The 110,739-nt window shown below is 71.1% G+C and carries 106 protein-coding genes, 3 tRNA genes, 1 pseudogene and 1 riboswitch (2 of these 111 only partly in view); of the genes and pseudogenes, 51 read left to right on the forward strand and 59 right to left on the reverse strand.

Going from position 1 to position 110,739, the window contains the following annotated elements; genetic code table 11:
- The 4 genes from ACFQUV_RS18405 to ACFQUV_RS18420 form a co-directional block, all read right to left on the reverse strand.
- On the reverse strand, positions 1–614 hold the 5' end (the start) of the coding sequence (locus ACFQUV_RS18405) for an amylo-alpha-1,6-glucosidase (protein WP_129608291.1). Its footprint begins 1,597 nt before the window's first position; the window shows 614 of its 2,211 coding nt (coding positions 1–614); the start codon lies at positions 612–614; the stop codon falls past the left edge of the window.
- 16 nt (positions 615–630) lie between these two features.
- A complete protein-coding gene (locus tag ACFQUV_RS18410; protein ID WP_129608290.1) occupies positions 631–1,743 on the reverse strand; it encodes a glycosyltransferase family 4 protein in 1,113 nt (370 codons plus the stop codon).
- A gap of 429 nt (positions 1,744–2,172) precedes the next feature.
- Complete coding sequence (locus ACFQUV_RS18415) at positions 2,173–3,396, reverse strand: peptide chain release factor 1 (protein ID WP_129608289.1); 1,224 nt, start codon at positions 3,394–3,396, stop codon at positions 2,173–2,175.
- The gene (locus tag ACFQUV_RS18420) at positions 3,393–4,097 is read right to left on the reverse strand and encodes an RNA polymerase sigma factor (protein ID WP_207211413.1); all 705 of its coding nucleotides are present in this window, start codon (positions 4,095–4,097) and stop codon (positions 3,393–3,395) included. The genes ACFQUV_RS18415 and ACFQUV_RS18420 overlap by 4 nt, the downstream gene beginning before the upstream one ends.
- A 488-nt stretch (positions 4,098–4,585) precedes the next feature.
- Here ACFQUV_RS18420 and ACFQUV_RS18425 point away from each other — a divergent pair, with 488 nt between their 5' ends.
- Positions 4,586–5,230, forward strand: a complete 645-nt coding sequence (locus tag ACFQUV_RS18425) for an exopolysaccharide biosynthesis protein (protein ID WP_129608288.1) — start codon at positions 4,586–4,588, stop codon at positions 5,228–5,230.
- A gap of 22 nt (positions 5,231–5,252) precedes the next feature.
- On the opposite strand, the gene ACFQUV_RS18430 is transcribed toward ACFQUV_RS18425, so the two are convergent.
- Positions 5,253–5,328, reverse strand: a tRNA-Arg gene (locus ACFQUV_RS18430).
- Between the two features lie 240 nt (positions 5,329–5,568).
- On the opposite strand from ACFQUV_RS18430, the gene ACFQUV_RS18435 reads away from it, so the two are divergent.
- The 9 genes and pseudogenes from ACFQUV_RS18435 (at position 5,569) to ACFQUV_RS18475 (ending at position 13,722) form a co-directional block, all read left to right on the forward strand.
- A complete protein-coding gene (locus ACFQUV_RS18435) occupies positions 5,569–5,793 on the forward strand; it encodes a helix-turn-helix domain-containing protein (protein WP_129608287.1) in 225 nt (74 codons plus the stop codon).
- A gap of 109 nt (positions 5,794–5,902) precedes the next feature.
- Positions 5,903–6,067, forward strand: a pseudogene (locus tag ACFQUV_RS18440) (JAB domain-containing protein); the annotation flags it as partial.
- A gap of 196 nt (positions 6,068–6,263) precedes the next feature.
- A complete protein-coding gene (locus ACFQUV_RS18445) occupies positions 6,264–7,223 on the forward strand; it encodes a LysR family transcriptional regulator (RefSeq protein ID WP_165363819.1) in 960 nt (319 codons plus the stop codon).
- Between the two features lie 58 nt (positions 7,224–7,281).
- Positions 7,282–8,064 carry a cyclase family protein gene (locus ACFQUV_RS18450; RefSeq protein ID WP_111383232.1) on the forward strand — a complete coding sequence of 261 codons (783 nt, stop codon included), beginning with the start codon at positions 7,282–7,284 and terminating at the stop codon, positions 8,062–8,064.
- Positions 8,065–8,161: 97 nt separating this feature from the next.
- Positions 8,162–9,139: an ABC transporter substrate-binding protein gene (locus ACFQUV_RS18455; RefSeq protein ID WP_111383233.1), complete on the forward strand. Its 978-nt coding sequence runs from the start codon at positions 8,162–8,164 to the stop codon at positions 9,137–9,139.
- Between the two features lie 15 nt (positions 9,140–9,154).
- The gene (locus ACFQUV_RS18460; RefSeq protein ID WP_111383234.1) at positions 9,155–9,955 is read left to right on the forward strand and encodes an ABC transporter ATP-binding protein; all 801 of its coding nucleotides are present in this window, start codon (positions 9,155–9,157) and stop codon (positions 9,953–9,955) included.
- Positions 9,952–10,725 carry an ABC transporter permease gene (locus tag ACFQUV_RS18465; protein ID WP_111383235.1) on the forward strand — a complete coding sequence of 258 codons (774 nt, stop codon included), beginning with the start codon at positions 9,952–9,954 and terminating at the stop codon, positions 10,723–10,725. Before ACFQUV_RS18460 ends, ACFQUV_RS18465 begins: the two co-directional genes overlap by 4 nt.
- Positions 10,722–12,122, forward strand: coding sequence for an amidase (locus tag ACFQUV_RS18470; RefSeq protein WP_129608285.1), 1,401 nt, complete (start codon positions 10,722–10,724; stop codon positions 12,120–12,122). Before ACFQUV_RS18465 ends, ACFQUV_RS18470 begins: the two co-directional genes overlap by 4 nt.
- 49 nt (positions 12,123–12,171) lie before the next feature.
- Entirely contained in the window at positions 12,172–13,722 is a 1,551-nt protein-coding gene (locus tag ACFQUV_RS18475) for a malonyl-CoA synthase (RefSeq protein WP_129608284.1), read from the forward strand.
- Here ACFQUV_RS18475 and ACFQUV_RS18480 read toward each other — a convergent pair.
- The gene (locus ACFQUV_RS18480) at positions 13,712–14,335 is read right to left on the reverse strand and encodes a protease inhibitor Inh/omp19 family protein (protein WP_165363818.1); all 624 of its coding nucleotides are present in this window, start codon (positions 14,333–14,335) and stop codon (positions 13,712–13,714) included. The genes ACFQUV_RS18475 and ACFQUV_RS18480 overlap by 11 nt on opposite strands.
- 233 nt (positions 14,336–14,568) lie before the next feature.
- Positions 14,569–15,585: a 2-hydroxyacid dehydrogenase gene (locus tag ACFQUV_RS18485; protein WP_129608282.1), complete on the reverse strand. Its 1,017-nt coding sequence runs from the start codon at positions 15,583–15,585 to the stop codon at positions 14,569–14,571.
- A gap of 154 nt (positions 15,586–15,739) precedes the next feature.
- On the opposite strand from ACFQUV_RS18485, the gene ACFQUV_RS18490 reads away from it, so the two are divergent.
- Entirely contained in the window at positions 15,740–16,414 is a 675-nt protein-coding gene (locus ACFQUV_RS18490; RefSeq protein WP_165363817.1) for a PH domain-containing protein, read from the forward strand.
- A gap of 63 nt (positions 16,415–16,477) precedes the next feature.
- Here ACFQUV_RS18490 and ACFQUV_RS18495 read toward each other — a convergent pair whose 3' ends face one another.
- The 8 genes from ACFQUV_RS18495 to ACFQUV_RS18530 all read right to left on the reverse strand — a co-directional run bounded on the left by ACFQUV_RS18495 (position 16,478) and on the right by ACFQUV_RS18530 (position 25,674).
- A complete protein-coding gene (locus ACFQUV_RS18495; protein ID WP_129608280.1) occupies positions 16,478–17,833 on the reverse strand; it encodes a dihydrolipoamide acetyltransferase family protein in 1,356 nt (451 codons plus the stop codon).
- 103 nt (positions 17,834–17,936) lie between these two features.
- Positions 17,937–19,388 (reverse strand): NAD-dependent succinate-semialdehyde dehydrogenase, encoded by a 1,452-nt coding sequence (locus ACFQUV_RS18500; protein ID WP_129608279.1) that lies wholly within the window; start codon positions 19,386–19,388, stop codon positions 17,937–17,939.
- Between the two features lie 205 nt (positions 19,389–19,593).
- The gene (locus ACFQUV_RS18505) at positions 19,594–20,574 is read right to left on the reverse strand and encodes an alpha-ketoacid dehydrogenase subunit beta (protein WP_129608278.1); all 981 of its coding nucleotides are present in this window, start codon (positions 20,572–20,574) and stop codon (positions 19,594–19,596) included.
- Positions 20,562–21,602 (reverse strand): thiamine pyrophosphate-dependent dehydrogenase E1 component subunit alpha, encoded by a 1,041-nt coding sequence (locus ACFQUV_RS18510; protein ID WP_111386858.1) that lies wholly within the window; start codon positions 21,600–21,602, stop codon positions 20,562–20,564. Before ACFQUV_RS18510 ends, ACFQUV_RS18505 begins: the two co-directional genes overlap by 13 nt.
- A gap of 201 nt (positions 21,603–21,803) precedes the next feature.
- Entirely contained in the window at positions 21,804–22,715 is a 912-nt protein-coding gene (locus ACFQUV_RS18515) for a DMT family transporter (protein ID WP_207211412.1), read from the reverse strand.
- 268 nt (positions 22,716–22,983) lie between these two features.
- Positions 22,984–23,850, reverse strand: coding sequence for an ABC transporter permease (locus ACFQUV_RS18520; RefSeq protein WP_129608277.1), 867 nt, complete (start codon positions 23,848–23,850; stop codon positions 22,984–22,986).
- Positions 23,847–24,629, reverse strand: coding sequence for an ABC transporter ATP-binding protein (locus tag ACFQUV_RS18525; RefSeq protein WP_129608276.1), 783 nt, complete (start codon positions 24,627–24,629; stop codon positions 23,847–23,849). The genes ACFQUV_RS18520 and ACFQUV_RS18525 overlap by 4 nt, the downstream gene beginning before the upstream one ends.
- A gap of 49 nt (positions 24,630–24,678) precedes the next feature.
- A complete protein-coding gene (locus ACFQUV_RS18530; RefSeq protein WP_371851690.1) occupies positions 24,679–25,674 on the reverse strand; it encodes an ABC transporter substrate-binding protein in 996 nt (331 codons plus the stop codon).
- Between the two features lie 184 nt (positions 25,675–25,858).
- On the opposite strand from ACFQUV_RS18530, the gene ACFQUV_RS18535 reads away from it, so the two are divergent.
- From ACFQUV_RS18535 to ACFQUV_RS18550, 4 genes are all read left to right on the forward strand, one after another.
- Positions 25,859–26,665 carry a creatininase family protein gene (locus ACFQUV_RS18535; RefSeq protein ID WP_129608274.1) on the forward strand — a complete coding sequence of 269 codons (807 nt, stop codon included), beginning with the start codon at positions 25,859–25,861 and terminating at the stop codon, positions 26,663–26,665.
- A 61-nt stretch (positions 26,666–26,726) separates the two neighbouring features.
- Entirely contained in the window at positions 26,727–28,337 is a 1,611-nt protein-coding gene (locus ACFQUV_RS18540; RefSeq protein WP_129608273.1) for a gamma-glutamyltransferase family protein, read from the forward strand.
- A gap of 146 nt (positions 28,338–28,483) precedes the next feature.
- Positions 28,484–29,176: a DUF1007 family protein gene (locus ACFQUV_RS18545; RefSeq protein WP_111387042.1), complete on the forward strand. Its 693-nt coding sequence runs from the start codon at positions 28,484–28,486 to the stop codon at positions 29,174–29,176.
- Positions 29,167–30,468 carry a nickel/cobalt transporter gene (locus tag ACFQUV_RS18550; protein ID WP_244601500.1) on the forward strand — a complete coding sequence of 434 codons (1,302 nt, stop codon included), beginning with the start codon at positions 29,167–29,169 and terminating at the stop codon, positions 30,466–30,468. Before ACFQUV_RS18545 ends, ACFQUV_RS18550 begins: the two co-directional genes overlap by 10 nt.
- A 15-nt stretch (positions 30,469–30,483) precedes the next feature.
- Here the strand turns inward: ACFQUV_RS18550 and ACFQUV_RS18555 are convergent, their stop codons facing one another.
- The 6 genes from ACFQUV_RS18555 to ACFQUV_RS18580 all read right to left on the reverse strand — a co-directional run bounded on the left by ACFQUV_RS18555 (position 30,484) and on the right by ACFQUV_RS18580 (position 35,703).
- Positions 30,484–30,798: a DUF3551 domain-containing protein gene (locus tag ACFQUV_RS18555; RefSeq protein WP_165363816.1), complete on the reverse strand. Its 315-nt coding sequence runs from the start codon at positions 30,796–30,798 to the stop codon at positions 30,484–30,486.
- On the reverse strand, positions 30,795–31,388 hold the full coding sequence (locus ACFQUV_RS18560; RefSeq protein WP_307719445.1) for a nitrile hydratase accessory protein: 594 nt from the start codon (positions 31,386–31,388) through the stop codon (positions 30,795–30,797). The genes ACFQUV_RS18555 and ACFQUV_RS18560 overlap by 4 nt, the downstream gene beginning before the upstream one ends.
- 79 nt (positions 31,389–31,467) lie before the next feature.
- Positions 31,468–32,334, reverse strand: a complete 867-nt coding sequence (locus ACFQUV_RS18565; protein ID WP_111387035.1) for a metal ABC transporter permease — start codon at positions 32,332–32,334, stop codon at positions 31,468–31,470.
- Between the two features lie 40 nt (positions 32,335–32,374).
- Positions 32,375–33,118, reverse strand: coding sequence for a zinc ABC transporter ATP-binding protein AztA (gene aztA, locus ACFQUV_RS18570; protein ID WP_129608271.1), 744 nt, complete (start codon positions 33,116–33,118; stop codon positions 32,375–32,377).
- Between the two features lie 10 nt (positions 33,119–33,128).
- Positions 33,129–33,278: a hypothetical protein gene (locus ACFQUV_RS18575; protein WP_165363815.1), complete on the reverse strand. Its 150-nt coding sequence runs from the start codon at positions 33,276–33,278 to the stop codon at positions 33,129–33,131.
- Positions 33,279–33,396: 118 nt separating this feature from the next.
- Complete coding sequence (locus ACFQUV_RS18580) at positions 33,397–35,703, reverse strand: heavy metal translocating P-type ATPase (RefSeq protein ID WP_378395432.1); 2,307 nt, start codon at positions 35,701–35,703, stop codon at positions 33,397–33,399.
- 284 nt (positions 35,704–35,987) lie between these two features.
- Between ACFQUV_RS18580 and ACFQUV_RS18585 the strand changes: the two genes are divergently transcribed.
- Both ACFQUV_RS18585 and ACFQUV_RS18590 read left to right on the forward strand, forming a co-directional pair.
- A complete protein-coding gene (locus ACFQUV_RS18585) occupies positions 35,988–36,515 on the forward strand; it encodes a GNAT family N-acetyltransferase (protein ID WP_129608270.1) in 528 nt (175 codons plus the stop codon).
- A gap of 198 nt (positions 36,516–36,713) precedes the next feature.
- The gene (locus ACFQUV_RS18590) at positions 36,714–38,177 is read left to right on the forward strand and encodes a RimK family protein (protein ID WP_129608269.1); all 1,464 of its coding nucleotides are present in this window, start codon (positions 36,714–36,716) and stop codon (positions 38,175–38,177) included.
- Positions 38,178–38,394: 217 nt separating this feature from the next.
- On the opposite strand, the gene ACFQUV_RS18595 is transcribed toward ACFQUV_RS18590, so the two are convergent.
- The 4 genes from ACFQUV_RS18595 to ACFQUV_RS18610 form a co-directional block, all read right to left on the reverse strand.
- Positions 38,395–38,706: a hypothetical protein gene (locus tag ACFQUV_RS18595; RefSeq protein WP_165363814.1), complete on the reverse strand. Its 312-nt coding sequence runs from the start codon at positions 38,704–38,706 to the stop codon at positions 38,395–38,397.
- A 207-nt stretch (positions 38,707–38,913) separates the two neighbouring features.
- The gene (locus ACFQUV_RS18600) at positions 38,914–39,861 is read right to left on the reverse strand and encodes a ring-cleaving dioxygenase (protein ID WP_129608268.1); all 948 of its coding nucleotides are present in this window, start codon (positions 39,859–39,861) and stop codon (positions 38,914–38,916) included.
- Positions 39,862–39,891: 30 nt separating this feature from the next.
- Positions 39,892–40,557 (reverse strand): alpha/beta hydrolase, encoded by a 666-nt coding sequence (locus ACFQUV_RS18605; protein WP_129608267.1) that lies wholly within the window; start codon positions 40,555–40,557, stop codon positions 39,892–39,894.
- 89 nt (positions 40,558–40,646) lie between these two features.
- A complete protein-coding gene (locus tag ACFQUV_RS18610) occupies positions 40,647–41,588 on the reverse strand; it encodes a VOC family protein (RefSeq protein WP_129608266.1) in 942 nt (313 codons plus the stop codon).
- Positions 41,589–41,783: 195 nt separating this feature from the next.
- Between ACFQUV_RS18610 and ACFQUV_RS18615 the strand changes: the two genes are divergently transcribed.
- From ACFQUV_RS18615 to ACFQUV_RS18655, 9 genes are all read left to right on the forward strand, one after another.
- Positions 41,784–42,221 (forward strand): DoxX family protein, encoded by a 438-nt coding sequence (locus tag ACFQUV_RS18615; RefSeq protein ID WP_129608265.1) that lies wholly within the window; start codon positions 41,784–41,786, stop codon positions 42,219–42,221.
- A gap of 83 nt (positions 42,222–42,304) precedes the next feature.
- Positions 42,305–43,237, forward strand: coding sequence for a LysR family transcriptional regulator (locus ACFQUV_RS18620; protein WP_129608264.1), 933 nt, complete (start codon positions 42,305–42,307; stop codon positions 43,235–43,237).
- A 205-nt stretch (positions 43,238–43,442) separates the two neighbouring features.
- The gene (locus ACFQUV_RS18625; protein ID WP_244601499.1) at positions 43,443–44,984 is read left to right on the forward strand and encodes a glucan biosynthesis protein; all 1,542 of its coding nucleotides are present in this window, start codon (positions 43,443–43,445) and stop codon (positions 44,982–44,984) included.
- Positions 44,985–44,989: 5 nt separating this feature from the next.
- On the forward strand, positions 44,990–47,146 hold the full coding sequence (gene mdoH, locus ACFQUV_RS18630) for a glucans biosynthesis glucosyltransferase MdoH (protein WP_129608263.1): 2,157 nt from the start codon (positions 44,990–44,992) through the stop codon (positions 47,144–47,146).
- A 72-nt stretch (positions 47,147–47,218) separates the two neighbouring features.
- A complete protein-coding gene (locus ACFQUV_RS18635; RefSeq protein WP_129608262.1) occupies positions 47,219–47,773 on the forward strand; it encodes a Uma2 family endonuclease in 555 nt (184 codons plus the stop codon).
- A 214-nt stretch (positions 47,774–47,987) separates the two neighbouring features.
- Positions 47,988–48,893, forward strand: coding sequence for a methyltransferase domain-containing protein (locus ACFQUV_RS18640; protein WP_129608261.1), 906 nt, complete (start codon positions 47,988–47,990; stop codon positions 48,891–48,893).
- Positions 48,890–49,258, forward strand: a complete 369-nt coding sequence (locus tag ACFQUV_RS18645; RefSeq protein WP_129608260.1) for a hypothetical protein — start codon at positions 48,890–48,892, stop codon at positions 49,256–49,258. The genes ACFQUV_RS18640 and ACFQUV_RS18645 overlap by 4 nt, the downstream gene beginning before the upstream one ends.
- Before the next feature lie 21 nt (positions 49,259–49,279).
- Positions 49,280–49,966, forward strand: a complete 687-nt coding sequence (locus tag ACFQUV_RS18650; RefSeq protein WP_129608259.1) for a glycosyltransferase family 2 protein — start codon at positions 49,280–49,282, stop codon at positions 49,964–49,966.
- Positions 49,963–50,403, forward strand: a complete 441-nt coding sequence (locus tag ACFQUV_RS18655) for a DUF2304 domain-containing protein (RefSeq protein WP_129608258.1) — start codon at positions 49,963–49,965, stop codon at positions 50,401–50,403. The genes ACFQUV_RS18650 and ACFQUV_RS18655 overlap by 4 nt, the downstream gene beginning before the upstream one ends.
- Before the next feature lie 28 nt (positions 50,404–50,431).
- Here the strand turns inward: ACFQUV_RS18655 and ACFQUV_RS18660 are convergent, their stop codons facing one another.
- Positions 50,432–51,412 carry a tripartite tricarboxylate transporter substrate binding protein gene (locus tag ACFQUV_RS18660; RefSeq protein WP_129608257.1) on the reverse strand — a complete coding sequence of 327 codons (981 nt, stop codon included), beginning with the start codon at positions 51,410–51,412 and terminating at the stop codon, positions 50,432–50,434.
- A gap of 31 nt (positions 51,413–51,443) precedes the next feature.
- A complete protein-coding gene (locus tag ACFQUV_RS18665; RefSeq protein WP_129608256.1) occupies positions 51,444–52,247 on the reverse strand; it encodes an igiC in 804 nt (267 codons plus the stop codon).
- A 171-nt stretch (positions 52,248–52,418) separates the two neighbouring features.
- Here ACFQUV_RS18665 and ACFQUV_RS18670 point away from each other — a divergent pair, with 171 nt between their 5' ends.
- Positions 52,419–53,126, forward strand: coding sequence for a GntR family transcriptional regulator (locus ACFQUV_RS18670; RefSeq protein WP_129608255.1), 708 nt, complete (start codon positions 52,419–52,421; stop codon positions 53,124–53,126).
- A 28-nt stretch (positions 53,127–53,154) separates the two neighbouring features.
- Here ACFQUV_RS18670 and ACFQUV_RS18675 read toward each other — a convergent pair whose 3' ends face one another.
- The 5 genes from ACFQUV_RS18675 to hemC form a co-directional block, all read right to left on the reverse strand.
- Entirely contained in the window at positions 53,155–54,558 is a 1,404-nt protein-coding gene (locus tag ACFQUV_RS18675) for a hypothetical protein (RefSeq protein WP_129608254.1), read from the reverse strand.
- Between the two features lie 10 nt (positions 54,559–54,568).
- Positions 54,569–56,491, reverse strand: coding sequence for a heme biosynthesis protein HemY (locus ACFQUV_RS18680; RefSeq protein WP_378395441.1), 1,923 nt, complete (start codon positions 56,489–56,491; stop codon positions 54,569–54,571).
- 12 nt (positions 56,492–56,503) lie between these two features.
- Positions 56,504–57,880 (reverse strand): COG4223 family protein, encoded by a 1,377-nt coding sequence (locus ACFQUV_RS18685; protein ID WP_129607585.1) that lies wholly within the window; start codon positions 57,878–57,880, stop codon positions 56,504–56,506.
- Positions 57,881–57,982: 102 nt separating this feature from the next.
- Positions 57,983–58,705, reverse strand: a complete 723-nt coding sequence (locus ACFQUV_RS18690; RefSeq protein ID WP_129607587.1) for a uroporphyrinogen-III synthase — start codon at positions 58,703–58,705, stop codon at positions 57,983–57,985.
- A gap of 16 nt (positions 58,706–58,721) precedes the next feature.
- Positions 58,722–59,654: a hydroxymethylbilane synthase gene (gene hemC, locus ACFQUV_RS18695; protein ID WP_129607588.1), complete on the reverse strand. Its 933-nt coding sequence runs from the start codon at positions 59,652–59,654 to the stop codon at positions 58,722–58,724.
- A gap of 105 nt (positions 59,655–59,759) precedes the next feature.
- On the opposite strand from hemC, the gene tsaD reads away from it, so the two are divergent.
- From tsaD to ACFQUV_RS18710, 3 genes are read left to right on the forward strand one after another with little or no spacing between them, the layout of a single operon-like run.
- The gene (tsaD, locus tag ACFQUV_RS18700; protein ID WP_111383344.1) at positions 59,760–60,848 is read left to right on the forward strand and encodes a tRNA (adenosine(37)-N6)-threonylcarbamoyltransferase complex transferase subunit TsaD; all 1,089 of its coding nucleotides are present in this window, start codon (positions 59,760–59,762) and stop codon (positions 60,846–60,848) included.
- A 10-nt stretch (positions 60,849–60,858) separates the two neighbouring features.
- Complete coding sequence (locus ACFQUV_RS18705; RefSeq protein ID WP_129607590.1) at positions 60,859–61,848, forward strand: NAD(P)H-dependent glycerol-3-phosphate dehydrogenase; 990 nt, start codon at positions 60,859–60,861, stop codon at positions 61,846–61,848.
- 23 nt (positions 61,849–61,871) lie between these two features.
- Positions 61,872–62,294, forward strand: coding sequence for an EVE domain-containing protein (locus tag ACFQUV_RS18710; protein ID WP_129607592.1), 423 nt, complete (start codon positions 61,872–61,874; stop codon positions 62,292–62,294).
- 10 nt (positions 62,295–62,304) lie between these two features.
- Here the strand turns inward: ACFQUV_RS18710 and ACFQUV_RS18715 are convergent, their stop codons facing one another.
- The gene (locus ACFQUV_RS18715; protein WP_129607594.1) at positions 62,305–62,718 is read right to left on the reverse strand and encodes a hypothetical protein; all 414 of its coding nucleotides are present in this window, start codon (positions 62,716–62,718) and stop codon (positions 62,305–62,307) included.
- Between the two features lie 132 nt (positions 62,719–62,850).
- On the opposite strand from ACFQUV_RS18715, the gene ACFQUV_RS18720 reads away from it, so the two are divergent.
- Positions 62,851–63,372, forward strand: coding sequence for a GNAT family N-acetyltransferase (locus ACFQUV_RS18720; RefSeq protein WP_307719434.1), 522 nt, complete (start codon positions 62,851–62,853; stop codon positions 63,370–63,372).
- A gap of 19 nt (positions 63,373–63,391) precedes the next feature.
- Here ACFQUV_RS18720 and ACFQUV_RS18725 read toward each other — a convergent pair whose 3' ends face one another.
- Positions 63,392–64,534 (reverse strand): alpha-hydroxy acid oxidase, encoded by a 1,143-nt coding sequence (locus tag ACFQUV_RS18725; protein WP_129607596.1) that lies wholly within the window; start codon positions 64,532–64,534, stop codon positions 63,392–63,394.
- Between the two features lie 56 nt (positions 64,535–64,590).
- Positions 64,591–65,574, reverse strand: coding sequence for a complex I NDUFA9 subunit family protein (locus ACFQUV_RS18730; RefSeq protein ID WP_371851657.1), 984 nt, complete (start codon positions 65,572–65,574; stop codon positions 64,591–64,593).
- A 429-nt stretch (positions 65,575–66,003) separates the two neighbouring features.
- Between ACFQUV_RS18730 and ACFQUV_RS18735 the strand changes: the two genes are divergently transcribed.
- Positions 66,004–66,088 (forward strand) — tRNA-Leu (locus ACFQUV_RS18735).
- Positions 66,089–66,172: 84 nt separating this feature from the next.
- A complete protein-coding gene (locus tag ACFQUV_RS18740) occupies positions 66,173–67,456 on the forward strand; it encodes a DUF6538 domain-containing protein (protein WP_129607318.1) in 1,284 nt (427 codons plus the stop codon).
- A gap of 496 nt (positions 67,457–67,952) precedes the next feature.
- Here the strand turns inward: ACFQUV_RS18740 and ACFQUV_RS18745 are convergent, their stop codons facing one another.
- The 8 genes from ACFQUV_RS18745 to phaR all read right to left on the reverse strand — a co-directional run bounded on the left by ACFQUV_RS18745 (position 67,953) and on the right by phaR (position 74,741).
- Positions 67,953–68,171 (reverse strand): hypothetical protein, encoded by a 219-nt coding sequence (locus ACFQUV_RS18745; protein WP_307719431.1) that lies wholly within the window; start codon positions 68,169–68,171, stop codon positions 67,953–67,955.
- Between the two features lie 4 nt (positions 68,172–68,175).
- Positions 68,176–68,343 carry a hypothetical protein gene (locus tag ACFQUV_RS18750; protein WP_165363736.1) on the reverse strand — a complete coding sequence of 56 codons (168 nt, stop codon included), beginning with the start codon at positions 68,341–68,343 and terminating at the stop codon, positions 68,176–68,178.
- Positions 68,344–68,407: 64 nt separating this feature from the next.
- Complete coding sequence (nirK, locus tag ACFQUV_RS18755) at positions 68,408–69,523, reverse strand: copper-containing nitrite reductase (protein WP_129607316.1); 1,116 nt, start codon at positions 69,521–69,523, stop codon at positions 68,408–68,410.
- A 188-nt stretch (positions 69,524–69,711) separates the two neighbouring features.
- Positions 69,712–70,461: a hypothetical protein gene (locus tag ACFQUV_RS18760; RefSeq protein WP_129607315.1), complete on the reverse strand. Its 750-nt coding sequence runs from the start codon at positions 70,459–70,461 to the stop codon at positions 69,712–69,714.
- Between the two features lie 83 nt (positions 70,462–70,544).
- Positions 70,545–72,044 (reverse strand): tripartite tricarboxylate transporter permease, encoded by a 1,500-nt coding sequence (locus ACFQUV_RS18765; RefSeq protein ID WP_129607314.1) that lies wholly within the window; start codon positions 72,042–72,044, stop codon positions 70,545–70,547.
- A 13-nt stretch (positions 72,045–72,057) separates the two neighbouring features.
- The gene (locus ACFQUV_RS18770; RefSeq protein WP_129607313.1) at positions 72,058–72,510 is read right to left on the reverse strand and encodes a tripartite tricarboxylate transporter TctB family protein; all 453 of its coding nucleotides are present in this window, start codon (positions 72,508–72,510) and stop codon (positions 72,058–72,060) included.
- Positions 72,511–72,514: 4 nt separating this feature from the next.
- Positions 72,515–73,489, reverse strand: coding sequence for a tripartite tricarboxylate transporter substrate binding protein (locus ACFQUV_RS18775; protein ID WP_129607312.1), 975 nt, complete (start codon positions 73,487–73,489; stop codon positions 72,515–72,517).
- 634 nt (positions 73,490–74,123) lie between these two features.
- Positions 74,124–74,741 (reverse strand): polyhydroxyalkanoate synthesis repressor PhaR, encoded by a 618-nt coding sequence (gene phaR / locus ACFQUV_RS18780; protein WP_111387944.1) that lies wholly within the window; start codon positions 74,739–74,741, stop codon positions 74,124–74,126.
- A 454-nt stretch (positions 74,742–75,195) separates the two neighbouring features.
- Between phaR and ACFQUV_RS18785 the strand changes: the two genes are divergently transcribed.
- Complete coding sequence (locus ACFQUV_RS18785; protein ID WP_129607311.1) at positions 75,196–76,371, forward strand: acetyl-CoA C-acetyltransferase; 1,176 nt, start codon at positions 75,196–75,198, stop codon at positions 76,369–76,371.
- Positions 76,372–76,440: 69 nt separating this feature from the next.
- Here ACFQUV_RS18785 and ACFQUV_RS18790 read toward each other — a convergent pair whose 3' ends face one another.
- Complete coding sequence (locus ACFQUV_RS18790; protein ID WP_129607310.1) at positions 76,441–76,686, reverse strand: hypothetical protein; 246 nt, start codon at positions 76,684–76,686, stop codon at positions 76,441–76,443.
- A gap of 12 nt (positions 76,687–76,698) precedes the next feature.
- On the opposite strand from ACFQUV_RS18790, the gene ACFQUV_RS18795 reads away from it, so the two are divergent.
- The 5 genes from ACFQUV_RS18795 (at position 76,699) to ACFQUV_RS18815 (ending at position 82,013) form a co-directional block, all read left to right on the forward strand.
- Positions 76,699–77,454: a methyltransferase domain-containing protein gene (locus tag ACFQUV_RS18795; RefSeq protein ID WP_111388774.1), complete on the forward strand. Its 756-nt coding sequence runs from the start codon at positions 76,699–76,701 to the stop codon at positions 77,452–77,454.
- A 345-nt stretch (positions 77,455–77,799) separates the two neighbouring features.
- Positions 77,800–78,942: an efflux RND transporter periplasmic adaptor subunit gene (locus tag ACFQUV_RS18800; protein WP_129607309.1), complete on the forward strand. Its 1,143-nt coding sequence runs from the start codon at positions 77,800–77,802 to the stop codon at positions 78,940–78,942.
- A gap of 38 nt (positions 78,943–78,980) precedes the next feature.
- A complete protein-coding gene (locus ACFQUV_RS18805; protein WP_111387914.1) occupies positions 78,981–79,676 on the forward strand; it encodes an ABC transporter ATP-binding protein in 696 nt (231 codons plus the stop codon).
- Entirely contained in the window at positions 79,673–80,833 is a 1,161-nt protein-coding gene (locus tag ACFQUV_RS18810) for an ABC transporter permease (protein WP_129607308.1), read from the forward strand. Before ACFQUV_RS18805 ends, ACFQUV_RS18810 begins: the two co-directional genes overlap by 4 nt.
- A 1-nt stretch (position 80,834) precedes the next feature.
- Positions 80,835–82,013 (forward strand): ABC transporter permease, encoded by a 1,179-nt coding sequence (locus ACFQUV_RS18815; RefSeq protein WP_129607307.1) that lies wholly within the window; start codon positions 80,835–80,837, stop codon positions 82,011–82,013.
- Positions 82,014–82,103: 90 nt separating this feature from the next.
- Here ACFQUV_RS18815 and ACFQUV_RS18820 read toward each other — a convergent pair whose 3' ends face one another.
- From ACFQUV_RS18820 to ACFQUV_RS18840, 5 genes are all read right to left on the reverse strand, one after another.
- A complete protein-coding gene (locus ACFQUV_RS18820) occupies positions 82,104–83,534 on the reverse strand; it encodes a homospermidine synthase (protein ID WP_129607306.1) in 1,431 nt (476 codons plus the stop codon).
- Between the two features lie 128 nt (positions 83,535–83,662).
- The gene (locus ACFQUV_RS18825; RefSeq protein ID WP_129607305.1) at positions 83,663–84,250 is read right to left on the reverse strand and encodes a GNAT family N-acetyltransferase; all 588 of its coding nucleotides are present in this window, start codon (positions 84,248–84,250) and stop codon (positions 83,663–83,665) included.
- 221 nt (positions 84,251–84,471) lie between these two features.
- Positions 84,472–85,602, reverse strand: a complete 1,131-nt coding sequence (locus tag ACFQUV_RS18830) for a type III PLP-dependent enzyme (RefSeq protein ID WP_111387687.1) — start codon at positions 85,600–85,602, stop codon at positions 84,472–84,474.
- Between the two features lie 606 nt (positions 85,603–86,208).
- Positions 86,209–86,496, reverse strand: coding sequence for a hypothetical protein (locus ACFQUV_RS18835; RefSeq protein ID WP_129607304.1), 288 nt, complete (start codon positions 86,494–86,496; stop codon positions 86,209–86,211).
- 104 nt (positions 86,497–86,600) lie between these two features.
- Positions 86,601–86,810: a hypothetical protein gene (locus tag ACFQUV_RS18840; RefSeq protein ID WP_129607303.1), complete on the reverse strand. Its 210-nt coding sequence runs from the start codon at positions 86,808–86,810 to the stop codon at positions 86,601–86,603.
- Positions 86,811–86,931: 121 nt separating this feature from the next.
- On the opposite strand from ACFQUV_RS18840, the gene ACFQUV_RS18845 reads away from it, so the two are divergent.
- A complete protein-coding gene (locus tag ACFQUV_RS18845) occupies positions 86,932–89,001 on the forward strand; it encodes a M3 family metallopeptidase (protein WP_129607302.1) in 2,070 nt (689 codons plus the stop codon).
- Positions 89,002–89,052: 51 nt separating this feature from the next.
- On the opposite strand, the gene ACFQUV_RS18850 is transcribed toward ACFQUV_RS18845, so the two are convergent.
- A complete protein-coding gene (locus ACFQUV_RS18850; RefSeq protein WP_129607301.1) occupies positions 89,053–90,906 on the reverse strand; it encodes an EAL domain-containing protein in 1,854 nt (617 codons plus the stop codon).
- Positions 90,907–91,083: 177 nt separating this feature from the next.
- Between ACFQUV_RS18850 and ACFQUV_RS18855 the strand changes: the two genes are divergently transcribed.
- Positions 91,084–91,416: a hypothetical protein gene (locus ACFQUV_RS18855; protein ID WP_129607300.1), complete on the forward strand. Its 333-nt coding sequence runs from the start codon at positions 91,084–91,086 to the stop codon at positions 91,414–91,416.
- Positions 91,417–91,566: 150 nt separating this feature from the next.
- On the opposite strand, the gene ACFQUV_RS18860 is transcribed toward ACFQUV_RS18855, so the two are convergent.
- Positions 91,567–91,845 carry a hypothetical protein gene (locus ACFQUV_RS18860; protein ID WP_111388418.1) on the reverse strand — a complete coding sequence of 93 codons (279 nt, stop codon included), beginning with the start codon at positions 91,843–91,845 and terminating at the stop codon, positions 91,567–91,569.
- Between the two features lie 334 nt (positions 91,846–92,179).
- Between ACFQUV_RS18860 and ACFQUV_RS18865 the strand changes: the two genes are divergently transcribed.
- The 3 genes from ACFQUV_RS18865 (at position 92,180) to ACFQUV_RS18875 (ending at position 95,788) form a co-directional block, all read left to right on the forward strand.
- Positions 92,180–93,154: a 3-keto-5-aminohexanoate cleavage protein gene (locus ACFQUV_RS18865; RefSeq protein WP_129607299.1), complete on the forward strand. Its 975-nt coding sequence runs from the start codon at positions 92,180–92,182 to the stop codon at positions 93,152–93,154.
- Between the two features lie 178 nt (positions 93,155–93,332).
- On the forward strand, positions 93,333–95,135 hold the full coding sequence (locus tag ACFQUV_RS18870) for a potassium/proton antiporter (RefSeq protein ID WP_129607298.1): 1,803 nt from the start codon (positions 93,333–93,335) through the stop codon (positions 95,133–95,135).
- A 167-nt stretch (positions 95,136–95,302) separates the two neighbouring features.
- Positions 95,303–95,788, forward strand: a complete 486-nt coding sequence (locus ACFQUV_RS18875) for a GlsB/YeaQ/YmgE family stress response membrane protein (RefSeq protein WP_129607297.1) — start codon at positions 95,303–95,305, stop codon at positions 95,786–95,788.
- Positions 95,789–95,860: 72 nt separating this feature from the next.
- On the opposite strand, the gene ACFQUV_RS18880 is transcribed toward ACFQUV_RS18875, so the two are convergent.
- The 3 genes from ACFQUV_RS18880 to ACFQUV_RS18890 form a co-directional block, all read right to left on the reverse strand.
- Entirely contained in the window at positions 95,861–97,504 is a 1,644-nt protein-coding gene (locus tag ACFQUV_RS18880; RefSeq protein WP_129607296.1) for a C1 family peptidase, read from the reverse strand.
- Between the two features lie 140 nt (positions 97,505–97,644).
- Positions 97,645–98,109, reverse strand: coding sequence for an MgtC/SapB family protein (locus tag ACFQUV_RS18885; RefSeq protein WP_129607295.1), 465 nt, complete (start codon positions 98,107–98,109; stop codon positions 97,645–97,647).
- A 107-nt stretch (positions 98,110–98,216) separates the two neighbouring features.
- Complete coding sequence (locus ACFQUV_RS18890; RefSeq protein WP_129607294.1) at positions 98,217–99,161, reverse strand: CHAD domain-containing protein; 945 nt, start codon at positions 99,159–99,161, stop codon at positions 98,217–98,219.
- Positions 99,162–99,233: 72 nt separating this feature from the next.
- Here ACFQUV_RS18890 and ACFQUV_RS18895 point away from each other — a divergent pair.
- The 3 genes from ACFQUV_RS18895 (at position 99,234) to ACFQUV_RS18905 (ending at position 102,344) form a co-directional block, all read left to right on the forward strand.
- Positions 99,234–99,310 (forward strand) — tRNA-Met (locus tag ACFQUV_RS18895).
- Between the two features lie 574 nt (positions 99,311–99,884).
- On the forward strand, positions 99,885–100,523 hold the full coding sequence (locus ACFQUV_RS18900; protein ID WP_111388522.1) for an NAD(P)-dependent oxidoreductase: 639 nt from the start codon (positions 99,885–99,887) through the stop codon (positions 100,521–100,523).
- A 123-nt stretch (positions 100,524–100,646) separates the two neighbouring features.
- On the forward strand, positions 100,647–102,344 hold the full coding sequence (locus ACFQUV_RS18905) for a formate--tetrahydrofolate ligase (protein ID WP_129607293.1): 1,698 nt from the start codon (positions 100,647–100,649) through the stop codon (positions 102,342–102,344).
- 52 nt (positions 102,345–102,396) lie between these two features.
- On the opposite strand, the gene ACFQUV_RS18910 is transcribed toward ACFQUV_RS18905, so the two are convergent.
- On the reverse strand, positions 102,397–102,981 hold the full coding sequence (locus ACFQUV_RS18910; RefSeq protein ID WP_129607292.1) for an NAD(P)H-dependent oxidoreductase: 585 nt from the start codon (positions 102,979–102,981) through the stop codon (positions 102,397–102,399).
- Between the two features lie 212 nt (positions 102,982–103,193).
- Here ACFQUV_RS18910 and bioB point away from each other — a divergent pair, with 212 nt between their 5' ends.
- Positions 103,194–104,195, forward strand: coding sequence for a biotin synthase BioB (gene bioB, locus ACFQUV_RS18915; RefSeq protein WP_129607291.1), 1,002 nt, complete (start codon positions 103,194–103,196; stop codon positions 104,193–104,195).
- A gap of 294 nt (positions 104,196–104,489) precedes the next feature.
- On the opposite strand, the gene ACFQUV_RS18920 is transcribed toward bioB, so the two are convergent.
- The 3 genes from ACFQUV_RS18920 to ACFQUV_RS18930 all read right to left on the reverse strand — a co-directional run bounded on the left by ACFQUV_RS18920 (position 104,490) and on the right by ACFQUV_RS18930 (position 106,656).
- Entirely contained in the window at positions 104,490–104,837 is a 348-nt protein-coding gene (locus ACFQUV_RS18920; protein WP_111386832.1) for a DUF190 domain-containing protein, read from the reverse strand.
- 11 nt (positions 104,838–104,848) lie between these two features.
- A complete protein-coding gene (gene crcB / locus ACFQUV_RS18925; RefSeq protein WP_111386835.1) occupies positions 104,849–105,247 on the reverse strand; it encodes a fluoride efflux transporter CrcB in 399 nt (132 codons plus the stop codon).
- Positions 105,248–105,318: 71 nt separating this feature from the next.
- A riboswitch (Fluoride riboswitch) is annotated at positions 105,319–105,407 on the reverse strand.
- A 256-nt stretch (positions 105,408–105,663) separates the two neighbouring features.
- Positions 105,664–106,656 carry a L,D-transpeptidase gene (locus ACFQUV_RS18930; protein ID WP_244601420.1) on the reverse strand — a complete coding sequence of 331 codons (993 nt, stop codon included), beginning with the start codon at positions 106,654–106,656 and terminating at the stop codon, positions 105,664–105,666.
- Between the two features lie 252 nt (positions 106,657–106,908).
- Here ACFQUV_RS18930 and ACFQUV_RS18935 point away from each other — a divergent pair, with 252 nt between their 5' ends.
- Together ACFQUV_RS18935 and ACFQUV_RS18940 are read left to right on the forward strand one after the other, a co-directional pair.
- On the forward strand, positions 106,909–108,156 hold the full coding sequence (locus ACFQUV_RS18935; protein WP_129607290.1) for an acyl-CoA dehydrogenase family protein: 1,248 nt from the start codon (positions 106,909–106,911) through the stop codon (positions 108,154–108,156).
- Complete coding sequence (locus ACFQUV_RS18940) at positions 108,153–109,109, forward strand: sugar kinase (RefSeq protein WP_129607289.1); 957 nt, start codon at positions 108,153–108,155, stop codon at positions 109,107–109,109. The genes ACFQUV_RS18935 and ACFQUV_RS18940 overlap by 4 nt, the downstream gene beginning before the upstream one ends.
- Positions 109,110–109,259: 150 nt before the next feature.
- Here ACFQUV_RS18940 and ACFQUV_RS18945 read toward each other — a convergent pair whose 3' ends face one another.
- Positions 109,260–110,441 (reverse strand): pyridoxal phosphate-dependent aminotransferase, encoded by a 1,182-nt coding sequence (locus ACFQUV_RS18945; protein WP_129607288.1) that lies wholly within the window; start codon positions 110,439–110,441, stop codon positions 109,260–109,262.
- Between the two features lie 159 nt (positions 110,442–110,600).
- Here ACFQUV_RS18945 and ACFQUV_RS18950 point away from each other — a divergent pair, with 159 nt between their 5' ends.
- Positions 110,601–110,739: the 5' portion of a hemolysin family protein gene (locus tag ACFQUV_RS18950; protein WP_129607287.1), read on the forward strand. It continues 1,172 nt past the right edge of the window; the window shows 139 of its 1,311 coding nt (coding positions 1–139); the start codon lies at positions 110,601–110,603; its stop codon lies off the right edge, out of view.

The following is a 110,739-nucleotide window of genomic DNA, read 5'->3' on the forward strand; positions in this document are numbered from 1 at the left end:
AGCGTCGTCGTCCGCCGGCGGCCGTCGAGGCCAAGATAGGCGAGCGTCACTTGATCGGCTTTCACCTCCGGAGGCTGCATCTCGCCCCAGCGCTCACGCCGCGCCCCGCGCACCTCGAACAAGTCCGCGAAGTCTGCGGAGAAGGCGAGCTTCAGGGTGACCCGGTGCGGGCGCTCGTCGAAATTGCGGATCGCCAGGCGCTCGTAGCACGCGCCCTTCCAGAGAAACCGGGATCGCCGCAGGTGCACGAGATCGTGATCGAGAACGATCCGCCCTTCATCGTCGCTAATGTCGGGATTGGTGAGATCGCAGGTCAGCGTTGCATTGTCGTCGCGCAAGGTCGAGGAGAGCAAGAGAGGATGCTGGCCCTCGATCGTCAGATAGAGATGCGAAAGATACCGCGTGTCGCGGTGAAACAGGCCCTCCGGGCTTCCCGGCCATGAGACCGCGTCCCCGTTGTGATCGAACACGGCAAAGGTATCGCCATGCTTGAGCGTTCGCGGCCGTCGATCCTGCAGCGACGTGGCCACCGGAATAAGAAACTGCGCGGTCGTGTCATCAGCATCAATTGGCACGAGGGCACGAGCAACCGCATCGACATTGACGTGCTTCATCGCCTTTCCCCCCCGTTCAAGCGACCGCGCTCAGATCCATCTGCCCGGAGTTGCTCACGCCCGGCGCCGAAAGCCTCGCACTGCGCAAGAGCGCACGCCGCACGAAGGGCAGATTCCGATAGATGTCGACATACTCCCTAGCCATCCGCTCAACCGTGAATCGGTCTTCAAAAGTCGCCCGGACCTTGGCCCGATCCAAGCTGTCCACCCGTCGAACCGCGTCGAGAGCCTCATCGAGATCGCGAACGACGAAGCCGGTCACGCCATCGTCGATGACCTCCGGCACAGATCCGCAACGGAAGGCGATGGTCGGCGTGCCGCAGGCCATGGCTTCGATCATCACCAGGCCAAACGGTTCTGGCCAATCGATCGGGAACAGGAGCGCGCGGGCATTCCCGAGGAAATCCGCCTTTTGGTGCTCGTTGATCTCACCAATAAATTCTACATTCCGGTGATTTGCCACCAGAGGACTGATGAACTCATCCCAATAAGCTTGGTCTGTCTTGTCGACCTTAGCGGCGATCTTGAGAGGAAGTCCGCTGCGCGCGGCGATCTCGATCGCCCGGTCCGGCCGCTTCTCCGGCGAAATCCGGCCGAGGAAGGCAAGATAGTCTCCCTTCGGCTTGGCCGTGAAGGGCAGAAGGTCTTGGGGCAGACCGTGATACACTGTGCCGGCCCAATTTACCGGCGGCATCGGGCGACGCTGCTCGTTGGAGATCGAGACCAAAGGATAGCGCCAGAACATCGAATAGAACGGCTTCAGATCCGCAAGGTCCAGCCGCCCGTGCAGCGTCGTGACGACCTTGTCGGAGAAACTGGCGAGCATGGGATAGTGCAGGAGATCGATATGGAAATGCAGCACGTCGAAGTCATCGGCGCGCCGCCGGACCTCCTCCAGCATCATCATGTGGTAGGGAAGAGGATCGCTGACCGCAGGGTTGAGCCTTAGTGCGACATCACAGCATGGCACGAGCCGTGCGCTGGTCTTGGAGTCGCCGCTGGCAAACAGCGTGACGTCGTGTCCCTGCCGCACCAATTCCTCCGTCAAGTAGGCTACGATCCGTTCCGTCCCCCCATAGAGGCGGGGTGGGCAGCGTTCCGCGAGCGGGGCGATCTGGGCGATCTTCATCGACAATACCTCCTCGATTGAGCAAAGTGTTGACAATGAGCCGCATCGGGAGAGGCCCGGTGCCACCCCGCAAGGCGTGGCTAGCCTCCACGATGTCCGAAGCCGTCCGTCGCTTCCCAAGGACCGGCATGTCCGCATCATCGGTTCGCGCGACTTGCAGACGGCGGCCGTCTGGCAGGACCCTCCTTCAGCAGTTGATTGCGCGCGCAGTTTGGACCTGTGCGACGTACGAATTAGGAAGCGATCGCGCCATGTTCAAGAAATCGCTCAACTTTTGCCGCGGGCAGGCTGAACGCAATCATCGGGCGTGACGCACCGCTGCTTCCGTCGCGATTCCAACCCGGCGCCAGACGCATACCCTTGGGAGACACTTTTTTCGACAGGATCTTTGCAGGTTCAAAGTCCCGCCTTCCGGCCCGCGCGGGGCGGTCAATACCGCAGGAGCGCGCTCATCGGAGCGAATTTGCCAAGCCGGGCCTGTGTCTCCGGATGACGCATGAACGCGACGCGCGCGGCGCTGTCGAGGGCCCGCTGGGCAGCGGCATCCACGAGATCATCCACGTTTTGGAGCTCCCGGCTTTTGCAGACCGGACAGCCGTCGCCGGGCGCCTCTTGGAAGAGCGCCTTGCACTCGGCGCATTGTTCGCCGGGTGCGGCAAAGCGGTCATCGACCACCAGCGCTGCGACGCGGCCTTCGCGCAGGCAATCCAAAGTCTCCTGCACCCCGATCGCTACCTTCCCGAAGGCGGCCTCTTCGAGCTCCTGCAGGACGGCCGCCTCCCGATCGCGCCGCAGTTTTTCGCGCAGCGCGCCGAGGGCCTCTCCGATAGCATGCGGGGACGCATGGATATCCGCTGCGAATTCCTGCACGTTCTCGACAATCGCCTTGGGCAGATGCTCCATAAAGGCCGCGCGCATGTCCGGCGGCGCGGCCACCAGCAGATACGAGGTCTCAAGCTCGCGCATGATGATCTCCGCCATCTGCGCAAGCGCTCTCGCTTCGTCCTTGAGCACCTGGGTGGCAAGGACATCGCGGCGGTCACGGGGAACGCGGTCGGTCAGCATCCCGCGGATTCTCTGCCCCTTGACCAGGTTGATCTCTTCGACCTGCCCCAGATGCTCGACGAAGAACCGGCTCCGTTCCTGCGAGAGAAGAGCGACCACATTGCGGTCCCCTTCGCCCCAGCAGCGCAGAAGCGGACGGATATAGGGGCGCGGCCCGACATGGATCCTGTCCGCCAGCGCGATTGGCAGCGTGATCTGCCGCCATATCCCCAGCCTCTCGCAGACAAGGAAGACCACGCTCCGCCCCAGCTCGGGGAGCTGTTCGTTCAACGCGGTCTCGATGCGGTCGAGCTGCCTTCGAATGCTGTCGGAGGCGGCACTGTCGGACTTCAGCAGCGTCCGGTGGGCAAGGCTCGATAGCACCGATTTCCATCCGCCGGTCGCCCGTCTTTCGGGCGTCAGACGGAGATAGACGCTGATGATCGGATCGTCCCTCGATTCAAGCCGCGCGAGCCCGCGCAGATGCTCGGGTGACAGGAGCCTGTAGGCAGGCTCCTCCATTCGCGCGCGGGTCGTCTCGAGAATGCGATCCCGCAATTCGGGCGTCAGCGGGCTATGGACACCCAGCGAGACGGTGAGCGAGTTCATGTCGCCTCCTTCTTTTTGGTGCCGACCAGCACGGCGTGGCCTTCCTGCCAAAGCTCCACGATCCGGCGAACGGGCAGGCCGAGGCCGGATGCGATCTCTCTGACGGAGAACCGATGCACATGGCGGAAGATGAGCACTTGCCGCGCGAGCGGCGACAGTCCGGGCACCTCCTGCTCGAAGAATGCGGGCTCCGCCACTTCAGCCGCAACGTCCGCCGCGACGACATCCTCCCACCGCAGCATCTCGTCCGGCTGATGCCATTCCCAGAACGATTCATCGTCGTCGTAGATCGGCTCGGCGGGAACCGGCGCTTCGAGCGAGACGGCGACCAGTTTACGCAAGAGTTGCTCCTGCCGGACGATGCGGGTCAGAACCCGGAACTGGAGACCCAGCAGCCACGGGCGAATATCGAGCCCCTGCGGCCGCCGGTAGCGATCGCGCCACGCGCGCAACAGCGTTTCGCCGACAAGCTCCTCGGGGGAAATCTCATCCTCCCGCAGGTCGCCAACCGCCGAATGATAGCGGATGTCTCGCCGGGCTGCTGCAAACAGCTCATCAAGGTGAGGACTGATCAGGCGCTGGAACGCGTTTCGATCACCTCGAAGCGTGGCCTGCCATAGCTCTTCGGCCGACGCATCGCGCGGCATCGAGCGGTTCGGGGCAGCAGAGCTAACAGGTGTGGAATCCTCGACGGTAGACATGGCGACCTCACCTTTCCACTCTAGCTGTCCTCGCTCTCCCTTTCGGCGTCAGAAACGGGGGTTTTCAAAGACATAGTCGGGCTTTTCTCGGCTTCAAGTGCCAGTTCCGCAAGCCCGAACCCGAGGGATTGACCGTCCAGATCGCGCGTCAGAGCCACGGCGCCGGCACGACGGCTATCCTCACCCCAAAGGTTCGCGCCGGGCGCTGAGACTGAGATCGCACCGCGCTGGTAGGGTCTGCACGCCGACGTCAGCGAGCCCTGAAGCTCGACTGAACCGAAGGGACCGGCTCGAACCGATATGTGTCGCCCCGTCGGACGGCCCGCTGTGCTTCCGGTTTTCTCGGTCTCGCGGCGGTGAGCGATGTTTCACATCTGGCTGACCGAAACCGGTAGAGCGATCGTTCTGAAACTTGCGCTGCTGATGCGCGGAACCATCTTGATCCCACACAAACTTGGAGAAGCTCACCGACCTCTTTATGCCCAGGAATGCCTTACGGAGATTCATCGAGTTCAATCGTCTGCGCCCAGCTGGATGCTTACCGCAAGCGCGGACGCAAAATCTCTGAAATCCTGCGGTCCCTCGCGGATGATACCTCACGCGAGCGTATTTCGATCGGAGATCTGCTCGTCGCCATGGGTGACCGGGCCTTCGGCCCGCTGATGCTCTTTTTCGCGCTCCCGAACATCCTCCCGATGCCGCCCGGCGCCTCCGGCATTCTCGGGCTCCCGCTGATAATCCTGGCCACGCAGTTGATGCTCGGTCGCAAACCGTGGCTTCCACGGATCATTGCCAGGCGCTCCATATCGAGAGCGGATCTCATTCTGATGCTCGACCGTGCGGGGAATTGGCTGACAACAGCGGAGAAGCTGCTCAAGCCGCGGCTCACGATCCTTGTCGGTCCGCCGGCTGAACGTGTAATCGGTGCGCTTTGCCTGATTCTCGCGATCATTCTCGCCCTGCCCATCCCCTTCGGCAATATTCCGCCCGCCTTTGCCAGTCGCCTGATCGATTTGGACGAGGGGCCGCCCACCACGGCAGAACTGGCTCGGCGGCCCGCAGTGGTCGTGCCGATCCAGATGAGGCGCATGGCTACGCCGCCTCGTCGCCGTTGGTCGGGACTCTGGTACTGAGATGCAAACAGTTTAAGGGGGATGGCGCACCCGCCGCGATTCGAACGCGGGGCCTTCACCTTCGGAGCGCAACACTCGGTATCCACCCTGAGTTTCGCGTTCCTTGCGGCTTTCGGTCCGACCGATTTGCCGCCGCCGGTATCCATCTCTACGACCGAGATCGGCGACCACTTCCACCGACATCGAAAGCGAGGCATCTCATCTCATGAACGAGCGTGCGTAATCGTTCGCGGCTGGGCCAGCCGGTGACGCGAACGCGACACCCCCCGCTCGTAGTGCACCCCTCACGAACAACGAGCGAGGGGCGGCGCCTTGCCTGCATAGGAACGGAGTAGCTTATGGATGCCGTCAAATTCCTAACCCCCGAAGAAGTTGCGGAGCGTTACCGTGGCGAGGTTTCCGTTGGTACGCTAAGAAACTGGCGTTCGATGCGAGTCGGTCCCGGCTTTGTAAAGATTGGAAAGGCCGTGCTTTACCCACTCGCTGAGCTCGACGCGTGGGACGAACAGAATCGGGTCTCCTGTCGTGCGTCAAACCGACTCATGGAGAGCTCACGTGATTGACCGTGACGCTCACGGTGGCGCACTCAATACCACCCCCAGTTATCGGCACCAGTTTGGTCGGTCAGCGCCAAATTGCGCCTCAAATCAAACACTTATTCTTTGGCCTTGCCTGCTCCACAACCACCCCTCCGGCGACCCGACGCCGTCGCGCGCCGACATCCAGATGACGCAGGCGATCCAGGAGGTGGCGAAGCCGCTCGGGATCGCGGTCCACGACCACATCATCGTCGGCAAGGACGGCCATGCCAGCCTGAAGGGCCTGCGGCTGATCTGAGAGGCCGCTTGGGCTCGGGCCGCGGCGGCCCGACGATACGGGCGGCGGCGGCCGAGCAGCCGGCGGCGCCCCAGCCGGCGACGTCGCGCCGCGCCCCACCGATCCGGCTTGGCGCCGAGCCCGCAGGTGTGAGACCGTGGGCCGCGGCCCTCCCCCCCGCCTCACCCCCCGGGCCGCCGATCGGAGAGACAGCACGGTGGATCTGCGCCATCTGCGCTATGCGTCCGTGGTCGCCAAGGAGCGCAGCTTCACCCGCGCGGCGCAACGCCTCGACGTCGCCCAATCGGCGGTGTCGGACCAGATCGCCAAGCTCGAAGGCGAGCTGGGCTTCGCGCTGTTCGTGCGGGCCGGGCGCGGCATCGAGGTGACCGATCTCGGCCGCACCTTCATCGCCGATGCGGAGCGCATCCTGGCCGAGGTGCAGAGCCTCACCGGCCGCGTCGAGCGGCTGAAGAGCCTGCGCAAGGAGACGGTGCGGATCGGGCTCGGCTCCGGCACCGCCGCGGTGTTCGTGTCGCGCTTCCTGCGCCGGGTGTCGTCGCTGTTCCCGGAGCTGCACATCGACATTCTCACCGCCTCGACCAAGACCGTGTTCGACGATCTGATCGGCGGCCGCGTCGATCTCGCGATCGCGATCCAGGTCCCCGAGGAGCGCGTGCCGACCGGGCTGTGGAGCAGCCCGATTCTGGCCCTCGACCTCGCGGTGGTGACGGCGCCGGAACGGCCGCTGCCCGGCGACGGCATCGGCGTCGAGCTGGCGGCGATCGCCGGCGAGCCGATCGTGATGTACGAGCTGCCGGTCGGCTACGGCGAGATCGTGCAGTCGCTCTATGCCGACATCGGCCGCTTTCCGGTCACCGCCATGCTGGCCGACAACATCGAGACCATCAAGGCGATCGTCGCGCAGGGCGTCGGCATCGCCATCATGCCGGCGGTGTCGGCCGCCCAGGAGGTCCGCCTCGGCACGCTGCGCGCCTACGCGCTCGTGCCGCCGCGCCAGGTCACCTATGCGTTCTATCGTCGCCGCGCTCCCGTGTCGGAGCGGCGCGAGCGGTATTTCGGCGCGGTCTATGATGCACTGCGCAATGAATCCGGAGAGTGTCGGCCGGGCGCGCGATCGGAAAACGCGATCGATTCATCGGCGCCGGTTCGTTGATCGACGTACGCCGCCCCATAAGCTGGTCCGGCTGCTCGCTACGCATCCGGGAGCCAACATGAAAATCTACGACCTGTCGCAGCCGCTGAACCAGGACTGCTCGTTCTGGCCGTTCTATCCGCCCTTCGAGGTCAAGTATATCAAGCGGAAGTCGGAGCACGGGGTCAACGCGCAGTACATCATGACCTCGAACCATATGGGAACGCATCTGGACGCGCCGCGGCATTTCGTGTCGAACGGCCGGACCATCGATCAGATCCCGATCGAGTGGTGCTACGGGCCGGGCGTCATCGTCGATCTCAGCGACATGCTGGACGATCTCGGCCTGTTCCGCCCCGAGGACATCGAGGCGCGCGCCGACATCCGTGACGGCGACATCCTGCTGATCCACACCGGCTGGCACAAGTACTCCTTCCTCAGCCCCGACGCCGACGAGGAGCGCTACATCCACCGCCACCCGGGTCCGCATCACAGCATCTGCGACTGGCTGCTGAAGAAGAAGATCCACATCTGGGGCGTCGACATGATCTCCACCGACCACCCGATGAACCTGCCGATCGGCCGCTTTCTCGGCAAGGGCGGGCTCGATCACTGGGCCCGCGTGCGCGCGCTCGCCGAGCAGAAGTTCGGCGGCAAGGACAAGGTCGACGAGCTGTTTCCGCAGGACGCCTATCAGCTCACCCACAACGCGCTGTTCCCGCACGACTGCATGCACGTCGAGAATCTCGGCGGCGACATCGGCCTGAAGGAGCTGCACAACAAGCGCATCACCCTCGGGGTGTTCCCGTGGAACTTCAAAGGCGGCGAGGCGGCATTCTGCCGCGCCGTGGCGTTCGTCTGATCACGACCGGAGGCGCGAGCGCGCCTCCGGCTCTCCTGCATGCCGTGACATCCAACGAAACAACGCCGGCCCGGAGCCGGCCTCGGGAGGACATGCGATGCGGATGCTCGGACGTCGACTGGCCGGCGCCATCGTGGCCGTCGTGCTCGCCCACGCGCTGCCCTCGGCGGCGGTCGCCCAGGACAAGGTCAAGGTGGGCGTGTTTCCGGTGGCGACCTCGCTGCCCTATTTCGTCGCCCTCGACCGCGGCTACTTCAAGGAGCAGAAGATCGAGGTGGAGACGGTGCGCCTGATCGGCGGCCCGCCGACCGCCGCCGCGCTGATCGCCGACCAGATCGACGCCGCCTCGGTGCTCGTCACCCTCGAAGGCATGAACACCAACATCAAGAAGCCGGGGGCCGCCGTCTACATCTCGCTCAACAGCCAGAGCGAGACCTATCCGATGGAGCAGTTCGTCGTTCGCAAGGGCTTCCAGGCCAAGTCGATCAAGGACCTCAAGGGCGCCAAGATCCTGTCGGCGCCGGGCCCCGGCAACGTGCTGATGGCCAAGGCGGCGCTGGAGGCGAACGGGCTCAAGGAGGGCGACTACCGGCTGGAGCAGCTCGACACCGCCCAGCATCTCGGCGCCCTCAAGGCCGGCACCTTCGACGCCGGCTACACGCTGGAGCCGACCGCCACCATGATGCGCCAGCAGGGCATCGCCGACACGCTGGAGACCGGGGTCATCGCCCGCACCGTGCTGGGCGACCCCAAGGCCGACGCCTTCGTGGGCGGCGGCGTGATCTCGACCCGCTTCATGACCGAGCGGCCGGAGGTCGCCAAGCGCTACGCCGCCGCCTGGCTCAAGGCCGTCGCGGATATCCGCAAGGACCCCGAGAGCGCCCGCCGGCATCTCCTGAAGAACACCCTCGTGCCCGAGAGCGCCATCAACGACATCCCGATGCCCGGCTTCTTCGCGGTCTCCCAGCTCGACGACAAGAGCATCGGGCAGTTCCAGCGCTTCATCGACTTCTCGATGAAGCTGATCAACGCGCCCGAGACGGTCGACGTCCGCAAGTATCTCAAGACCTACTGAGGCACGAGGACCCCCATGGCCCGACTCGCTGTCGCTCTCAAAGAGGTTCCCGTCGTGGACGTTCCGCACGTCACGGTTCGCGGTCTGCGCAAGTCGTTCGGATCGGTGACGATCTACGACGGCTTCGACGTCGACATCCCGCGCGGTCGCTTCGTCTCGATCTTCGGCCCCAACGGCTGCGGCAAGAGCACGCTCATCAATCTCATCGCCGGGCTGATCCCCGTGGACGGCGGCGAGATCCGCATCGGCGGCAAGCCGGTGCGCGACGTGCGCATCGGCTACGTCTTCCAGAACTACCGGGAGGCCCTGTTCCCCTGGCTGCGGGCGATCGACAACATCGAATACCCGCTGCGGGTTGCCAAGGTGCCGAAGGCCGAGCGCGACGCCCGGGTCGCGCGTCTGGTCGCCAAGTTCGACGTCAAGATCGATCTCAAGCGCTATCCCTACGAGATGTCGGGCGGCCAGCAGCAGCTCGTCTCGATCATGCGGGCGCTGATCGTCGAGCCCGAGGTGCTGTTCCTGGACGAGCCGTTCTCGGCGCTCGACTACGAGATGACGCTGTTCATGCGCGACCAGCTCCAGCACATCTTCAACGAGACCCGCATGACCATGGTGCTGGTCTCGCACGATCTGGAGGAAGCCGTCTACATGGCCGACAAGGTGCTGCTGCTGTCGCGAGCGCCGACCACCATCGCGGATTATCCGGAGATCCCGTGCCCGCGGCCGCGCAATCCGGAAACCCTGGTCGATCCCGTCTTCACCCAGCTCCGTGGCCACTGCCTCGACGTGTTCCAGCGGGAGGTGCGCAAGTCATGAGGTCCGCCGCCTCGTTTCCGATCCGCGACAGCCTGCTGCCGGTCGTCGGCGTCGTCGTCCTGGTCCTCCTGTGGTACGCGGCGATCGCCGCCAAGCTGGTCGATCCGGTTCTCCTGCCGTCGCCGTGGGAGACCATGAAGGCGATGTGGACCGGCGTCGCCGACGGCACGCTGCTGCACGACTTCCTGCGCACGGTGGAGCGCACCATCCTGGCGACGCTGATCGCCATGGTGCTCGCCATCCCGCTCGGCATCGTGCTCGGCTCGTGGCCGCGGCTCTACCTGGCGCTCGAGTTCGTCATCGACTTCTTCCGCTCGACGCCCGCCTCGGCGATGTTCCCGCTGTTCCTGGTCGTCTTCGGGGTCGGCGACGAGACCAAGATCCTGGTGGCGACCTTCGGGGCCGCGCTGGTCATCCTGTTCAACGTCGCCTACGGCGTGATGAACGCGCGCAAGAACCGCCTGCTCGCCGCCAAGGTGATGGGCGCCTCGCGGGCCCGCATCCTGTTCGAGGTGACGCTGCTCGAATCGCTGCCGCAGACCTTCGTGGGCCTGCGCAACGGCGTCTCGCTCGCGCTCGTCATCGTGGTGGTGGCCGAGATGTTCATCGGCTCCGCCGACGGGCTCGGGCACCGCGTCTTCGAGGCGCAGCAGCTCCTCCAGATGCCCGACATGTACGCGGCGATCTTCGCGGCCGGCGCGCTCGGCTACTGTCTCAACCTGCTCTTCCAGGTGGCCGAGCGCCGCCTGGTGCATTGGTCCGGCAAATGAGCGAGATGTTCGACTGGAGCGCGGTGGCGCTCGCCGAGAAGGTGCGCCGCCGCGCCATCGGTGCGGTGGAGGTCGTCGAGGCGACGCTCTCCCGCATCGACGCCGTCAACCCGTCCCTGAACGCCGTTTGCACGGTGGCGCGGGAGCAGGCGGTCGCGGCCGCCCGCGCCCTGGACGGCCGGCTCGCCCGCGGCGAGGACGGCGGGCCGCTCGCCGGCGTGCCGCTCGGCGTCAAGGACGTGATCGACACCGCCGGCATCCGCACCACCTACGGGTCGCCGCGCCACGCGCGCCACGTCCCGGAGGCCGACGCCCTCACGGTGGCGCGCGCCAAGGCGGCGGGTGCCATCGTGATCGGCAAGACCAACACGCCAGAGTTCGCGGCCGGCGCCAGTACCTTCAACGCCGTGTTCGGGGCGACCCGCAATCCGTGGAACCCGGAGCACTCGCCCGGCGGCTCCACCGGCGGCGGAGCGGCGGCGCTCGCGGCCCGCATGATCTGGCTCGCCGAGGGCACCGATCTCGGCGGCAGCCTGCGGGTGCCGGCGGCCTTCTGCGGCGTCGTCGGGCTGCGGCCGACACCCGGGCGGGTGCCGTCGGTGCCGGTGCCGGTCGCCGACGATCCGTGGCAGGTGAACGGCCCGATGGCCCGCACCGCGCTGGACGTCGCGGCGCTGCTCGACGTCCAGTCGGGCTTCAGCTCCGACCATCCGCTGTCGGTGCCCTCGACCCCGGTGTCCGACGAGGTGGCACGCTACGACGTCAGGGGCCGCCGCTACGCCTGGTGCCCGGACGTGGCCCGCATCGGGGTGGACCCGGAGATCGAGGCACGCTGCCGCGAGGCGGTGCGCGATCTCGAAGGCGCCGGCGCCATCGTCGAGGAGATCGATCTCGACCTGTCGTCCGCCCGCGAGGCGTTCCTCGCCATGCGGGGCCTGTGGTTCGTCGGCCAGCACTACGAGCGCATCGACGATCTCGACGGCTTCGGGGTCAATGTGGCGAACAACATCCGGCTCGGCCTGGCGACGACGGTGCGGGATCTCGCCCGCGCCGACCGGCTGCGCAGCGACAATTGGCGGCGGCTCGCCGCGGTGCTGCGCCGCTACGACGCGCTGCTGACGCCCTGCGTGCCGGTGGAGCCGTTCGCGGCCGACCAGAACTATCCGACCGAGATCGCCGGCAAGCCGATGCGCACCTATATCGACTGGGTGGCGCCGACCTTCGTGTTCTCCATCATGGGCGTGCCGGCCGCCTCGGTGCCGGCGGGCCTGTCGGCCGCCGGCCTGCCGGTCGGCTTGCAGATCGTCGGCCCGCGCTTCCACGAGGGGCGGGTGCTGGGCATCGCCCATGCGGTCGAGCGCCTGCGCCCGATCGGCCGCCCCGCCCTCGCCGGCTGAGCGCCGGCCCGATCAGAAGAGCCCGTTCGCATCCCGCGGAGGCCATCCCGTGAGCTCGCATGTCTTCGCCGCCGTCACGGCCCGTATCGCCGATCCCGCCCGCCTGTTCATCGAGACACCGGACGGGCAGCAGATCAGCTTCGCCGCCATGCTGGCCCGCAGCGCCGCACTCGCCCATGCGCTGCGCGAGGTCGGCGTCGCCGTCGGTGATCGCGTCGCCGTGCAGGTGGAGAAGAGCCCGGAGGCGATCCTGCTCTATCTCGCCTGCCTGCGCGCCGGCGCCGTGTTCCTGCCGCTCAACACCGCCTACACGCTGGCGGAGCTCGCCTACTTCCTCGACGATGCCGAGCCGACGCTCGTCGTCTGCGATCCGGAGCGGGCCGACGGCGTCCGCGCCCTGGTGGCCGGGCGCGCCATCGCCATCGAAACGCTCGATGCGACCGGGCGCGGCAGCCTGGTCGCGCGGGCGGCCGGCAAGCCAGCCACCTTCGCGGATGCCGACCGCGGGCCGGACGATCTCGCCGCCATCCTCTACACCTCGGGCACCACCGGGCGCTCCAAGGGCGCCATGCTCAGCCACGACAATCTGCTGTCGAACGCGCTGACCCTGATGGCGTGCTGGCGCTTCACCGGCGACGACGTGCTGCTGCACGCGCTGCCGATCTTCCATGCCCACGGCCTGTTCGTCGCCACCAATGTGGCGCTGCTGGCCGGCGCCCGCATGCTGTTCCTGCCGCGCTTCGACGCCGACGAGATCCTGCGGCTGTTGCCGCGGGCCACCACCCTGATGGGGGTGCCGACCTATTATGTGCGCCTGCTCCAGCATCCGGGGCTGACGCGCGACGCCTGCGCCCACATGCGGCTGTTCGTCTGCGGCTCGGCACCGCTGCTGTCGGAGACCCACGCGGCGTGGCAGGCGCGCACCGGACACGCCATTCTGGAGCGCTACGGCATGACCGAGACCGGCATGAACACCTCGAACCCGTATGACGAGGAGCGTATCGCCGGCACCGTCGGCTTCCCGCTGCCCGGCGTCGACCTGCGGGTGACCGATCCCGACAAGGGGCACACGCTCGGCCCCGGCGAGATCGGCATGATCGAGGTGCGTGGGCCCAACGTGTTCAAGGGCTACTGGCGCAATCCCGAGAAGACGCGGTCGGAGTTCCGCCACGACGGCTTCTTCGTCACCGGCGATCTCGGCATGATCGATCACCGCGGCTACGTCCACATCGTCGGGCGCGGCAAGGACCTGATCATCACGGGCGGCTACAACGTCTATCCCAAGGAGGTCGAGACCGAGATCGACGCGCTGCCCGGCGTGCTGGAGAGCGCGGTGTTCGGCGTGCCGCATCCGGATTTCGGCGAAGGCGTCACCGCCGCCGTGGTGGCGCGGCCCGGCAGCCCGCTCGACGGCGCCGCGATCCTGGCCGGCCTCGAAGGCCGGCTCGCCCGCTTCAAGCTGCCCAAGCAGGTCGTCGTGCTGCCGGAGCTGCCGCGCAACGCCATCGGCAAGGTCCAGAAGGCGGTGCTGCGGGAGACCTACGGGGCGCTGTACGACATGCGAGGCGCCGCGCCGAGACGCTCCGCCGCTACGGCCTGACCATCTGGATCGGGTCGTTGCTCGCCGGCACCCGCTGCCAGGTTTTCGGCTCCGTCTCCTCGAAGCGCCAGACCTGGTTGCGGGCCCCGTTCAGCACCAGCTCGCCGCGGTCGATCGCCCAGGCGGTGGGAGCGAAGCGGGTGATCGCCGCGTCGCAGCCATTGGCCAGCCGCAGCGCGAAGCCGTCGCCGATCGGCGTGGTGGCGAGCGTCACGCTGCACAGCGGCCGGCCGCTGCGCTTGACGGTCCAGGTGCCGGCCAGCTCGTTCGGGCTCGGGGCCGGCCGCTCCACCACCGCGACGGGTTGCAGGAACAGGATGCCCTCGCCCTGCTTGGGCGCCTCGTAGAGCCCGTGCTCGACCTCGCTGAACTCCAGCAGCGGCCGGCCGCGCGCGTCGACGAAGCGCAGAAAGTCGTTGTCGCCGAGCGTCCAGGCGACGACGTCACGGAGGAACGGGAAGACCTCGGTGCAGCTCCGCTCCAGATCGAGCCGCATGCCGGCCGATCCGGTCGCCGCCGGCAGCCCGGGCTTGGCGGCCGCATCGGCGCGGAACGTCACGGTGCAGCGGCGATCGCGGTCGGCGTTGGAGAACTCCCAGGGGGCCCCGGTCATGGCGCGGACCGCCTCGCCCAGCGCGGGCGCCGGCGCGGCGGGAGGAGTCTGGGGCTGGGCCCGGGCGGCGCCGGCCAGCAGGACCGTGCCGAGGAGGACGACGATAATCCGCGGGGCAATCCCCCTGACGGCGAATGGCGAATGGCGATCGGACGGACGACTGCGCATCCGGCAAGGCTAGCACGCGGCGAAGCGGTCCGCCACGCGGCGCACGGGTGCCGGTGCGACCGCCCTCAGCCGGCCGATACCGCGCCGGCCGCACCCGCCACGGCCCCGCCGCCCGGCCGCCACGGCGTCTCCGGCACCGGGGTCTTCGGGCCGTCGCCGGCGAACCACGAGGCGAGATTGTCGACCACGAGCTGGTCCATGCGGGCGCGGGTGTGGACCGAGCCGGAGCCGAGATGCGGGAACAGCACGACGTGCTCCATGGCGATCAGCTCGGCCGGCACGAGCGGCTCGGTGGCGTAGACGTCGAGCCCGGCCGACAGGATGGTGCGCGCCTGGAGCGCCCGGATCAGCGCCGCCTCGTCGACCACCGAGCCGCGCGCCATGTTGATCAGGATGCCGTCGGGGCCGAGCGCCGCCAGAACCTCGGCGTCGATCAGATGGCGGGTCGCCTCGCCGCCCGGCACGATGGCGAGCAGGATGTCGACGTCGCGCGCCATGGCGACCAGCGAGGGATAGTGACGGTACGGGACGTCGGCGACCGGCCGGCGGGTGTGATAGACGACCGGCACCCGGAAGGCATCGAGCCGGCGCGCGATGGCGCGGCCGATCCGCCCCATGCCGACCAGCCCGACGGTGCGGTCGCGTAGCGTCGCACGGCTCAGCCGATAGGGCGTCTCCGCCCACTTGCCGGCGCGCAGATGCCGCTCCGCCTGCGGCAGCTCGCGCACCGTGCAGAGCAGCAGGCCGAGCGCCGTGTCGGCCACCTCCTCGTCGAGCACCTCGGGCGTGTTGGTGACCACGATGCCGTTGCGGCCCGCCCAGGCGGCATCGACATGGTCGTAGCCGACCCCGAAGCTCGCCACGATCTCCAGCCGTGGAAACCGCTGCATGAAGGCGGCGTCGATGCGGTTGGCCGTGTAGGCGACCGCGATGCCGCGCACCCGCTCGGCGATCGCCGCCAGGAACGATTCGGGATCCTCAGCCTCGATCATCCGATGGACGGTCGCGATCGGATCGAGGCCGCCGACGATCACCGGCTTGGCGGTGCCGACCAGCAGAATCTCCGGCTTGTCCGCCGTCATGGTGATCCTCCCCGTTTTGATTATCCTGCCCGTCCGGCTTAACAGCGACGGGTCCGGCCCGGCAAGGCACTGCCGGCCGGGCGTTCCGGCGGAGGGCGAAACGCGCTATCCCTGGGGGCCGAATCCGGAACGCAGCCACAGGGGCCGGAACCGCATGGGCTACGTCGACACCGTCCTCCTGCCGGGAGAGACCGTCCGGTTCCGCACCGGCCGGCACTGGGTGCTGTATCTGCCCGGGCTCGGCTGCGTGGCGCTGGCGGCCGCCAGCTTGACGCCGGCGGTGATCTCCTACCTGAACGACGAGCTGGCCGACAGCCTGGACGGGCTGTGGAGCGGCCTGGCACTGGCCTTCCTGGCGGTCGGGGCCGCGCTGCTCGCGCGCGCCTGGTACCGCCGCCGCCTCACCGAGATCGCCGTCACCGACCGGCGGGTGATCTACAAGTCGGGCCTGCTGCACCGCTCGACCAGCGAGATGCCGCTCGATCGCATCGAGCGGATCGATGTCGATCAGGGCGTGCTCGGGCAGATGCTCGACTTCGGCGACATCACCGTGAACGGCATCGTCAGCAGCATCGGGGCCGACCGGCTGAACCGCATCGCGGCACCCAACCGGCTGCGCAGCCACGTCATCGCCGGCGAGCACGCCTTGCGGCCGCCACCCGTCGCGGTCGGTCCGGCGGGGCCGGCCGCCGTGGCGCTCGCGAGCCTGCCGGTCGCCGCGGTGCCGGCGCCTCTCGACCCGGACCGCGAGACGGCCGCCCTGGCGACCGCTGCTCCGGCCGCGCCGCCCCCCAGCCCCGAGCCGGCTGCGGCGGCGCCGGCCCGCTGACGACGTGACCCGCGACGACGTGCCCCGCGACGGCGTGATCCGCGACGGCGTGATCCGGCCGCCCTACACCAAGAGGCCGACCGGATGCTCGATGGCGTCCCGGACCGCGGCCAGCAGCTTCGCCCCGAGCGCCCCGTCGACGACGCGATGGTCGCACGACAGCGTCAGCGTCATCCGGGTCTCGAAGCGCACGCCACCGTCCGCGGCTTCCACCGGGCGGCGCTCGGCGGCACCGACCGCCAGCAGCGTCGACTGCGGCGGATTGACGATGCCGGCGAACTCCTTGATGCCGTACATGCCGAGATTGGACACCGTGGAGACGCCGCCCTGATACTCGGCCGGCGCCAGCCGGCGGGCGCGCGCGCGGGCGATCAGGTCCTTGGCCTCGGCGGCGACAGCGCTCATCGGCTTGCCGGCGGCGTCGCGCAGCACCGGCGTGATCAGCCCGCCGTCGAGCGCCACCGCGATGCCGACATCGACACGCGAGAAGCGCAAGATGCGATCTTCGGCCCACACCGCGTTGGCGTCCGGCACCCGCACCAGCGCGCGGGCGAGCGCGCGGAGCACCAGATCGTTCACCGAGAGGCGCCAGAGAGGATTGCCGTCGGCATCGTGAGGGGCCGCCGCGTTCGCCTCGTGACGGAGCGTCAGCAGGCGATCCAGGGCGACGTCGCCGGTGAGATAGAAATGCGGCACCGTCTGCTTGGCCTCGACCAGACGCGCCGCGATGGTCTTGCGCATCTGGTCGGCCGGGAGCTCGGTGACGATGCCGGGCTCGTACAGCGCCTTGACGCGATCCGCCGTCGGGCTGGCGGGGAGCGACGGCGCGCCGGCGGCGCCGTGGGTGATCGCGGCCTCGACGTCGCGCGCCACGATGCGGCCGTAGGGGCCGCTCGCGGCGAGGCCCGCGAGGTCGATGCCGGCCTCGGCGGCGAGCCGACGGGCGAGCGGCGTGACGGTGCGGCCACCGGCGAGCCGAGCCGGGCCGTAGTTGCGAGCGGGCGTGCGCACCGCGTGGAACGGATCGAGCGGCGCAGACGAGGCGGCCGAGGCCACGAAGGAGCGCGCGACCGACGGCGCCGGCAACGACGCGGCGGCCGCGGACGCGCGGCCCGGGGCCGCCGCCATCGGGACGGGCGGTGCGCCCGACGCGGACGCGCCCGTCGGCGCCGGTCCGGCGGCGACGGCGTCCCCCGACACCACCGCCACCACGGCACCGACCGGCGCCACGGTGCCGGCCGGCACCCGGATCTCGGCGAGGACACCGCCGCTGATCGCCGGCACCTCCATCGAGACCTTGTCGGTCTCGATCTCGAACAGGTTGTCGCCGGGCGCGACGGTGTCGCCGACCGCCTTGAACCAGGTGGTGATCTTGCCTTCGGCGACGGTCTCGCCGAGCTGCGGCATCAGGATGTCCATCGCGGTCCCGTTCTCTGCAAGGCACTTGCCGCTGCGGGGGCCTCTTCTCACCTCTCCCCGCATGCGGGGAGAGGGAGAGCCGGCGCGTCGCCGGCCTTCAGTCTCACCAGTTCACCGAGACGTACTGCGTTTCCAGGAACTCCATCAGGCCCTCGTGCGCGCCCTCGCGCCCGAGACCCGACTGCTTCATCCCGCCGAACGGCGCCGCCGGGTCCGACATCAGGCCGCGATTGAGGCCGATCATGCCGAAGTCGAGCTTCTCCGAGACGCGCAGGCCGCGGCTCAGATCCTTGGTGTAGAGATAGGCGGCGAGCCCATATTCGGTGGCGTTGGCGGCGTCGATCGCCTCCTGCTCGGCGCGGAACGTCTTGATCGCCGCGACCGGCCCGAAGATCTCCTCACGCAGCAGCTTGGCGTCGTCGGCGATGTGGGTCAGCACCGTCGCCGGATAGAAGAAGCCCTTGCCGTCCGGGCGGCGACCGCCGACCGTCACCTTGGCGCCCTTGGCGACGGCGTCGTCGACCAGCTCCTGCACCTTGTCGCGCGTGTCGGCGTTGACCAGCGGGCCGAGCGCCACGCTCTCGTCGAGCCCGTTGCCCATTTTCAGCGCCGCCATGCGGGCCGTCAGCTTGTCGACGAAGGCGTCGTGGACGGCCTCGTGGACATAGAAGCGGTTCGCCGCCGTGCAGGCTTCGCCCTGGTTGCGCATCTTGGCGATCATGGCGCCGTCAACGGCGGCGTCGATGTCGGCATCCTCGAACACCAGGAACGGCGCGTTACCGCCGAGCTCCATGGCGGGCCGCACCACGTTGTCGGCCGCTTCGCGCAAGAGCTTGACACCGACCTCGGTCGAGCCCGTGAAGGAGACGACGCGGACCCGCATGTCGTGCAGCATTGCCGACACCACCGCGCCGGAGCGGCGCGACGGCACCACGTTGACGACGCCGGGCGGCACCCCGGCCTCGGCCAAGAGCGGCATCAGCGCCAGCATGGTGAGCGGCGTCTCCGAGGCCGGCTTGAGCACCACGGTGCAGCCGGCGGCGAGCGCCGGGGCGATCTTGCGGGTCGCCATCGCGGCCGGATAGTTCCACGGCGTCACCAGGCAGGCGACGCCGGCCGGCCGGTGCTGCACCATGATGCGCGCCCCTGAGGACGGTGCGTGATAGAGCTGGCCGAGATTGCGCACGCCCTCCTCGGCGAACCAGCGGAAGAACTCGGCCGCATAGGCGACCTCGCCGCGCGAATCCGGCAGCGCCTTGCCGTTCTCCAGCGTGATCAGCTTGGCGAAGCGCTCACTCTCCTTGGTGAACAGCTCGAACGCCTTGCGCAGGATCTCGCCGCGCTCGCGCGGCTTCTTCGCCGCCCATTCGGCGCCGGCCGCGGCGGCCGCCTCGACGGCCGCCTCGGCGTCCTCGACGGTGCCGCTCGCCACCGAGGTGATCACCGCCTCGGTGGCCGGATCGATCACGTCGAAGCGCGATCCGTCGGAAGAGGGGCGCCATGCGCCGCCGATCCACAGATCCGTCGGAACGCCGGCGATCAGGTTGTCATACATGTCTCGTCCTCGATCTGTGTCCGTCGTCCGCCATCCGACGGACGCGCTGCCTCTCCCCGCGGGCGGGGAGAGGGTCGGGGTGAGGGGTGTCGCCGGGACGCCGAGCCTCTAGCTGGCCCCCCTCACCCGGCCTCCACGCCTTCGGCGTGGCGTCCGACCTCTCCCCGCGGGCGGGGAGAGGTGAGCGCCGCCGGCGTGCGCGTGATCAGCTTCCCAACGCCCGCCGAATCGTCTCGACGATACGGGCCGGCGTCGGCAGCACGATGTCTTCGAGCGTGTCGGCCGCCGGCAGCGGAATATGCGGCGTGGTGATCCGCACCGGCGGGCCGTCGAGATCGTAGAACGCCTCCTCGACCGCGATCGACACGATCTCGGCGCCCCAGCCGCACAGCCGCGGATTTTCCTCCACGGTGAACAGCCGGTGGGTGCGGCCGACCGAGCCCAGGATGGTTTGCATGTCGAGCGGCACCAGCGAGCGCACGTCGATCACCTCGACCTCGATGCCGTGCTCGGCGGCGAGGATCTCGGCCGCCGCCAGGGCGCGCGGCACCATCAGGGCGAGCGCCAGCACGGTCGCGTCGCGGCCCGACCGCACGATCTTCGCCGTGCCGAGCGTGTCGACGATCTCGCCGTCCGGCACCTCGCCCTTCACGGCGTAGAGCGATTTGTGCTCGAAGAAGATCACCGGATCGGGATCGCGCACCGCGGCGGCGAGCAGCCCGATCACGTCGCGCGGCGTCGACGGTGCCACCACCTTGAGGCCGGGGATCATCATGCACCAGTTCTCGACGCTCTGCGAGTGCTGGGCGCCGAAGCGCGAGCCGGCGCCGTTGCCCGTGCGCACCACGAGCGGGCACTTCACCTGGCCGGCCGTCATGTAGCGGCTCTTCGGGAACTCGTTCGCGACATAATCGAAGCAGACCGCGAGGAAGTCCGAGAACATGATCTCGGCGATCGGCTTCAGGCCGGTCATCGCGGCCCCCATGGCGGCGCCGAGAATCGCCTGCTCGGAGATCGGGCAGTCGCGCACGCGCTTCGGGCCGAACTGCTCCAGCAGGCCGACGGTCGCCTTGAACACGCCGCCCGCCTTGGCGACGTCCTCGCCGAAGAAGATCACGTCGGGATCGCGTGCCATCTCCTGGGCGATGGCGCGGGCGACCGCGTCGCGGTAGGTCAGTTCCGCCATGCCCAGCCCCCATCCGCATAGACGTCGGTGAACAGGATGTCGTCGGGCGGCGGCGCCGCCGCCTTGCAGGCTTCGGTGGCCGCGTCGACGATACGGGCGACCTCCTGGTCGATCGCCGTCATGGCGCTCTCGGCGATGCCGAACTGGGCCAGCCGCTCGCGGTAGATCTTGATCGGGTCGCGCTCCTTCCAGCGCTCCAGCTCGCCCTCGGGGCGGTACTTCGCCGGATCGGCACGCGAGTGGCCGCTGTGCCGATAGGTCAGGCACTCGATCAGCGACGGCCCCTCGCCGGCCCGCGCCCTGGCGAAGGCGGCCTGCGCGGTGCGGTACACCACGTCGGCATCGTTGCCGTCGATGACGATGCGGTCGAGCCCGTAGGCGCTCGCGCGGTCGGCGGCCGGATGCTTCACCGCCGTCACCTCGTGGATCGCCGTGTATTCCATGTAGAGATTGTTCTCGCACACGAACACCACCGGCAGCGCCCACACGGCGGCGAAGTTCAGCGCCTCGTGGAAAGCGCCGATATTGGTGGTGCCGTCGCCGAAGAAGCACACCGCGACGTCGTCCAGCCCCTTGTACTGGGCGGTCAGCGCCGCCCCGCAGGCGATCGGCAGATGCGCCCCGATGATGGCGTAGGAGCCCATCACGCCGTGCTCCACCGAGGTGAGATGCATGGAGCCGCCCTTGCCGCGCATCAATCCGTTGTCACGCTGCATCAGCTCACCCAGCACCTTCTCGACCGGCACGCCGCGGGCGAGCGTGTGGGCATGGCCCCGATAGGTGCAGAACGACAGGTCGCCCGGCCGCATCGCGGTGGCGAAGCCGGCCGCGATCGCCTCCTGGCCGAGCGACAGGTGGCTGGTTCCCTTGACCAGGTTCTGGAGAAACAGGTCGTAGGCGCGCTGTTCCGCCTGGCGGATCACCTGCTGGCTCCGATAGAGGCGCAGCCGCAGCTCCTCGCCGAGATCGTCGTTGGCGCGCGCAGGCGCGGTCCGGTCGTCGGGCGCGCGGACAGGCTTCTTGACCATGACGGGAACCTCGGAGGGGGAGGATCGAGGAGGGATGTGAAATGTATCGGGCGCCGCCGCTTCGGTTGTCAACTCGGCACGGTGGGCAGGAACGCCGCATCGGGCGAGTCGACCGGCATCGCGACGCCGCCCTCGTGATCAGGCCCGGCCCGTTGCTGCACTGCGAAACAACACCGCCCGGCCCCTGGCCCACATGGCCCGTCAGCCCGTCCGGCGCACGCGCTCGCGGTGGACCAGATAGAGGCCCGAGGCGATCACCACGGCGGCCCCGGCGAGAGTCCATTGATTGGGCACGTCGCCGAACACCAGCCAGCCCGCCGCCACCACCCACAGAAGCTGGGTGTAGATGAACGGCGACAGCACCGAGGCCGGCGTGTGGCGATGGGCGACGATCAGCAGATAGTGCCCCAGGCTGCCGAAGGCGCCGAACATCACCATCAGGGCGAGGTGGAGCGGGTCGGTCGGCGTCGTCCATACGAACGGCACGAGCGGGGTGAGCAGCAGCACGCCGAGCAGGTTCGAGTAGAACAGCGTCGTCGCATCGGAATCGAAGCGCGCCAGCACCCGCGTCGCGATGGCGTAGAAGGCCGAGCACGCCGCCGCCAGCACCGACAGCACGGCCGCCGGATGCACGGCGCCGAAGCCGGGCTGGAGCACCAGCACGACGCCGACGAGGCCGACCGCGATGGCGGCCCAGCGGCGCGGCCCGATCCGCTCGCCCAGCATCGGCCCGGCAAGCGCCGCCACCATCAGGGGCGTCGAGAACATGATGGCGAGCGCCTGATCGAGCTGGAGGAACTTGAGGGCGAGGAAGTTGAACACGGTGGTGCCGAGCAGCAGCGCCGAGCGGCCGATCTGGAGCAGCGGCCGGCGGGTGCGCAGCACGCCCGGCCGGGTCAGCGGATTGAACACCAGGAAGGCGAGCACGAGGGCGCTCACGTAGCGCGCCCACACCACCTCGATGATGTCGTAGTGGCGGCCGAGATACTTCGCCGTGGTGTCGATGCAGGTGAAGCAGGCGACGGCGCCGCACATCAGCGCGATGCCGAGGAGGCGCAGGCGGCGCAGCCGCGCCGCATCGGGCGTCGGCGTCGGCGGAGATGGCGGTGTCATGCGTGCGACGATCCGGCGAAGCGGCGGGGACGCGCGAGGGCGCGGCACGGGTCGGGGGTGGTCATCTGTCGCTCGTCGTCACCGTTGGTCCGCGGATCGCGGCTGGAGGCCCCGGCCCGAAAGCTGCGGCCGGCTCTGCTCCGCCGATGCAACATAGGCGCGCGGACCGCCACTGCCGAGGGCGGGTCGCGCATGGGTCGCATGACGATGCCCTCGGACGCCACCCGGAACCGCGGCGGTAACGGCGGTAGCGTGCACCGCGCCGGCCTCAAGCCCGGCCCGGGAGCGCGCTCTCGTGCCAGCGCCGCAGAATCAGCCACGACACCAGCGAGAGCGCCGCATGCACCGCGATGCCGGCGAGCGACAGCAGCAGCAGCGCCGCGAACATGCGCGGCACGTTCAGGCGGTACCCGGACTCGGCGATGCGGTAGGCCAGTCCGGCGCCGGCCCCGGCGGAGCCCGCGGCGATCTCCGCCACCACGGCGCCGATCAGCGACAGGCCGCCGGCGATGCGGGCGCCGGCCAGCATGGTGGGCAGCGCCGCCGGCACCTGGAGCCGCAGCAGGCGCTGCCAGCGCGACGCTCCGTACAGCGCGAACAGGTCGAGGAGATTGTGGTCGACCGAGCGCAGCCCCAGCGTCGTGTTGGCGAGCATCGGGAAGAACGCGACGATCCAGGCGCAGGCGAGCACCGCCAAAGGCTGCGGCAGCCAGATCAGCAGCAGCGGCGCCACCGCCACCACCGGCGTCACCTGGAGGATGACGGCGTAGGGGTACAGCGCCCCTTCGAGCAGCCGCGACTGGCTGAACAGGATCGCGAGCCCGGCGCCGCCGACCACCGCGAGCGCGAATCCCTGGGCGGTGGTCGTGAGCGTGGCGACGAGCGAGTCCAGCAGCAGGGCGCGATCGCTCCACAGCGTCGCCGCCACGGTGCTGGGCGGCGGCAGCACATAGGGCGGCACCGCGAAACCCCACACCGCCAGCTCCCAGACGAGGCAGCCGAGCGCCAGCGCCGCCACCGGCAGGGCGAGGCGGCCGATCCGGGCGCGCCATCCGGGGACCGCGAGGGGCGCGCCCGAGCGATCGGTGCCGGCGGGAGTATCGGGCGGGGCGCCGCCGCGACCCGGCGTCGTCATGCCAGCTCCTCCCCCATGGCGTCGGCGAGCGCCTGGGCGACGGTGCGGCACAGGGCCGCGAACGCCGCCGAGGTGCGGAACCGCTCGCCGCGCGGAAACGGTGCGTCGATGGCGAGATCGGCGACGACGCGCCCGGGCCGCGGCGCCATGACGACGATGCGGGTCGACAGATAGACGGCCTCGAACACCGAATGGGTGACGAACACCACCGTCTTGCCGAGCTCGGCCCACAGCGCCGAGAGCGCGTTGTCGAGGCGGAAGCGGGTGATCTCGTCGAGCGCCGCGAACGGCTCGTCCATCAGCAGGAGCGCCGGATCGGTCACCAGGGCGCGGGCGATGGCGACCCGCATCTTCATGCCGCCGGACAGCTCGCGCGGATAGGCGCCGGCGAAGCCGTCGAGCCCGACCCGGGTGATCGCCGCCGACACGCGCGCGTCGGCATCGCCCCCATGGGCGCCGCCGGTGAGGCGCAGCGGCAGCCGCACATTGCCGGCCACCGTCGCCCACGGCATCAGGGTCGGCTCCTGGAAGACGACGCCGAGATCGCCCGGCCGCGGCGGCGCGCCGCTCTCGCCCCATGTCAACACACCGGCCGAGGGACGGTCGAGGCCGGCGATCAGCCGCAACGCCGTCGACTTGCCACAACCCGAGGGGCCGAGCAGCGACAGGAACTCGCCGCGCGTCACGGCGAGATCGAGCCCGGCGAGCGCCCGCGTGCCGTTCGCGAACGTCCTCCCCACGCCGGCGAGCGTGACGATGGCGGGCGGGGTGGCGGGCATCGTGCCGGTCGTCACCCCAGGCCCTGGCGCCGGTGCCACGCGGGCCGCCTCAGGGCTTGTTGGATCGCAGGTCGAGGCCGACCCGCTTGTTGACGAACTGGAGCGTGTAGGCGCGGCGGAAGTCGAGGTTCGGCTTGATCACGCCGGCCCGCACCATGGCGGCGAAGAAGGTCGCCATGCGGGCGTCCGTCATGGCGCCGATGCCGAGCGTCGCCGCATCGCCGGAATCGACGAGACCGTGCTGCTTCATCTGGGCAATGCCATAGGCGATCAGCTCGTCGCTCATCTCCGGGTTTTGCTTCTTGATCAGCGCATTGCCGGCCGACGGATCGCCGTGCAGGTAGGTGGCCCAGCCGACCACGGAGGCATCGACGAAACGCTGCACCAGGCCGGGCTTGTTCTCCACGAGGTCGCGGCGGGTCTCGATCAAGGTCGAGTAGCTGGCGAAGCCCTGGTCGGCGAGCAGGAAGACCAGCGGCCGGATTCGGCTCTGCCGCTCGATGGCGAACGGCTCCGAGGTCAGGTAGCCCTGCATGGCGCTGCGCTTGTCGGCCAGGAACGGCTGCGCGTTGAAGGTGTAGGGCTTCACCTGCTGGTCGCTGAATCCGAATTCGGCCTTCAGCCACTGGAAGTAGCTCGCCATGCCCTCCTTGGAGACGAACAGGGTGAGCCGCTTGAGGTCGGCGAAGCGCTCGACGCCCTGGCCCGGATGGGCGATCAGCACCTGCGGGTCCTTCTGGAACATCGCCGCGACCACCACGGTGGGGACGTTCTGGGCGACCGCGTCGAACGCCTGGAGGGTGTTGGCGCTCATGAAGAAGTCGAGCTTGCCGACGGGCAGCAGGATACGGTTGTTCACCTGCGGGCCGCCCGGCACGATGGTGACGTCGAGGCCGTAGCGGCGATAGGTGCCGTCGGCGAGCGCCTGGTAGAAGCCGCCGTGCTCGGCCTGCGCCACCCAGTTGGTGCCGAACGTCACCTTGTCGAGCGGCTGGGCACCGGCGACGCCAGCCAGGACGGCACCGATCACTCCCGCCGCCAGCAGGGCGATGGCGCCCCGCCGCGCGCGGGGCCGCAGCCCCGCGTGCCGCCCGAATCGACTTGCGAACTGCATCAATTCATCCTCTGTAGAACGCGCGGCAGCGACGCCCGAGAGGCCCGCGAGCCCCGCCCGGCGCCGCGTGAATCGCCGTCCACCACAAGTGTCACGCCAATCGAGTCTTACGCCAATGCTGCCGAAACCACACTGGGGCGACATGACGTGGCGGGACTTCGCGTCCGCCGACACGGCCCGCTGGATCGCCGTGCTGCCGGTGGCCGCCGTCGAGCAGCACGGCCCGCACCTGCCCGTCGCCACCGATACGCTGATCGCCGAGGCGCATCTGGCCCGCGTCGCGGCGCTGCTGCCGGCCGACCTGCCGGCCACCCTGCTGCCCGTGCAGGCGATCGGCCACTCCACCGAGCACCTCGCCTTCCCGGGCACCCTGACGTTCAGCGCCGAGACGGCGCTCAGGGCATGGACCGAGATCGGCGAGAGCGTCCACCGGGCCGGGCTGCGCAAGCTCGTCATCGTCACCAGCCACGGCGGCAACGTCCAGGCGATCGACCTCGTCGCCCGCGACCTGCGGGTGCGGCTCGGCATGCTGGTGGTCACCACCCACTGGCATCGCTTCGGCTATCCGGACGGCGTGTTCGCCCGCGACGAGCAGCATCACGGCATCCATGCGGGCGATATTGAAACCTCGCTCGTGCTGGCGCACCGGCCCGAGACGGTGCGCACCGAGGCGATCGCCAACGCGGTCCCGGCGAGCGTCGCGATCGAGCGCGAGTTCCGCTGGCTGCACCCCTATACGCCGGCCCCGTTCGGCTGGATGACCCAGGACCTCAACGCGACCGGCGCGGTCGGCGATGCCCGCCCGGCCACCGCCCGGAAGGGGGCCGCCACCCTCGACCATGCGGCCCGCGCGTTCGTCGAGCTGCTGCGCGAGGTCGACCGCTTCGATCTCGCCCGCCTCAAGGACGCACCGGCGCCCTGACGCCGCGTCCCTCCGCCCCGGCCGGTACCGCCGCGCACCGGCCCCTGTCACGACGGACCCCATGGACCTCCAGATCGCGGACCTCCACACCGCCGGACATCGCCGCGGCGTCGCCGCCGCGCCCCACCGGGCCGCCGCGGCGGCCGGCCGCGCCGTGCTGGCCGAGGGCGGCAACGCCCTCGAAGCCATGGTGGCGATGGCCGCCATGATCGCGGTCGTCTACCCGCACATGAACCATGTCGGCGGCGACGGCTTCTGGCTGGTGCACGAGCCGTCCGGCCGGGTGCGCGCCGTGATGGCGGGCGGCCGCGCCGGTGCGCGGGCGAGCGCCGCCTTTTACCGCGACCACGGCCACGACACGATCCCGGCCCGCGGGCCGCTCGCCGCCCTCACGGTGCCGGGCGCCGTCGCCGGCTGGGCGACTGCGCGCGAAGCCGCCGCCGCCCTCGGCGGCCGGATGCCGCTCGACCTGCTGCTGGCCCCGGCCATCCGGGCGGCCCGCGAGGGCGTCGCCGTCACCACCGCCCAGGCGGCCCTCACGGCGGCGTACCGCGCCGAGCTCGCCGCCGTGCCCGGCTTCGCCGAGACCTTCCTGGTCGACGGCAAGGCCCCGGCGGCCGGCCTCCGTCTCGCCCAGCCGGCGCTCGCCGCCACCTTCGAGCATCTCGCCCATGCCGGGCTCGACGACTTCTATCGCGGCGATGTCGGCCGCGAGATCGCCGCCGATCTCGACCGCATCGGCAGCCCGGTCACTCGGGCCGACCTGGAGCGCCACCACGCCGAGGTGACGACGCCGCTGTCGGTGCGGCTCGCCGCCGGCACCCTCCACAACACGCCACCGCCGACCCAGGGGCTCGCCTCGCTGATGGTCCTGGCGCTGTTCGACCGCCTCGGCGTGACGGAGGCCGAGGACTTCGACCACGTCCACGGCCTGGTGGAGGCGACCAAGCGCGCCTTCCGGGTGCGCGACCGGGTGGTGACCGATCCCGACCACCTGCCCGCTCCGCCCGAGCGCGTCCTCGATCCGGCGGCGCTGGCCACCGAGGCCGCCGCCATCGATCGCCGCACGGCGGCCCCGTGGCCGGCGGCACCCGGCAAGGGCGATACCGTGTGGATGGGGGCGGCCGACGCCAGCGGCCTCGTCGTCTCCTACATCCAGTCGGTCTACTGGGAGTTCGGGTCCGGCTGCGTGCTCCCGCGCACCGGCGTGCTGATGCAGAACCGTGGCATCGGGTTCTCGCTCGATCCCAAGGCGCTGCGGGCGCTCGCCCCCGGCCGGCTGCCGTTCCAGACCCTCAACCCGGCGCTCGCCGTGCTGGCCGATGGCCGGGTGATGGCCTACGGCACCATGGGGGGCGACGGGCAGCCGCAGACACAGGCCGCCCTGTTCACCCGTCACGTCGTGTTCCGGCAGCCCCTCGCCGAGGCGCTCGACCGTCCGCGCTGGCTGCTCGGCCGCACCTGGGGGGCGGCGCGCGACAGCCTGCGGGTGGAGCCGCGCTTCCCCGACCGGCTGCTCGACCGGCTGCGCGCCGCCGGCCACGACGTCGAGATTCTCGCCGCACCCTATGATTCGATCATGGGCCATGCGGGCGCCGTGGTGCTGCATCCGAACGGGACGCTCGAAGGCGCCCACGATCCGCGCGCCGACGGCGGCGCCGCCGGGGCATGACGGTTCCCGCATATGGGACGGGCACGGCACGCCGGCTGCGGCCCTGGGCCGCGCCGGCCCGCAGCCTTCCTTCCGCCCTACTCGCCGCTATGGTCGAAGCACTTCGTGACACGTCGAACCGCCGTCCAGCCGAGGGCCGCCCCCGCATGACCCGCTGCACGACACCCCATGGCGGGACCGCTCGCCGCTGGACTGTCTGCCGTCGCGCCCTCGCGGTGCTGGTCGCGCTCGTCGCCGGCCTGGTGGCGCTGCCGCGGCCGGGCCTCGCCCATCCGCATGTCTGGGTGGTGATGGCGAGCGAGCTGATCTACGGCGCCGACGGCAGCGTGACGGGCGTGCGCAACGCCTGGACCTTCGACGACATGTTCTCGACCTACGCGACCCAGGGGCTCGACTCCAAGCAGAAGGGCGTGTTCACCCGCGACGAGCTGAAGGATCTGGCCGAGGTCAACGTCACGTCGCTGAAGGAGTACGACTTCTTCACCTACGCCAAGCTCGACGGCAAGGATCAGTCGTTCGGCGATCCGGTCGACTACTGGCTGGAGTTCAAGGACTCGCAGCTCACCCTTCACTTCACGCTGCCGCTCAAGGCGCCCCAGAAGGCCAAGGGCGTCGACCTCGAGATCTACGATCCGAGCTACTTCGTCGACTTCTCGTTCGGCGAGCGCGATCCCTTCGTGCTGAAGAACGCGCCCAACGCCTGCAAGGTGGCGGTGCGCAAGCCGACCGACCAGGAGAGCGCCGCCAAGATCCAGAATCTCGGCGAGGCGGCCTTCGGCCAGGACAACAGCCGCGTCGGCCAGCTGTTCGCCAACAAGGTGTCGGTGCGATGCTCGTGAGCGGTGCGGCACCGGCCGGGCGGCGGGCCGGCCTCGTCGCCGCGGGACTCGCAGTGGCGGCCCTCGTGGCGGTCGCTCTGATGATCGTGACGGGGCCCGACGCGGCGCTGGCCCAGACGACGCCATTCGGCGTGCCGCGGCCCCCCGTCCCGGCGCCGGCCGAGAGCGGCCTGGTCGGCTGGATTCTCGCCGAGCAGGCGCGCTTCTACCGCGCCCTCTCGGGGCTGGTGCGGGCCGCCAAGCAGGACGGCAGCGCGGTGTGGAGCCTGCTCGGCGTCTCGTTCGCCTACGGGGTGTTCCATGCCGCCGGGCCGGGCCACGGCAAGGCGGTGATCTCCTCCTACATGATCGCCAACGACGAGACCTGGCGGCGCGGCGTCGTGCTGTCCTTCGCGTCGGCGTTCCTCCAGGCCGCCGTCGCGGTCGCCGTGGTGGGCGTCGCGGCGGCGCTGCTCGGCGCCACGGCGCGCAACATGAACACGGCGGTGCGCTGGATCGAGATCGTCAGCTACGCCCTGATCGCGCTGGTCGGCGCCCGCCTGGTCTGGCTGAAGGGCCGCGGCTTCTGGCGCGCCCTGCGCGACTGGCAGGCGTCGCGCCGGCCTGCCGCGGCCGCACCCGCGGCGGTCCCGACCCTGGCGCCGGCCGCCCACCCTCATCCGGCGGGCTGCGGCTGCGGAGATGACGGCCATCCTCCGCAGCACCAGCACGCGGCTCCCGATCATCATCCGGCGCCTGCGGCCACGGCGCCGATGGCGGCAGCGACGCTCACGCTGGCGCGCCCCGATGCGGTGGCCCGCAGCGAGCCCCACCATCACGCCGGCCACAGTCACGTCGCCCACAGTCACGCCACCCCGGCGCCCCACGATCACGTCCAAGATCACGTCCACGGTCCCGGCTGCGAGCACGACGGCTGCGGCCACGCCCACGGGCCCGCGCCCCAGGACCTCGCCGGTCCAGGCGGCTGGTCGCGCGGCCTCGCCGCCATCGTGGCGGTCGGCCTGCGGCCGTGCTCGGGCGCCATCCTGGTGCTGGTCTTCGCGCTGGCGCAGGGGCTGTTCTGGGCCGGCATCGGCGCCACCTTCGCGATGGGGCTCGGCACCGCCATCACGGTGACGGCGATCGCCACCGTGGCGGTGGGCGCCAAGGCGATGGCGACCCGTCTCGCGCAGCACCGCCCCGGTCCCGGCGCGCTGGCGCTGCGCGGCCTCGAGGTGCTGGCGGCGGTCGCCGTGCTGGCCTTCGGGGTGGCGCTGCTGGCCGGCTACATGGTCAGCGAGCGGATGATCTGAGCCGGACGGGCGTCCTCAGGAGGGCGGCCGCCGGCGTTCGGGGGGCGGCACGGGATCGGGCCGGACCGGCATCGCGGCCCGGTTGGGCCGGCAGCCGCCGCCGACCCCCGAGACGGTCGCCAGGCACTGCTCGCGGGTGGCGAAGCCGCAGTTCACCACGGCGCCTTCCATGTCGTACTCGGCGCACCACGGCCACACCGGAGCAGCCGGAGCCGGCTGCGACCGGGGCCCCGCCGCGGCGGCGACGTCCAGCGCCGCCGTGACCGCGAGGCCGGCCAGCAGCAGCGCCCTGGCGGCGACCGGGCCGCGGCGCGACGCACCACCCGTCACGCGAAATCCTCCGGCCGCAGCGCGATCGCCGTTCCCGGCGGCGTGCGGGCCGCCGCCTGGTCCCAGGCGTGCTGATAGCGCGTCAGCGTCGCCCGGTCGGCGATCTCCTTGTGAACGACGATTCGCTCCAAGCCGTCGAGCCATGCCTCGTAATAGGCCGTCCCGGGCGCGGCGACCCGGATGGTGGCGCCGAGCGTGTCGGCCCATTCCAGCCAGGAGAACACCCCGCGCTGCTCCAGCATCATGGTCAGCACGAAGGCGAGCGCCTCCCAGCGGGCGCGGAACAGCGGCCCATCGCCGTCGCGCGGAATCTCGGTCATGGCGCGGGCGCCGAGCGCCGCGTCGGTGACGTCGGCGGCGGTCGGCACCGGCAGCGGCGGAGTGGCACCGCCGGCCGTGGCCAGGCGGGAGACATAGACGTCGATGAAGCTGTCGAGGAGCGCCGAATCGACGCGCCCGCGCTCGGTGACGAGGCTCGCGAGAGCATGAACGCGAAGGTCCTGGTCGGACAGGTCCGGACCAGAGCCGTCGGCAGGATCGGGGAGGATTGGCATTCGCACACGGTAGAGGAGCACGGTCGGCTTGGCCATGGCGCAGACGCGCCGGCCGAGCGAAATCCCGTGATCGTCCGCCGGCCGCACGGCGGGGGCTGTGGCCGCCGACCGGCGGTCAGGCTTCGAGATGGCGGCGCGGGATGCGGCCGGTGATCAGCCCGCCGACCGGCCCGAACAGCACCGACAGGCCGTAGGCGGCCGCCGCCACCAGGATGATGGCAGGCCCCGACGGAGCGCCGGTGTGGAACGACACCAGGAGGCCGACCAGGCCCGACAGCATGCCGGTCACGATCGCCACCGCGATCATGCCGTTGACGTCGCGGGCCCAGAAGCGGCCGACCGTCGCCGGGACGATCAGCATGCCGACCGACAGCAGCGTCCCGAGGGCGTGGAAGCCGCCGACCAGGATCAGCACCAGCAGCGCCAGAAAGGCGATGTGGGCCGGCGCGCCGGCGCGGCTGACGGAGCGCAGGAACCCGGGATCGACCGAATCCATCAGCAGCGGCCGCCAGATCACCGCCAGCACCGCGAGCGCCACGGTGGTGATGGCGGCGATCAGGATCAGGGTGGCGTCGTCCAGCGCCAGCACGCTGCCGAACAGGAAGTTCAGCAGATCCACGTTGCTGCCGCGCATCGACACGATGGTGACGCCGAGCGCCAGCGAGGCGAGGAAGAAGGCGGCCAGCGAGGCGTCCTCCTTCAGCTCGGTGAGGCGGGCCACGAGGCCGGCGAGCAGCGCCACCGCGAGGCCGGCGACCAGCCCGCCGAGCGTCATGGCGAACAGGTCGAGCCCAGCCACCATGAAGCCCAGCGCCGCCCCCGGCAGGATGGCGTGCGCCATGGTGTCGCCGACCAGGCTCATCCGCCGCAGCATCAGCACGACGCCGATCGGCCCGGCGCCGATCGCCAGCGCCAGCGTGCCGGCCAGCGCCCGGCGCATGAACTCGAACTCGACGAACGGCGCGATCACGAGATCGTACATCAGGCCCGCACCCGTCGTTGTGCCGTCATGGCGCGTCTCGTCATTCCGCCGCCACCCGGCACTCGGCCGCATCCTCGTCGAACGCCTCGCACATGCGGCGCGCCTTCTCCAGATTGGCGGCGCCGAGCACCTCGGCGGCCGGCCCCCAGGCCACCGCCTCGCGGGCGATCAGCAGCGCTTCGGGAAAGCTGGTCCGCACCATCTCGAGATCGTGCAGCGCCGCCAGGATGGTGCGGCCCTCGCCGTGCCAGCGGCGGACCAGGCCGAACAGGTCGGCGGCGGTGCGGGTGTCGATGCCGTTGAACGGCTCGTCGAGCACGATCAGCCGCGCATCCTGGAGCATCAGCCGGGCGAACAGCACGCGCTGGAGCTGGCCGCCCGACAGCTTGCCGATCGGCCGCTGCTCGAAGCCGGTGAGACCGACCGCCGCGATGGCGTGGTGGACCCGCTCGCGCGCCGCGCGACCGAGGCCGCCGAACAGCCCGGTCTGCCGCCACAGGCCCATGGCGACGAGGTCGTAGACGTCGATCGGGAACGAGCGGTCAATCTCGGCGATCTGCGGCAGATAGGCGACGTCGCGCCGATCGAGGCCGCAACGGTCGATCCGCCCCGACAGCGGCGGCACGATGCCGACGATGCCCTTGAACAGGGTCGACTTGCCGGCGCCGTTCGGCCCCACCACCGCGAGCAGCGCGCCGCGCTCCACCGTGCCGTCGAGATGGTGGATCGCCGGGTGGCGCTCGTAGCCGAGGGTGAGATCGTGGAAGACGAGCTGCGGGATCACGCGATCGACCTCACGCCATCGCCCACAGGACGACGGCCCAGACCACGGCGGCCAGGACCGCCACCACGGCGAGCCGGCGGCCGAGGGACAGCCGCAAAAGCGACGGCGCCGGCGGCGGCGACGGATGGGCGAAGCCGGGATCGTGGTGGTGATGCGTCATGGGTGGTGATGCGTCATGGCACCAGGGCGGCCGGCGGTGCTGCTCGGACAGTGTTATAGTATCACAGGCTCGCTGCCAACCGCCGCCCGCCACCATCGCGGCCGGCCGTCGAGGCACTTCATCGGTGGGGCTCGCCGGCCGTGGCCGAGAAGTCCGGCCGCCAGCGCTTCAGCCACAGCGAGTTGGTCACCACCGAGACCGACGACATCGCCATGGCGGCGCCGGCGAGCGCCGGGGTGAGCACCCCGAAGGCGGCGAGCGGCAGGCCGATCACATTGTAGACGAAGGCCCAGAACAGGTTCTGCCGGATCTTGCGCACGGTGCGGCGGGAGATGTCGAGGGCGGCAGCGACCAGGCGTGGATCGGCCCGCATCAGGGTGACGGGCGCCGCCTCGACGGCGACGTCGGCGCCGGTGCCGAGCGCGATGCCGACCTCGGCGGCGGCGAGCGCCGGCGCGTCGTTGATGCCGTCCCCCACCATGGCGGGGGTGCGGCCGGCCGCCTTGAGGGCGGCGAGCGCTCCCGATTTGTCGGCCGGCTTCACCGAGGCCCGGTAGGCCGACAGCCCGAGGGCGCCGGCCACCTTGGCGGCGACCGCCTCCGAGTCGCCGGTCAGCATCTCGGCCCGCACCCCGCGGGCGGCGAGCAGCGCCACGGCGGCAGCCGATTCGGGCCGCAGCGGGTCGGCGATGCCGAGCACCCCGATGGCGCGGCCGTCGGCCGCCACCACCACGGCGGTGCGCGCCTCCGCCTCGATGCGGTCGAGCACCGGCGACGCGGCCGCGAGGTCGATGCCGAGCTCGGCCATCAGGTCGCGGTTGCCGATCGCCACCCGGCGGCCCTCGACGGTGCCGACGACGCCGCGACCGACGAGCGCCCGGAAATCGGCGACCGGCGCCAGCGCGACCTGCGGCACCGCGGCCAGCACCGCGGCGGCCAGCGGATGCTCGCTGCCGGTCTGCACGGCGGCGGCGAGCCGCAGCAGCGTGTCGCGATCGAGGGCGGGATCGAGCGGCACCGCCTCGGTGAGCGCCGGCCGGCCTTCGGTCAGGGTGCCGGTCTTGTCGAACACCACCGTGTCGACCGCGGCGGCGCGCTCCAGCGCCTCGATGTCCTTGACGAGAATGCCGGCGCGGGCGGCCGCCCCGGTGCCCGCCACCAACGCCGCCGGGGTGGCGAGGCCGAGCGCGCACGGGCAGGCGATCACCAGCACCGAGACGGCGGCGACGAGCGCGCTCTCCAGCCCCTGACCGGCGACGAGCCAGCCCGCGAAGGCGACGAGCGCGATCAGCACCACGGCCGGCACGAACACGGCCGAGACGCGATCGACCAGCCGCTGCACCGGCGCCTTGCCGGCCTGGGCGTTCTCGACCAGGCGGATGATGCGGGCCAGCGTGGTGTCCTCGCCGACCGCGACCGCCGCGACGATCAGGCGACCGACGCCGTTGAGCGCTCCGGCCGTGACCTTGTCGCCCGGCCGCTTCACCACCGGCACGCTCTCGCCGGTGACGAGCGATTCGTCGGCCTCGCTCTCGCCCTCGGCCACGGTGCCGTCGACCGGGATGCGCTCGCCCGGCCGCACCACCACGCGGTCGCCGGCCCGCACCGCGTCGATGCCGATCTCCACCTCGCCGCCGTCGCGCAGCACCCGGGCGCGCTCGGGCCGCAGCGTCATCAGGGCGCGGATCGCCGCCGTGGTGCCGCGCTTGGCCCGCGCCTCCAGCCACTTGCCGAACACCACGAGGGTGATCACCGCGGCGGAGCCCTCGAAGTAGAGGTGCCCGGTGGCCGCCTCGCCGCGGGTCAGCACCATCGCCAGGCTGAACAGGTAGGCCGCCGTGGTGCCGAGCGCGACCAGCAGATCCATGTTGCCGGAGCCGGCCCGCAGCGCCGCGAACGCCGCCTTGTAGAAGCGGGCGCCGACCACGAGCTGCACCGGCGTCGCCAGCGCCAGCTCGAACCACGGGTCGAAATGCCAGTGGGCCCCGAACGGCGCCGCCACCATCGGCAGCACCAGCGGCAGCGTCAGCGCCGCCGCGACGACGAGATGGCGGAGCTGCTGCCGCTCGGCGAACAGGCGCTCCTGCTCGCGGGCCTCCTCGTCACGGCGCCGCTCGGCCGCCGAGGTGGCGCGCGGCTGCGCCCCGAAGCCGGTGCGCTCGACCGCGGCGGCGAGCGCCGCCGGTGTCACCTCGGCCGCCGTCACCGCGACGTCGGCACGCTCCAGCGCCAGGTTGACCGATGCGGAGGCGACCCCCGGCACCCGCCGCAGCGCCGCCTCCACCCGGCCCGCGCAGGCCGCGCAGGTCATCCCGGTGATGTCGAGCACCACATGGCCGGCGGCCGGCGGGCCTGCGGCACCGGGTGCTGCGGCATCGGATGCGGCGGCGGGAGACTTGCCTTCGGCGGCGAGGGACATCAGCATGCGGTCCTGTTGGTGCCGGGACGGTGCGCAACGGACGGGCGGGCGGATCGCCGCATCCGGTCTTCGCGCCACGGGACGGCGGCGGTGCCATCAGGCCGGCGGATATGTCGGCAAGATGGCGCGGGTCGCGCATCTCGGCAATGCCGCCATGGTCGGAGCATCGGGACCGCGACCCGTGCGAGGCGACCCGCAGGCTGGATCGCCATGACCGCATCGACCCGCATCGCCATGACCGCATCGCCATGACCGCATCACCATGACCTCATCACCATGACCTCATCGCCATGACCGCGCGAGTGCCGCAGAGACGCCATCTCGGTGCATCGCCGCACGACGGCGCGCCGGAGGTCGCGGTGCGAGCCGCGCGGCCGTGCGATCTCGATGCTCTGGAGACCCTGGAGCAGGCCGCCTTCACGGCCGATCGCATGACGCGGCGAAGCCTCCGCCGGCTGCTCGCCGCGCCGACCGCGACGGTGCTGGTGGCCGAGCGCGACGGCCGCCTCGCCGGTGCCGCCGTGGTGCTGGTCCGGAGCGGCAGTGCCCTCGCCCGGCTCTACTCCATCGCGGTCGACCCGGCCGCCCGCGGCCACGGCATCGGCCGGCTGCTGCTCGCCGCCGCCGAGGCCGCCGCCGCGGCCCGCGGCCGCGATGCCCTGCGGCTGGAGGTTCGCGCCGACAACGCCGGGGCCGTCGCGCTCTACCGCGACGCCGGATACCACCCGATCGGCCGTTACCCGGCCTATTACGCCGACCGGACCGACGCGCTGCGATTCGAGAAGGCGCTGGCGCGCCCCGTCACACCACTCCGCTGACATCTTCGTGAGCGACCGCCGCCGAGGCTTCCATCACCCCATGTGTTCGGCCGACATGCTGCCCGTCACCCGCTGGCTGAAGACCGATTCGCCGGCGGCCTCTCCGGCGGCCGTCATCGCGGCGCCATCGCGTCGAACGACAGAAGGCAGGAGCCTCGCCAGGGTCGCCGGGCGCGGCGGCCGGAAAGGAACGACGACATGACCGGCTGGGTCATTCTGGTCGACCAGCCTCGGGATTTTCCCAACGCCGACACCCCCCACAAGGTGATCACCACCAGCGAGTACCTGGCGCGGCCGCGGCTGTTCGAGGCCGCTCGCCCGAAGCTGCTCAACCTGTCGCGCTCCTATGCCTACCAATCGAAAGGCTACTACGCCTCGCTGCTGGCCGAGGCGCGCGGCCACCGGGTGATCCCGACGGTCGAGACCATGCTGGAGCTGCGCGAGGCGAAGCTCTACGAGCACGCTTTGCCGGAGCTGGAGGACTCGCTCAACAGCTGCGCCCGGAAGGCCGACTTCCAGCCGGAAGGCGAGCTGAAGCTGTTCGTCTGCTTCGGCATCCCTCAGGATTCCCGCTTCGAAGCCTTCGGCCGCCTGCTGTTCGACTGGTTCCGCTGCCCGGCCCTGGAGGTGACGGTCGACACCGGCGCGACCTGGCTCGCCATCGACCGCATCCGCATGCGGCCGGTCACCCGGCTCGGCAACGGCGAAGCGGGCTTCTTCCGCGACAGCCTGCACCAGCACACCCGGCGCGAGTGGCGCAGCCCGAAGGCGCGCACCACCGCCAAGTACGACCTCGCGGTGCTGTACGACCCCAACGAGAAGCTGCCGCCCTCGTCCGCCACGACCATCAAGTACTTCGCCCGGCTCGCCGAGAAGCTGTCGGTCGATGTCGAGCCGATCACCCGGCGGCAGCTCGCCGAGCTGGCCGAGTACGACGGCCTGTTCATCCGCGAGACCACCTCGATCGACAATCACACCTATCGGTTCGCGCGCCGCGCCGTGCAGGAGGGGATGCCGGTCATCGACGACCCGATCTCGATGATCCGCTGCACCAACAAGGTCTTCCTGATGGAGCTGCTGCGCCAGAACAAGGTGCCGACCCCGCCGACCGTGATGGTGGCCGACACGGCCGACCTGACCCGCGCCATGGACGAGCTCGGCCTGCCGCTGGTGGTGAAGATCCCGGACGGCTCCTTTTCACGTGGCATCCACAAGGTCTCGACGCCCGAGGCGTTCAAGCGCGTCGCCGACGAGCTCTTGGAGGAGACCGACCTGCTGCTCGCCCAGAAGTTCATGCCGACCGAGTTCGACTGGCGAGTCGGCGTGCTGGCGGGCGAGCCGCTGTTCGTCTGCCAGTACCGGATGGCCCGCGGCCATTGGCAGATCGTCAAGCACCGCGCCGACGGAACCTCGCTCGAAGGTGGCTTCAAGACCTTCGGGCTCGATCAGGCGCCGGCGGGGCTGATCGACATCGCGGTCCGGGCCGCCCGGCCGATCGGCGACGGCTTCTACGGCGTCGACCTCAAGCAGACCGACGACGGCATCGTGGTCATGGAGGTCAACGACAACCCCAACCTGGAGCACGGCATCGAGGATGCCGTCGCCAAGGACGAGGTGTGGGTCCGTCTGCTCAAGTGGTTCATCGCCCGCCTGGAGCAGTGACGGCCGATCGCGGCCCGCGCGGACCAGCGCGCCGTCATGGCTGAGCTGGTCGGCGCGATGGCCGGCGAACGGGCCGGCCGCGGACCATGGGACGCTGAACGCAGACCGCGAGATACCGTGCCGACGGCCCGTCACGAGGCGATCGTGACGGGCGTGTCGGGACGATGGCTCGGCAAGATGGGCGCCGACCTGCTCGGCGGCGCCGGAAGCGGCGCGATCAGCGGGCGACGGTCGACAGCTCGGTGCAGTTCATCGAGCCGAACATGCTGCGCACGCAGTCGCGCGTGGCGACGTAGCGGACCACCGGGGCAGGCGCAGGCGCGGCGGCAGGCGCCGGAGCCGCGGCGGAAGCGGCCTTGGCGGGAGCGGCGGCGGGGGCGGCCGCAGGGGCTGCCGCAGGCGTGACCGAGGCGGCGGCGACGGGCTTGCTCGCCGTCGGCGCCGGGGCCGGCTTGCTGCCCGGGAACGGCAGCTTGTTGAACACGACCAGAACCGCGACGACGATCAACGCCCCATAGAGAATACGCATTGTGAGACTCCAATCCGATGCGTCCGACGATGTCATTTCCGCGGCGGCCCCGGAGTCGCCGCGCTCGCTCGCACCATGGCGCAGAACGATTGAGGCGACGTTACCATAATAGGGCGGGGCGCGACGACGTGTCTCGCTTTCGACGTGGCGATACGCCGCGCGCATGGCTCGGCGCTTACCGCCACGGACCATCGATCCTGACGCTCGTCAGAGCGGCGTGAGACCGGCCTCGATCTCGCGCCGCCGCCCTTCCAGGAACGGCGGCAGCGACAGCCCGCGGCCGAGCCGGTCGAGCGGCTCGTCCACCGCGAAGCCGGGGCCGTCGGTGGCGATCTCGAACAGGATGCCGCTCGGCTCGCGGAAGTACAGGCTGCGGAAGTAGAAGCGATCGACCGGCCCGCTCGACGGAACACGCAGCCGGCGCAGGCGCTCGACCCATGCCTGATAGTCGCCATCCGCCACCCGGAAGGCGACGTGATGGACACCGCCGGCGCCCGGCTGCGCGGCCGGCAGCCCGGGCTCGACCGCGACATGCAGCTCCGCGGCCGGGCCGCCGGCGCCCATCGCATAGACATGGGTGCGGCTCTCGCCGCCGCGGCCCGGCGTCGCGTAGTCACGCTCCCGTCGCATCTCCGTCACGGCGGTCAGCACCGCGTCGGTCGGCGCCAGCTCCGGCACCGACAGGGTGACGGGGCCGAGGCCACGGATCTGATGTTCGGCCGGCACCGGGCTGTCGGCCCAGGGATGCGCGTCACCGACGCCGCCATCGTCGACCAGGGCGAGTCGCTGACCTTCGGGGTCCTCGATATCGAGCGTCGCACGGCCGTCGCGCAGCACGATGTCGCCATGGACGACGCCCGCGGCGGCGAGCCGGTCGCGCCACCAGACGAGGCTCGTCTCGCCGGCGACCCGCAGCCCGGTTCGCACGATGCTGCGGGTGCCGCGCCGCTCGCGCCCGACCGGCCAGTCGAAGAACGTGATGTCGGAGCCGGGCGAGGCGAGCCCGTCGGCATAGAACAGATGATAGGCCGACACGTCGTCCTGATTGACGGTCTTCTTCACCAGCCGCAGGCCGAGCGTCTCTGTATAGAAGGCATGATTGCGACGGGCGTCGGCCGTCACGGCGGTGAGATGGTGGAGGCCGGTGAGCGTCATGGCGTGATCCTCGTCGGGGGTGGCGGAGGTTCAGGAAACGAACGGGCGGCGCGCCAGCCAGGCGGTGGCGATGGCGACGTCGTCGCCGGTGAGGCCGTGGCCGGCCCGCACCGTGTGATGCGCGACGGCGGCGCCGTCCTGGCGCAGCAGCACCGCGAGGCGCTCCGCCTCGCCGGGCCGCATCAGCGGATCGTCGGTGCCGGACACGATCAGCACCGGGGTGCCGGGCCGGGCCGCATCGACCGGCCGCGGCACGGTGGTGGGCCACGGATCGAGCGGCACCATGGGGCGCAGCAGCACGGCCCCCGCCAGGGTGCCGGGGTGGAGCGCCAGCAGCGCCGCCGCCATGTTGGCGCCGTTGGAGAAGCCGAGCGCCGTCGGCGCTGCGAGCCCGTAGCGCTCGCGCGCGGCCGCCACGAAGGCGGCCAGGTCGGCGGCGCGCCGGCGCACGTCGTCCTGATCCAGCACGCCTTCGGCGAGCCTCCGGAAGAAGCGCGGCGCATCGCCTTCCCGCACATTGCCGCGCACCGAGAGCAGCGCGGCACCGGGCGCGACCGCGTGGCCGAGTTCGATCAGGTCGTGCTCGTCGCCGCCGGTGCCGTGCAGCAGCAGGAGCGGCGGGCGCGTCGCATCGGTCGCCGGCGCGACGCGGTGACGGTGGAGATCGAGCGCATCGGTCGTCACGACGGGGGTCATGGTCGCCTCGGGGTGAGAGGGATGAGACGAGAGCGAGTCCTCTCCCCCCACGGGGGAGAGGGCGAGACGGCCGCACCGACCGAGCGGAGTCAGCCGAGCGGCGGCAGCGCCGCCGCGATGGCCTCACGACGCGCCGCTAGACCGGGCGGCAACTTCAGCTCGCCGCCGAGCGAGTCCATCGGCTCGTCGACGGCGAAGCCGGGCTCGTCGGTGGCGATCTCGAACAGCACGCCGCCCGGCTCGCGGAAGTAGACCGAGCGGAAGTAGTGCCGGTCACGCTGCTCGGTCGCCGCGATGCCGTGATGCTGGGCGAGGCGCGCCACCTGGGCGCGCTGCGCCGCGTCGTCGGCGGCCCGGAAGGCGACGTGGTGGACCGAGCCGGCGCCGAGCCGTCCGGTCGCCGGGCCGCCGGCCCGGTGCAGGTCGACGAGGGTGCCAATGTCGCCCGGCGCGGCGCCGGCCGCCCGATAGCGCGTCACCTCCTCGTCGCGGCCGACCTCGGCGAAGCCGAGCACGTCGGTGACGATCGCGGCGGTCGCGGCCGGATCGGCGATCAGAAGGCCGACGCCGTGGACGCCGCGGATCGCCGCCTCGGCCGGAACCGCGGCGGTCGTCCAGGCGGGCGCCGCCTCGGCTCCCGGAACGCCGACGAGGGCGAGCCGCATGCCGTCCGGATCGCGCAACGCCAGCACGGTCTCGTCGAAGCGGCGGCGCGGCGCGTCGTGGTCGATGCCGGCCTCGACCAGCCGGTGCGCCCAGAAGGCGATCGACTCGGCCGGCACCGCCAGCGCCGTCTCCATCGTTTCGCCGACGCCGATGCGGCCGGCCGCGGCGTGCTCCCACGGAAAGAAGGTGACCAGGCTGCCGGGCCGGCCGGTCTCGTCGCCGTAATAGAGATGCCAGGTGCCGGGATCGTCGAAGTTGACGGTCCGCTTCACCAGGCGCAGCCCCAGCGTGCCGGCATAGAAGTCGAGATTGCGGCGGGCGCGGCCGGCCAGCGCCGTGACGTGATGGATGCCGTTGCGGGTCATGGGGGTTCTCCTCGACGGGATGGCCCGTCGGTCCTTGGGTCCGGCCTCAAATGGGGTGCGGAACCGCCGACACCAGCACTCTATCATTGCATAATTGCAATTCCTACTGTGCACTCTAGGAAATTGCATTGCGATGATGAAATCGTCAGTCTCCGGGCATCGCAATGTTCGAACCGTCAATCCTGGAGACCTCCGATGATCGACCCCCGTCTCGCCCCCTACGGCGCCTTCGTGCTGCGCGTCGCCCTCGGTGTCATGTTCGTGGCGCACGCCTACCTGAAGCTCGCGGTCTTCACGGTCGCCGGCTTCCAGGGCTTCCTCGCCTCGCTCGGGCTGCCGGCCGCGCTCGCCTGGCCCATCATCCTGGCCGAGCTCTTCGGCGGCCTCGCCCTGGTGCTCGGCATTTACGGCCGCGCCGTCGCGCTGCTGCTCCTGCCGGTGCTGCTCGGCGCCCTCGCGGTTCATGCCCCCAATGGCTGGCTGTTCACCGCCGCCAACGGCGGCTGGGAATACCCGGCCTTCCTGATGGTGGCGGCCGCCGTCCAGGTGCTGGTCGGCGACGGCGCCTTCGCGCTGAAGCCGACGCCCCGCCTGGGCGCGGTCGGCGGACGCGCTCTGTCGAGCCCCGCCTGAGCACGACGCGGGCGCACGAATCCGCTACCCGGTGGGGAGCGGCGGCACCCGGCCGCCGCTCCGCCGCCGCTTCCGGAGTCCCGATGCCCGACCGCCCGAACGCCCTCGCCTGGGACGACTTCCGTCTCGTCAAGGCGATCGCCGATGCGAAGAGCCTGCCGGCCGCCGCCGGCCTCCTGGGCGTCAACCACTCGACGGTGTTCCGCCGGCTCGGCCAGATCGAGGCGGCGCTCGGTGTGCCGCTGTTCGAGCGCCACCGCACCGGCTACGTGCCGACCGCCGCCGGCGACGAGCTGGTGGCGGCCGCCCGCCGCATGGACGAGGACGTCGCCGCCGTCACCCGCCGCATCGCCGGGCAGGAGATCTCGCCCTCCGGCGAGCTGCGCGTCACCACCAACGACTCGCTGCTCGTCCACTTGCTGACCCCGCTGTTCGCCCGCTTCCGCCGCCAGTGCCGCGACGTGCGGCTCGACCTCGTGCTCTCCAACCAAGCCCTCAACCTGTCGAAGCGCGACGCCGACGTGGCGATCCGCGCCACCGACCGGCCGCCCGAGACGCTGGTGGGGCGCCGCGTCGCCCGCATCGCCTGGGCGCTCTACGGCGCCGCGGCCGACTTCCCCGAACCGGCCGCGGTCGATCCCGCCGCACTGTTCGATCGTGATTGGATCGCCCTCGGCGAGCAGCTCGCCGGCCTCCAGGCGGTGAAGTTCGTGCAGGCCCATGTGGCGCCGGAGCGGATCGTCTACCGCATCGACACCGTGCTCGGGCTCGCCGAGGCGGTGGAGGAGCGGATCGGCATCGGCCATCTGCCATGCTTCATCGGCGACGCCCGTCCCGGGCTGGTGCGGCTCGCCGCAGCCGACCCGGCGCTCGGCACCGACCTGTGGCTGCTCACCCATCCGGACCTGCGCCACGCCGCAAGGGTGCGCGTCTTCGTCGATTTCCTGGCCGCCGAGATCGGCAAGCAGCGCCGCTTCATCGCCGGCGAGAGTGCGGCGGCGGAGTCGCCGCCGTAGCACGGCACGGTGGCGCGGCCCGCGACGTGCTGCCGCACGGGCCTGAACCGCCGCATTCATCGGTTCCGCCGCCGGCCCGGCACGATCTCGCCACGCGCCGATCATCATGCCGTCACGTGATCGCCCCTGGCCGGTGCGATGGAACCGAACCCACTGTCTTCGATTGTCGAGGCAGGTTCGATCCTTACCGAGGCCCGGTTTTCCCATGACGATGACGAGTCGCCGCGACCTGCTGGCTGGGTCGCTGGCGCTGCCCTTGGTGCTGTCCGGCTCGCGGTTCGCTGCCGCGCAAGGTGCCGCCGCCCCGTCGCAGCCGCCCCCCGAGGTGCCGTTCGACGCCAACCTGGTCCGCCGCACCGCGCGCGGCCTGGCCGAGAAGGCGTTCGTACCACCCGACACGACGCTGCCGGCGAGCTTGCAGGATCTCGACTACGACCGCTACCGCACCATCCGGTTCAAGCCCGACCGGGCGCTGTGGCGCGGCGAGGGGCTGCCGTTCGAGGCGCAGTTCTTCCATCGCGGCTTCCTGTTCACCGACCGCGTCGCCATCCACGAGGTGGTGGACGGCAAGGCGCGACCGATCCTCTACGCCGCCGACCTGTTCGATTTCGGCGCGGTGCCGCCGCCGCCCGCCGACGCCCGCGTCGGCTTCGCCGGCTTCCGCCTGCACGCGCCTCTCAACCGCCCCGATTACTACGACGAGGTCGCGGTATTTCTCGGCGCCAGCTACTTCCGCGCCGTCGCCAAGGGCCAGACCTACGGCCTGTCGGCGCGCGGCCTGTCGCTCGGCACCGGCGATCCGAAGGGCGAGGAGTTCCCCGCCTTCCGGGCCTTCTGGATCGAGAAGCCACCCAAGCACACCGGCTCCATCGTGGTGCACGCGCTGCTCGATTCGAAGAGTGCCGCGGCGGCCTACCGCTTCACCATCCGGCCCGGCGAGACCACCGTGTTCGACGTCGAGATGACGCTGTATCCGCGCGTCGACGTCGAGCTGCCCGGCATCGGCACCTGCACCAGCATGTTCTTCTTCGGCCCCAACGACCGCGGCGGCATCGACGACTTCCGTCCGTCGGTCCACGACTCGGACGGTCTCGCCATCCGCAACGGGCGCGGCGAGGAGATCTGGCGGCCGCTCGCCAACCCGGCCGATCTCCAGATCAGCACCTTCGAGGACACCAATCCGCGCGGCTTCGGTCTGCTCCAGCGCACCCGCGACTTCCGCGCCTACGAGGATCTGGAATCGCGCTTCGAGACGCGGCCGAGCCTGTGGGTCGAGCCGATCGGCGACTGGGGCTCGGGCGCCACCCAGCTCATCGAGATCCCGACCAAGGAAGAGATCCACGACAACATCGTGGCGTTCTGGCGCCCCAAGGACAAGCTCGCCGCCAAGGGCGAGTACTGGTTCACCTACCGGCTGCACTGGGGCGCCGGCAAGGCCAACACGCCGCCGCTCGCGGTGTTCGCTCGCACCCGCGCGGGCGCCGGCCCCAACGGCACCCGCCGCTTCGTGCTCGACATCACCGGCGACAAGCTCGCCGGCGTCGATCCGGCCGCGATGCGCGGGGTGGTGACCTCGGACAAGGGCAAGATCCTCAACGTCGTCACCCAACCGAACCCGGCGGCCGGCGGCTGGCGCCTCTCCTTCGAGCTCGCCCCGGAGCGCGAAAGCGTGATTGAGCTGCGCGCCGTGCTGATGCGCGGCGACGAGACGCTGACCGAGACCTGGCTGTACCGTTGGTCGGCGTGACGCCCATGCACGACATGACCCTGCCGCTCCCGCCGGAGCGTGTCACCCTCCCGCCCGAGCAGCCGCTGACCATGCCGGAGCAGTCGCTGTGGCGGGTGGCCGAGACGGCGCGCGCGCCGGCCCGGCCGATCCGGTCCGGATGGCGGCGGCTCCTGGTGTTCGGCGCCACCGCGATCCTCACCGCCATCGGGCTCCACGAGATGTACCTGGTGCTCCAGGTGCAGGGCCTGACGCTGGCCGAGGCGGTGGTGCTCGGCCTGTTCGGCTCGCTGTTCGCGTGGATCGCCTTCTCGCTGGTGTCGAGCGTGATCGGCTTCGTCGCCATCCTGCGCGGCCGCGACAACAGCCTCGGCATCGACGCGACCGCGCCGCTGCCGGACCTCGCCGCCCGCACCGCCATCCTGCTGCCGACCTACAACGAGGACCCGCAGCGGGTGATGTCGCGTCTCCAGGCGATCTGGGAGTCGGTGCGCGACACCGGACGGCTCGATCATTTCGACGTCTTCGTGCTCAGCGACACCACCGACCCCGACGTGTGGGTGCGCGAGGAGGCGGCCTATGTGGGGCTCGTCGAGCGCACCGGCGCCACCAATATCTTCTACCGGCACAGGCGCGAGAACATCGCCCGCAAGGCCGGCAACATCGCCGAATGGACGACGCGCTTCGGCGGCGCCTACGCCCACATGCTGGTGCTCGACGCCGACAGCCTGATGACCGGCGACACCATCGTGCGGCTCGCCGCCGCCATGGAGCGCCACCCCGGCGTCGGCCTGATCCAGACCTTTCCGGTGATCCTCGCCGGCACCACGCTGTTCGCCCGCATCCAGCAGTTCGCCGGCCGCCTCTACGGCCCGCTGATCGCCCGCGGCATCGCCTGGTGGCACGGCGCCGAAAGCAACTACTGGGGCCACAACGCCATCATCCGGGTGGAGGCGTTCGCCGGCCAGGCGGGGCTGCCGCTGCTGCGAGGACGCAAGCCGTTCGGCGGCCACATCCTCAGCCACGACTTCGTGGAAGCCGCGCTGATGCGGCGCGCCGGCTGGGCCATCCACATGGCGCCATCGCTCGGCGGCTCCTACGAGGAGTGCCCGCCGTCGCTGACCGAGTACGCGGTGCGTGATCGCCGCTGGTGCCAGGGCAATCTCCAGCATCTCGGCGTGCTGCCGGCGCGCGGCCTGCACTGGGTGTCGCGACTGCATCTCCTCACCGGCATCGGCTCCTATGTCAGCTCGCCCTTGTGGCTGGTCTTCCTGCTGGTCGGCATCCTGCTGTCGTTGCAGGCGCAGTTCGTGAAGCCCGAGTACTTCCCGGCCGGCTTCTCGCTGTTCCCGCAATGGCCCGCCCAGGACCCCGTACGCGCCGCCTGGGTGTTCGCCGGCACCATGGCGGTGCTGATCGTGCCGAAGCTGCTCGGCTGGATTGCCGCGGTGGTGCAGCCGGGCGAGCGCCGCGGCAGCGGCGGCGCCGTGCGATCCTTCGTCAGCGTGGTGCTGGAGACGCTGATCACCAGCCTGATCGCTCCCATCATGATGCTGCTCCAGTCGCGCGCCGTCGCCGAGATCCTGCTCGGCCGCGATGCCGGCTGGCAGGCGCAGCAACGCGACGCCGGCCGCACCGATTGGCGGCTGCTCGCGCGCCTCTATGGCGGCCACGTCGTGCTCGGCGGGCTGCTCGGCGCCGCCGCCTACGCGGTCTCGGCACCGCTGCTCCTGTGGATGACGCCGGTGGTCGTCGGCCTGGTGCTGGCGATCCCGACCGTCGCACTCACGTCGAGCGAGCGAGTCGGCGTCGCACTGCGCCGCGCCGGCCTTCTGCTGATGCCGGAGGAGCGCGACCCGCCCCCCGTGCTGGTTCGCGCCCAGGCGCTCGCGGCCGATCGTGCCGAGAGCGCGCCGGCCGGCGCCGCCTCGGCGTTGCAGCGGCTCGCGGCCGATCCGGCCTTGCTGGCCGCCCATCGGGCGATGCTGCCGGAGCGGACACCACGCCGGAAGGGCGACGTCGACGTGACGCTCGTCGTGGCGCTCGCCCGCATCGCCGAGGCCGACAGCGTCGCCGAGGCGGCGACGCTGCTCACCGCCCGCGAGACCTTCGCGGTGCTGGCCGACCGCGACGCGCTCGACGCCCTGATGGAGAAGGACCGCGACGACGCCCGCGCAGTCTGATCACGTCGGCGGCGGGGGCCTGCGTCGGCGACGTCGTCGCAACCCCCGGTCGCATGTGATAGGCTGGCCCGCATGAACATCGCGCTGCGACGAGCCATGACGGTGGCCGACTTTCTCGACTGGGCCGAGGCCCAGCCGGAGAGTCCGCACGCCGAGCTGATCAACGGGCAGATCGTTGTCATGGCGTCGGAGCGGGTCGTCCATAACCGGATCAAGGGCAGCGCCTATGTCGCGTTGCGGCAGGCGATCACGACGGCCGGCGTCACCGGAGAGGTGTTCGCCGACGGCATCACCATCCCGATCGACACTTTCACGGCCTACGAGCCGGACGCGACGCTGCGCTGCGGCCCGCCGCTGCCCGGCAACGCCCGCACGGTCGAGGACCCGGTCGTCGTCGTCGAGGTGCTGTCGCCGACCTCGGCCCACAGCGACACCAGCGCCAAGCCGATCGGCTATTTCCGGCTGGCGACCGTGCGGCACTACCTTGTGATCGACCCCGACACCCGGAGCGTCACCCACTACGCCCGCCGCGCGGACGGCAACCTGGGGTCGACGACCCACACGACCGGACGCCTGCTGCTCGATCCGCCGGGCCTGGCGCTCGACGTCGCCGCGCTGCTCGGCTGACCACCCGGCTCTCGTGGGCTGCGCCGTCTTGCCGCGCCGGGCGCGATTGTGCCGAGCCGGGCTCGGCCCTTAGGCTCCCGGAGCTGCCGCACGACATCGGCTCCCCCGGCCGGTTCCCATCGGAACGGCAGACGCTTCATTGCATTGACGTCGTGGCGAGGACGATCGGCGCCCGACGTGATCACGCGCCCGCCGCGCCGCCGAGGTCCCAACGGTGCTCCAGAAGACCGTGCCCGACGCGCTCGCCTGCCCGGCCTGTGGCCGGATCACGCTGCAGCGCCTGCTGTTCCACAAGCACGGCTGCGCCATCCTGCGCTGCGAGGATTGCGGGCTCGGCCGCACCGAGACCGCCGGCTTCGATCCCGCCACCTATTATTCCGAGGACTATTTCTCCGGCGGGCACGCCGACGGCTACGCCGATTACCGCGGCGCCGAGCCGGTGCTGCGGCGCGAGTTCGCCCGCACCGTGGAGTTCATCCGCCGCTTCCGCCCGGGCGGCCGGCTGATCGAGGTCGGCTGCGCTTATGGCTTCTTCCTCGCCGAGGCGAGCCCGCATTTCTCGGTGGCCGGTATCGAGATCGCCGAGGACGCCGCCGCCTTCGCCCGATCGCGCGGCCTCGACGTCGTCACCGGCGTGATCGAGCCCGCCACCCTCGATCGCCTCGGCCGGCCCGACGTCGTCGTCATGCTCGACGTGATCGAGCACCTTCCCGATCCGCACGAGACGCTGGCGCTGATCGGCGACCGCTTGGCCCCCGGCGGCATCGTGGTGCTGACCACCGGCGATTTCGGATCGCTCGCCGCGCGCCTCGGCGGGCGCGGCTGGCGGCTGATGACGCCGCCGCAGCACCTGTGGTTCTTCACCACCGAGAGCATGCGCCGGCTCGCCGGCGCGCTCGGCCTCGGGGTGGCGGCGATCGATCATCCGTGGAAGCTCGTGCCGGTGTCGCTGATCGTCCACCAGCTCGGCCGCATGACCGGGCTCGGCGGCCGCCGAGCGGCGACCGACAGCGGTGCGGCGACCAGCACGGGTGCGGCGCCGGCGGCGAGCCGCCTCGGCGTTCCGGTCAACCTGTTCGACGCCATGCGGGTCGTGCTGCGCAAGCCCGAGGCACCATGAAGGACGGTCTGAGCTCGTTTCAGATCCTGGTGCTGATCGGCTACGCGCTCGGCATGGTGGCGGGGCAGATGCTGTTCAAGCTGGCGGCGCTGCGGCTGCCGGTGGAGGCGACCACGGGCACACGGCTCGTCGCGCTTCTCGGCAACGGATGGTTCGTCGCCGCGTTGGTGCTCTATGGGGCGCTGTCGGTGATGTGGGTGTGGGTGCTCACCTTCACGCCGCTCGCCCGCGCCTACCCGTTCGTGGCGCTCGCCTTCGCGGTGACGCCGCTCGTCGCCGGGCTCGTCTTCGCCGAGCCGCTGTCGCTGCGTCTGCTCGTCGGCATCGCCGTGATCGCCGCCGGGCTCGTCCTGGTCGCCGGTTGAGTTCGGTCTCGGAGGTCGTCCATGCCGCCGCACAATCCGTCCGTCGTCGTCGTGATCGCCGCCTACAACGAGGCGTCGGTGATCGCCGATGTGGTCGCCGACGTGGTCGAGGCCGGCTACCGGGTGGTGGTGGTCGACGACGGCTCGCGCGACGGCACCGGGCCGCTCGCCCGCGCGGCCGGCGCCACCGTGGTCACGCATCCGATCAATCTCGGCCAGGGCGCCGCGCTCCAGACCGGCTTCGACTGGGCGCTCGCCCATGACGCCGACGCCGTGGTGACGTTCGACGCCGACGGCCAGCACCGCGTCGCCGACATCGCCCGGCTGGTCGACACGCTGCGCAGCCGCGCCGTCGATTACGCGCTCGGCAGCCGCTTCCTCGGCAGCACCGTGGCGCTGCCGACCTCGCGCCGACTGCTGCTCGCCGCCGCCACCACGTTCACCCGCATCACCACCGGGCTCGCCGTCACCGACACCCACAACGGCCTGCGGGCGATGACGCGCCGCGGCGCCGCTCGGCTGCGGCTGCGCCAGAACCGGATGGCGCACGCCTCCGAGATCCTGCATCAGATCGCCCGCTTGGGCCTGCCGTGGACCGAGACGCCGGTCACCATCGAGTACAGCGCCTACTCGCTCGCCAAGGGCCAGCGCATGGGCGACGCCCTGACCATCCTGGTCGACCTGTTCGCTCACCGGATGCACCGATGATCGCGCAAGTCTTCCTCTCGGTGCTGCTCGCCATCGTGCTGCTCTATGCGGTGAGCACGCTCCGCAAGGCGCCGGTGGTCGGCATCGCAGCCATCCTGACGGCGATGTGCGGCCTCTACCTGGTCTGGTTTCCGAGCCACGCCACCGGGCTCGCGCATCTCGCCGGGGTCGGACGCGGCGCCGATCTCGTCGTCTACACCTGGGTGGTGATCAGCCTGCTGATGCTGCTCAACCTGCATCTCAAGCTGCGCGCCCAGATGGAGGAGATCACCCGGCTGGCCCGCGCTGTGGCGCTCGCCGAGGCGGCCCGTGCGGCGGCCTCCGACACCATGCCGCCGGCGGCCGATACGGCGGCGGCCGAGCGGACCGAGCGCGCCGGCGCGGTGATCCGCTCGCTCGCCGAAGCGCCCGGCCGGACCCCCGTCGCGCCGTCCTGACCTGATCGACGGCGCGTGACGGCCCGCGTCACTGCGACCGGATGCCGGCGGTCTTCACGACGCCCGCCCATTTGTCGATCTCGCGCCGCAGCAGCCCTTCGGCATCGGCCGGGGTGCCGCCACCCACCGTGGTCGACAGCTCCTCGAGACGGCGGCGCAGCTCCTCCGACTGGAGCGCCCGGCCGAGCGCCGCCGACCATCGCGCCACGATCGGGGCCGGCAGGCCCTTCGGCCCCATCACCATGTACCAGGTCTCGACGTCGAAGCCGGCGACGCCGCTCTCGGCGATGGTCGGCATCTCGGGCAGCACCGGGGTGCGCTTCGCCGTCGTCACCGCGAGCCCGCGCAGCGTCCCGGCGCGGATGAACGGCAGCACCGTCGGGACCGTATCGAAATTGCAGTCGACATTGCCGGCGATCAGGTCGTTCACCGCCTGGCCGCTGCCGCGATACGGGATGTGCACCATGTCGGTGCCGGTCGCCTGCTTGAACAGCTCGGCGGCGAGATGCTGCTGGGTGCCGATCCCGGACGACGCATAGCTCATCTTGCCGGGACGCTCCCTGAGCAGGCGGATGAAGTCCTGGACGCTCCGCGCCGGCGAGTTCGCCGGCACCGTGAGAAGCTGCGGCACGGCGCCGACCGTCATGATCGGCGTGAAGGACGTGAGCGGCTCGTAGGGCACCGACGGGATCACCGCCGGCACCATGGCGTTGGCGCTGACGTGGCCCATCAGCATCGTGTAGCCGTCCGGCGTCGATCGGGCCACCAGCCCGGCCGCGATGGTGCCGCTCGCGCCGCTGCGATTCTCCACCACGATCTGCTGGCCGAGATCCTTGGAGATCTCGGCGCCGATCAGCCGGGCGACGATGTCGGTGCCGCCGCCGGCCGCGAAGCCGACCACCATCATGATCGGCCGGCTCGGGTAGCCCTCCTGGGCGATTCCGAGGCGGGGCGCGCACAGCGCGCCGCCGAGAATTCCGAGGGCACCACGTCGCGATACGGTCGTCATCGCCGCTTCCTCCCTGGTTGCGCGTGGTGCGTCAGTAATCGGCCAGGAGACTGCCGAAGCCGTCCATCTGGTCCTTGATGCCGAGCTTGCGCAGCGCGTGCCAGTAGATCGCGGTGCCGACCGCGAACACCGGCTTGCCGAGCCAGCGCTCCGCCTCGGCGGCCACGTAGGCGAAGTGCAGGTTGGTGCCGAGCTGGACGATGGCGTCGGGCTTGTGGGCGTCGGCGCGGCGCACCGCGTCGCGCAGCACCGCGCCGGTCTGCGAGGCGACGTGGATGATGCTCTTGCACTTGAGCCCTTCCACATGCACGACCTCGAAGCCGCGGCTGGTGAAGTAGCTCACCGCGTTCTCCTCGATCACCGGATAGTACGGCGTCAGCAGCGCGATCTTCTTGGCGCCGACCGCCTCGAAGGCGGCTTCGGCGGCCTGCGCCCCCATGGTGACGCCGACGCCCGAGGTCTTCTCCAGGTGCTCCTGGAGCGCGAAGCTGCCCTTCTCGCCGCCCATGAAGCTCTGCGACGACATGCCGAGGATCAGGTGATCGATCAGGCACTCGTTGAGGCGCCGCACCGAGTCATCGAGGTTGGCGGCGACATGGCGCATGATGATCGACCAGTCCTCGTTGGCGGCGATCTTCTGGTTCGGCACGTAATAGCGGTCGACCGCGTTGATGACGCCGCGCGGCCGCATGTCCATCATCTCGTTCTCGACGACGACGTTCGGCCCCGGCGTCATGATGCCGATGACGGCGCGCGGCCCCATGGCGTTGCGGTAGCGCTCGCGCGAGTGGGTGGTGCCGGCGATGGCGGCCGGCTCCTTCACTAATGAATTCATTTTTTGACCTTTCACCAGGAGCGGAGAGAGTGCCAGCACCCTCCAGGGGGCATATTGCATTCATTACGCTACAGGGGGCCGTCGACCGGAGTCAAGAATGCGCGCAAAATTCTTTGAACGGCCCGTGTCGAGACCTCGTCGCCGCTTTCAACCGGCCAAAATGAATGCAATATGGGAGACATGAAACAGAACGTGCATGCCGATCTGCTCGGCGCCCTGCGCGACGTCGTCACCGGCGGCGACCTGCCGCCGGCCAGCCGGGTTCCCGAGAAGCAGCTATGCGACCGCTTCGGGGTGTCGCGCACGCCGCTGCGCGAGGCCCTCAAGGCGCTCGCCGCCGAGGGCCTCGTCGATCTGGTGCCGAACCGCGGCGCCTGGACCAAGCCGGTCACCATCGACGAGACGCGCGACCTGTTCAGCGTCATCGGGGCGCTGGAGGAGCTTGCCGGCGAGCAGTGCTGCACCCGCATCACCGAGGCGGAGACCGAGCGGCTGCGCGCCCTCCACGTCGCCATGCGGGCGCGCTTCGAGACGCGGGACCTCGCCGCCTATTACGCGCTCAACCGGCAGATCCACGAAGCCATCGTGGCGAGCACCCGCAACGAGGTGCTGACGCGACTTTACATGCAGACCAACGCCCGCATCGCCCGCATCCGCTTCGTCGCGCCGATGCCGCCGGCGATCTGGACCACGGCCATGCAGGAGCACGACGGGATGATGAACGCGATCGAGCGACGCGACGGCACCGTGCTCGGCAACATCCTGCGCACCCACCTCCGGCACAAATGCGCCGCCATCATCGCCGACCTGGAGAGCGGCACCACCGAGGCCGATGCGACCGAGGCCGGTCGGCGACGACGACGACGCCCGCCGGCCTGAGCGGCAGGCCCGCCGCGCCCCGCGGCTCTCAGGCGGCGCCCGGCCGCCGTCGCGTCAGGGCGTCGGCCACCGCCCAGGCGGCCAGCGCCGAGGCCGGCCCGATCAGGCCGAGATTGTAGCGGGGATAGTGGTTGGCCAGAACGCCGTGCACGCCGACCAGCACCAGGGCCGGCACCGCGTAGGCGACCAGCAGCCAGCGGCGGCGGCGGACGGCGCGCACCAGTCCCCAGGCGGCAAGCGGCACCAGCAGCAGGCCGAAGGCCCGGCCGACCCACAGGCCGCACCAGGCGAGCGGCAGCGAGGTGGCGAGATGGCGCGGCAGCGCGCCGATCAGCTCCTCGCGCACGATCGGCCCGGTCACCGGATCGAGACGCCCATGCGCCGCCACCAGCGCGTCGCGCCGGTTGCGGCCGAGCCAGAAGAAGCTGTTCGGCGTGTCGTAGACGAAGCGGGCGTGGGCCTCTGGGCCGGCGAGCCGCTCGACCAGCGGCGGGCCGACCGCCGGCAGGCAGGCCGGAACCGCCCACAGGGCCTCGCGCAGCGTCATGGCGTTGAAGGCGATCCGCTCGATCAGGGCGGCGCTGCCATACTCCTCGGTGAAGCCGAGCTTGCCGATCGAGACGGCGTTGCGGGCGAGCCAGGGCACCAGCATCACCGCGAGCGCCGCCGCGAACGCCGTGGCCGAGCGCCAGAACGGCCGCTCCGCCGGCGCCGCGGGCTCACCGGCCGAAGGCGGCAGCCAGCGCGCCGCCGCGATGATCGCCAGCGTCACCGGCGCCAGCAGCAGGAAGGTCGGCCGCGTCAGGCAGGCGAGGCCGAGCGCGAGGCCACAGGCCACGAAGTCCATCCACCGCCAGCGCGCCAGGGCCGTCACCACGGTCAGCCCGAACAGGCTGAACACCGCGATGCTCAGGCTCTCGGTCATCACGAAGGAGAGGAGGTCGGCCTCCGCCGCGAAGCCGATGGTGGCGAGCGCCCCGGCGGCGTAGAACAGCCGCGGCGATCCGCCGGCGATCTCGGCGGCGCGGCCGATCGCCAGCACCGCGAGCGCCAGCAGCAGGGCGTGCAGCAGCAGCACCGGGCGCGCGTAGACCTCGCAGGTCGCGAGATCGCGGTGGTTCTCGTTGGCCTCGATGGTGCAGTCGAGCGTGCGGCCGAAGCGAGGATCGACGGTGGCGGCGGCGGCCACCAGCCACGGATACAGCGGCGCGAAGAACATGCCGGGCGGCGGCACCGCCCGGGTGCTGTCGACGGTGTCGAACACGCCGCTGGAGAACACCCCGTGATGACGGAGGTCGTAGGCGATGGTCAGGTAGAACGCCTGATCGAAGTCGACCAGGCGCTTCGCCGGGCGGGTCGTGATCGCCGTCGCGAGGACGGCGAGCACGAGGAGCCCGAAGCCGATGCGGATCGCCGCGGCGCGTCCCGGCATGCGCGGCGGATCAGCGGAAGAACAAGCGCTTCTCCGGCTTCTTGTCGGCCGCCGGCGGGGTCGCGGCCGGTGCCGGCTTGGCCTTGTCGGGCGCGGCCGCGAGGGTGCCGTCGATGGTCGGCGGCGAGGCCGGTGTCGACGGCCCCCCGTCTGCCGACGACGGCAGGGTGATCACGGTGTCGGCGGTCTTCGTGTCCGCCTTCTCGGCGGCCTTGGGCTCGGGCGCCTTCACCTCGGCGGGCTTGGCCTCCGCGACCTTGGTATCGGCCGACCTGATGTCGGCGGATTTGAGATCGGCGGATTTGAGATCGGCGGGCCTGGCCTCCGGGGCCGGGCTCGCCGCCGGCGGCTCGTCGCGACGGGCGGGGCGGCCACTGCGCGGGGTCGGCGGTGGGGCCGGCGGGGCCGATGACGCACGCTCCGGGGCCGCCGCCTTGCGGGGCGGCTCGGGCGCCGGCTTCACCGGCGGCGGCAGCGAGATCGGCGCTTCGGCCTCGGCCTTCGGCGGCACCTCGGAGACCGGCTTGGCGGCGGCGGCGCGATCGGCCGGCGTGGCCGCAGCCGGAGCAGGGGCCGCCGGAGCCGCCGTCACGGCGGCGGCCGGCGCGGCGGCCGGGCGACCCTGGTCGTGCTCGATCACCGGGCCCTGCGGGGCCAGATCGGCGATCGGGATGCGCCACTCGAAGGCGTCGATGCGGCCCGAGATGGGCGACGCCGGCATCCACTTGGCGGACACCAGGCCGTCGGCCGTCCAGGTCGGATCGCGGGTCGCCTGGAGGGCGCGCCGCATCCATTCGCGCGAGCGGCCGACGTCGCCGCCCTCCTTCTCCTCGACCTCGGCCATCAGCGAGGCCATGCGCTGGGTCGGCATGGTCAGCATCGGGGCGAGGCTCTGCCGCGCGGTGGCGAACTCCTGGGCGTCGATCGCCGCGCGGGCTACCGCCATGGCGCTCTCCGGATGGTTCGGGGCGAGCTTGGCGAGGTTGCGGATGCGGGCGAGGCGGTCGCGGTTCGACTCGTTGGGCGCGATGTTGGCGTAGGTCTCGACCAGATCCGGATGCGGATTGATGGCGTAGGCGGCCTCCACCACCTTGGCGGCCTTGCGGGCCTGGCCCGCCTCGGTGAGCAGGCGGCCGGCCAGCGCGGCGGCCGGCACCAGGCCGGGCGACAGCTTCAGCGCCTCGGTGACCAGGGCGCGCGACTGCTCGGCGTCGACCTCGCCCGAGAGGGCGCGGCCGGTGAGGAGCACGGCGCGCTGGCGCTTGTACGCATCCTTGGCGACGAGGCCCGAGCGCATGTTGCGCTCCAGCGCCGCCAGCGCCCCGGTCCAGTCGCCGGCGGCGCAGCGATACTGAAGCACCGCCTCGGCCGCCCAGGCGAGGGTCGGCGACGCCTTGGCGGCCTCCTCGGCATAGCCGCGGGCCACCGCGGCGTTGTCGTGGCGCTGCGCCTCGATGAACAGGCCGTGCAGGCCGAGCAGCTTGGTCTCCTCACGGGCCGCCATGGCCCGGAAGGTGCGCTCCGCCTCGGCACCGTTGCCGGCGATCTGGGCCGCCTGGGCGCCGAGCAGCAGGGCCAGCGGCTCCTTGGGGGCGAGGCGCTGGGCCTCGTTGGCGAAGCGGCGCGCCGCGAGCGCGTCACCGGCGCCGATCGCCACGATGCCGTTGGAGATCGCCTTGTAGGCGCGACGGGCGCGGCGATCGAGCCGGCGGGCGGCGAAGCGGCCGGGCGCCTTCACCAGCGCCCGCAGGAGCGACCACACCAGGATCACCAGCACCACCAGCGCCACCAGGGCGCCGAGCGCCACCATGACGGAGGTCTCGACTTGGTAGCCGAGCCAGGTGATGGCGACGTCGCCGGGGCGATCGACCAGCCACGCGGCGCCGAACGTCAGGGCGGTGACCGCGGCAAGGAATAAAAGAACACGGATCATCGTATTCCTGTCCTATGGAGTGGCGAGGGCCCCGAGCGCGCCGGAGGCGACACGCTGGGCGGCGGCGACGGCGGCCTGACGGGCCTCGGCCTTCTTGATCCACGGCTCCGCCGGCGCCCGCACGGCGGGTGGCAGCTTGGCCAGCTCGGCGACGGCGCCGGCGAGATCGGCCTGGCGGGCCTTCGCCTCGGCGCGGCCGATCTGGGCCGCGAGATCGTCGCCGGCGGTGTCCTTCACGGGCCGGATGCGGACGAGCTTCTCGGCCTCCGCCTGGAGGCGGTCGAGATAGTCGTCGCGGGCCGGCAGCTCGCCGGCCTTGAGCATGGCCGGCACCACGGCGGCCAGCTCGCGGCCGAGCACCAGGGCGCTCGGCACGCCCGAGGCCGCGAACGGCTCCAGCGGCGCGAAGGTCTGCGGATCGCTGACGAGCTGCTTGGCGGCGGCGAGCTCCGCCGGGTAGGGGGCGCCGCGATCGACCAGGGTGCGCAGCCCGGAGGCGAGCACCGCGAGCCGCACCGCGCGGTCGGAGACCGGCGCGTTGGCGCGCTGGGCGACCTGCTGCTGGAGCGCGACGAGGTTGCGCTCCAGGCCGGCGACCCGGGTGGCGAGGGCCTCCAGCTCGGCCGGCTGCACGCCCGGCGCGGCGGGCGCCGCCGCGGCCGCGACACCGCCGGACTTGGCGGCGTCGTCGAGGCGCTTCTCGGCGCGGCCGAGCTGCTCGGCCAGACGGGCCACCGCGGCCTCGGCGGCGGTGAGGCGGCCGGTGAGGGCCGGGTCGGCGCCACCCTGGCGCGAGGCGGCCGTGGCGGCGGCCTCCAGGCGGCCGAGCCGGCCGGCGAGATCGGCCGGCACCGCGGCGGGCGCCGGACGGGCGGCGAGCTCGCCGACCCGGGCTTCGAGCGCCGCGACCTTGGCGCCGACGGCGCCGTCACCCCCGTCGCCGGGAAAGAGCGTCACCCAGGCGGAGCCGGCGGCCAGCGCCACCACGGCGCCGCCGACGATCCCGGCCGTCAGCATCGATCCCCAATTCGCTTGCGCGCGCGTCGACCGCGCCATCGGTGTGTCCTCTCGGCTGCGAGCGGGCGGCGTCGCGGTCCGCTCCGCCGCGCGGGGGGTCGCGGCGGGCGGCGCGGACGCGGCGGCGGGCCGCTCCGGCGTGTCGGGCTTCTCGGATTTCACGATCGTCTCGGTCTTGCCGACGGTCCCGGACTTGTCGGTCTTCTCGACCTTGTCGGGCTCGACCTTGTCGAGCTTGTCGGTCCCGGTCGTGCCGGCCCGAATGTCGGTGGCGGCGCACGCCGGCGCACTCGGCGTCGGTGTCGGCGTCGTCCCCTGCGGGCCTCGCTTGTCTGGCGTGTCTGCCGGTGGCTTCTTGTTGTCTTCGGCCATCCACCTCTCCCCGCTGCAATTGCGGACCCTTCCGCGGCAATGCGGATCACATCGGCATACTGCGCCGGTTTGGTGACGGCAACAACGCCATCCCCCGGAATGCTAAAGAAGTTCGAAAAGCGCCGGCTGATCCGGACGGTCTGCGACCCGGATGTCGGCGGCGCCGGCGGTGCGGAGCGGTCCGGCGACCTGCTCGGACAGGCAGAGGTGGCGCGGGCGGATGGCGGCGTCGCCGAGCGCATCGGCCATGCAGGCGGCCAGGAAGGCATCGGCGCTGCGTCGCGAATAGTGCAACACGGCGTCGATCTCGCCGGCCGCGAGCGCGGCACGCGCCGCATCGGGCAGCCGCGGCGCCATCACGGCGCGGTAGACCACCCGGGTGACCACCGCGAGACCGACCGGCGCGAGCAGCACGTCGAGATCGCCCGCCCGGTCCTCGCCGGCGAGATACAGCACGGGATCGCCCGGCGGCGTTCGGTCGGCGCCGGTCAGGTCGGCGGTGATCCGCCGCACCAGCGAGCCGATCTCGCCCTCCGCCACCCGGATGTCGACGAAGCCGGCCGCCCGGGCGGCCGCCGCGGTGCGGTCGCCGACCGCGAAGGCCGGCAGCCCGGCCAGCGCCTCGGCCCAGTGATTCGCCGTCACCGCCGCCACCGCGTTGATGCTGGTGAGCGCGACCGCGACCCACGGGCCGGGGCCCAGCACGACATCCGGCACCGGCGCGATGCGCAGCATCGGCGCCTCGATCACCGCATGGCCGCGCTGGCGCAACGCCGCCGCGGTGCGGGCGCTCTCGGGCTCCGGCCGGGTGACCAGCAGGCGCATGGTCGTCCTCCGCCGCTCAGGCGAAGAAGTCCGGACCACCGCGCTCCTTCAGCTCGCGCCCGGCGTCCGCCCCGAGCGCCGCCGCCTCGGCCACCGTGCCCTCGCGCCCGGTCTCGTGGGCGACGCTGCCGTCGGTCTTGACGATCAGGCCGCGCAGCGAGACGCGGTCGCCCGTCACCGTGGCGTGGCCCGCGATGGGGGTGCGGCACGAGCCGTCCAGCGCGCCCAGGAAGGCCCGCTCGGCCGTGATGGCGATGCGGGTGACCGGATGATCGATGGGCGCCAGCAGCTCGCGGGTGCGCGCATCGTCCTCGCGGCATTCGATCGCCACGGCGCCCTGGCCGACCGCCGGCAGGAACTGGGCCGGATCGAACAGCGACGTCACCTTGTCGGCGAGGCCGAGCCGCTTGAGGCCGGCGAGCGCCAGGAGCGTCGCGTCCACCTCGCCGGTGTCGACCTTGCGCAGGCGCGTGTCGACATTGCCGCGGATCGACACCACCTCGATGTCGGGCCGCAGCCGCTTGACCATGGCGCCGCGCCGCAGCGAGGCGGTGCCCACCACCGCGCCGGCCGGCAGCTCCGCCAGCGTCGTCGCCTTCTTGCAGATGAAGGCGTCGCGCACGTCCTCGCGCGGCAGGCAGGCGGTGAGGACGAGGCCCGGCGGCAGCGCCGTCTCCATGTCCTTGCAGGAATGCACGGCCAGATCGATGGCGCCGTCGTAGAGCGCCTGCTCCAGCTCCTTGGTGAACAGCCCCTTGCCGCCGACCTCGGACAGCGGCCGGTCCTGGATGATGTCGCCCGTCGTCTTGATGACGACGACGGCGATCGCCTCCAGGGGCACGCCATGGGCGGCGGCGAGGCGCTTCTGCGTCTCGTGCGCCTGCCAGAGAGCGAGCGGGCTGCCGCGCGTGCCGATGCGGACGAGCGGCGGGGACGAGGATTGCGCCATGGGACCTCACAATGCTACGCCGAGGCCCTTATAGGAGCGGGTTCCGCATGAGGGAAGGGGACGAAGGCGACGTGCGTAGTCGCCGGTATCCATGATCGTGCAGCGATGATCGTTCTCGGGCTGGAGACGACCTGCGACGAGACCGCGGCCGCGGTGGTCGAGCGCGACGCCGACGGCCGTGGGCGCATCCTCTCCAACATCGTGTGGTCGCAGATCGACGAGCACGCCGCCTTCGGCGGGGTGGTGCCGGAGATCGCGGCGCGCGCCCATGTCGAGGTGCTGGACCGGCTGATCGCCCAGGCCATGCAGGAGGCCGGCCGCCGCTTCGACGAGCTCGACGGCGTCGCCGCCGCGGCCGGACCCGGCCTGATCGGCGGCCTGATCGTCGGCCTGACCACCGCCAAGGCGATCGCCCTCGTGCACGAGAAGCCGCTGGTCGCCGTCAATCACCTGGAGGCGCACGCCCTGACGGCGCGCCTCACCAACGACCTGCCGTTCCCCTACTGCCTGTTCCTCGCCTCCGGCGGCCACACCCAGATCGTCGCGGTACGCGGCGTCGGCGACTATGTCCGGATCGGCACCACCCTCGACGACGCCATCGGCGAGGCGTTCGACAAGACCGCCAAGGTGCTCGGGCTCGACTATCCGGGCGGCCCGGCGGTGGAGCGCGCCGCCCGCGACGGCGATCCCGCCCGGTTCGCCCTGCCGCGCCCGATGGTCGGCCGCCCCGACGCCGACTTCTCGCTGTCCGGCCTCAAGACGGCCCTGCGGCTGGAGGCCGAGAAGCTGGCGCCGCTGTCCGACCAGGACGTCCGCGACCTCTGCGCCTCGTTCCAGCAGGCGGTGGCCGACATGGTGCGCGACCGCCTGCGCACCGGGCTTTCGCTGTTCCGCGAGCAATTCGGCCAGCCGATGGCGCTGGTCGCCGCCGGCGGCGTCGCCTCCAACCAGGCGATTCGCGCCCTCCTCAACGCCTGCGCGCTCGACGGCCGCACCGTGCTGGTGCTGCCGCGGCCGGAGCTGTGCACCGACAACGGCGCCATGATCGCCTGGGCCGGGGCGGAGCGGCTCGCCTACGGGCTCACCGACACCCTCGATGTCGGCCCGCGGCCGCGCTGGCCGCTCGACACGGTGCGCAAGCCGCGCGAGCCGGGCAGTGCCGGGGCGCCGGCCGCCGGGGCGGCTCCCGCATGACCGGATCGCCATGACCTATCGGAGCATCGCCGTCGTCGGAGCGGGCGCCTGGGGCGCCGCGCTCGCCAATGTGGCGGCCCGCGCCGGCCGCGACGTGGTGCTGGTCGCCCGCGACGCGGAAACCGCCGCCGCGATTCGGGAGGCCGGCGCCTCGCCGCATCTGCCCGACGTGGCGCTCGACCCGACCATCACGGTGGCGGCCGGGCCGGCGGCCGTCGCCGACGCCGAGGCGGTGCTGCTGGTGGTGCCGGCGCAGGCGCACGGCGCCGTCGCGGCCTCGCTCGCCGGCGCGGTGCGGCCGGGCGTGCCGGTGGTGGCCTGCGCCAAGGGGATCGAGCGCGGCAGCCATCGCTTCATGACCGAGGTGGTAGCGGCGGCGCTGCCGCAGGCGCGGCCGGCGATCCTGTCGGGGCCGAGCTTCGCGGCCGACGTCGCCCGCGGCCTGCCGACCGCGGTGACGCTGGCGGCCGCCGACGACGCGGTGGCGACCGCGCTCGCCCATTCGCTCGGCACCACGACGCTGCGGCCCTATCACTCGACCGACGTGCGCGGGGTGGAGATCGGCGGCGCCGCCAAGAATGTGCTCGCCATCGCGGTCGGCATCGTGCGCGGCCGGCGGCTCGGCGCCAGCGCGGCGGCGGCGCTGACGACGCGCGGCTTCGCCGAGCTGATGCGGTTCGGCCGTGCCTACGGGGCCCGCATCGAGACGCTCACGGGCCTCTCCGGTCTCGGCGACCTGGTCCTCACCTGCGCCAGCCGGCAGTCGCGCAACTTCTCGTTCGGCATCGCGATCGGCGAAGGGCTGTCGCCGGATGCGGCGTGCCACGGCGGCCTGCTGGCCGAAGGCGCCTTCACGGCGCCGGTGCTGGTCGAGATGGCGCGTGAGCGCGCCGTCGACATGCCGATCGCCACGGCGGTCGCCGCCGTGCTGGACGGCCGCCTCAGCGTCGATCAGGCCATCGAGGCGCTGACCACCCGCCCGTTCCGGGCCGAGCATTGACGGTCGTCGCGCAGGAGACCCGCATGGCGTACTGGCTGGTGAAGTCGGAGCCCTCGACCTGGTCGTGGGACGACCAGGTGAAGCGCGGCGCCAAGGGCGAGCCGTGGACCGGCGTGCGCAATCACACCGCCAAGCTGAACCTGATGAAGATGAAGGTCGGCGACCGCGCCTTCTTCTATCACTCGGTCGACGAGAAGCGGATCGTCGGCATCGTCGAGGTGGCGCGCGGGCACTATCCTGATCCCACCGCCGAGCCCGGCAGCCCGTGGGTGGTGGTCGACGTCAGGGCGGTGGAGCCGCTGAAGACGCCTGTCACGCTCGCCGACGTCAAGGCCGAGAAGAGCCTCGCCGAGATGGCGCTGCTGAAGCAGTCGCGCCTCTCGGTGCAGCCGGTGACTGCGGCCGAATGGAAGACCCTCTGCCGGATGGGCGGGGTGAAGAGCTGACGCGGCCGGCTCAGCGGCCCATGAAACGGCGCCACAGGCCGCGCAGATAGCCCGAGAACAGCAGCGCGGCGACCACGACGATCGCCACCGGCACCCAGAACAGCACGACGCCGAGCGCCACCAGCAGGATGCCGGCGGCGACCGCGCCGAGGATCACCAGGCCGAGCACCGTCGAAATCGGGCCGGGCGGCTCGATGCGGGTGTAGCGCGGCTGGCCGTCGCGATCGATGGTGACGAACACGGCGCCGTCCGGCAAGCCCTCGGGACCGCGGCCAGCGCTCCGGCGCGGATCGAGACGCGGATCGGGATCGGGGGCGCCGGGCGGGATGATCTCCGGCTCCACCCGCGGACGCTCGGGCTCACCCGCTCCGGGTTGACTGGAGGCGGCGCGGTCGAACGGATGATCGGATCGATGGTCGGTCATGACCGAGCATGTGGGCGGATTCGGCCGTCGCGCCAGTGGCGAAACGACGCTCTGCGGTAAAGTACGGATGCGCGGCGCCATCTTACCGATGCGACACCCACCGGCATGATGATGACGGATAACATTTCGCCTGTGATCGCCGCTCCGACTCCCGCCTGGCGGCCGATGGCCGCCGGCGATCTCGACGCCGTGCTCGCCACCGCCGCGGTGGTGCATCCCGACCTGCCGGAGAGCGCCGCGGTGTTCGCCGAGCGGCTGCGGCTATGGCCGGCCGGCTGCTTCGTGCTCGAGGCCGGTGCGGACGTCCCCGACCGCTCCGCGGTGATCGGCTATGTGGTCAGCCACCCGTGGCGGAGCGGCGCGGCGCCGGCGCTCGACTGCCTTCTCGGCCGGCTGCCCGACGACGCGGCGACCTACTACCTGCACGACCTCGCGCTGCTGCCGGCGGCGCGCGGCTCGGGCGCCGGCGGCCGCATCGTGACGATGCTCGCGGCGCACGCCCGCGCGACGGGCTTTTCCACCCTGTCGCTGGTGTCGGTCGGCGATTCGGCCGGGTTCTGGACCCGCCAGGGCTTTTCGCCGGTCGACGATCCGGCGCTCGCCGATAAGCTCGCCAGCTACGGCACCGCCCGCTACATGGTGCGGCGACTGTGAGGCCGCCGAGGGTGCCGCGTCAGGCGCCGTCGTACAGCACGTCGCGCGGCACCCGGCGGAGGTCGGTCACGCCGGTGAGCATCATGGTGATCTCCAGCTCGCGCCGGATGATGTCGAGCGCCATGGCACAGCCGCGCTCGCCAGCGGCGGCGAGGCCGTAGAGATACGCCCGGCCGAGCAGCACTCCGCGGGCGCCGAGCGCCAGCGCGCGCAGCACGTCCTGGCCGGAGCGCACGCCGCCGTCGAACAAGACCTCGATGCGGCTGCCGACCGCCGCGACGATCTCGGGTAGCACCGTGACGGTGGCGGGCGCGCCGTCGAGCTGGCGGCCGCCGTGATTCGACACCACGATGGCATCGGCGCCGACCGCGACGGCGCGCTCGGCGTCGGCCGGATCGAGAATCCCCTTGAGCACCAGCTTGCCGGGCCACAGGTCGCGAATCCACGCCATGTCGGTCCAGCTCAGCGTCTGGTCGAAATGGTGGGTCGACCATTCGCCGGCGCCCATCAGGCTGACGCGGCCCTTCAGATACGCCTCGATGTTGCCGAAGGTGCGCCGCTTGGCGCGCAGCACGCCGAGCCCCCAGGCCGGCTTGGTGAGCACGTCGACGGCGTTGCGCAGGGTGATCCGCGGCGGCACCGTGAGGCCGTTCCGGATGTCGGCGTGGCGCTGGCCGCGCAGCGGCAGATCGACGGTGACGACCAGCACCGGGCATTCGGCGGCGCGCGCCCGCTCGATCATCGAGCGGCTGAAGGCGCGGTCGCGCAGCACGTAGAGCTGGAACCAGAACGGCGCGTCGATGGCGGCGCGGATGTCCTCGATGGTGGCGATCGACATGGTGGAGAGGCAGTACGGGATGCCGGCCGCGGCCGCCGCCCGGGCGCTCAGCACCTCGCCGTCGCCGCGGATCAGCCCGGTGAGGCCGGTCGGCGCGATGGCCACCGGCAGGGCGGCGGGCTGGCCGACCAGCGTGGTCGCCAGGTTGCGGCCGGTGGTGTCGACCAGCACCCGCTGGCGGAAGCGCAGCTTGGCCAGCTCGGCCCGGTTGGCCGCGAGCGTGATCTCGTCGTAAGAGCCCGAGTCGACATAGCCGAACAGCGCGCGCGGCACCTTGCGGGCGCCGACCGCGCGCAGATCCGCGATGTTGGTGATCGGCGTCATGCCGGCCGCTCCGCGAGGGGCCGCCGGCGGGCGCGGCGGCGGACGAGACGCGCCCGTCAGGCGAGGCTGCGGCGGCTCTTGAACTGGCCGGTCCGGCGGTAGCGCCACAGATAGGACGGCACCACCGCCGCCATGGTGTGGGCCGCGATGCCAAGCCCGGCGAGGGTGCGGTTCTCGCGCGTCGCCGCCTCGGAGACGACGTTGTCGGTCTTCAGCAGCTCGACCTGGTCCGGCGTGAGCGGCGGCGTCGGCAGGACCTTCAAGACGCTGCCGAGCAGCTTGGCGGCGAAGAACGGCACCGGCACCAGCAGGCGACGGCGCTGGGTGATGTCGAGCACCAGCCGCATCAGCTCCTTGAAGGTGGCGACCTCGGGGCCACCGAGCTCGTAGACGGTGCCGGGCGTCGCCTCGCCGGCCACCGCCTTGCGGACCGCCGCCGCGACGTCGCCGGCGAACACCGGCTGAAACCGGGTGTGGCCGCCGCCGATCAGCGGCAGCGCCGGCGCGATGCGGGCCATGGCGGCGAACTTGTTGAAGAAGGCGTCGTCCGGCCCGAAGATCACCGAGGGCCGCAGGATAACGGCGTCGGGCGCGGCGGCGAGCACCGCCCGCTCGGCCTCGCCCTTGGTGCGGGCATAGAGGGCCGACGAATCGGGGTCGGCGCCGATTGCCGAGACGTGGATCAGCCGCGCCCCCTGGGCGGCGGCGGCGCGGGCCACCGTGGCGGCGCCCTCCACATGCACGGCCTCGAAGGACTGCTTGCCGCGTTCGAACAGAACGCCGACCAGGTTGATCACCACGGCCGAGTCGCGCACCGCCGCGGCCACCGATTCGGCGTTGCGGAGATTCGCCTGCACGGCGTGGATCTGGCCGACCCGGCCGAGCGGCTGGAGGTGGCCGGCGAGATCGGGGCGACGCACCGCCACCCGCATCCGCCAAAAGTCCGGCGCCAGCGCCTGCACGACGTGCCGGCCGAGAAAGCCGGAACCGCCGAAGATCGTGACGAGGGTGTCGGAGTTGGACATCGCCATGTTGGACATCGCCATGGTCGCCGGATCTCCTGCGCAGCGCCGCGGCACCGCGTCCGGCGCGCATCGGCCCTGGCGGCGCAATACAGGATGGCGGCGGGCCTGTACAGGGCCGCGGGCCGGCGAGCGACGCGGCTTCGGCCGTTCCCGCCGACGCAGCATCCGGCGGGGCAAGGCGTTGCGCGCGGCGGCGAGGGGCGGACGGAGGGGGGCGGACGAAGGGGGCGGCTGGTCCGCATGGCCGGCGCACCGACGCCGGCCGATCACACGCCATCGGCGGCGGGGCGACGGCCGGCGAAGAGGCGGAGCCGATGGTCGGAGGCGACGGTCCGAGCTGACGGTCGAAGACCACCAACCCACCGGCCGCATGACGCCGATGCGCCGCGCCCGTCATCTGCCCGTTGACAAGAGGGAATCCGGCCCCTTATGTGGCGGCCTTGGGCCCAGGTGGCGGAATTGGTAGACGCGCTGGTTTCAGGTACCAGTGGTGCAAGCCGTGGAGGTTCGAGTCCTCTCCTGGGCACCAAGCTCATCCCAACCGCTTGATGTGCCTCAACTTCCAGCATCGCAGGAGTTTTGACCGCCCGACCGGTACACACGGGTGGTACACATGGTGCTCGCAATGTCGCGGCCGTCGCGGCGCTCCGACAGCGCCCACTTCCTCTTCCGCAAGCGCGTTCCGGCTGACATCCAGGCCAAGCAGGCCGGCGGCAAGGTCGTGTTCTCGTTCCCGCCCGAGATGGGGTCCGGGGAGCCGATCAGGGTGACGGGCACCATCGGCACCGAGGTCAAGGTCTCGCTGCGAACCCGCGATCCGGAGGTGGCGAAGGCCAGGAACGGGATCGCCCAGGCGCAGTTCCAGGCGTTCTGCGAGCGCGTCCGCCGCGGCCCCGAAACCCTCACCCACGCCCAGGTGATCGCTTTATCCGGCGTGTGGTATCGGCGGTGGGTCGATCGGCTGCGGGACATGCCCGGCTCGCCCGCAGTCTGGCGGAAGTGGGTGGACCTTCTCGACCGGGCCGCCGCGAAGGGCGCGGTCGTCCGAGAGATCGGCCCGATCGTCGACGAGTTCTTGGCTGAGGAGCGGCTGACGGTCGACGAGGACAGCCGCGAGAGGCTCTGCGACGCGATCCACAAGGCGATGAAGCAGGCCGGGCGGCTTCTTCACCGCTTCGCCGAAGGCGACTACCGGCCGGACCCCGACGCCGATCGGTTCCCGGAGTGGCGCGGCGTCGGTCCGAAGTCGCCCGAGGCGGACACGCCCAAGGGGACCCTGACCCTCGACGACCTGTTCGGACGGTGGAAGCGCGAGTCCTCGCCGTCGGCCAGCACGATCACGACGTGGCGGTCCTACATCCGATCGCTCAAGGAGCACCTTGGGCACGATGACGTGCGGCGGATCACCAAGGCTGACGGCATCCAGGTGATGAAGATCGCGCTGACCGAGAACGGCGGCTCGCTGAAGGACGAGGGGTCCGAGCGCACCGTGCCGATCCACCCGGCGATCATCGAGCGCGGCTTCCTCGACTTCGTGCGAGAGCGCGGCGCCGGACCGTTGTTCTACGGCGATCGGCGGAAGCATGTCGAGGCGAAGCCGACGCGATCCAGGGACATGCCTGCGGACAGGAAGCCGATGGCTATCGGCACGGACCGATCGCGCCCCTCGACGAAGCGATCCGCCGCATCCCGGTCCCGGAGGAGCCGACGCCATCCCCGCGTTAATGCTCAGGAGCGGTGTCCCTCCGCGATCCTGAAGGGGGTCGGCGGCAAGTCAACGTCAACCACACCTGGAGAAGAGCCAGATGCGAGTAGACGCGAAAGCGACCATCGGAGGCGTTCCGATCAAGGCGATACGAGACTTCCTGCGGAAGGTCTGGGAGAGCTTCCACCTTGAGCACCTCAAGAGCGCCCTTCACCTCGACAGCTCGCAAGCCGAACGATTGGTAGGCGCGATGCTCTCAGAAGGCTTGGTGGCATGGTCTGCGGACAGGAAAGACCTGTTAACGGTGACAGCTCTCGGGTCGAGGTTGGCTGCTGCCAGCTTCACCAAGCCAATTCCACGCGCAAAGGCGGACCGGCTCGTTGCTGATCTCCTTCAGCGGGCGAAGGAGATCAATTCAAGAACGGACCTCTTGCTCTGGGTAGACGAAATTCGCTGCTTCGGCAGCTACATCACAGACAGCCCAGATGTTGGAGATATCGACCTGGTGGTCTCCCTCCGAAGGAGGATCGAAGATGGGACAGAGTTCGTCAAGCGCACACTAGAGCGTGCGGAGCAGAGCGGAAAGCGCTTCAGCAATTACGCAGTTATGCTGTCGTACTCCGACCATGAAGTGCTTTTGTTGTTGAAGAACCGGGTTTCATACTTGTCCTTTCACCCGATGAGCGACCTAGAAACGCTTAAGTTCGAAACCAGGATCGTCTTTCAACGCAAGCCCGCTTTGGTTGTCTGAACCGTAGGTGCCGCACGTCTGCGGCGCCGAAAAGGCGGCTCGCGGCAGCATCTCGGAGACCAGATTGCCGCCGTCGACGATATCGATCATGGCGAGTTCGCCGGCCTCGTTGCGCCGCACGGTGCGCGACGGCGCCGCCGCCGGCCGGCCCGCCACCGTGTTAGTCCCCGGCAGGACGATAGCGCACCTCGCCGGGCGCCACGGCGACGACGGTGTGGGGCAGCACCGGCGTTGTCGCCGGCTCCAACCACGCCATTCCGACCACTGTCGCCGCAGCGGTCACCACCGCCGCAGCGAGCGCCATCCCGATCTCCGTCGCGAGCCGCACGGCCGTCTCCCGCGCTGGGTCTCCGGTCCGCGGCCGAGCCGCGGACCGGAGCGGCGTCATCGCCTCACTTGGCCACGGTGCCGGTCTCGATCGCACCGACCTTGCCGGGAACGATCGGGCCGGGCGGCGTCACCTGCTTCATCAGGTCGTCGCTCCACTCGCCGTCCACCTTGACGTGAGCGGTGGCGCCGAGCTCGGCGGCCTCGATCAGATTGTGGTTCACGTAGGCGTAGACACCGGGCTGGAGGAACGTGTAGAGCGCCGCCGCCGCGGAGCCGCCACGGACGAACCAGGTCTCCAGATTCTTCTCTGGCGGATTGGCGAACTTGCCGGTCTCCCACACATGGTCGCCGTGTCCGCCAATCAGGTGCGGACGGGTGTCGCGATTGGCCTGCGAGTGGACGATCAGCACCGTCTCGCCGACCTTGGCGGTCAGGGCGTTCTTGCCGGTGAGGGCGCCGACGCGACCGTTGAACACCACATGGGTGGGCGTCAGCTTGCGCATCACCTCGAGCGTGTCGGAGTAGGACTCGGCGAGCGACGGGTAGCTCTTGTACTTGCCGTCCTGGTCGCGCGGAACGTAGAGGTCGTGCTCGCCCACGTAGTAGACGCGGTCGTAGCGCAGCGGCTTGCCGTCGCGATCCTTGAGGCCGTCGCGCGGCAGCACCATCACGGTGCCGCTCATGCCGGAGACGACGTGCCACGGGATCATGCCCTGCGGGGCGCAGTGATAGACGAACACGCCGGAACGGGTCGCCTTCCAGCGCAGCACCACCTGCTCGCCCGGATTGACGTTGGTCAGCGCACCGCCGCCGAGCGCCCCGGTCGCCGCGTGGAAGTCGATGTTGTGCGGCATCGTGTTGGTGGCCGGATTGACCAGGGTCAGCTCGACATAGTCGCCCTCGTGGACGACCATCATGGGGCCAGGCATGGAGCCGTTGTAGGTCATCGACTGGAACTTGGTGCCGGCGTCGTCGATCACCACCTCCTTCTCGCTGATCGTCATCTTGAACTGGACGATCTTGGGCCCCTCCTTGGTGGCCTGCTCGTGCGGATGCACGAAGGGCGGGGCGACCAGCTCGACGGACTTGCGCGGAAGATCGGGTTCGGCAGCGAGCGCGGGCACGGCGACGAGCAGGGCGGCCATGGCGGCGCCCATCAATGCGGACCTGCGGGTCATCGAGACCCCTCCTGTCTGGGTGATTTGGCGGGAGTGACGCTAGGCGGAACGGCAAGCTGCTTCATTGCGCCGCGACAAGGAGAGCGTGCATCGCGGTTCGGACCGCGCCGTTGTTTGCGCACGAGCAATCTTTGTCGTGCCGCAAACAGCGCGCGGCACGCCGGCCGTCGGGTCGCCCAACCGCCTGATCAGCGCGCGTCGCGGGGGCGCTCGCGGCGCGCATCGACATAGCGCACCACCAGCGGGCGGCCCGCCAGGGCCTTGCCGAACCGCTCCGACAACGTCAGCCGGTCGCAACGTTCCAGCCCCCGCGTCACGGCGGCCCGATAGGCATCGCGGGTCTCGGCCGCGACGCCGCGCGTCGCATAGGTCACCCGCGGCGTCCCCATCACGGTGCCGTCGCGGCGCAGCCCGAACCGCACCGTCATCTCCATGCCGGAACGAGCGCGCTCCTCCGGCGGCGGCGTCCAGCACGCCCGCAGGGCGGCGGCGAGATCGCCGGTCGAGTCGATGGCGCGCGGCGGCGGCGAATCGCCGTCGTCGGCCCGCGCCGTCACGGTGAGACGCAGGCTGTCGGGCAGGCAGGCGGCGCTGCCGCAATCGGCAGCCGGCGCCGGGCGGGACGACCGCGTCGGCGACGAGGTCCGGGACTCCTCGCGGCGCGGCCGCACCTGCACCGGCACACCGCCCGGCCCTTCGCGATACATCGGCACGTCGCCGGCGGCCGGGCCGGGCGCCACCCGGCCGCCGCCGGGGCCGATGCCGCCGGGCGTATAGCCCCGCACCGGCGCACCCGGCGCGATCGGAATGCCGCCGGGACCCGGCGTGGTGGTGAGCTGGGCGAGCGCGCCGTCGCTCGACACCGCAACGCTCGGGACCGCAACGCTCGATGCGGCGACGATCGACAGGAGCAGGACGGTGGCGGACGGATGCAGCATCGGGGACCTCGCGGCAACGGACCCCCAATGTGGGCAGCCCCGCCCGCGTTGTCACCCTGCCCGCACGGCCCGCGGCTGTCGCGTCACTCGGCCAGCGCCTCCTTGCGCTTGCGGAACACGGTGGGCGACATGAGCACCAGGATCAGCAGCGCCGCGACGGCGAGCAGGCCGGCGCTGATCGGCCGCTGCACGAACACGGCGACGTCGCCGTCGGAGAGCAGCATGGCGCGGCGAAAATTCTCCTCGAGCTGCGGTCCCAGCACGAGGCCGAGCAGCAGCGGCGCCGGCTCGGCCCCGACCTTGATGAAGAGATAGCCGACCAGCGCGCAGCCGAGCATCAGCCAGATGTTGAACACGCTGTTGGCGATGCCGTAGGTGCCGATGCAGCACAAGAGCGCGATCGCCGGGAACAAGAGCCGGTACGGAATCTTCAGCATCGACACCCAGATGCCGACCAGCGGCAGGTTGATGATCAAGAGCATCAGGTTGCCGACCCACATGGAGGCGATGACGCCCCACACGAGCTGCGGCTGCTCGGTCATGATCTGCGGGCCGGGCTGGATGCCGTGCATCATCAGGGCGCCGATCATCAGAGCCATCAGGGCATTGGCCGGAATGCCGAGGGTGAGGAGCGGAATGAAGCTGGTCTGCGCGCCGGCATTGTTGGCGGCCTCCGGCGCCGCCACGCCCTCGATGGCGCCGTGGCCGAACATCGCCTTGTTCTTCGACACCTTCTTCTCGATCGCATAGGCCGTGAACGGCGGCAGCGCGGCGCCGCCGCCCGGCAGCACCCCGAGGATGGAGCCGATCAGCGTGCCGCGGGTCATCGCCGGGAATGCCGCCTTCAGATCGGCCACGCTCGGCACCAAGTCGCGAACCTTCTGGCTCACCACTTGGCGCACCGGCGGCCGCTCCAGGTTGGCCATGATCTCGGCGAGACCGAACAAGCCCATGGCGACCGGCACGAAGTCGATGCCGTCGCCGAGCTCGGCGATGCCGAATGTCATCCGCGCCGCCCCCGACGACACGTCGATGCCGATCAGCCCGAGCAGCAGGCCGAGCAGCACCATGGCGAGCGCCTTCATGACGGAGCCGTGCGCCAGCACCACGGCGGCGAGCAGACCCAGCACCAGCAGGCTGAAGTACTCGACCGCGGTGAACTTCAGCGCCAGCGCCGACAACGGCACGCTGAGCAGGCAGATCACCAGGGTGGCGATGGTGCCGGCGTAGAACGACGAGATCGCCGCGATGGCGAGCGCCGGCCCGGCGCGGCCCTGCTGGGCCATTTCGTGGCCGTCCAGGCAGGTGACCACCGACGAGGTCTCGCCCGGCACGTTGACCAGGATGGCGGTGGTGGACCCGCCGTACTGGGCGCCGTAGAAGATGCCGGCGAGCAGGATGAAGGCCGAGGTCGGGTCGAGCCCGAAGGTGAAGGGCAGCAGCAGCGCCACCGTCGGGATCGGGCCGATGCCGGGCAGCACCCCGATGGCGGTGCCGATGACGACGCCGATCAGGCAGTATAGCAGGTTGACGGGCTGCACCGCGGTGGCGAGGCCGAGCGCCAGATTGCCGAACAGGTCCATCGCGCCCGGCTCCTCACCACGGCCAGATCGGCACCGGCAGCTTCAGCGCCTGGACGAACAGCAGCACCGCGCCGACCGCCATGGCGCCGCCGAACAGCACCGTCTCCAGCGGCCGCGTCTCGCGGCTGGCGAAGCCGGCGATCACGATGGTGACGACCGCGGCGATCATCAGCCCCGCGGTGGTCACCAGCAGCGCGAAGGCGGCGACCGCCGCCAGGATGAAGACGACGCCGCGCGGCTGCGGCGGCGCGATGGGGTGGAACGCCGCGACCGCGCCGCGGATGACGAAGAAGAGGCCGAAGGCGAGCACCAGCGCGGCGACCACCCGGGGCATGTAGCCGGGCCCCATATTGGCGGCGGTGCCGACCCGCAGCGACCAGGTGGCAGCGGCCGTGAAGCCGGCGACCGCGATCAGGAAGCCGCCGAACAGCAGGTCGCGCAGATCGCCGCGCCGGCGCTCCGCCATCACCTCACTCGCCCTTGATGCCGTTCTCGCGCACCACCTCGCCGAGCGTCCTGACATTGTCGGCGAACCAGCTCTTGAACGCGGCCGGGCCGTCGGCCTTCACGGTGCCGCCGAGGTCGGCGATCTTGCCAGCGATATCCGGCATCGCGAGAATCTTGCGCAGCTCGGCGTCGAGCCTGGCGACCAGCTCGGGCGGCGAGCCGGCCGTCACCATCAGGCCCTGCCAGGTGCCGGCATCGCCGGCCGGCAGCTTCGCCTCGTCGAAGGTCGGCACGTCGGCCACCGCCGGCAGTCGCGCCGGGCCCGACACCGCGAGGCCGACGAGCTGCCCGTTCTTCACGAACGGCAGCGTGGCGCTGACGCCGTTGAAGATCACCTGGCTCTCGCCCGCCACCACGGCGCGGGTCGCGGCGGCGCCGCCGCGATAGGGGACGTTCTTCCATTCGATCCCGAGCGCCTTGGCGACGCGGATCGGGGTGACGTGATTCATGCCGCCGATGCCGGAGTTGGCGACCGCCAGCTTGCCCGGATTGGCCTTGGCGAAGGCGACCAGCTCGGCGATGGATTTCGCCGGCACCTGCGGGCTCACGGCCAGAACGTAAGGAGCGAACATGATCATGCCGACCGGCGCCAGATCCTTCTGCGGATCGAAGGTGAGGTCGGGGAACAGGCTGGGCGCGAGCGCCAGGGTGCCGACATCGAGCAGCAGCAGCGTGTGGCCGTCCTTCGGCGCCTTGGCGACCGCATCGGCGCCGATATTGCCGGAGCCGCCCGGCTTGTTCTCGACCACCACGGCCTGGCCGATCGCCTCCTGGAGCTTCGGCGCGATCAGGCGGGCCAGGATGTCGGAGGAGCCGCCGGGCGCGTAGGGCACGACGATGCGCACGGCGCGGCCGAAGCTCTGGGCATCGGCGGTGGCGGGCAGGGCGGCGATGGCGAGCCACGCCGCCATGGCGATCATGACGAAGGGTCGGAACATGGGCGTCCTCTTGGGCCGGTCGGGTCGGGTCGGAGACGACACGCGGGAGATCGGACGACGGATCAGAGCGGACGGATCAGAGCGGACGGAGAACGCGGCCGCCGCGGAAATGATAAGCCCGCTTCGCGACGCGGCGTGAGTCCCCCGCAGCATGGCCGGCATTCACATTCTGCTGGAGCGGTCCGGCACCACCTGTACGACGTCGTATGATCTGAGATGCGTTGAACGACCTCCGACCGCCGCGAAGCGGCGGTCCGGACTCAGCCGAGCGTTCGACGTTTGCGGCTGGACGGGAGGCCGAGTTTTTCACCGGCGGGGCGCAAGCGCGACAGACGGGCGTACCGCACCGCGATCGAGCGACGCTGAGTCCAGGGACAAGTCTCAAGGGGACGTCTTTGGGGGCAGTCTCGAGGGGAGAGTCTCACCCGCCGTATCGGCGACGCGACGGCCTCCCAGTCGCGCCGGTCGGCGACTGGCACGGGCCGCCCCCGCGGGCGAACAAACGACGCCAGCGGACGCGCCGCGATGTCGCGCCCATACGGTCGTGTCGGCAGGGCCGAGAAGGATTGCCGGGAACGCCGGCCGCGACACCACGCCGCGGCGGCGATTCATCGGCGGCCGTGCCGCCGCGCCGTCAGGTGCTGTGGCCCTTGTCCTTGTCGGACTCGCTCAGCCGCTCTAACCGCTTCTGCATGTCTTCGAGCTGGCGCCGCAGCGCGTCGATCTCGCTCGCCGGGGTGTCGGCGCGCGTCTCGCCGCGGTCGGCCTTGTCGGCGTCGCCGCCCTCGGCGGCGTCACGGCGCGCGAACGGCGTGAACATCGTGAAGGCGCGCTGGAACATCTCCATGTTCCGCCGCACCTGGTCCTCCATGGTGCCGAACCCGCCGACCCCCCAGGCCTGCGTCATCTGATCGCGAAACTTCGACTGCTCGCGCGAGAACAGGTCGAGGGAGCTCTCCAGATAGCGCGGCACCAGCATCTGCATGCTGTCGCCGTAGAAGCGGATGAGCTGGCGCAGGAACGTGATGGGCAGCAGGTTCTGGCCCTGCTTGCCCTCCTGCTCGAAGATGATCTGGGTCAGCACCGAGCGGGTGATGTCTTCGCCGGTCTTGGCGTCGTAGACGACGAAGTCCTCGCCCGACTTCAGCATTCCGGCGAGGTCCTCGAGCGTGACGTACGTGCTCGTACCGGTGTTGTAGAGCCGGCGATTGGCGTATTTCTTGATGATCACCGGGGCTTCGGGCTTGGCCATGGCGCGTCTGCTCTGCGACTGAGATGTCCGACGATGTCTCGGAGCGGGAGTGGTGTGCGCTCGCCCAAAATATAGTTCGGGAACCAAGGAATAGGCGAAATCCGTGGCGTCGGCTACCGTTTTGTGTGAGCACCCGCGAGAAGCCCCCATGCGCGGGGCGCCTGCGGCCGGTCACGGCCGGTCGTATCGAAGCCCGCCCCCTCACCAACGGTCCAGTCACCCGCGGTCCGGTTCGGGTCGGTCGTCGCACCCGATTGTCGAGCGCCATGTCGCCGTGCCAAGCTCCGCACCGAGCGCGCGTTCGGGAGAGACGCCACCACCGTACCGGACAGCAGGCATCACCGAGAACAAGCGATAATCGAGGTCACGGCAGAACCGGGCCCGCGACACCACGCGGTGCGTCCGGCGGTCATCGCCGCGACGGCCGTCCATCGGAACCAGGGAGCCTTGGAACATGGCAGAGGAAATCGTCATCGTCGGTGCGGCGCGCACGCCGGTCGGCAACTTCAACGGTGCGTTCAGCACCCGTCCGGCGCACGAGCTGGGCAAGATCGCCATCAAGGCCGCCCTCGAGCGCGCCAAGCTGGCCCCGACCGACGTCAACGAGGTCATCATCGGCCAGATCCTCGCCGCCGGCCAGGGCCAGAACCCGGCCCGTCAGGCGTCGATCGGCGCCGGCATTCCGGTCGAGGCGCCGGCCTGGGGCATCAACCAGCTCTGCGGCTCGGGCCTGCGCACGGTGGCGCTCGGCGCCCAGCAGCTGCTCGACGGCGACAACCGCGTCGTCGTCGCCGGTGGCCAGGAGTCGATGACGCTGGCGCCGCATCTCGCCTATCTGCGCAGCGGCACCAAGATGGGCAGCCTCGAACTCGCCGACTCGATGCTCAAGGACGGCCTGTTCGACGCCTTCCACGGCTATCACATGGGCGTCACCGCCGAGAACGTCGCCAAGCGCTGGCAGATCACCAAGCAGGAGCAGGACGAGTTCGCGGTCGGCTCGCAGAACAAGGCCGAGGCCGCCCAGAAGGCCGGCCGCTTCAAGGACGAGATCGTGCCGGTCACCATCAAGTCCAGGAAGGGCGACGTGGTGGTCGACACCGACGAGTTCCCGCGTCACGGCGCCACCATCGACCAGATGGCCAAGGTCCGCCCGGCCTTCGACAAGGAAGGCTCGGTGACCGCCGCCAATGCCTCCGGCATCAACGACGGCGCCGCCATGGTGGTGCTGATGCGCCGCAGCGACGCCGAGAAGGGCGGCCACCCGATCCTCGCCCGCATCGTCTCGTGGGCGCATGCCGGCGTCGATCCCGCCGTCATGGGCACCGGCCCGATCCCGGCCTCCCGCAAGGCGCTGGAGAAGGCCGGCTGGCGGCACGAGGACCTCGACCTCATCGAGGCCAACGAGGCGTTCGCGGCGCAGGCGCTGGCGGTCAACAAGGACCTCGGCTGGGATACCTCCAAGGTCAACGTCAACGGCGGCGCCATCGCGCTCGGCCATCCGATCGGCGCCTCCGGCACCCGCGTGCTGGTGACGCTGCTGCACGAGATGGCCAAGCGCGACGCCAAGAAGGGCCTCGCCACGCTGTGCATCGGCGGCGGCATGGGCATCGCCATGTGCGTGGAGCGCTGATCGGCGCGCACGGACTCCGGACGGGCGGCGCCGCCGCCCGTCCGCTAGACGAAAAACGCCGTACTCGGATCAGTACTGGTGGGGCGGGGTGGAGGCGGACGGCACCAGGCCGGCCCGCCTCACGCCGCCCCGCTTCGTTTCGACGGGCTGCGGCGCCGGATGCCGCCCCTGGATGCGACCGACGACGTCGCGGTTGCCGGATGCGCCCGCGACCGGGCATGATCCGCGCGACGCCCCGAAGGAGCCGGCTCCCGCCCGGGACGTCCGCTGCTCCTCCTCCCGGATGTCCGGCCCGCCGCCGGCCGTCTCGGTCATCGCGATTGGTCCATGTCGCTCGACGTCGTCGATCTGCGTAATTTCTACGCCCAGCAACTCGGCACGGTGGCGCGCCGCTTCATCGGCCGCGGCATTCGCGCCCGCTGGACCGACACCCGCGGCCAGCGGGTGCTCGGCATCGGTTACCCCACCCCCTATCTCGGCCTGTTCCGCGAGCACGCCGAACGGTGCCTCGCCTTCATGCCGGCCCAGCAGGGGGTCGTGCGCTGGCCATCGGCGCGGCCGACCCTGGCGGCGCTGGTCGAGGAATACGACCTGCCGCTCACCGATGCCGCCGTCGACCGGGTGCTCCTCGTCCATGCGCTGGAGATGGCCGAGGACGGCTTGTCGCTCTTGCGAGAGGTGTGGCGCGTGCTGTCGTCCAGCGGCCGCATCCTGGTGGTGATCCCCAACCGACGCGGCCTGTGGGCCCGCATGGACACGACGCCGTTCGGCTACGGCCGGCCCTATTCGCGCTCGCAGATCGTCCACCTGTTGCGTGAATCCTCGTTCACGCCGACCTCCTGGGGCGAGGCGCTCTACATGCCACCCATCGGGCGGCGCTGGTTCATGCGCTCGGCGGTGGCGTGGGAGCGCACCGGCGCGACTCTGTCGATGCCGTTCGCCGGGGTCCACATCGTCGAGGCGACCAAGCAGGTCTATCGCAGCATCCCGGCCCGGCGCGAGAAGCGCCGGCTGGTGCCGAGCCTGGAGCCCGCACTCGGGCGGCCGATGCCGGGCGCGGTGGCGCGGATCGAGGTCGGCTGACGACCGCGTCGCCGCCGCCCTCGCCTTACTTCACTGCGCCTGATGACTGACGCCCTCGGACTGCACCCTCCGGCTGCGGTAGCCCGATGCGCAAGCCGGCATCCGGCGGATGTGGCGGACCGAAGGTCCGACCCTGGGCGGTCACCATGGGGCGGTCATGATGTTGCGCTAGTTGCGTCGCAGCCGTATCTCAAGGCTCCGCGGTCGGCGCCCGTTCGCACCGTGTCGTGATCCCGCGGTCGCTCGTTAAGCCGTGGCGGCCTCGCGGCCCGTCACGGCATGACGGTGCGGCGAGCGTTGTCATCAGCCATCCGGACCGCGCCGGCGTGGTTCTCGGAGCACCTCATGGACGACAGGACCCGCCTGTTGCATTCGCTGTCGATCGATCGCAGCACCCCGGCGGCGCCGCCCCGTCGCCGGAGGCCGTGGCCGATCCTGGCCGGCGGGCTCGTGGCCGGCCTCGCCGCCGCCGCCGCCGTCTGGCTTCTCGTCCCGCGCGACAGCTCCGCCCCGCCCCCGGCGACCGGGGTCGCCGCCACGGCGCCGGCGCCCGCGACCACCTCCGGCCAGGCTCCGGCGAGCGCCCCGACGGCCGCCCCGGCGGCGCGGCCGCGCAGCGGCCTGTCGGCCTCCGGCTATGTGGTCGCCCGCCGCAAGGCGACGGTGGCGGCCGAGATCACCGGCAAGGTCACCGAGGTGCTGGTCGAGGAGGGCATGGTGGTGGAGCAGGGCCAGGTGGTGGCCCGCATCTACAGCAAGCTCGTCGAGACGGACCTGGCGCTGTCGCGCTCGCGCAGCACGGCCGCCGAGGCCGCCGTCAATGCCATCACGGCGGATCTGGCCGAGGCCGAGCGCATCTTCACCCGGACCGAAAGCCTGTCGCAGAAGAACTTCGCCAGCGAAGCCGATCTCACCCGCACCCGGGCGCGCGTCCATGTTCTGCGCGCCCAGCTCGCCCAGGCGCAGGCTCAGCTCGCCACCGCGCGGCTGGAGACCCAGCGCTGGAGCGAGGTGCTGGAGCAGCACAGCGTCAAGGCACCGTTCGCCGGCGTCGTCGTCGACCGCAGCGCCCAGGCCGGCGAGATGGTGTCGCCGATGTCGGCCGGCGGCAGCTTCACCCGCACCGGCATCTGCACCATCGTCGACATGGCGTCGATCGAGATCGAGGTCGACGTCAACGAGGCGTTCATCGGCCGCGTCCAGAAAGGCGGCGCCGTCCGGGCGACGCTCGACGCCTATCCGGACTGGACGATTCCCGCCTATGTGATCGCCATCGTGCCGACCGCCAACCGCGAGAAGGCCACCGTGAAGGTGCGCATCGGCCTGCGTGAGAAGGACCCGCGGGTGCTGCCCGACATGGCCGTCAAGGTGATCTTCGTGGAGAACGAGACCGCCGCAGCGCCGAGCCCGGCGTCCGCTTCGTCCCTGCCCACACCCGCCCCGGCGGATTCCGGGTCGCCCGCGGCGAATGCCACCGCGGCCCGATAACCCGCCGAACCCCCGCCCGTACCGGAGAGAATGCGTCGATGTCCGACCTGCCCCTCGTTCGTCTCGCCGGCGTCAGCAAAGGCTTCGTCAAAGGCAAGGATGCCATCACCATCTTCGACAAGCTCGACCTCGCGATCCCGGCCGGCGACTTCGTCGCCGTGATGGGGCCGTCGGGCTCCGGCAAGTCGACCCTGCTCAACCTGCTCGGCGGTATCGACCGACCCGACACCGGCGAGGTGCAGGTCGCCGGCTCGCGCATCGACGCGCTGTCGGAAGGCGAGCTGTCGGCCTGGCGCGCCGCCCATATCGGCTTCGTGTTCCAGTTCTATAATCTGATGCCGATGCTCACCGCGGCCCAGAACGTCGAGCTGCCGCTGCTGCTCACCCGGCTCGGCAAGGCCGACCGGCGCCGCCACGTCGAGACCGCGCTGACCATCGTCAATCTCGCCGATCGCGCCAAGCACTATCCGCGCGAGATGTCGGGTGGCCAGCAGCAGCGCGTCGCCATCGCCCGCGCCATCGTGTCGGACCCCGAGCTCCTGCTGTGCGACGAGCCGACCGGCGACCTCGACCGCACCTCCGCCGACGAGATCCTCGGCATGCTGAAGGCGCTCAACCGCGATCTCGGCAAGACCATCGTGATGGTCACCCACGATCCCGCCGCGGCCCGCTATGCCCGCCGCACCCTCCACCTCGACAAGGGTCACTTCGAGGAGAAGGAGCTGGCCGCGTGAACGACTTCCTGCTGATCCGCAAGAACCTGTTCCGCAAGAAGCTGCGGGCGATCCTGATGATCGTCTCGATCCTGGTCGCCTTCGCGATCTTCGGCGTGCTGGCGGCGTTCGAGCGCGCCTTCAACGCCGGCGAGGAGGTGTCGGAGGCCGACCGGCTGGTGGTGGTCAACAAGATCAACTTCACGCAGCCGCTGCCGATCGCCTACTTCAACCGCGTCGCCGCCGTGGAGGGCGTGCGGCACGTCACCTTCGCCAACTGGTTCGGCGGTTATTACCAGGACCCCAAGAACTTCACGGTGGTGATGGCGGTGGAGCCGGCGAGCTATCTGAAGCTGATCTCCAGCGAATACGCCTTCACGCCGGAGATGACGGAAGCGTTCGTGCGCAATCGCACCGGCGCGCTGGTCGGCGAGCAGCTCGCCGCCAAATGGGGCTGGAAGGTCGGCGACCGCATCCCGATCTCGTCCAGCATCTTCTCGCAGAAGAACGGCTCGACCGCCTGGGACGTCACCATCGTGGGCATCTTCGGCAAGAACAAGCCGCAGGCCGACACCACGCTGATGCTGATCCAGTACGCCTATTTCGACGAGACCCGCTCGTTCGGCAAGGACACCATCGGCTGGCTGGTGCTCAACACCGCCTCGCCGGCCCTCAACGACCAGGTCGCCAAGACCATCGACGCGATGTTCGCCAACTCGCCCTACGAGACCGCGACCGACACCGAGAAGGCGTTCAACAAGGCGTTCGTGGCCCAGCTCGGCAACATCGCGCTGATCGTCCAGCTCGTCGTCGGCGCCGCCTTCGTCACCATCCTGATGATCGTCGGCAACACCATGGTGATGGCGATCCGCGAGCGCACCCGGGAGATCGCGGTGCTCAAGACGCTCGGCTTCTCGGGCGGCCGGGTGCTGCGCCTGGTGCTCGGCGAGACGCTGCTCCTGGCGCTGATCGGCGGCACCGCCGGGCTGCTGCTGGCCTGGCTGGCGACCCGCGCGATGAGCCAGAGCCTCGGCAACTTCATCCCCGGCCTGTCGCTGAGCCCCGGCATCGTCGCGGCGGCCATCGGCTTCATGGTGCTGCTCGGCCTCGCCACCGGCCTGGTGCCGGCCCTCAATGCGTTCCGGCTGCGGATCGCCGACGGCATGGGGCGCGGCTGACATGCTCCGACAGGTCCTCGCGGTCACCCGCATCAATCTCGCCAGCATCCCGCAGCGGTTCTGGCTGTCGCTCTCCACCGTGGTGGCGGTGGGGCTCGTCGTCATGGTGCTGCTGTCGTTCCTGTCGATGGCGGCCGGCTTCCGCCGCACACTCGCCAGCTCGGGCGCCGACGACGTCGCCATCGCGCTGCGGGCCGGGGCGCGGGCCGAGGTCAACAGCGTCATCGGGCGCGATCAGGTGCGGCTGCTGGAGGATGCGCCCGGCCTCGTGCGCGACGCCCAGGGCAAGCCGGTCTCCTCCGCCGAGCTGTACCTGGTGGTCGACGGCATCAAGCGGTCGAGCCAGACCAAGGCCAACCTGCCGCTGCGCGGCATCGGCGAGCAGGGTGCCGCGGTGCGCCAGGGCATCCGCATCACCGAGGGCCGGATGTTCGCGCCCGGCAGCAACGAGGTGGTGGTCGGCAAGAGCCTGCTGCGCGAGTTCGAGGGCTTCGAGCTCGGCCGCACGGTGCGGTTGGCCAGCGGAAACTGGACGGTGGTCGGCATCTTCGAGGCCGACGGCAGCGTCTTCGAGTCGGAGATCTGGGCCGACCTGCCGGTGGTGCAGAGCCTGTTCAACCGCAACAACGTGTTCCAGACCATGCGGATGCGGCTGACCGGACCGGACGCGCTGACGCAGCTCGTCGCCTACAATGACGGCGATCCGCGCCTCAAGCTCGAGGTCAAGTCCGAGAAGGACTATTTCGCCGACCAGTCGTCCGAGACCTCCGACCTGATCCAGAAGCTCGGCTGGCCGCTCGCCATCGCGATGGCGCTCGGTGCACTCGCCGGCGCGCTGAACACCATGTACTCGTCGGTGGCGTCGCGCTCGGTCGAGATCGCGACGCTGCGGGCGATCGGCTTCGGCGGCTTTCCGGCCTTCGTCGGCACGCTGGTCGAATCGCTCCTGCTCGCCGCCATCGGGGGCGTGCTCGGGGCGTTGTTCGCCTGGCTGATCTTCGACGGCTTCTCGGCCTCGACGCTCGGGGCGAGCTTCACCCAGGTGGTGTTCAGCTTCAGGCTGACGCCCACCCTGATCGGCCAGGGCATCGCGCTCGCGCTGGTGGTCGGCCTGATCGGCGGCCTCTTGCCGGCGATCCGCGCCGCCCGCATGCCGATCGTCCAAGGCTTGCAGGGATAGCGCGCGCTCGGCGGAGATGCGCCGAGCCTCACCTCTCCCCGCCTGCGGGGAGAGGGAACGCGCGCGGCGCTGCCCCGCTTCTGCGCGCCGTCAGCGCACCAGCACGTTGCGGAACTGCCAGGGATCGCTGGTGTCGATGTCCTCGGGGAAGAAGCCCGGGCGGTCGGTGAGCGGCGTCCAGTCCGTGTAGGTGCCGATCACCGGGCCGAGATAGGGGCGCTGGACCTCCAGGCAGCGGCGGAAGTCGAGATCGTCGGCCTCGACGATGCCGGCCTCCGGGTTCTCCAGCGTCCACACCATACCGGCCAGCACCGCCGAGGTGACCTGGAGGCCGGTCGCGTTCTGATACGGCGCCAGTTCGCGGGTCTCGTCGATGGAGAGCTGCGAGCCGTACCAGTAAGCGTTCTTGGCGTGGCCATAGATCAGCACGCCCAGCTCGTCGATGCCGTCGACGATCTCGGTCTCGTCGAGGATGTGGATCTTGTCCTGGCGGCGGCCGGCGCGGCCGTACAGCTCGTGCAGCGACAGCACGGCGTCGTCGCACGGATGATAGGCGTAGTGGCAGGTCGGCCGGTAGACGACGCGGTCCCCGTCACGCACGGTCAGGTAGTCGGCGATCGAGATCGACTCGTTGTGGGTGACCAGGAAGCCGTATTGCGGCCCCGGCGTCGGCGTCCACGAGCGCACCCGCGTGTTGGCGCCGGGCTGGAGCAGATAGATGGCGGCGCCGCAGCCCGTCTCGTGGGTGCGGGCGTTCTCGGGCCTCCAGGTCTCGTGGGTGCCGAAGCCGAGCTCGGACGGCTGCATGCCTTCCGACAGGAAGCCCTCGACCGACCAGGTGTTGACGAACACGTTGCGCGGCTTCGGGTGCTTGGCCCGCTGGGTGTCGCGCTCGGCGATGTGGATGCCCTTGACGCCGAGCTTGTGGGCGAGCCGGCCCCAGCCCTCGCGGGTCTTCGGCACGACGGTCTCCACGCCGGTGTCGCGGGCGATGTCGAGCAGCGCCTGCTTGACGAACCACGACACCATGCCGGGATTGGCACCGCAGCACGACACCGCGGTGATGCCGCCCGGATGGCGACGCCGCGCCTCCAGTACGCTCTCGCGCAGCATGTAGTTGGTGCGCGCCGAGGGCGGCGCCGACTTGTCGAAGTAGAGGCCGGGCCACGGCTCGGCGACCGTGTCGATGTAGAAGCAGCCGAGCTCGCGGGCGAGCTCCATGAGGGCGACCGAGGAGGTGTCGACCGACACGTTGACGCAGAAGCCGCGGCCCTCGCCCTTGGTCAGCAGCGGCGTCAGCAGCGCCCGGTAGTTGTCGCGGGTGACGGCCTCGTGGACGAAGCGGATGCCGCGCTCGTCGAGCAGGCCGCGGTCGGTGTCGCACGGGTCGATCACGACGAAGCGCGACTTGTCGAACGCGAAGTGGCGCTCGATCAGTGGCAGGACTCCCTTTCCGATCGAGCCGAACCCGATCATGACGATGGGGCCGTCGATGCGGCCATGCACGGGCCAGGTGGTCATTGGTCGGGTACTCCGAACGACGTGGGTGGATGGCGAAGCGGCAGGACGGGCGTCACCCGCGGGGGACGGGGGCGCCCGCGATGCCGGGACACTGGCGTGCCTTCGTGAACGACAAACGACGGGGCGAATCAAGCCGCATGCCGCACTCCTGCACCGCGCCCGCCGGCCTTGCGCCGGGCCGGGCGAATGGTGGGCTGGCGCGGCGGCGCGGCCGCCGGCCGTCGGGTGATCGTCCCGGCCACGCCGGCGAGGGCGCCGGGGACCAGCTCGCGGCCGAGCAGGCGCGCCGGCTCGAACGGTCCCGGCATCGCCAGGGCGCCGGTCGCCGCCGCCGAGAAGCCGAAGCGCGCGTAGTAAGGCGCGTCGCCGACCAGCAGCACCGCGGCATGGCCGAGCTGATGCGCCAGTTCGAGCACCTGATGCATCAGTGCCGCCCCGATGCCCTCGCCCTGGCGGTCGGGCTCGACCGCCAGCGGCCCCAGCAGCAGCACGTCGCGGCCGCCGGCCGCGACCGGCCACAGGCGGACGGTGCCGACCACGCGGGACCCTCGGGCGGGGCCGGCTTCGGTGGCGACCAGCGCGAGCCCGGCGGCCGGCGTGTTGCCGGCGCGCAGGCGCTCGGAGGTCTTGGCGAAGCGGCCGGGGCCGAAGGCGCGGTCGAGCAGGGCCTCGCGGGCTGCGACGTCGGACGGGCGCTCGGGACGGATGATGATCATGGGTCCCTCCACAGCCGCGACGAGGCGGCGCGTGTGACCTGACGGGATGGACGGCGGATTTGGCGCCGCTTCTCCGTCTCCCCGAAGCGGGAAGAGGATCGGGGGCGAGGGCTGCGGCGGTTCGGCGCCCGCCGAAACGCCCCTCGCCCGGACCGCACGCGCGCGCGGTCCGACCTCTCCCCGCGCGCGGGGAGAGGTGAAGGGCCGAGGTTCGGGACGACTCAGATGTGGTAGGTTTTCAGCGGCGCGAAGCCGTTGAACGCCACCGCCGAGTAGGTCGACGTGTAGGCGCCGGTCCCTTCGATCAGCAGCTTGTCGCCGATCTCCAGGCTCACCGGCAGCGGATACGGGTTCTTCTCGTACAGCACGTCGGCCGAATCGCAGGTCGGGCCGGCGAGCACGCAGGCGCTGACCTGATCACCGTCCCGCGGCGTGCGGATCGGGTAGCGGATCGCCTCGTCCATCGTCTCGGCGAGACCGCCGAACTTGCCGATGTCGAGATAGACCCAGCGGGTCTCGTCGGCGGCGCTCTTGGTCGACACCAGCACCACCTCGGTCTCGATCACGCCGGCATTGCCCACCATGCCGCGGCCCGGCTCGATGATGGTCTCCGGGATGGCGTTGCCGAAGTGCTTGCGCAGCGCCCGGAAGATCGAGCGGCCGTAGGTCTCCACCGCCGGCACGTCCTTCAGGTACTTGGTCGGGAAGCCGCCGCCGAGGTTGACCATCGAGAGGTGGATGCCGCGCTCCGCGCAGGCGCGGAAGATGGCGCCGGCCGACTTCAGCGCCCGGTCCCAGGACCGCACGTTGCGCTGCTGCGAGCCGACGTGGAACGACACGCCATACGCCTCCAGGCCCAGCCGGTGGGCGTGCTCCAGCACGTCCACCGCCATGGCGGCGTCACAGCCGAACTTGCGCGACAGCGGCCACTCGGCCCCGGCGCAGTCGTAGAGGAAGCGGCAAAACACCCGCGCGCCCGGCGCGGCGCGCGCCACCTTCTCGACCTCGGCGGTGCTGTCGACCGCGAACAGGCGCACGCCGAGCGCAAAGGCGCGCGCGATGTCGCGCTCCTTCTTGATGGTGTTGCCGAACGAGATGCGGTCCGGCGCGGCACCGGCGGCGAGCGCCATCTCGATCTCCGGCACCGAGGCGGTGTCGAAGCACGAGCCGAGCGAGGCCAGTAGCGACAGCACCTCCGGGGCCGGATTCGCCTTGACGGCGTAGAACACCCGGGTGTCCGGCAGCGCGTGCGCGAACGCCATGTAGTTGTCGCGGACCACGTCGAGGTCGACGACGAGGCACGGGCCGTCCTCACGGCGGTGGCGCAGAAACTCGCGGATGCGCTCGGTCATGGCGCTCTCCCCAACAGGCTAGGTGGAGGCCGGCGAACGGCCTCGCGGTGAGTGCGGCCGGAGACGCCTCCACGACCACGCGCGATGGGGACGCGTGCGTCGTGAACGGCTCTTCGACCGTCCGTGCTGCCTTGGATTGGAAAGGGGAGGCCCCGATCCGCACGCCCGGCAATGATGAACAAGCCTCTTCGGCGCCCCGACCGGCGGTGGAATGCCGGCAGGACCAAAAAAGCCCGCTCCGTCGTTGCTTTAAGCCGCGTCCCCCGCTGAGGACGGGGTGCGCCGGTTTCGCCTCCGGCTGTCGATCAAGTGGTCGGAGCTCTGATGATCGGGATCTCGCGATCTGCCGATCTCGCTCCGGGCGGCTGTCCGGCCTCTTGTCCGGATGCCCACCGATCGACACACGGCCACAGGCACGTGCGAAATTGGGCAGGGGTCACTTAGGTGATTTGAACGGGGGGTGCAAGACGTTTCGGCCGCCCGTCCGGCCTGCCGAGCGAGAATTTTTTTGAAAAAGTTCGCGAGGACTTAACCAGTGTCCGACGTGCCACACCTGGTGCGGCTCGCCGTCTGCTCGGCAGCCCCGGCAGCCCTCCGGGCGATCCGTCAGCCGCGCCGCGTGAACGGCTCGATCCGCATGCCGTGGCGGACGAACTGCACCATGACGATGGCGCCCAGCCCCATCAGCAGCGCCTGGAAGCCATAGACACCGTAGTCGCCGAGGCCGAGCAGGTTGGCGATCGCCCAGCCGCCCGCGAAGCCGGCCCCGAACACCTCGGCGCCGATCAGGATGGCGGCGCCGAGCACCGTGGTGACGTTCTTCCAGAGGATGCGGCGCGGAGCCGAAACGGTGTCGAGCACGGGCAGATCCTTTCGTCCGGCCGGACTCTCCATGAAACCCGGACGCGGTCAAGCCCGTGCACTTGGCTCACCGTGAGCCGGTGGCGGAGGCGCCCGGCCGGCACGGTGCACCGGAGTCGCGGGCCGCGGCGGGCCGCTCACCAGCAGACGCGACGAGCCCAGCAGCCGCGACGGTTGCAGACGCGGCGCACCGCGCACGGAACCTGGTGCAGAATCGAGGCGGAGGTGGAGGCGGTGCCGATCGCGCCGGCTCCGGCGGTGGCCGCCGTCGCGGCGGGCGCGAGAAGCGGTGTCCCGAGCAGCCCGAACGCGATGGCGATGGCGGCGACGGCCACTATATTGCGCATGCGGTCCTCCCGTGTGGGTCCCCGTCGGATCGGTGGGCGGGGCGGTTGCCGATCGGCCGCCCGCCCGACCTCGGGTGCCGGGCGAGCCCGATCCCCTTACCAGTATCCGAGGCGGTGCTTCATGACACATCACACCTCCACGAGCGGCGGTGCCGGCAATCCACTCCTCGCCGACTGGACGGCACCGTTCGGGGCGCCACCCTTCGCGGCCATCGCGCCGGAGCATTTCGAGCCCGCCTTCACGGCCGCGCTCGCCGAGCACCGCACCGAGATCGAAGCGATCGCCTCCAATCCCGAGCCGCCGGCCTTCGACAACACCGTGGCGGCGCTGGAGCGCAGCGGCCGCACGCTCGCCCGCGTCGCCTCGGTCTTCTACGTGCTCGCCGGCGCCCACACCAACGACGCCCTCCTGGCGCTGGAGCGCACGTTGGCGCCGCGGCTCGCCGCGCATGCCAACGCGATCCGCACCGATGCGCGGCTGTGGGCCCGGCTGACCGCGCTCAGCGACAGCGCCGGCCTCGGTCCCGAGCAGGCGCGCCTTCTCGATCGCTATCGCATCACCTTCCGCCGCTCCGGGGCTGGGCTCGATGCCGCCGCCAAGGCGCGGCTCGCCGAGATCACCCAGCGGCTCGCCACCCTCGGCACCACCTTCAGCCAGAACGTGCTCGCCGACGAGCAGTCCTTCGTGCTGCTGCTCGACGAGGCCGACCTCGCCGGCCTGTCGCCGGCGGCTCGCGAGGAGGCCCGCGCCGCCGCGGCCGAGCGCGGCCATCCGGACCGCTTCGCCGTCACGCTCGCCCGCGCCAGCGTCGAGGGCTTCCTGCGCGCGGCCGAGCGGCGCGATCTGCGCGAGCAGGCGTTCCGGGCCTGGGCGGCGCGCGGCGAGGGCGGCGGCGCGACCGACAACACCGCCGTCATCGCCGAGACGGTGCGGCTGCGGGCCGAGCGGGCCCGGCTTCTCGGCTACGACAGCTTCGCGGCGTTCCGGCTGGAGGACGCCATGGCCAAGACTCCGGAGGCGGTGCGCGATCTGCTCGAGCGGGTGTGGCGGCCGGCGCGGGCGCGGGCGCTCGCCGACCGCGACGCCATGCAGGAGATGATTCGCCAGGACGGCAGCAACACGCTGCTCGCCGCCTGGGACTGGCGCTTCTATGCCGAGCGGCTGCGGCGGGCGCGCTACGGTATCGACGAGGACGAGGTGCGCGCCCATCTGCCGCTCGATGCCATGATCGCGGCCGCCTTCGACGTCGCCCATCGCCTGTTCGGGCTCTCCTTCGCCGAGCGCCACGACGTGCCGGTGTGGCATCCCGACGTGCGGGTGTGGGCGGTGACCGGCGCCGACGGACGGCCGCTCGGCCTGTTCTTCGGCGACTATTTCGCCCGGGCGAGCAAGCGCTCGGGCGCCTGGATGACGTCGCTGCGCAAGCAGGAGCGGCTCGACGGCGAGGTGCTGCCGCTGATCGTCAACGTGACCAACTTCGCCAAGCCGGCGCCCGGCGAGCCGGCGCTCCTGTCGTTCGACGACGCCCGCACGCTGTTTCACGAGTTCGGCCACGCGCTGCACGGCCTCCTCTCGGACGTCACCTATCCGACGCTCTCCGGCACCGCGGTCGCCACCGACTTCGTCGAGCTGCCGTCGCAGCTCTACGAGCACTGGCTGGAGCGGCCCGAGGTGCTCAAGCGCTTCGCCCGCCACGCCCGGACGGGCGCCCCGATGCCCGACGCGCTCATCGAGCGGCTGGCGCGCGCCCGCACCTTCAACCAGGGCTTCGCCACGGTGGAGTACGTCGCCTCGGCGCTGGTCGATCTCGACTTCCATACGCTGACGCCGGAGGCGGCGGCCGCCATCGACCCGCAGGCGTTCGAGCGCGACGCGCTCGCCCGGATCGGCATGCCGGACGAGATCGTCATGCGGCACCGGCCGCCGCACTTCACCCATGTGTTCGCGGGCGGCGGCTACGCGGCCGCCTATTACAGCTACATGTGGTCGGAGGTGCTGGACGCCGATGCCTTCGCGGCGTTCGAGGAGGCCGGCGACGTGTTCGATCCGGAGACCGCGCGGCGCCTGCGCGATCACGTCTACGCGGCCGGCAATGCCCGCGATCCCGCCGACGCCTATGTGGGTTTCCGCGGCCGCCTGCCGGAGGCCGATGCGCTGTTGAGGAAGCGCGGCCTCGCCGACGCGGCGTGACGGCGGCGCACCCCCGGCAGCGGGCCGACCCGGCTCGCGCCGGGAGGGCGCTCAGCGCGCCGCCACCGTGCAGGCGCCGTCGACCAGGCGCCCGGCCGGCGCGACCGCTCCGCGCGGATCGGTGGCGCGCGAATCGATCGCCCGCGACTCGACTGCCCGCGACTCGATCGCCCAGGGCGGGTCGAGCGTCGCCAGGCCGATCAGCTTGCCTTGCAGGTAGTCGCACCCCCACGCGGCCAGCAGCGCGGCGCTCTCCTCGTCCTGCACCCATTCGGCCACCGTCTCCAGGCCGAGCCGGCGCGCCAGATCCAGGAAGGTCTGCACGAAGGCGCGATCGTCCTGCTGACGGGCGAGATGCTGCACGAAGGCGCCGTCGATCTTGACGATGTCGACGCCGAGCTTGCGCAGGTTGCGGAACGACGTGTAGCCGGCACCGAAATCGTCGATGGCGACGCGGCAGCCGAGATCCTTGGCGCGGGCCACGAAGCCGCGCGTCTCGTCGATGTCCTGGATGGCCGCCGTCTCGGTGATCTCGATCACCAGCCGGGGCGCCAGATCGGGATGACCGCGCAGGCCGGCGGCCAGCGCCTCCCACCAGTCGGCATCGCCGGTCGAGCCCGGCGACACGTTGACGCTCGCCCGCAGCGACGGCACCCGCTTCATCTCGTCGAGCACCAGCTCCAGCACCCGGTGATCGAGCAGCCGCATCAGGCCGAGCCGCTCGGCGATCGGCACGATGTCGCCGGCGCCGATCAGCCCGCCGTCGGACCGGCGGATGCGCATCAGGCACTCGTGGAAGGCGACCGCCCGGCTGGCGGTGCCGACCACCGGCTCGAAAGCGATGCGGACGCGGCGCTCGTTGAGCGCCGTGATGATCTGGTCCGAGGTGCGCACGCTGGCGCGCCGCAGCGCGTCGCGCTCGACGTTCGGCTGGTAGCCGTGGAAGGAGCCGCAGCGCTTCGACTGGGCGATCTCCAGCGCCTCCTTGGAGCGGAAGAGCACGTCGTGCACGGTGCGGGCATGCCGCGGCACGGTGACGCCGCCGACCGAGGCGGTGACGGCGACCGGCCCCGCATTGGTCCGCACCACGCCCTCGCGCACCCCGGCGAGCAGCCGCTCGGCCGCCACCTTGATGTCGTCGGGCGTGCAGTTCTTGAGGATGATGCCGAACTTGTTGCCGGAGAACCGGCCCAGATGGTCGCCGCCGCGCATGCGGGCGCGCAGCCGCTTGGCCACCGCGGCCACCACCTCGTCGGCTACCTCGTAGCCATACGCTTCGTTGATGCGTCCGACATTGTCGACGGCGAGCAGCAGAAAGCCGCAGGACTCGCGGCAGCGCACCGTCTCCTCGATGGTGATGGCCAGCACCTCGGTGAGGTGCCAGCGGTTCATCTCGCCGGTCAGGTCGTCGTAGCGCGACAGGTAGGCGAGGCGCTCCTCGCGGGCGCGCCGCTCGGTGATCACCCGCACCACCCCGTGGGCCCGCACCGGATCGCCATGCGGGCCGGCGAACCAGCGGCCGACATCCTCGACCCACAGGGGCTCGCCGCTGCGGCCGGGCGGCACCAGGGCATATTGGACGACGTAGGGCGCGCCGCCGCCGGCGTCGGTGGTGCCGGACCGCATCACCGCGTCGAAGCGGGAGGTCGGGCAATCGGGTGCCACCAGGCGGGCGAAGCCGCGGCCCGTGGCCATCGCCTCGACCTCGGTCAGCCCCAGCACGTCGGCGGCGTTGTCGCCCCAGGCCAGCGTGTCGGATGCGATGTCCCAGACATAGGGAACGTCGCCGACCGACCTCAGAATGGCGCCGGCGTCGAGCACCAGCGGGCCGATCTCGGGCACGTCCGGCCGCGTGGAGGCCCCCCCGGCGACGGCCGGGCCGGCAATCGTCTCGTTTCGGGTCACGTCGAAGCGATCCTCGCTGCGGGCGGCGGACGGCGTAGGCGACAGCCTAACGGCAAACAGGTTAAACAATTGGTAATCTCTGCGCCGTTCCGGCGGCGCGCCCGAACCGCCGACGCGGCACGCGCGTTGCGACTCGGTCGGGTGTCCCCGCTGGCTGTGCCGTTTCGGAGCAGGAGGATGACGATCAGGCCGATCGACAGCGCGTCCCGCGGCACCGTTCCGCCGCCGCGACCGCTGCGCCGCGTCGAGACGGTGGAGCCGGTCACGCCGGACGAGCCCGCCGCCGCGACCAGCCGCGCCCTCGTGTCGCAGGCCGAATCACGTCCGCCGCCGCGGCCCGCCGGTCGCAACCTGGCGAGCTTCCTGGCCCAGCTCATCGCCACCAGCCGCGGCCTGCCGCAGACCCGGGAGCGCCGCCGCGCCGAGCCCGACGAGGCCGGCGCCGCCTACCGGGCGGCCCTGCGGGCCGGCGGCCCGCACCCGGCCGGCCGCATCGCCCGCACCGCCTGATCGCGCACCGCCTGATCGCATCGATCGGCCCTGAAGCCTATCGTCGCCCGATACGAGAAAGCCCTCCCGGGGGCGCCGGGCGGGCTCGGGAGTCTCGGACCAGGAGCCGAAAGGCGCGGGCGGCGCATCGCCGCCCCACCCCTTGCGGCATCACCAGCCGCAGACCCGCACGGTGCCAAGATAATGGCCGTAGGGGCTGTAGCGCGGCACCCAGCGGCAGCCCGGGCCGTAGCCGTGATAGCCGTAGGCCGGATAGCCGTAGGCCGAGGACGCCGCGGCGAGCCCGATGGCGGTGCCGGCGACCAGGCCGAAGCCGATGGCGGGACCGAACTTCGGCTTGGCGGCGGCTTCGCCGGTCGAGGCGGCGATCCCGCCCGCGACGGTGACGAGGGCGATGGCGGCGGCGGCGAGCTTGGTGGTCAGCGACATGGTCGTCTCCTCGGTATTCACGGCGGTGATCGCCGCGGTGGGGGTTGGACGCGGCGACCGCCGCGTTCCCCCATTCGTCGCCCCCTCGCCGGCAGCGGTTTGGACGCCGCGCCGGCCCGTGTGATCCGCCTCACACGCGCCGCACCGGCGCCGCGTCGCGTGCACTGCACTGGTCACACCACCCGAACGATGTAAGCTCGTCGCGGCAGGCCCTTGCCCGCCGGCGTCGGCGCCATGCGGCGACCGACCGCTCACCACCGACCAGCTCACCACCGACCAGCTCACGACCGACAAGCAACCGACCGACACCACCGCAACCGAGGAACCGCATTCCATGTCGGCCAGCGACGCGGCCAAGGCCGCCCCGACCCAGAGCCCGACCAGCCGCAAGGTGATCATCACCTGCGCCATCACGGGCGCCATTCACACGCCGTCGATGTCGCCCTACCTGCCGGTGACGCCCGACGAGATCGCCGCCTCGGCGATCGGCGCCGCCGAGGCCGGCGCCGCCATCGTGCACCTGCACGCCCGCAACCCGGAGACCGGCCGGCCCGACCAGTCGCCCGAGGCGTTCGCCCGCTTTCTCCCCACCATCAAGGCGGGCTGCGGGGCGATCGTGAACATCACCACCGGCGGCTCGCCCACCATGCTGGTGGAGGAGCGGGTGCGGCCGGCCGCGACCTTCAAGCCCGAGGTGGCGAGCCTCAACATGGGCTCCATCAACTTCGCGCTGTTCCCGATGCTCGCCCGCTTCAAGGAGTTCAAGCACGACTGGGAGCGGGCCTATCTGGAGGGCACGCGCGACCTGATCTTCCGCAACACGTTCAAGGATATCGAGTTCGTCCTCAGGACCTGCCGGGAGAACGGCACCCGCTTCGAGTTCGAGTGCTACGACGTCGGCCACCTCTACAATCTCGCCCACTTCCTGGACCGCGGGCTGGTCGAGCCGCCGCTGTTCGTGCAGTCGGTGTTCGGCATCCTGGGCGGCATCGGGACCCATCCCGAGGACGTCATGGCGATGCGGCGGACCGCCGACCGGCTGCTCGGGCCGGAGACCTATCGCTGGTCGGTGCTCGGTGCCGGCCGCTCCCAGATGGCGATCGCCGCACAGGCCGCCGCCATGGGCGGCAATGTCCGGGTCGGGCTCGAGGACTCGCTGTGGATCGGCCCCGGCAAGCTCGCCACCTCCAACGCCCAGCAGGTCACCCGGGTGCGGCAGATCGTCGAGGGCCTCGGCCTCCAGATCGCCACCCCGGACGAGGCCCGGGCGATCCTCGCCCTGAAGGGGCCCGACACGGTCGCGTTCTGAGCGGCAGTAGGCGGCGGAGCAGCCGGGGAGGGCCAGCGTCGGCCCCTCCCGGCCGCCGCCGCCGTGCGGCGCGGCGGCGTCGCAATCGGCTTTCCATCGGGCTGGTTCTTCCAGGCGTTCGCCCGTATCGTGTCGGCGAATCCCACGCACCCGATCTGATGGACGTGCCACCGGCCCGATGGACGCACTCGACACCGTCAGCCTCTCGATCCTGCTCGGCGCCCTGCTGGTGCTCGTCGGTATCCTGTCCAGCCTGGTGGCTCTGCGCTTCGGCGCCCCGTTGCTGCTGGTGTTCCTTCTGCTCGGCATGGCGGCCGGCGAGGCCGGGCCGGGCGGCGTGCGCTTCGACGACGTGCGGCTCGCCTATCTGGTCGGCTCGGTCGCCCTCGCCCTGATCCTGTTCGACGGCGGCCTGCGCACCCGCTTCGCCACCTTCCGCAGCGTGCTGGCGCCGTCCCTGACGCTCGCCAGTATCGGCGTGTTCTTCACGGCCGCGCTCACGGCGCCGGTGGTGGTGTACCTGCTCGAACTGAGCTGGCTCGAAGCCCTGCTGGTCGGCTCGGTGGTGGCCTCGACGGACGCCGCCGCGGTGTTCTTCCTGCTCAGTGGCCGCGGCCTGCGCCTGCGACCACGCGTCGCCGCCACCATCGAGATCGAGTCGGGCACCAACGACCCGCTGGCGATCTTCCTGACCATCCTGCTGGTCGAGCTGCTGGTCGCCGGTGACCGCCCGTGGCCGTCGATCGTGCTGAGCCTGCTCGGCCAGGGCGTCGGCGGCGCCGTGCTCGGGCTGATCGGCGGCCGCGCCACCGTGCTGGCGCTCAACCGCCTGGCGCTGCCGCAGGGCCTGCACGCGCCGTTCGTCACCACGGCGGCCCTGACGGTGTTCGGGGTCGGGCAGGCGCTGCACGCCTCCGGCTTCCTCGCCGTCTACCTGGCCGGGCTGATCGTCGGCAACCGGCCGACCCGCGCCCACAACACCGTCATCGCGTTCCTGGACGCCGCCACCTGGCTGGCCCAGATCGTCATGTTCGTCCTGCTCGGGCTGCTGGCCTGGCCCGAGCGGCTGCTGGCCAATGCAGGCGCCGCGCTGGCGGTCGCCGCCGCCCTGATGTTCTTCGCACGGCCCGTGGCGGTGCTGCTCTGCCTGGCACCGTTTCCCTTCTCGTGGCGGGAGCGCGTCTTCATCTCATGGGTCGGCCTGCGGGGGGCGGTCGGGATCTTCCTCGCCTCGATTCCGCTCCTCGTCGAGCTGCCCAACGCCCAGCTCTACTTCAACATCGGCTTCGTGGTGGTGCTGGTGTCGCTGTTGGTGCAGGGCTGGACGTTGGCACCGGCGGCGCGCTGGCTGCGCATCGCCCTGCCGCGCAGCGAGCCCGCCCCCCGGCGGGTCGAGCTCGATCTCCCCGGCCAGCTCGAGCAGGAGCTGGTCGGCTACCATGTCGGAACCAACAACCCCTATCTGCGCCGCAAGATCGTCCCGTCCTGGGCCAAGCCGGTGCTGGTGGTGCGCGACGAGCGGGTGCTGGCCGCCGCCGAGGCCGGCCCGATCAAGCCGGGCGACCACATCTATCTCCTGGCGCCGCCCGAGAAGGCCCAGGTGCTCGACCGCTTCTTCGTCGACATGCCGCCACCGCAGAAGCCCGACCCGCGGCTGCTCGGCGACTTCTTCGTCGGCGGCGACATCACGCTCGGATCGCTCGGCGAGATCTACGGCCTCGCCATCGCGCCGGCCGACCGCGGCACCACGCTGGCCGACCACTTCGCCGCCCGTCTGGGCCATCCGCCGCAGCCCGGCGACGTGCTGCCGCTCGGCTCCATCGCGCTCGTGGTCCATGCCGAGGCGAAGGGCCGCGTCACCCGGGTCGGGCTGCGGCTCGCCGATGCGGACCCGGAGCCGTCGATCCGGGCTCGCCGCCGCCCGCTGCGGCGATTGATGCGGCGCGTGGGCTCGCTGGTGCGCGCCCTGCTGCTCCCCTGAGCCCCGCCGCCGGAACACTGGCCCCTCGCCACGGTTGACGCCGCGATACCCGCGGCGCCGCCGGTCCTCGGCGCCACCGCGACATCGTGGTGAGTCGCCGGCACGCCGTCGCCGTCGTAGGAGGCGGCGCCTCGCGCGACCCCCGCAGCAGGCCGACGGAGAACAGCATGACCCTGCCTTTCGAGACCCTGATCCTGGTGGCCCTGATCGGCCTCACGGCCGGCTGGTTCGGCCGGATCGTCGCCGGCGAGCCGGGCACCAACCCGCTGGTCGAGGTGATCGCCGGCCTCATCGGTGCCGTGGCGGGCGCCGTCGCGGTGCCGCATCTCGGGATCGTCGGCGCCGATCACACCTTCGCCATCGCGCTCGGCGCCATCGTGGGCGCCGCCGTGGTGCTGGTCGGAACCCGCTATCTCGCTGCCAACTGGACCGGCGCCGCCACCGCACACCGACAGGCCGACCACACGGACGAGCCGGCCGCGCATCGCGACGCGGTGCGCGCCGCTCCGGCGGCTCCAGCGCGGGCGCAGCGCGACACCGAGGTCCAGCGGGCCGTCGACTGGATGTGGCGGCGTACCCCGGAGCCTCGGCGCGAACGCGAGCCCGAGCCGCGCGCTGTGCCGGAGCCGCGGCCGTGGTTCCGCTCGTCCTGACCGACGAGCCTCGCCGACACCCCACGGGCCGGCCGCCTCGCGACCGGCCCGTTTCCCTTTCGCGAGACGCAGTCAGCGCGGCCGCGTCTCCAGGCTCAGCACCGTGGCGGCCACCTCGCGCTCGGCCGCGACACCGGCCGCCGCCGCCGACGGCTGGTGGATCAGGGCGCGCCGCAGCGCCGACAGATACTCACGCTCGGTCTGCCGGGTCGGCAGCTCGCGCGGGAACAGCGGCGCCGCCGACGCGATGGCGATGATCATCTCGCGCCCGAACGGGCCGCTGACGGTCGCCCGCGCCCGGCCGTCCGAGCCGTCGCCGAACACCATCAGCCGATCCGGTGCGACCGGCTCCGGCACCGCGCCGCGCGGCTGCACGAGATGCACCAGCGAGCCGTCGGTCTGCACATACGAGACATAGAGATAGCGGGCGCGACGCGGCGTGCGCACCGTGATGCGCAGGGGATCGCCGTCGCGCAGCACCACCCGCCCGCCGATGTCGACCGCCGGCCGGTCGGGCGCCACGAGAGCATCGTCGAGGGTCTGCATCGCCTCGCATTGCGGCCACGGCGCCACCACGACGTCGCCGACCGTGGTGCCGGGCCGCAGCGCGGCAGCGCGGCGCACCGTGTCGAGATCCTCGGCCGAAGCGACGAAGCCGGACAGCTCGGTGCCGCTGCCGATCCGGCGGGCCGTCACCCGGGCGCAGGGCAGTCGCTGCAACTCCGGAAGCCCGGCGACCACCGGCTCGCCGGCGGGCGGGCGCACCGGCGGCGACACCGGGGTCGCGATCGGCGGCGGCACGGGAGGCGGAGCCGGCGGCGGCACCGGGGTGGCGGGCGGCCGGGCCGGCCGCGGCACGTCCAGAATGCCGGCCTCGCGGACCCGCTGGCGGATGGTGTCGTAGCTCACCCAGGCATAGCCCCGGTCACCCCAGCCCTGGCCCCACGAGTTGATCAGCCGGAACGCCTGGCGACGGTCGTCGTAGCCGGTCAGCGTCATGGCGTGCCAGCCCCGCGGAGCGACGAAATCGGGCTCGGTGAACACCGCGTCGCCGCGGTGGCGCTGGAACGCGACGCTGTCGGCGAACGAGATCAGCACCGGGTTGGACAGCGCGAGCTGGCCCTTGATGTCGTCGAGTCTTGCGAGATCGATGCGCCGATAGCCGCGGACGCGAAAGTCCTCGGCCCGGGCGGTGGCGTCGGGGCCGGGCGGGGCGACGCACTGGTCCACATAGGGGTAGGACGCCATCGACGGGGCGCCGCGGCGCAGCACCTCGACATTGCGGACGAAGTTGGTGCCGCCGCACTCGGCCGCCCGGGCGAGGTGGTACACATAGGCCGGGCTCGGGATGTTGCCGGCCTGGCGGATGTCGCGTCCCTCGGCGGTCGAGACATAGTAGCTGCGCGCCGCATAGGCGACCGCCCAGGCGGTGCAGGACGGCAGCCGGCCCTGGCGGCCGGGCGGCGGCATGCCGGCCGAAAGATCGACCGACACCGGCAGGAAGGCGCGGAACGCCTCGGTGGTGGCGAGGCTGCGCTTGGTCGGCTCGTCGATCGCGGCGTCGCCGGTCGCGTACACCGTGTCGGGCGGATCGGGCAGCGGCGCCAACTGGCCGACCGGCTGGCCTTGGACGGCGGCGGCCGTCAGCACGGCAGCCACCGTCAGGACGACCCAGGCGGCGGCGATGCCCGAACGCGATTGGGGAGTTGCGGCCATGACGCCTCGCCGGCTTGCACCGACCCGAACGGTCCCGGAGGAGCCGGGCACCGCAGTGTATGCCTGCCGGTCGGTGTCCCGGAAGCGGGCTGCGGTTCACGCCGGCGCGAGCGGCGGGGAATCGTGCCGCTGCCGCCGGGTCACGGCTGCTCGCCCTCTTCACGGCCGGTGAGCCGCTCGATCCATTGGATGACGACGAGCACGAACAGCGCGATCGCGATGGCGATGCCGGCGGTGCGCCAGCCACCGAGCCCGCAGGCGATGCCCAGCGCGGCGCTCATCCACACGGTGGCCGCCGTGGTCAGGCCGCGCACCCGGCCGGCGCCGGAATCGCGGAGGATCACCCCGGCGCCGATGAAGCTGATGCCGGTCATGATGCCCTGGATGACGCCCTGGACGACGCGGCTCGCCGCGTCGGGATGGCCGATCATGCCGTCGACCTGCATGGCGCCGACCGCCACCGTGGCGGCGCCGAGCGCCACCAGCGCCAGCGTCCGCATGCCGACCGGCTTGTTGCGGAGGCCGCGGTTGAGCCCGAGAATGAGGCCGGCCACCGTGGCGGCGGCGAGCCGAAGCAGGACCTCGACCGTGTCCAGGACAGGCATCTCCCCGGCCGCCGGGGTGGCCGCGGAGGGCCAGCGGGGCCGCTTCCGGCCAACGTCGGCGCCGGCGCGGGCGTTCCAGGCGGGACAGCGGTCCGCCCGGCGGAGCGTCAGGGCGCCCGGTGGTCCCACAACGCCAGCAGGCGCCGGCGGAAGCTCCGCGGCGAATCGGCGAACAGGCGGCCGGCGATCCGCGCCGCGACCGTGACGTGCTCGGCGCGCCGCGCCGTGATCAGCGGCAGGAGCCGCGAGCGCCACGGCGCCAGCGGGCCGTGCGGCGCCGTGAAATCGGCCAGGATGATCAGGTCCTGATGGTGGCCGAGGCGGTCGCGCAGACGCTGCGCCTCGCCGATCCAGAATTCGCCGAAGCGCGGCCACAGCGGCGCGATCACCTCCATCTGGTAGCGATGGATCACCACCCTCTGGCGCAGCCCGTGCAGCGCCTCCGGATCGCTGCCGTGCCAATCCTCCGGGATGGCGTCGCGGACCCGCCGATAATGGCGCGCCACCTCGGCGGCGAGGGCGCGAAAGTCGACGTCGCCGACCGGCCAGTACTTGGTGCCCTCGCTGGCGGCGGTCAGCAGCGCGTCGATATGGGCGCGGGTCTCCGGGGTCAGCGAGGCGCCCTCGGCCTGCGTCCGCACGGCGTCGAGGCGGTCGGTTATCGAGGCCACCGTGCGGGGCGACAGCGGCGGCTGATCCTGGAGCTTGCCGAGGTCGGCGAGGGCGTCGAGCGCCGTGCGGGCATCGCGAGCGCCCGCCAGCAGGCGGGCGAGATCGCGCGCCTCCACCCGCAGCCGCCGGCCCTCGTCGCCGAGAAACGGCTCGACCAGCCGCAGCAGCGCCCGCCAGCGCTTCATGCCCTTGCGGAAGTCATGAATCGCCGTGGCCTCGTCGAGCCCGGGGTCCACGATGGCGCCGCGCGCCTCGCCGAGCGCCGCGCGGGCGACGTTCCGCAGCACATCCGGGACGTGCATGTCGCCGGATTGCGCGAGCTTGTCGAGGCGGGGACCCGGCACGGCAAGGCTGTGAGAAACGAGGAGATTATTCGCCACGGCGGGCTTCCCATATGACAGTCATGTTGCTACATAAGCGGCGCGCCGGCGACGTCCGGTGCGCGATGTTGGCGCGGGGTGGAGCAGCCCGGTAGCTCGTCAGGCTCATAACCTGAAGGTCGTAGGTTCAAATCCTACCCCCGCAACCAACCCTCCGGCGCATCGCCCGCGCCGTCGCAGCCCTTCCGCCATATTTCGCTCTGCCACATTTCAGGCCGCGACCTCCCTCGCGAGGCTGGCCCGCCGCCATCGTCGATGATCGGGCGCGCCAATCGCCCAGTGACAGGTGTCGGCCGGCGCACTATGCGTCGATCACGATGCATTCGAAACCTCTTTGTCGACTGTTCGGACCGAGGCGTCGCGTCGACGGCCCGCAGATCGCCCGAATCGATCACAAGCGCACGACATCGCGGACGATTCCGGACACTCAGGGCCCTGTGAACGGGCGCCGCAGCAAATTGGTTGTCGCGGCGTCTTGATTCGCGGGGCGGGACCGGGCTTTTCTCCATCGCCGGCTCGAGGCACCGCCGGGTCCGACCGCGCTGCGGCGGCCCGGCGGCCGCGAATCGCAACCGCCGCCTCGGGCGCGCCGTTTTCGGCGGCGCTCGGCGGTCCGGGCGACCCGGCCGGACGTATCGACGCAGGGCGCGGCCGCCCGCGGCGGGACGACCGCAACGAGGACGACCGCAACGAGACGGATCACGAGTTCAGGAGAACGGCGTCATGGCGCGTGTATTGATCATCGGAGCCAGCAAGGGGATCGGCCTGGAGACGGTCCAGCGCGCCCTCGCGGCCGGCCACACGGTGCGGGCCTTTGCGCGCACCCCGGTGCGGCTGGTGGGCGCCGACACCTCCCGGCTGGAGGTGGTGAAAGGCAACGCCCTCAAGACCGAGGACGTCGAGGCGGCGCTCGATCGCGTCGACGTGGTGATCCAGACCCTCGGGATCGGGCTCGGCGACATGCTCGGCCCGGTGCAGCTCTTTTCCAAGTCGACCCGCGTTCTGCTGCCCGCCATGGAGGCGAAGCGCGTGCGGCGGCTGATCGCCGTCACCGGCTTCGGGGCGGGCGACAGCAAGTCGAGCATCTCGTTCCTGCAATACATCCCGTTCCGGCTGGTGTTCGGCCGCGCCTACGACGACAAGGACATTCAGGAGAAGCTCATCAAGGCGAGCAGCCTGGACTGGACCATCGCGCGGCCCGGCATCCTGACCAACGGCCACCGGCTCGGCACCTATCGGGTGCTGACCGAGCCCCAGGACTGGCACAACGGCACCATCTCGCGCGCCGACGTGGCCGACTTCCTGGTGCAGCAGATCACCGACCGCAGCCACGTCCGCAAGACTCCGGTGCTGGTCTACTGATCGAGCGGGATATCTCGGGCCGGCGCGACCGCCGGCCCGCGCCTGCGGCGGGAGACTTCGACGCACGGCCCGATTGCTGTACCACTCGGGACCGCCCCCGGTCCCGCATCCAGGCCGTCCGCAATGCCCGCCTCCCAGCACGCCGCGCCGAAATCCGACATCGCGATCTCCCAGGACGCCCCCAAGCGCCCGATCGTCGATCTCGCGCGTGAAAAACTCGGCATCGCGGCCGACGACCTCGAGCCTTATGGCCGCTACAAGGCCAAGCTCTCGCTCGACCTCGTCGACAGCCTGAAAGATCGGCCGCAGGGCCGGCTGATCCTGGTTTCCGCCATCACCCCGACGCCGGCCGGCGAGGGCAAGACCACCACGACGGTGGGGCTCGCCGACGCGCTCGTCCATCTCGGCGAGAAGGCGATGGTGTGCCTGCGCGAGCCGAGCCTCGGCCCCTCCTTCGGGCAGAAGGGCGGCGCCGCGGGCGGCGGCTATGCGCAGGTGGTGCCGATGGAGGACATCAACCTCCACTTCACCGGCGACTTCCACGCCATCGGGGCGGCCCACAATCTGCTCGCCGCGATGATCGACAATCACATCTACTGGGGCAACGCGCTCGGCATCGATTCGCGGCGGGTGACCTGGCGGCGGGTGGTCGACATGAACGACCGCGCGCTGCGCGACATCGTGTGCTCGCTCGGCGGCGCCGCGAACGGGTTTCCGCGCGAGGCCGGGTTCGACATCACGGTCGCCTCCGAGGTGATGGCGATCTTCTGCCTGGCCCGCGACCTCGCCGACCTCAAGGCCCGGCTCGGCGAGATCATCGTGGCGTCGACCCGCGACCGCGCGCCCATCCGCGCCCGCGACCTCGGCGCCGCCGGCGCCATGACGGCGCTGCTGAAGGAGGCGCTCGCCCCCAATTTGGTGCAGACGCTCGAAGGCACCCCGGCCTTCGTGCATGGCGGCCCGTTCGCCAACATCGCGCATGGCTGCAATTCGGTGATCGCCACCACGACGGCGCTCAAGCTCGCCGATTGGGTGGTCACCGAGGCGGGCTTCGGGGCCGACCTCGGGGCCGAGAAGTTCGTCGACATCAAGTGCCGGATGACCGGGCTCGCCCCCGACTGCGTGGTGCTGGTGGCCACCGTCCGCGCCCTCAAGATGCACGGCGGAGCCAAGAAAGAGGACCTGCGGCACGAGAACCTGGCGGCCCTGGAGGAGGGGCTGTCGAACCTGCGCCGACACGTCGAGAACGTGCAGAAGCTCGGGCTCGTCCCGGTGGTGGCGATCAATCGCTTCAGCGCCGACACGCCGGCCGAGGTGGCGCTGGTGCGCGATGCCTGCGCGGCGCTCGGCGTCACGGCCGTGGTGGCCGACCACTGGGCGGAGGGCGGCAAGGGTGCCGTCGATCTCGCCCGCGCCGTGGTGGCGGCGGCCGAGAGCGGCCGCAGCCGCATGACGCTGCTCTATCCCGACGACATGCCGCTGATCGAGAAGATCCGCACGGTGGCGCGCGAGATCTACCGGGCCAAGGACATCGCGCTCGACGCCCCGGTGGCCGAGCAGCTCGCCGCCTACCAGGCCGCGGGCTTCGGCCGGCTGCCGGTGTGCATCGCCAAGACGCAGTACAGCTTCACCACCAACCACGAGATCAAGGGCGCTCCCGCCGACCACATCGTGCATGTGCGCGAGGTGCGGCTCGCCGCCGGCGCCGGCTTCGTGGTGGCGATCTGCGGAGACATCATGACGATGCCGGGCCTGCCGCGCCTGCCGGCCGCCGTTGGCATCGACGTCGGCCCGGACGGCCGCCTCACCGGGCTGTTCTGAGCCGCGAGCGGCACCGGGCGCCGTCTCCCGGCGGGCGCCCTCGGGCCGGCCGTCACAGCCCCTTCATCACCCGCGCCACCTTCTCCAGATGCGCGGTGCGGGTCGCGTCGGTCGAGACGTTCATGTGATAATGCGCCGTGTAGGTGATCTTGGCGCGGCCGCCGGTCAGCACCCGTAGATAGCGGGTGATCACCTTGCGGGGCGGATCGCCCATCAGGAGCGCGGTCCAGCGCGGCCGGCCATAGGTGGTCACCGCGGCGATGCGTCTCAGATGGGTGAGGGCCGGCCGGACGTTCGCCGGATCGCTGATGTCGAAGGCGACGCCCGGCATCAGCACCCGGTCGAACCAGCCTTTCAGCATCGCGGGCAGCCCGAAGCACCACACCGGGAAGACCAGCACCAGCGCCTCGGCGGCGAGCAGCCGGTCGACATGGGCCTGGACGGGCCGCCGGTTCACCGCCGTGTCGTGATAGTCGATCCGCTCGCTGCGGCTCAGCACCGGGTCGAAGCCCTCGGCATAGAGGTCGCAGTCGTCGACCGTGTGGCCGGCCCCCCGCAGCGCCGCCACAGCCCTGGCGTGCACCGCCGCGTTGAAGCTCGTCTCCACCGGATGGGCATAGATCACCAGCACGCGCATATCGCCTCCCCCTGTCCGCGAGCCGCCCCAGCGGATGACCCGTCCGGCTCCCCGGTCCCGGCCCTTCGCCGGCCCGCGCCTCGCGAGCCTGCACGATCCGGACCAGCACGACCCGGGGCCGTCGATCCGGCCCCGCCGCCAGCGCCGTGCGGCCCTGCGCTCCGGCGGAGCCTCTTGCATTTCGCCGGCCCGCTCGCCATGGTCGCGCCATCATGGATGATCGCACCCGCCCCGTTTCCGAGGCCGCCGGCGCGCTGCTGCCGCCCGCGGGCCTGGTTCGTCACGACTGGACGCGCGAGGAGATTCGCGCGCTGTTCGACTTGCCGTTCCCCGAGCTGATGTTCACGGCACAGCGCGTCCACCGCGAGCGGTTCGACCCCCGCGAGGTGCAGATCTCGACGCTTCTGTCGGTGAAGACCGGCGGCTGCTCCGAGGATTGCGGCTACTGCCCGCAGAGCGCCCACCACGAGACCACCGTCCAGCTCGAGAAGCTGATGCCGGTGGAGACCGTGCTGGCCGCCGCCCGGGACGCCAAGGCGGCCGGCGCCGGCCGCTTCTGCATGGGCGCCGCCTGGCGCGAGCTGAAGGATCGCGACCTCGACATGGTCTGCGCCATGGTCGAAGGCGTGCGCTCGCTCGGGCTCGAGACCTGCATGACGCTCGGCATGCTGACGCAGAAGCAGGCGCACCGGCTCAAGGACTCCGGGCTCGACTACTACAACCACAACCTCGACACCTCGCCGGAGTTCTACGGCAACATCATCACCACCCGGACCTATCAGGACCGTCTCGACACCCTGGCGCATGTGCGCGACGCCGGCATCAACGTGTGCTGCGGCGGCATCGTCGGCATGGGCGAGTCGCGGGAGGACCGGGTCGGCATGGTGCATGCGCTCGCCACCCTGGCGGACCATCCCGAGTCGGTGCCGATCAACCTGCTGGTCCAGGTCGAGGGCACCCCGCTCGCCGGGGTGGCGCCGATCGACGGGCTGGAGTTCGTGCGCACCATCGCGGTCGCCCGCATCACCATGCCGGCCTCGATGGTCCGCCTCTCGGCCGGCCGCGAGGAGATGAGCGAGGAGATGCAGGCGCTGTGCTTCCTGGCTGGCGCCAACTCGATCTTCTACGGGCAGAAGCTGTTGACCACCCCGAACCCGGAGCCCGACCGGGACATGCAGCTCCTGCACAAGCTCGGCATGCAGCCGATGCGCTGAGGCGCCAGCCGCCCCTCCCGTTGGATCGGCCACAAACCCGGGCGCCGGCGCTCCCTCGCCCCGCGAAGCGGGGAGAGGGTGGCTCGCCTCGAAGAGGCGAGACGGGTGAGGGGTTGCAGCGGTTGCGGCCACCTCGGTGTCTTGATGAGCGGTGACGCCCCCTCACCCGGATCGTCGGCCTCCGATCCGACCTCTCCCCGTGGACGGGGAGAGGTGACGCCGGGTGCTAACGCGATTGCATTGTCAACGGCGAACCGGCGTCCACTTCGCCGGAAAATGCTCAACCGGCGCCGGTCACGCCTTGCCGTTGCGGGTCTCGCCGTATTGCAGGACCTGCACCTTCTCCAGCGTGACGAGGCCCGACGTCATGATGGTGTCGAGCACCGGCAAGAAGGCCTCGATCTTCTCGGGCGTGTCGACGATCTCGATCACCATCGGCAGGTCGGCCGACAAGCGCAGGATCTTGGTGGTGTGCAGCCGCGACGAATGGCCGAAGCCGAGCGGCCCGCGCAGCACCGTGGCGCCGGCGAGCCCATGCTCGCGCGCCTTCAGCACGATCGCCTCGTAGAGCGGCCGGCGTTCGGTCTTGTCGTCTTCGCCGACGAAGATCCGCAGCAGCACGGCATCGCGCGGCAGCGTCATCACACCCTCCCTCACACCCAGCGCATGGTGTTGACGGCCGTCGCCGCGGCGGCGCCGGCCCACACGGCGACGAGGCACAGAACCACGGAGAGGACCACGTTGCCGCCCGCCTGGAGCCACTGGCCGTCGCGCATCAGCTCCAGGGTCTGGATGCTGAAGGACGAGAACGTGGTGTAGCCGCCGCACAGGCCGATCATCACGAACTGGCGCACCGGCGTGCCGACCAGGAGCCGCCCGTCCGGTCCGCTGATCACGGCGAAGAAGCCGATGATGAAGGAGCCCACCACGTTGACGGTCAGGGTGCCCCACGGAAAGGTCTCGCCGACGAGGCGCGCCACCACGCCCGAGCACCAGAAGCGCGCCATGCCGCCGAGCGCGCTGCCGATCGCGATCCAGAGATAAGCCGTCATCCGCCTCGTTCCCGAACGATGTCCGCCATGGCGCGGCTCGGGACGGACTCCCGCCGCGTGCACGGCGGGCGTGCGCAGCAGGAGTCATCAGCCGGTCGGTCGAACCTGGCGGGTCGGCCCGGCGCGGCGGTTTCGGGGGAACCCCATCCCCATCGCTCGCACGCTAGCCAGAATGCTGGCGCGCCGCAACCAACCCGAGGCGCCTAGGGTGGAGCAGCAGGGTGCCGCGCCCCGGAACGATGACGAACGGATTACCCGGAACCACTTCCATACCGTGGCCGCTGATGCTGACTCGTCATGCCCGGCCTTCGTGCCGGGCATCCACGACGTCAAACCGAGCATCAGCAAAGACGTGGATGGCCGGGACAAAGCCCGGCCATGACGGAGGATGCAGTCCGAGAGGTCTGCCGTTGGTATCACTCGATGAACTCGACCGTGGCGCCCTTCTGCACCATGGCGGCGAGCGCCTGGACGTCCCAGTTGGTCAGCCGCACGCAGCCATGCGAGTCGGCGACCCCGACCTCTTCGGGCAGGGCGGTGCCGTGGATGCCGTAGCTCGGCGCCGTCAGGCCGATCCACACGGTGCCGAGCGGGCTGTTGGGTCCCGCCGCCACGTTGAAGGCGCGGCCGCCCTTCACCTCCTTGAAGGCGAAGCGCGGGTTGTAGCGCCACACCGGCAGACGAGCCACCTTGGTGATGGTGAAGAGACCGGACGGGGTCGGCTTGTCGTCGCTGCCGATCGAAGCCGGATAGGACGCCACCAGGCGCCCATCGGGATCGAAGGCGAGGACACGGCGCTGCTGCTTCTCGACCGCGATGCGAGCCACCTTCTGGGCGGACCCGGCCGGGCGCGCGATCCGCGGCACCACGATTCGGGTGCCGGGCCCGTCGAACGAGACGCCGGGATTGAGCAGCACCAGGAGCCGCGCATCGATGTGGAACGTCTCAGCCAGGCGCTCGCGTGGCCCCGTGTAGGCGAGGCGGCGGAGCCGCGCCATCGCCTCCAGCTCGGACGGGATGTCGGGCACGAACGGCCCCGCCGTGTCGGCGCGGGTGATCTCGTAGTCGCCGAGCACCGGCCCGTCGTCGGTCTCGATCAGCGCCGCGAAGGTGGCCTCGTCCAGCTCGCCGTGATCGTCGAGCTCGTAGCGACGCTGCACCATCACCAGCGCCCGGCGCAGATTGTCCGACACGACGCCGTCGATCGCCCCGGGCGAGAAGCCGGCGCGATCGAGGAGAATCTGGGCTCGCAGCACCACCGGCGAGAGGCCGCCCAGGGCCGCCGCGTCGTAGCGGGCGGTGTTCACGGCATCGGCCGTCAGCGCGGTCCCGGCGACGGCCGGGGCGGCGGACGGCAGCAGGCCGGCCCCGAGCAGGGCGAAGACGAGGCGAGCGAGGCGCGACGACAAGCGGAGACTCCGGCGGGAAACGACGGAAGGCGGGTCAGGCGCCGAGCACCTGACGGAGTGTCGGCCCCGAAGACAATTCCGGAACCGCCGCACGGTTCACCGAGTCTGACCAAAGAGTGCCAGCGGGCGCGATCCGGTTCGCTCACCGCAACAGGCGGAGCGATCGCGCAACCCCTGTGATCAGCCGGACCGCTTTTGCACGGACCGCGATCTCTCTATGCTCGGTCCTAACGACAACACGCCCGAGGACCCATGCCCGATCCCCATCTGACCGAGGAGCAGCGCCTGATGCGCAGCTCCTGCCGCGCCTTCGTGGACGACGTGGTGCTGCCCTTCATCCGCCGCGAGTGGCAGCGCGAATGGGACCTGCGGCCGGAGGCGCGGCTGCCGGCCGCGATCCTCGAAGGCGCCGAGCGCGTCGGCATCCGCACCCTCGGCGTCCCGGAGCAGTACGGCGGCGTCGAGCTCGATCCCGCCGCCGAGGTGGCGACCTTCGCGCTGATCGCCGAGGAGATCGCCCGCGGCGACTCGGGGCTCGCCGACAAGCTGGTGCAGAACTGGAAGGTGGCGGTGCTGCTGCGCAATGTGGCGCCGGCGCATCTCCAGAAGCAGTGGTTCGGCCGGTTGATGGAGGACCCGCAGTTCCTGCTGGCCCATTGCCTCACCGAGCCGCGCGGCGCCTCCGACCGCTGGCTGCCCTACAACGTGCCGGAGGCCGCCATGCACACCCGCGCGGTGCGCCGGAACGGCGGCTGGCTGATCAACGGCCGCAAGCAGTTCATCTCCAACGGCTTCGATGCCGGCCTCTATGTGGTCTACGCCAACACCGATCCAGCGGTCGGCATGCTGCAAGGGACGTCGAGCTTCCTGGTGCCGCGCGACACGCCGGGGCTCACCGTCGCCCGCTGCAACGAGACCCTGGGCTGCCGCTTCATGAACAATGGCGAGCTGGTGTTCGAGGACCTGTGGGTGCCGGACGATCATCTCCTCGTCGAGAACGACGCGCTCGGCCGCGCCGGCATCTATTTCCGGCCCGGCAAGATCATCCAGGCGGCCAAGAATCTCGGCGTCGGCATGCGCGCCTTCGAGGTGACGGCCGACTACGTGCAGAGCTACGTGCAGGGCGGCCAGATCCTGATCAAGCATCAGGCGGTGGCGCTGCGGCTCGCCGACATGGCGACGCGATTGGAGGCGGTGCGCGCCCTGCTCGGCCGTGCGGCCCGCGCGGTCGACGACAAGGACCCCGACGCCGACGCCCTGTGCAACATGGCCAAGGTCTACGCCTCGGAGGAGATCTTCAAGGTCGCCCAGCACGCCCTGGAGCTGCACGGCGGCAACGGCGTGATGCTCGACTTCGGCGTCGAGAAGCTGTTTCGTGACGCGACGATCTTCCTGCACATGGACGCCACCGTCGACATCTCCAAGCTGAAGATCGTCAAGGCGCTGTTTCCCCACACGGCCGGCCGCTATGCCGGCCCCGAAAGCCGAGCCCCGTCATGAACCCCACCCGCACCCGCGTCGTCACCGTCGGCGAGGTCATGATCGAGCTGGCGCGCGGCGCGGACGGACGCTTCGCCCTGTCGTGCGGCGGCGACACCTTCTCGACCGCGATCTATCTGGCGCGTGCCGGCGTGCCGGTGGCACACGCCACCGCGCTCGGCGACGACATCTATTCCGACCGCATCCTGGCGCTCGCGTCCGCCGAGGGCGTCGGCTGCGACCTGATGCTGCGGGTGCCGGGCCGGCTGCCGGGCCTCTATCTGGCCGACGGCGAGCCCGGCACGACGCCGCTGTTCCACTATTGGCGCGACAGCGCGCCCGCCCGCGCGCTGTTCGAGCTTCCCGACTGGGGCCGCGTCGCCGAGGGGCTGTTGACGGCGCGGCTGATCTACTTCTCGGGCATCACGCTGTCGCTCTTCGCCAACGAGGGGGTCGGGCGGTTCCTGGCCGTCGTCGAGCTCGCTCGTCAGCACGGCGCCAAGGTGGCGTTCGACGGCAACTTCCGGCCGCGCGGCTGGACCGCCGACGCCGGTCGCACCCGCGCCGTCTACATGGAGGCGCTCAAGCGCGTCGACATCGCGCTGCCCACCTTCGAGGACGAGGCGCTGCTGTGGGGCGATCCGAGCCCGGAGGCGACGGTGGCACGGCTCCAGGCGTTCGGCATCGGCGAGATCGTCGTGAAGAACGGCGCCAAGGGGGCGCTGCTCGCCGTCGGCGGACACCAGACGACGCAGACCCACGCCCAGCAGACCCACGCCTACGTGCCGGTGCCCGAGGTGGTGGTGCCGGTCGACCCGACCGCGGCGGGCGACGGCTTCAACGCCGGCTATCTGGCGGCGCGGCTCGCCGGGGAGGCCCCGCCCGAGGCCGCCGGCGTGGCCCATCGGCTGGCCGCGCGCGTCATCCGCCACCGCGGCGCCATCGTGCCGCGCACCGATGCCGCCGTGCATTAGAGCATTGTCCGGCGAAGTGGACGCCGGTTCGCCGTCGAAAATGCGATCATGCAAAGACTTCTGAGCGGAACACGAGCCAGTTGGATCGGATTCCGCTCCAGGGTGCCCGACGCGGCCCGCGCCGCGTCGGCCTGGCACGCTCGCGCCGCGCTACGCCGCCTTGCGGTTGGCCAGGAACTCGCCCATGCGGTCGAGCGCCTTGACGATGTTCTCGGTCGAGTTGGCGTAGGAGAGACGAATGTAGCCCTCGCCGCAGACGCCGAAGTCCGGCCCGCCGATCACCGCGACGCCGGCCTCGTCGAGCAGCGCCGAGGCGAGCGGCTTGGCCTTCCAGCCGGTGCGGCCGACGTTCGGGAAGGCGTAGAAGGCACCCTTCGGGGTCGCGCAGGAGACGCCGGGGAGCCGGTTGAGACCCTCCACCACCACCTTCCGGCGGCGGTCGAACTCGGCCACCATCGCGGCGGCGGCATCCTGCGGGCCGGTGAGCGCCGCCAACCCCGCATACTGGGCCGCCGCGTTGACGCAGGAGTGAAGGTTCACGGCGAGCTTGCGGGCATTGTCGTAGAGCTTGCCGGGCCACACCGCGTAGCCGAGCCGCCAGCCTGTCATCGCGTAGGTCTTCGACCAGCCGTTGAGGAGGATGAGACGATCGCGGATCTCCGGATAGCCGAGCAGGCACACATGGGTCTCGCCGTCGTAGACCATGTGGTCGTAGATCTCGTCCGACATCACCGCGACCTTGGGCCACTTGGCGAGGCCGGCGACGAGCTTGTCGACCTCGGCCTTGGGCGTCACGCCGCCGGTCGGGTTGGCGGGCGAGTTGACGATCAGCAGACGGGTCTGCGGCGTGATCAGCGACAGCGTCTCCTCGGCCGAGAAGGCGAAGCCGTTCTCCTCGCGGATCGGCACCGGCACCGGGCGGGCGCCGGTGAACTCGATCATCGAGCGGTAGATCGGGAAGCCCGGATCGGGGTAGAGGATGTCGACACCCGGCTCGCCGAACATGAGGATCGACATGAACATCGTGGGCTTGCCGCCCGGCATGATCATGACTTCGGCGGGCGACACATCGACGCCGTACCGCGCGTTCAGGTCGGCCGCCACCGCCTCGCGCAGCGGCAGGATGCCGATCGCCGGGGTGTAGCCGTGATGCCCGTCGCGCAGCGCCTTGACGGCGGCCTCGACGATGTGGTCGGGCGTGCGGAAGTCCGGCTGGCCGATGCCGAGATTGATGATGTCGCGCCCGCGCGCGGCAAGCTCGGTGGCCCGGGCCAGCACCGCGAACGCATTCTCCTCGCCGATGCGGTCGAAGCTCGCGACGGTCTCGAGCATCCTCTTCTCCTGTCGATTGTCTTCGAAAATCTGAGGCGGGGGTCGCGGGATGCGATCTCGAACCAGATCATGTGGCGAATCGCTGCGAAAGATCAAACCGTCCATGCGCGGCGCGAAACTCTGATTTTCTTTCGATCCTAGGGGCTCTAACTTAGGGAAATGGACGTAGTTCTGGAAATTGCCGTTCTGATCGCGCTCTTCCTCGTCAACGGCTTCTTCGCCATGGCGGAACTCGCCGTGGTGTCGTCGCGGCGGTTGCGGTTGCAGCAGATGGCCGACGACGGCCGCCCCGGCGCCG

Origin of the sequence: Rhodoplanes sp. P11, from assembly GCF_964266735.1 — a bacterium.
Classification (GTDB): Bacteria; Pseudomonadota; Alphaproteobacteria; order Rhizobiales; family Xanthobacteraceae; genus Rhodoplanes; species Rhodoplanes serenus.

What these genes read in the sequence shown, in the direction of transcription:
- ACFQUV_RS18410 (WP_129608290.1), bottom strand. Translation starts at nt 1,743, where the DNA reads ATGAAGATCGCCCAGATCGCCCCGCTCGCGGAACGCTGCCCACCCCGC.
- ACFQUV_RS18415 (WP_129608289.1), bottom strand. Translation starts at nt 3,396, where the DNA reads ATGAACTCGCTCACCGTCTCGCTGGGTGTCCATAGCCCGCTGACGCCC.
- ACFQUV_RS18420 (WP_207211413.1), bottom strand. Translation starts at nt 4,097, where the DNA reads ATGTCTACCGTCGAGGATTCCACACCTGTTAGCTCTGCTGCCCCGAAC.
- ACFQUV_RS18425 (WP_129608288.1), top strand. Translation starts at nt 4,586, where the DNA reads ATGCCTTACGGAGATTCATCGAGTTCAATCGTCTGCGCCCAGCTGGAT.
- ACFQUV_RS18435 (WP_129608287.1), top strand. Translation starts at nt 5,569, where the DNA reads ATGGATGCCGTCAAATTCCTAACCCCCGAAGAAGTTGCGGAGCGTTAC.
- ACFQUV_RS18450 (WP_111383232.1), top strand. Translation starts at nt 7,282, where the DNA reads ATGAAAATCTACGACCTGTCGCAGCCGCTGAACCAGGACTGCTCGTTC.
- ACFQUV_RS18455 (WP_111383233.1), top strand. Translation starts at nt 8,162, where the DNA reads ATGCGGATGCTCGGACGTCGACTGGCCGGCGCCATCGTGGCCGTCGTG.
- ACFQUV_RS18460 (WP_111383234.1), top strand. Translation starts at nt 9,155, where the DNA reads ATGGCCCGACTCGCTGTCGCTCTCAAAGAGGTTCCCGTCGTGGACGTT.
- ACFQUV_RS18465 (WP_111383235.1), top strand. Translation starts at nt 9,952, where the DNA reads ATGAGGTCCGCCGCCTCGTTTCCGATCCGCGACAGCCTGCTGCCGGTC.
- ACFQUV_RS18470 (WP_129608285.1), top strand. Translation starts at nt 10,722, where the DNA reads ATGAGCGAGATGTTCGACTGGAGCGCGGTGGCGCTCGCCGAGAAGGTG.
- ACFQUV_RS18480 (WP_165363818.1), bottom strand. Translation starts at nt 14,335, where the DNA reads ATGACCGGGGCCCCCTGGGAGTTCTCCAACGCCGACCGCGATCGCCGC.
- ACFQUV_RS18485 (WP_129608282.1), bottom strand. Translation starts at nt 15,585, where the DNA reads ATGACGGCGGACAAGCCGGAGATTCTGCTGGTCGGCACCGCCAAGCCG.
- ACFQUV_RS18490 (WP_165363817.1), top strand. Translation starts at nt 15,740, where the DNA reads ATGGGCTACGTCGACACCGTCCTCCTGCCGGGAGAGACCGTCCGGTTC.
- ACFQUV_RS18495 (WP_129608280.1), bottom strand. Translation starts at nt 17,833, where the DNA reads ATGGACATCCTGATGCCGCAGCTCGGCGAGACCGTCGCCGAAGGCAAG.
- ACFQUV_RS18500 (WP_129608279.1), bottom strand. Translation starts at nt 19,388, where the DNA reads ATGTATGACAACCTGATCGCCGGCGTTCCGACGGATCTGTGGATCGGC.
- ACFQUV_RS18505 (WP_129608278.1), bottom strand. Translation starts at nt 20,574, where the DNA reads ATGGCGGAACTGACCTACCGCGACGCGGTCGCCCGCGCCATCGCCCAG.
- ACFQUV_RS18510 (WP_111386858.1), bottom strand. Translation starts at nt 21,602, where the DNA reads ATGGTCAAGAAGCCTGTCCGCGCGCCCGACGACCGGACCGCGCCTGCG.
- ACFQUV_RS18515 (WP_207211412.1), bottom strand. Translation starts at nt 22,715, where the DNA reads ATGACACCGCCATCTCCGCCGACGCCGACGCCCGATGCGGCGCGGCTG.
- ACFQUV_RS18520 (WP_129608277.1), bottom strand. Translation starts at nt 23,850, where the DNA reads ATGACGACGCCGGGTCGCGGCGGCGCCCCGCCCGATACTCCCGCCGGC.
- ACFQUV_RS18525 (WP_129608276.1), bottom strand. Translation starts at nt 24,629, where the DNA reads ATGCCCGCCACCCCGCCCGCCATCGTCACGCTCGCCGGCGTGGGGAGG.
- ACFQUV_RS18535 (WP_129608274.1), top strand. Translation starts at nt 25,859, where the DNA reads ATGCTGCCGAAACCACACTGGGGCGACATGACGTGGCGGGACTTCGCG.
- ACFQUV_RS18540 (WP_129608273.1), top strand. Translation starts at nt 26,727, where the DNA reads ATGGACCTCCAGATCGCGGACCTCCACACCGCCGGACATCGCCGCGGC.
- ACFQUV_RS18545 (WP_111387042.1), top strand. Translation starts at nt 28,484, where the DNA reads ATGACCCGCTGCACGACACCCCATGGCGGGACCGCTCGCCGCTGGACT.
- ACFQUV_RS18550 (WP_244601500.1), top strand. Translation starts at nt 29,167, where the DNA reads ATGCTCGTGAGCGGTGCGGCACCGGCCGGGCGGCGGGCCGGCCTCGTC.
- ACFQUV_RS18560 (WP_307719445.1), bottom strand. Translation starts at nt 31,388, where the DNA reads ATGGCCAAGCCGACCGTGCTCCTCTACCGTGTGCGAATGCCAATCCTC.
- ACFQUV_RS18565 (WP_111387035.1), bottom strand. Translation starts at nt 32,334, where the DNA reads ATGTACGATCTCGTGATCGCGCCGTTCGTCGAGTTCGAGTTCATGCGC.
- ACFQUV_RS18575 (WP_165363815.1), bottom strand. Translation starts at nt 33,278, where the DNA reads ATGACGCATCACCACCACGATCCCGGCTTCGCCCATCCGTCGCCGCCG.
- ACFQUV_RS18580 (WP_378395432.1), bottom strand. Translation starts at nt 35,703, where the DNA reads ATGCTGATGTCCCTCGCCGCCGAAGGCAAGTCTCCCGCCGCCGCATCC.
- ACFQUV_RS18585 (WP_129608270.1), top strand. Translation starts at nt 35,988, where the DNA reads ATGACCGCGCGAGTGCCGCAGAGACGCCATCTCGGTGCATCGCCGCAC.
- ACFQUV_RS18590 (WP_129608269.1), top strand. Translation starts at nt 36,714, where the DNA reads ATGACCGGCTGGGTCATTCTGGTCGACCAGCCTCGGGATTTTCCCAAC.
- ACFQUV_RS18595 (WP_165363814.1), bottom strand. Translation starts at nt 38,706, where the DNA reads ATGCGTATTCTCTATGGGGCGTTGATCGTCGTCGCGGTTCTGGTCGTG.
- ACFQUV_RS18600 (WP_129608268.1), bottom strand. Translation starts at nt 39,861, where the DNA reads ATGACGCTCACCGGCCTCCACCATCTCACCGCCGTGACGGCCGACGCC.
- ACFQUV_RS18605 (WP_129608267.1), bottom strand. Translation starts at nt 40,557, where the DNA reads ATGACCCCCGTCGTGACGACCGATGCGCTCGATCTCCACCGTCACCGC.
- ACFQUV_RS18610 (WP_129608266.1), bottom strand. Translation starts at nt 41,588, where the DNA reads ATGACCCGCAACGGCATCCATCACGTCACGGCGCTGGCCGGCCGCGCC.
- ACFQUV_RS18615 (WP_129608265.1), top strand. Translation starts at nt 41,784, where the DNA reads ATGATCGACCCCCGTCTCGCCCCCTACGGCGCCTTCGTGCTGCGCGTC.
- ACFQUV_RS18620 (WP_129608264.1), top strand. Translation starts at nt 42,305, where the DNA reads ATGCCCGACCGCCCGAACGCCCTCGCCTGGGACGACTTCCGTCTCGTC.
- ACFQUV_RS18625 (WP_244601499.1), top strand. Translation starts at nt 43,443, where the DNA reads ATGACGATGACGAGTCGCCGCGACCTGCTGGCTGGGTCGCTGGCGCTG.
- mdoH (WP_129608263.1), top strand. Translation starts at nt 44,990, where the DNA reads ATGCACGACATGACCCTGCCGCTCCCGCCGGAGCGTGTCACCCTCCCG.
- ACFQUV_RS18635 (WP_129608262.1), top strand. Translation starts at nt 47,219, where the DNA reads ATGAACATCGCGCTGCGACGAGCCATGACGGTGGCCGACTTTCTCGAC.
- ACFQUV_RS18645 (WP_129608260.1), top strand. Translation starts at nt 48,890, where the DNA reads ATGAAGGACGGTCTGAGCTCGTTTCAGATCCTGGTGCTGATCGGCTAC.
- ACFQUV_RS18650 (WP_129608259.1), top strand. Translation starts at nt 49,280, where the DNA reads ATGCCGCCGCACAATCCGTCCGTCGTCGTCGTGATCGCCGCCTACAAC.
- ACFQUV_RS18655 (WP_129608258.1), top strand. Translation starts at nt 49,963, where the DNA reads ATGATCGCGCAAGTCTTCCTCTCGGTGCTGCTCGCCATCGTGCTGCTC.
- ACFQUV_RS18660 (WP_129608257.1), bottom strand. Translation starts at nt 51,412, where the DNA reads ATGACGACCGTATCGCGACGTGGTGCCCTCGGAATTCTCGGCGGCGCG.
- ACFQUV_RS18665 (WP_129608256.1), bottom strand. Translation starts at nt 52,247, where the DNA reads ATGAATTCATTAGTGAAGGAGCCGGCCGCCATCGCCGGCACCACCCAC.
- ACFQUV_RS18670 (WP_129608255.1), top strand. Translation starts at nt 52,419, where the DNA reads ATGGGAGACATGAAACAGAACGTGCATGCCGATCTGCTCGGCGCCCTG.
- ACFQUV_RS18675 (WP_129608254.1), bottom strand. Translation starts at nt 54,558, where the DNA reads ATGCCGGGACGCGCCGCGGCGATCCGCATCGGCTTCGGGCTCCTCGTG.
- ACFQUV_RS18680 (WP_378395441.1), bottom strand. Translation starts at nt 56,491, where the DNA reads ATGATCCGTGTTCTTTTATTCCTTGCCGCGGTCACCGCCCTGACGTTC.
- ACFQUV_RS18685 (WP_129607585.1), bottom strand. Translation starts at nt 57,880, where the DNA reads ATGGCCGAAGACAACAAGAAGCCACCGGCAGACACGCCAGACAAGCGA.
- ACFQUV_RS18690 (WP_129607587.1), bottom strand. Translation starts at nt 58,705, where the DNA reads ATGCGCCTGCTGGTCACCCGGCCGGAGCCCGAGAGCGCCCGCACCGCG.
- hemC (WP_129607588.1), bottom strand. Translation starts at nt 59,654, where the DNA reads ATGGCGCAATCCTCGTCCCCGCCGCTCGTCCGCATCGGCACGCGCGGC.
- tsaD (WP_111383344.1), top strand. Translation starts at nt 59,760, where the DNA reads ATGATCGTTCTCGGGCTGGAGACGACCTGCGACGAGACCGCGGCCGCG.
- ACFQUV_RS18705 (WP_129607590.1), top strand. Translation starts at nt 60,859, where the DNA reads ATGACCTATCGGAGCATCGCCGTCGTCGGAGCGGGCGCCTGGGGCGCC.
- ACFQUV_RS18710 (WP_129607592.1), top strand. Translation starts at nt 61,872, where the DNA reads ATGGCGTACTGGCTGGTGAAGTCGGAGCCCTCGACCTGGTCGTGGGAC.
- ACFQUV_RS18715 (WP_129607594.1), bottom strand. Translation starts at nt 62,718, where the DNA reads ATGACCGACCATCGATCCGATCATCCGTTCGACCGCGCCGCCTCCAGT.
- ACFQUV_RS18725 (WP_129607596.1), bottom strand. Translation starts at nt 64,534, where the DNA reads ATGACGCCGATCACCAACATCGCGGATCTGCGCGCGGTCGGCGCCCGC.
- ACFQUV_RS18730 (WP_371851657.1), bottom strand. Translation starts at nt 65,574, where the DNA reads ATGTCCAACATGGCGATGTCCAACTCCGACACCCTCGTCACGATCTTC.
- ACFQUV_RS18740 (WP_129607318.1), top strand. Translation starts at nt 66,173, where the DNA reads ATGGTGCTCGCAATGTCGCGGCCGTCGCGGCGCTCCGACAGCGCCCAC.
- nirK (WP_129607316.1), bottom strand. Translation starts at nt 69,523, where the DNA reads ATGACCCGCAGGTCCGCATTGATGGGCGCCGCCATGGCCGCCCTGCTC.
- ACFQUV_RS18760 (WP_129607315.1), bottom strand. Translation starts at nt 70,461, where the DNA reads ATGCTGCATCCGTCCGCCACCGTCCTGCTCCTGTCGATCGTCGCCGCA.
- ACFQUV_RS18765 (WP_129607314.1), bottom strand. Translation starts at nt 72,044, where the DNA reads ATGGACCTGTTCGGCAATCTGGCGCTCGGCCTCGCCACCGCGGTGCAG.
- ACFQUV_RS18770 (WP_129607313.1), bottom strand. Translation starts at nt 72,510, where the DNA reads ATGGCGGAGCGCCGGCGCGGCGATCTGCGCGACCTGCTGTTCGGCGGC.
- ACFQUV_RS18775 (WP_129607312.1), bottom strand. Translation starts at nt 73,489, where the DNA reads ATGTTCCGACCCTTCGTCATGATCGCCATGGCGGCGTGGCTCGCCATC.
- phaR (WP_111387944.1), bottom strand. Translation starts at nt 74,741, where the DNA reads ATGGCCAAGCCCGAAGCCCCGGTGATCATCAAGAAATACGCCAATCGC.
- ACFQUV_RS18785 (WP_129607311.1), top strand. Translation starts at nt 75,196, where the DNA reads ATGGCAGAGGAAATCGTCATCGTCGGTGCGGCGCGCACGCCGGTCGGC.
- ACFQUV_RS18790 (WP_129607310.1), bottom strand. Translation starts at nt 76,686, where the DNA reads ATGACCGAGACGGCCGGCGGCGGGCCGGACATCCGGGAGGAGGAGCAG.
- ACFQUV_RS18795 (WP_111388774.1), top strand. Translation starts at nt 76,699, where the DNA reads ATGTCGCTCGACGTCGTCGATCTGCGTAATTTCTACGCCCAGCAACTC.
- ACFQUV_RS18800 (WP_129607309.1), top strand. Translation starts at nt 77,800, where the DNA reads ATGGACGACAGGACCCGCCTGTTGCATTCGCTGTCGATCGATCGCAGC.
- ACFQUV_RS18805 (WP_111387914.1), top strand. Translation starts at nt 78,981, where the DNA reads ATGTCCGACCTGCCCCTCGTTCGTCTCGCCGGCGTCAGCAAAGGCTTC.
- ACFQUV_RS18815 (WP_129607307.1), top strand. Translation starts at nt 80,835, where the DNA reads ATGCTCCGACAGGTCCTCGCGGTCACCCGCATCAATCTCGCCAGCATC.
- ACFQUV_RS18820 (WP_129607306.1), bottom strand. Translation starts at nt 83,534, where the DNA reads ATGACCACCTGGCCCGTGCATGGCCGCATCGACGGCCCCATCGTCATG.
- ACFQUV_RS18825 (WP_129607305.1), bottom strand. Translation starts at nt 84,250, where the DNA reads ATGATCATCATCCGTCCCGAGCGCCCGTCCGACGTCGCAGCCCGCGAG.
- ACFQUV_RS18830 (WP_111387687.1), bottom strand. Translation starts at nt 85,602, where the DNA reads ATGACCGAGCGCATCCGCGAGTTTCTGCGCCACCGCCGTGAGGACGGC.
- ACFQUV_RS18835 (WP_129607304.1), bottom strand. Translation starts at nt 86,496, where the DNA reads ATGGAGAGTCCGGCCGGACGAAAGGATCTGCCCGTGCTCGACACCGTT.
- ACFQUV_RS18840 (WP_129607303.1), bottom strand. Translation starts at nt 86,810, where the DNA reads ATGCGCAATATAGTGGCCGTCGCCGCCATCGCCATCGCGTTCGGGCTG.
- ACFQUV_RS18845 (WP_129607302.1), top strand. Translation starts at nt 86,932, where the DNA reads ATGACACATCACACCTCCACGAGCGGCGGTGCCGGCAATCCACTCCTC.
- ACFQUV_RS18855 (WP_129607300.1), top strand. Translation starts at nt 91,084, where the DNA reads ATGACGATCAGGCCGATCGACAGCGCGTCCCGCGGCACCGTTCCGCCG.
- ACFQUV_RS18860 (WP_111388418.1), bottom strand. Translation starts at nt 91,845, where the DNA reads ATGTCGCTGACCACCAAGCTCGCCGCCGCCGCCATCGCCCTCGTCACC.
- ACFQUV_RS18865 (WP_129607299.1), top strand. Translation starts at nt 92,180, where the DNA reads ATGTCGGCCAGCGACGCGGCCAAGGCCGCCCCGACCCAGAGCCCGACC.
- ACFQUV_RS18870 (WP_129607298.1), top strand. Translation starts at nt 93,333, where the DNA reads ATGGACGCACTCGACACCGTCAGCCTCTCGATCCTGCTCGGCGCCCTG.
- ACFQUV_RS18875 (WP_129607297.1), top strand. Translation starts at nt 95,303, where the DNA reads ATGACCCTGCCTTTCGAGACCCTGATCCTGGTGGCCCTGATCGGCCTC.
- ACFQUV_RS18880 (WP_129607296.1), bottom strand. Translation starts at nt 97,504, where the DNA reads ATGGCCGCAACTCCCCAATCGCGTTCGGGCATCGCCGCCGCCTGGGTC.
- ACFQUV_RS18885 (WP_129607295.1), bottom strand. Translation starts at nt 98,109, where the DNA reads ATGCCTGTCCTGGACACGGTCGAGGTCCTGCTTCGGCTCGCCGCCGCC.
- ACFQUV_RS18900 (WP_111388522.1), top strand. Translation starts at nt 99,885, where the DNA reads ATGGCGCGTGTATTGATCATCGGAGCCAGCAAGGGGATCGGCCTGGAG.
- ACFQUV_RS18905 (WP_129607293.1), top strand. Translation starts at nt 100,647, where the DNA reads ATGCCCGCCTCCCAGCACGCCGCGCCGAAATCCGACATCGCGATCTCC.
- ACFQUV_RS18910 (WP_129607292.1), bottom strand. Translation starts at nt 102,981, where the DNA reads ATGCGCGTGCTGGTGATCTATGCCCATCCGGTGGAGACGAGCTTCAAC.
- bioB (WP_129607291.1), top strand. Translation starts at nt 103,194, where the DNA reads ATGGATGATCGCACCCGCCCCGTTTCCGAGGCCGCCGGCGCGCTGCTG.
- ACFQUV_RS18920 (WP_111386832.1), bottom strand. Translation starts at nt 104,837, where the DNA reads ATGACGCTGCCGCGCGATGCCGTGCTGCTGCGGATCTTCGTCGGCGAA.
- crcB (WP_111386835.1), bottom strand. Translation starts at nt 105,247, where the DNA reads ATGACGGCTTATCTCTGGATCGCGATCGGCAGCGCGCTCGGCGGCATG.
- ACFQUV_RS18935 (WP_129607290.1), top strand. Translation starts at nt 106,909, where the DNA reads ATGCCCGATCCCCATCTGACCGAGGAGCAGCGCCTGATGCGCAGCTCC.
- ACFQUV_RS18940 (WP_129607289.1), top strand. Translation starts at nt 108,153, where the DNA reads ATGAACCCCACCCGCACCCGCGTCGTCACCGTCGGCGAGGTCATGATC.
- ACFQUV_RS18945 (WP_129607288.1), bottom strand. Translation starts at nt 110,441, where the DNA reads ATGCTCGAGACCGTCGCGAGCTTCGACCGCATCGGCGAGGAGAATGCG.